The sequence below is a fragment of the Micrococcus sp. TA1 genome (assembly GCF_014199555.1).
Classification (GTDB): Bacteria; Actinomycetota; Actinomycetes; order Actinomycetales; family Micrococcaceae; genus Citricoccus.
This window is the reverse complement of the sequence record NZ_JACHNW010000001.1, coordinates 1,038,089-1,151,445: the sequence shown is the minus strand read 5'-3', so window position 1 is coordinate 1,151,445 and position 113,357 is coordinate 1,038,089. Positions and strand designations below refer to the sequence as shown.

Annotated in this window: 98 protein-coding genes, 5 tRNA genes and 2 pseudogenes (1 of these 105 cut by a window edge); 46 read left to right on the top strand and 59 right to left on the bottom strand. The window is 71.3% G+C overall.

Annotation, left to right across the window (positions count from 1 at the left end):
• Window positions 1-191 precede the first annotated feature (191 nt).
• Window positions 192-265, top strand: a tRNA-Met gene (locus tag GGQ69_RS04990).
• Between the two features lie 346 nt (window positions 266-611).
• On the opposite strand, the gene GGQ69_RS04985 is transcribed toward GGQ69_RS04990, so the two are convergent.
• The 4 genes from GGQ69_RS04985 to GGQ69_RS04970 all read right to left on the bottom strand — a co-directional run bounded on the left by GGQ69_RS04985 (window position 612) and on the right by GGQ69_RS04970 (window position 5,920).
• Complete coding sequence (locus tag GGQ69_RS04985) at window positions 612-923, bottom strand: SHOCT domain-containing protein (RefSeq protein ID WP_255459421.1); 312 nt, start codon at window positions 921-923, stop codon at window positions 612-614.
• Between the two features lie 34 nt (window positions 924-957).
• Window positions 958-1,401: a DUF6325 family protein gene (locus tag GGQ69_RS04980; protein ID WP_183525387.1), complete on the bottom strand. Its 444-nt coding sequence runs from the start codon at window positions 1,399-1,401 to the stop codon at window positions 958-960.
• Between the two features lie 149 nt (window positions 1,402-1,550).
• Complete coding sequence (fdhF, locus tag GGQ69_RS04975) at window positions 1,551-4,229, bottom strand: formate dehydrogenase subunit alpha (protein WP_370577105.1); 2,679 nt, start codon at window positions 4,227-4,229, stop codon at window positions 1,551-1,553.
• Complete coding sequence (locus GGQ69_RS04970; protein ID WP_183525383.1) at window positions 4,226-5,920, bottom strand: NAD(P)H-dependent oxidoreductase subunit E; 1,695 nt, start codon at window positions 5,918-5,920, stop codon at window positions 4,226-4,228. Before GGQ69_RS04970 ends, fdhF begins: the two co-directional genes overlap by 4 nt.
• 135 nt (window positions 5,921-6,055) lie before the next feature.
• Between GGQ69_RS04970 and GGQ69_RS04965 the strand changes: the two genes are divergently transcribed.
• The 7 genes from GGQ69_RS04965 to GGQ69_RS04935 all read left to right on the top strand — a co-directional run bounded on the left by GGQ69_RS04965 (window position 6,056) and on the right by GGQ69_RS04935 (window position 15,700).
• The gene (locus GGQ69_RS04965) at window positions 6,056-7,507 is read left to right on the top strand and encodes a phenylacetate--CoA ligase family protein (RefSeq protein ID WP_183525380.1); all 1,452 of its coding nucleotides are present in this window, start codon (window positions 6,056-6,058) and stop codon (window positions 7,505-7,507) included.
• 108 nt (window positions 7,508-7,615) lie between these two features.
• A complete protein-coding gene (acsA, locus tag GGQ69_RS04960; protein ID WP_183525377.1) occupies window positions 7,616-9,418 on the top strand; it encodes an acetate--CoA ligase in 1,803 nt (600 codons plus the stop codon).
• Window positions 9,415-10,407, top strand: a complete 993-nt coding sequence (pdhA, locus tag GGQ69_RS04955) for a pyruvate dehydrogenase (acetyl-transferring) E1 component subunit alpha (RefSeq protein WP_183525374.1) — start codon at window positions 9,415-9,417, stop codon at window positions 10,405-10,407. The genes acsA and pdhA overlap by 4 nt, the downstream gene beginning before the upstream one ends.
• Window positions 10,408-10,411: 4 nt before the next feature.
• On the top strand, window positions 10,412-11,392 hold the full coding sequence (locus GGQ69_RS04950; RefSeq protein ID WP_010144692.1) for an alpha-ketoacid dehydrogenase subunit beta: 981 nt from the start codon (window positions 10,412-10,414) through the stop codon (window positions 11,390-11,392).
• Window positions 11,393-11,399: 7 nt separating this feature from the next.
• On the top strand, window positions 11,400-12,764 hold the full coding sequence (locus tag GGQ69_RS04945) for a dihydrolipoamide acetyltransferase family protein (protein ID WP_221243348.1): 1,365 nt from the start codon (window positions 11,400-11,402) through the stop codon (window positions 12,762-12,764).
• Window positions 12,761-13,003 carry an acyl carrier protein gene (locus GGQ69_RS04940; protein WP_183525368.1) on the top strand — a complete coding sequence of 81 codons (243 nt, stop codon included), beginning with the start codon at window positions 12,761-12,763 and terminating at the stop codon, window positions 13,001-13,003. The genes GGQ69_RS04945 and GGQ69_RS04940 overlap by 4 nt, the downstream gene beginning before the upstream one ends.
• A 108-nt stretch (window positions 13,004-13,111) precedes the next feature.
• Window positions 13,112-15,700 carry a cation-transporting P-type ATPase gene (locus GGQ69_RS04935; protein WP_183525365.1) on the top strand — a complete coding sequence of 863 codons (2,589 nt, stop codon included), beginning with the start codon at window positions 13,112-13,114 and terminating at the stop codon, window positions 15,698-15,700.
• A 57-nt stretch (window positions 15,701-15,757) separates the two neighbouring features.
• Here GGQ69_RS04935 and GGQ69_RS04930 read toward each other — a convergent pair whose 3' ends face one another.
• Entirely contained in the window at window positions 15,758-16,189 is a 432-nt protein-coding gene (locus GGQ69_RS04930) for a universal stress protein (protein ID WP_183525362.1), read from the bottom strand.
• A gap of 231 nt (window positions 16,190-16,420) precedes the next feature.
• On the opposite strand from GGQ69_RS04930, the gene GGQ69_RS04925 reads away from it, so the two are divergent.
• Window positions 16,421-17,275: a class I SAM-dependent methyltransferase gene (locus GGQ69_RS04925; RefSeq protein WP_183525359.1), complete on the top strand. Its 855-nt coding sequence runs from the start codon at window positions 16,421-16,423 to the stop codon at window positions 17,273-17,275.
• 90 nt (window positions 17,276-17,365) lie between these two features.
• The gene (locus GGQ69_RS04920) at window positions 17,366-18,616 is read left to right on the top strand and encodes a serine hydrolase (protein ID WP_183525356.1); all 1,251 of its coding nucleotides are present in this window, start codon (window positions 17,366-17,368) and stop codon (window positions 18,614-18,616) included.
• Between the two features lie 135 nt (window positions 18,617-18,751).
• On the opposite strand, the gene fdhA is transcribed toward GGQ69_RS04920, so the two are convergent.
• From fdhA to GGQ69_RS04905, 3 genes are all read right to left on the bottom strand, one after another.
• A complete protein-coding gene (fdhA, locus tag GGQ69_RS04915; RefSeq protein WP_183525352.1) occupies window positions 18,752-19,966 on the bottom strand; it encodes a formaldehyde dehydrogenase, glutathione-independent in 1,215 nt (404 codons plus the stop codon).
• Between the two features lie 80 nt (window positions 19,967-20,046).
• The gene (locus GGQ69_RS04910) at window positions 20,047-20,829 is read right to left on the bottom strand and encodes an MIP/aquaporin family protein (protein WP_183525349.1); all 783 of its coding nucleotides are present in this window, start codon (window positions 20,827-20,829) and stop codon (window positions 20,047-20,049) included.
• Window positions 20,830-20,981: 152 nt separating this feature from the next.
• Complete coding sequence (locus tag GGQ69_RS04905) at window positions 20,982-21,638, bottom strand: dihydrofolate reductase family protein (protein WP_183525346.1); 657 nt, start codon at window positions 21,636-21,638, stop codon at window positions 20,982-20,984.
• A 145-nt stretch (window positions 21,639-21,783) separates the two neighbouring features.
• Between GGQ69_RS04905 and GGQ69_RS04900 the strand changes: the two genes are divergently transcribed.
• Window positions 21,784-22,179 (top strand): hypothetical protein, encoded by a 396-nt coding sequence (locus tag GGQ69_RS04900; RefSeq protein WP_183525343.1) that lies wholly within the window; start codon window positions 21,784-21,786, stop codon window positions 22,177-22,179.
• On the opposite strand, the gene GGQ69_RS04895 is transcribed toward GGQ69_RS04900, so the two are convergent.
• On the bottom strand, window positions 22,118-23,149 hold the full coding sequence (locus tag GGQ69_RS04895) for a bile acid:sodium symporter (protein ID WP_183525340.1): 1,032 nt from the start codon (window positions 23,147-23,149) through the stop codon (window positions 22,118-22,120). The genes GGQ69_RS04900 and GGQ69_RS04895 overlap by 62 nt on opposite strands.
• Window positions 23,150-23,245: 96 nt before the next feature.
• Entirely contained in the window at window positions 23,246-24,931 is a 1,686-nt protein-coding gene (locus tag GGQ69_RS04890) for a ribonuclease J (protein ID WP_183525337.1), read from the bottom strand.
• 311 nt (window positions 24,932-25,242) lie between these two features.
• On the opposite strand from GGQ69_RS04890, the gene GGQ69_RS04885 reads away from it, so the two are divergent.
• Genes GGQ69_RS04885 through GGQ69_RS04875 form a run of 3 tightly spaced genes read left to right on the top strand, consistent with a single transcriptional unit; the run spans window position 25,243 to window position 28,751 of the window.
• Window positions 25,243-26,292 (top strand): ABC transporter substrate-binding protein, encoded by a 1,050-nt coding sequence (locus GGQ69_RS04885; RefSeq protein ID WP_183525334.1) that lies wholly within the window; start codon window positions 25,243-25,245, stop codon window positions 26,290-26,292.
• Window positions 26,289-27,107, top strand: coding sequence for an ABC transporter ATP-binding protein (locus GGQ69_RS04880; protein ID WP_183525330.1), 819 nt, complete (start codon window positions 26,289-26,291; stop codon window positions 27,105-27,107). The genes GGQ69_RS04885 and GGQ69_RS04880 overlap by 4 nt, the downstream gene beginning before the upstream one ends.
• Before the next feature lie 3 nt (window positions 27,108-27,110).
• The gene (locus tag GGQ69_RS04875) at window positions 27,111-28,751 is read left to right on the top strand and encodes an ABC transporter permease (protein ID WP_183525326.1); all 1,641 of its coding nucleotides are present in this window, start codon (window positions 27,111-27,113) and stop codon (window positions 28,749-28,751) included.
• On the opposite strand, the gene GGQ69_RS04870 is transcribed toward GGQ69_RS04875, so the two are convergent.
• From GGQ69_RS04870 to GGQ69_RS04815, 12 genes are all read right to left on the bottom strand, one after another.
• Window positions 28,660-29,814, bottom strand: coding sequence for a glycosyltransferase family 4 protein (locus tag GGQ69_RS04870; protein WP_183525323.1), 1,155 nt, complete (start codon window positions 29,812-29,814; stop codon window positions 28,660-28,662). The two genes, GGQ69_RS04875 and GGQ69_RS04870, sit on opposite strands and share 92 nt — an antisense overlap.
• 257 nt (window positions 29,815-30,071) lie before the next feature.
• Window positions 30,072-30,147: transfer RNA gene (locus GGQ69_RS04865), tRNA-Ala, on the bottom strand.
• A gap of 177 nt (window positions 30,148-30,324) precedes the next feature.
• Window positions 30,325-30,783 carry a ribosome silencing factor gene (rsfS, locus tag GGQ69_RS04860; protein ID WP_183525319.1) on the bottom strand — a complete coding sequence of 153 codons (459 nt, stop codon included), beginning with the start codon at window positions 30,781-30,783 and terminating at the stop codon, window positions 30,325-30,327.
• 35 nt (window positions 30,784-30,818) lie between these two features.
• The gene (locus GGQ69_RS04855) at window positions 30,819-31,664 is read right to left on the bottom strand and encodes a hypothetical protein (RefSeq protein ID WP_183525317.1); all 846 of its coding nucleotides are present in this window, start codon (window positions 31,662-31,664) and stop codon (window positions 30,819-30,821) included.
• Window positions 31,661-32,287: a nicotinate-nucleotide adenylyltransferase gene (gene nadD / locus GGQ69_RS04850; protein ID WP_221243537.1), complete on the bottom strand. Its 627-nt coding sequence runs from the start codon at window positions 32,285-32,287 to the stop codon at window positions 31,661-31,663. Before nadD ends, GGQ69_RS04855 begins: the two co-directional genes overlap by 4 nt.
• Window positions 32,288-32,426: 139 nt before the next feature.
• The gene (locus GGQ69_RS04845) at window positions 32,427-32,663 is read right to left on the bottom strand and encodes a hypothetical protein (protein ID WP_183525314.1); all 237 of its coding nucleotides are present in this window, start codon (window positions 32,661-32,663) and stop codon (window positions 32,427-32,429) included.
• An 82-nt stretch (window positions 32,664-32,745) separates the two neighbouring features.
• Complete coding sequence (locus GGQ69_RS04840; RefSeq protein WP_370577103.1) at window positions 32,746-34,104, bottom strand: glutamate-5-semialdehyde dehydrogenase; 1,359 nt, start codon at window positions 34,102-34,104, stop codon at window positions 32,746-32,748.
• A 10-nt stretch (window positions 34,105-34,114) separates the two neighbouring features.
• The gene (gene proB, locus GGQ69_RS04835; protein ID WP_183525310.1) at window positions 34,115-35,275 is read right to left on the bottom strand and encodes a glutamate 5-kinase; all 1,161 of its coding nucleotides are present in this window, start codon (window positions 35,273-35,275) and stop codon (window positions 34,115-34,117) included.
• The gene (gene obgE / locus GGQ69_RS04830; RefSeq protein WP_183525307.1) at window positions 35,268-36,857 is read right to left on the bottom strand and encodes a GTPase ObgE; all 1,590 of its coding nucleotides are present in this window, start codon (window positions 36,855-36,857) and stop codon (window positions 35,268-35,270) included. The genes proB and obgE overlap by 8 nt, the downstream gene beginning before the upstream one ends.
• Before the next feature lie 196 nt (window positions 36,858-37,053).
• Window positions 37,054-37,314: a 50S ribosomal protein L27 gene (gene rpmA, locus GGQ69_RS04825; protein WP_183525304.1), complete on the bottom strand. Its 261-nt coding sequence runs from the start codon at window positions 37,312-37,314 to the stop codon at window positions 37,054-37,056.
• A 94-nt stretch (window positions 37,315-37,408) separates the two neighbouring features.
• Window positions 37,409-37,717 carry a 50S ribosomal protein L21 gene (rplU, locus tag GGQ69_RS04820; protein WP_029139212.1) on the bottom strand — a complete coding sequence of 103 codons (309 nt, stop codon included), beginning with the start codon at window positions 37,715-37,717 and terminating at the stop codon, window positions 37,409-37,411.
• Between the two features lie 285 nt (window positions 37,718-38,002).
• Window positions 38,003-41,437 (bottom strand): Rne/Rng family ribonuclease, encoded by a 3,435-nt coding sequence (locus GGQ69_RS04815; RefSeq protein WP_183525301.1) that lies wholly within the window; start codon window positions 41,435-41,437, stop codon window positions 38,003-38,005.
• A gap of 467 nt (window positions 41,438-41,904) precedes the next feature.
• On the opposite strand from GGQ69_RS04815, the gene GGQ69_RS04810 reads away from it, so the two are divergent.
• Complete coding sequence (locus tag GGQ69_RS04810; RefSeq protein ID WP_183525298.1) at window positions 41,905-42,639, top strand: vitamin K epoxide reductase family protein; 735 nt, start codon at window positions 41,905-41,907, stop codon at window positions 42,637-42,639.
• A 12-nt stretch (window positions 42,640-42,651) separates the two neighbouring features.
• Here the strand turns inward: GGQ69_RS04810 and GGQ69_RS04805 are convergent, their stop codons facing one another.
• The 6 genes from GGQ69_RS04805 to GGQ69_RS04780 all read right to left on the bottom strand — a co-directional run bounded on the left by GGQ69_RS04805 (window position 42,652) and on the right by GGQ69_RS04780 (window position 50,671).
• A complete protein-coding gene (locus GGQ69_RS04805; RefSeq protein ID WP_183525295.1) occupies window positions 42,652-43,188 on the bottom strand; it encodes a GyrI-like domain-containing protein in 537 nt (178 codons plus the stop codon).
• A 70-nt stretch (window positions 43,189-43,258) separates the two neighbouring features.
• A complete protein-coding gene (gene ndk / locus GGQ69_RS04800) occupies window positions 43,259-43,681 on the bottom strand; it encodes a nucleoside-diphosphate kinase (protein WP_183525292.1) in 423 nt (140 codons plus the stop codon).
• 173 nt (window positions 43,682-43,854) lie between these two features.
• On the bottom strand, window positions 43,855-44,370 hold the full coding sequence (locus tag GGQ69_RS16410) for a DUF4233 domain-containing protein (protein WP_183525289.1): 516 nt from the start codon (window positions 44,368-44,370) through the stop codon (window positions 43,855-43,857).
• Window positions 44,367-46,031, bottom strand: coding sequence for a folylpolyglutamate synthase/dihydrofolate synthase family protein (locus tag GGQ69_RS04790; protein ID WP_183525286.1), 1,665 nt, complete (start codon window positions 46,029-46,031; stop codon window positions 44,367-44,369). The genes GGQ69_RS16410 and GGQ69_RS04790 overlap by 4 nt, the downstream gene beginning before the upstream one ends.
• Window positions 46,028-49,507 (bottom strand): isoleucine--tRNA ligase, encoded by a 3,480-nt coding sequence (ileS, locus tag GGQ69_RS04785; RefSeq protein WP_183525283.1) that lies wholly within the window; start codon window positions 49,505-49,507, stop codon window positions 46,028-46,030. Before ileS ends, GGQ69_RS04790 begins: the two co-directional genes overlap by 4 nt.
• A 366-nt stretch (window positions 49,508-49,873) precedes the next feature.
• Entirely contained in the window at window positions 49,874-50,671 is a 798-nt protein-coding gene (locus GGQ69_RS04780; RefSeq protein ID WP_183525280.1) for an SDR family oxidoreductase, read from the bottom strand.
• A 90-nt stretch (window positions 50,672-50,761) separates the two neighbouring features.
• Between GGQ69_RS04780 and valS the strand changes: the two genes are divergently transcribed.
• Window positions 50,762-53,422 (top strand): valine--tRNA ligase, encoded by a 2,661-nt coding sequence (gene valS, locus GGQ69_RS04775; protein ID WP_183525277.1) that lies wholly within the window; start codon window positions 50,762-50,764, stop codon window positions 53,420-53,422.
• A 170-nt stretch (window positions 53,423-53,592) separates the two neighbouring features.
• On the opposite strand, the gene GGQ69_RS04770 is transcribed toward valS, so the two are convergent.
• From GGQ69_RS04770 to GGQ69_RS04745, 6 genes are all read right to left on the bottom strand, one after another.
• Window positions 53,593-54,249, bottom strand: a complete 657-nt coding sequence (locus GGQ69_RS04770; RefSeq protein ID WP_370577102.1) for a DsbA family protein — start codon at window positions 54,247-54,249, stop codon at window positions 53,593-53,595.
• A 66-nt stretch (window positions 54,250-54,315) separates the two neighbouring features.
• Complete coding sequence (gene clpX, locus GGQ69_RS04765) at window positions 54,316-55,617, bottom strand: ATP-dependent Clp protease ATP-binding subunit ClpX (protein WP_183525275.1); 1,302 nt, start codon at window positions 55,615-55,617, stop codon at window positions 54,316-54,318.
• A 187-nt stretch (window positions 55,618-55,804) separates the two neighbouring features.
• Window positions 55,805-56,476: an ATP-dependent Clp protease proteolytic subunit gene (locus GGQ69_RS04760; RefSeq protein WP_010144762.1), complete on the bottom strand. Its 672-nt coding sequence runs from the start codon at window positions 56,474-56,476 to the stop codon at window positions 55,805-55,807.
• A 61-nt stretch (window positions 56,477-56,537) separates the two neighbouring features.
• On the bottom strand, window positions 56,538-57,134 hold the full coding sequence (locus tag GGQ69_RS04755; protein ID WP_040386285.1) for an ATP-dependent Clp protease proteolytic subunit: 597 nt from the start codon (window positions 57,132-57,134) through the stop codon (window positions 56,538-56,540).
• A 342-nt stretch (window positions 57,135-57,476) separates the two neighbouring features.
• Window positions 57,477-59,222 (bottom strand): trigger factor, encoded by a 1,746-nt coding sequence (tig, locus tag GGQ69_RS04750; protein WP_183525272.1) that lies wholly within the window; start codon window positions 59,220-59,222, stop codon window positions 57,477-57,479.
• A 100-nt stretch (window positions 59,223-59,322) separates the two neighbouring features.
• Window positions 59,323-59,396: transfer RNA gene (locus tag GGQ69_RS04745), tRNA-Pro, on the bottom strand.
• 177 nt (window positions 59,397-59,573) lie between these two features.
• Here GGQ69_RS04745 and GGQ69_RS04740 point away from each other — a divergent pair.
• The 3 genes from GGQ69_RS04740 (at window position 59,574) to GGQ69_RS04730 (ending at window position 60,855) form a co-directional block, all read left to right on the top strand.
• Window positions 59,574-59,647 (top strand) — tRNA-Gly (locus GGQ69_RS04740).
• Between the two features lie 163 nt (window positions 59,648-59,810).
• On the top strand, window positions 59,811-60,197 hold the full coding sequence (locus GGQ69_RS04735; RefSeq protein ID WP_183525269.1) for a helix-turn-helix transcriptional regulator: 387 nt from the start codon (window positions 59,811-59,813) through the stop codon (window positions 60,195-60,197).
• Between the two features lies 1 nt (window position 60,198).
• A complete protein-coding gene (locus GGQ69_RS04730) occupies window positions 60,199-60,855 on the top strand; it encodes an SRPBCC domain-containing protein (RefSeq protein WP_183525266.1) in 657 nt (218 codons plus the stop codon).
• A gap of 21 nt (window positions 60,856-60,876) precedes the next feature.
• On the opposite strand, the gene GGQ69_RS04725 is transcribed toward GGQ69_RS04730, so the two are convergent.
• Together GGQ69_RS04725 and GGQ69_RS04720 are read right to left on the bottom strand one after the other, a co-directional pair.
• On the bottom strand, window positions 60,877-61,779 hold the full coding sequence (locus tag GGQ69_RS04725; RefSeq protein ID WP_183525263.1) for an Fpg/Nei family DNA glycosylase: 903 nt from the start codon (window positions 61,777-61,779) through the stop codon (window positions 60,877-60,879).
• 15 nt (window positions 61,780-61,794) lie between these two features.
• Window positions 61,795-62,268 carry a ribose-5-phosphate isomerase gene (locus GGQ69_RS04720; protein ID WP_010144769.1) on the bottom strand — a complete coding sequence of 158 codons (474 nt, stop codon included), beginning with the start codon at window positions 62,266-62,268 and terminating at the stop codon, window positions 61,795-61,797.
• Between the two features lie 135 nt (window positions 62,269-62,403).
• Here GGQ69_RS04720 and pepN point away from each other — a divergent pair, with 135 nt between their 5' ends.
• The gene (gene pepN, locus GGQ69_RS04715) at window positions 62,404-64,983 is read left to right on the top strand and encodes an aminopeptidase N (RefSeq protein ID WP_183525260.1); all 2,580 of its coding nucleotides are present in this window, start codon (window positions 62,404-62,406) and stop codon (window positions 64,981-64,983) included.
• A gap of 96 nt (window positions 64,984-65,079) precedes the next feature.
• On the opposite strand, the gene GGQ69_RS04710 is transcribed toward pepN, so the two are convergent.
• The 6 genes from GGQ69_RS04710 to GGQ69_RS04685 form a co-directional block, all read right to left on the bottom strand.
• Window positions 65,080-66,315 (bottom strand): VCBS repeat-containing protein, encoded by a 1,236-nt coding sequence (locus GGQ69_RS04710; protein WP_255459420.1) that lies wholly within the window; start codon window positions 66,313-66,315, stop codon window positions 65,080-65,082.
• A gap of 35 nt (window positions 66,316-66,350) precedes the next feature.
• Window positions 66,351-67,232: a formate dehydrogenase accessory sulfurtransferase FdhD gene (fdhD, locus tag GGQ69_RS04705; protein ID WP_183525257.1), complete on the bottom strand. Its 882-nt coding sequence runs from the start codon at window positions 67,230-67,232 to the stop codon at window positions 66,351-66,353.
• Window positions 67,233-67,309: 77 nt separating this feature from the next.
• Window positions 67,310-68,143 carry a spermidine synthase gene (locus GGQ69_RS04700; RefSeq protein ID WP_183525254.1) on the bottom strand — a complete coding sequence of 278 codons (834 nt, stop codon included), beginning with the start codon at window positions 68,141-68,143 and terminating at the stop codon, window positions 67,310-67,312.
• The gene (locus GGQ69_RS04695) at window positions 68,140-68,904 is read right to left on the bottom strand and encodes an ABC transporter ATP-binding protein (RefSeq protein ID WP_183525251.1); all 765 of its coding nucleotides are present in this window, start codon (window positions 68,902-68,904) and stop codon (window positions 68,140-68,142) included. The genes GGQ69_RS04700 and GGQ69_RS04695 overlap by 4 nt, the downstream gene beginning before the upstream one ends.
• A complete protein-coding gene (locus tag GGQ69_RS04690) occupies window positions 68,901-70,064 on the bottom strand; it encodes an FtsX-like permease family protein (RefSeq protein WP_183525248.1) in 1,164 nt (387 codons plus the stop codon). The genes GGQ69_RS04695 and GGQ69_RS04690 overlap by 4 nt, the downstream gene beginning before the upstream one ends.
• A 136-nt stretch (window positions 70,065-70,200) precedes the next feature.
• The gene (locus GGQ69_RS04685; protein WP_183525245.1) at window positions 70,201-70,797 is read right to left on the bottom strand and encodes a TetR/AcrR family transcriptional regulator; all 597 of its coding nucleotides are present in this window, start codon (window positions 70,795-70,797) and stop codon (window positions 70,201-70,203) included.
• A gap of 108 nt (window positions 70,798-70,905) precedes the next feature.
• Between GGQ69_RS04685 and GGQ69_RS04680 the strand changes: the two genes are divergently transcribed.
• The 7 genes from GGQ69_RS04680 to GGQ69_RS04650 all read left to right on the top strand — a co-directional run bounded on the left by GGQ69_RS04680 (window position 70,906) and on the right by GGQ69_RS04650 (window position 76,720).
• Window positions 70,906-71,259, top strand: coding sequence for a hypothetical protein (locus GGQ69_RS04680; RefSeq protein WP_183525242.1), 354 nt, complete (start codon window positions 70,906-70,908; stop codon window positions 71,257-71,259).
• Between the two features lie 99 nt (window positions 71,260-71,358).
• The gene (gene ccsB / locus GGQ69_RS04675; RefSeq protein ID WP_183525239.1) at window positions 71,359-72,441 is read left to right on the top strand and encodes a c-type cytochrome biogenesis protein CcsB; all 1,083 of its coding nucleotides are present in this window, start codon (window positions 71,359-71,361) and stop codon (window positions 72,439-72,441) included.
• Between the two features lie 55 nt (window positions 72,442-72,496).
• A complete protein-coding gene (locus GGQ69_RS04670) occupies window positions 72,497-73,612 on the top strand; it encodes a HesA/MoeB/ThiF family protein (RefSeq protein WP_183525236.1) in 1,116 nt (371 codons plus the stop codon).
• Entirely contained in the window at window positions 73,605-75,002 is a 1,398-nt protein-coding gene (glp, locus tag GGQ69_RS16805; RefSeq protein ID WP_183525233.1) for a gephyrin-like molybdotransferase Glp, read from the top strand. Before GGQ69_RS04670 ends, glp begins: the two co-directional genes overlap by 8 nt.
• Window positions 75,002-75,547, top strand: coding sequence for a cyclic pyranopterin monophosphate synthase MoaC (gene moaC, locus GGQ69_RS04660; protein WP_183525230.1), 546 nt, complete (start codon window positions 75,002-75,004; stop codon window positions 75,545-75,547). Before glp ends, moaC begins: the two co-directional genes overlap by 1 nt.
• Window position 75,548: 1 nt before the next feature.
• Window positions 75,549-76,481: an NTP transferase domain-containing protein gene (locus GGQ69_RS04655; protein ID WP_183525227.1), complete on the top strand. Its 933-nt coding sequence runs from the start codon at window positions 75,549-75,551 to the stop codon at window positions 76,479-76,481.
• Entirely contained in the window at window positions 76,481-76,720 is a 240-nt protein-coding gene (locus GGQ69_RS04650; RefSeq protein ID WP_183525224.1) for a MoaD/ThiS family protein, read from the top strand. Before GGQ69_RS04655 ends, GGQ69_RS04650 begins: the two co-directional genes overlap by 1 nt.
• Window position 76,721: 1 nt before the next feature.
• On the opposite strand, the gene GGQ69_RS04645 is transcribed toward GGQ69_RS04650, so the two are convergent.
• The 4 genes from GGQ69_RS04645 to GGQ69_RS04630 form a co-directional block, all read right to left on the bottom strand.
• Complete coding sequence (locus GGQ69_RS04645; RefSeq protein ID WP_183525221.1) at window positions 76,722-77,603, bottom strand: SDR family oxidoreductase; 882 nt, start codon at window positions 77,601-77,603, stop codon at window positions 76,722-76,724.
• 104 nt (window positions 77,604-77,707) lie between these two features.
• Window positions 77,708-78,886: a GTP 3',8-cyclase MoaA gene (moaA, locus tag GGQ69_RS04640; RefSeq protein WP_298045158.1), complete on the bottom strand. Its 1,179-nt coding sequence runs from the start codon at window positions 78,884-78,886 to the stop codon at window positions 77,708-77,710.
• Window positions 78,883-79,368, bottom strand: a complete 486-nt coding sequence (locus GGQ69_RS04635; RefSeq protein ID WP_183525218.1) for a molybdenum cofactor biosynthesis protein MoaE — start codon at window positions 79,366-79,368, stop codon at window positions 78,883-78,885. The genes moaA and GGQ69_RS04635 overlap by 4 nt, the downstream gene beginning before the upstream one ends.
• The gene (locus GGQ69_RS04630) at window positions 79,355-79,864 is read right to left on the bottom strand and encodes a molybdenum cofactor biosynthesis protein B (RefSeq protein ID WP_183525215.1); all 510 of its coding nucleotides are present in this window, start codon (window positions 79,862-79,864) and stop codon (window positions 79,355-79,357) included. Before GGQ69_RS04630 ends, GGQ69_RS04635 begins: the two co-directional genes overlap by 14 nt.
• Before the next feature lie 96 nt (window positions 79,865-79,960).
• On the opposite strand from GGQ69_RS04630, the pseudogene GGQ69_RS16255 reads away from it, so the two are divergent.
• Window positions 79,961-80,338: pseudogene (locus tag GGQ69_RS16255) on the top strand (OsmC family protein); the annotation flags it as partial.
• 195 nt (window positions 80,339-80,533) lie between these two features.
• Entirely contained in the window at window positions 80,534-81,007 is a 474-nt protein-coding gene (locus tag GGQ69_RS16250) for a globin (protein ID WP_221243530.1), read from the top strand.
• Window positions 81,008-81,019: 12 nt separating this feature from the next.
• On the opposite strand, the gene GGQ69_RS04620 is transcribed toward GGQ69_RS16250, so the two are convergent.
• Window positions 81,020-81,736 carry a hypothetical protein gene (locus GGQ69_RS04620; protein ID WP_221243345.1) on the bottom strand — a complete coding sequence of 239 codons (717 nt, stop codon included), beginning with the start codon at window positions 81,734-81,736 and terminating at the stop codon, window positions 81,020-81,022.
• Window positions 81,737-81,851: 115 nt separating this feature from the next.
• Here GGQ69_RS04620 and GGQ69_RS04615 point away from each other — a divergent pair, with 115 nt between their 5' ends.
• The 4 genes from GGQ69_RS04615 (at window position 81,852) to GGQ69_RS04600 (ending at window position 86,189) form a co-directional block, all read left to right on the top strand.
• On the top strand, window positions 81,852-82,829 hold the full coding sequence (locus GGQ69_RS04615) for an acyl-CoA thioesterase II (RefSeq protein WP_183525209.1): 978 nt from the start codon (window positions 81,852-81,854) through the stop codon (window positions 82,827-82,829).
• A 48-nt stretch (window positions 82,830-82,877) separates the two neighbouring features.
• Window positions 82,878-83,717, top strand: coding sequence for an N-formylglutamate amidohydrolase (locus GGQ69_RS04610; RefSeq protein WP_183525206.1), 840 nt, complete (start codon window positions 82,878-82,880; stop codon window positions 83,715-83,717).
• The gene (locus GGQ69_RS04605) at window positions 83,714-85,084 is read left to right on the top strand and encodes a flavohemoglobin expression-modulating QEGLA motif protein (protein WP_183525203.1); all 1,371 of its coding nucleotides are present in this window, start codon (window positions 83,714-83,716) and stop codon (window positions 85,082-85,084) included. The genes GGQ69_RS04610 and GGQ69_RS04605 overlap by 4 nt, the downstream gene beginning before the upstream one ends.
• Before the next feature lie 61 nt (window positions 85,085-85,145).
• Window positions 85,146-86,189, top strand: coding sequence for a glutathione synthetase (locus tag GGQ69_RS04600; RefSeq protein WP_183525200.1), 1,044 nt, complete (start codon window positions 85,146-85,148; stop codon window positions 86,187-86,189).
• Window positions 86,190-86,267: 78 nt separating this feature from the next.
• Here GGQ69_RS04600 and ettA read toward each other — a convergent pair whose 3' ends face one another.
• Both ettA and ssb read right to left on the bottom strand, forming a co-directional pair.
• Complete coding sequence (gene ettA, locus GGQ69_RS04595) at window positions 86,268-87,950, bottom strand: energy-dependent translational throttle protein EttA (RefSeq protein WP_010144796.1); 1,683 nt, start codon at window positions 87,948-87,950, stop codon at window positions 86,268-86,270.
• 77 nt (window positions 87,951-88,027) lie between these two features.
• Entirely contained in the window at window positions 88,028-88,573 is a 546-nt protein-coding gene (ssb, locus tag GGQ69_RS04590; RefSeq protein ID WP_183525198.1) for a single-stranded DNA-binding protein, read from the bottom strand.
• A gap of 210 nt (window positions 88,574-88,783) precedes the next feature.
• On the opposite strand from ssb, the gene GGQ69_RS04585 reads away from it, so the two are divergent.
• The 3 genes from GGQ69_RS04585 (at window position 88,784) to GGQ69_RS04575 (ending at window position 91,274) form a co-directional block, all read left to right on the top strand.
• Window positions 88,784-88,859: transfer RNA gene (locus GGQ69_RS04585), tRNA-Arg, on the top strand.
• Window positions 88,860-88,907: 48 nt separating this feature from the next.
• Window positions 88,908-90,545: a DUF2079 domain-containing protein gene (locus GGQ69_RS04580; RefSeq protein ID WP_255459419.1), complete on the top strand. Its 1,638-nt coding sequence runs from the start codon at window positions 88,908-88,910 to the stop codon at window positions 90,543-90,545.
• A gap of 123 nt (window positions 90,546-90,668) precedes the next feature.
• Window positions 90,669-91,274: a flavodoxin domain-containing protein gene (locus tag GGQ69_RS04575; protein WP_298045148.1), complete on the top strand. Its 606-nt coding sequence runs from the start codon at window positions 90,669-90,671 to the stop codon at window positions 91,272-91,274.
• Window positions 91,275-91,331: 57 nt separating this feature from the next.
• Here the strand turns inward: GGQ69_RS04575 and GGQ69_RS04570 are convergent, their stop codons facing one another.
• The 3 genes from GGQ69_RS04570 to GGQ69_RS04560 form a co-directional block, all read right to left on the bottom strand.
• Entirely contained in the window at window positions 91,332-92,081 is a 750-nt protein-coding gene (locus GGQ69_RS04570; protein ID WP_183525195.1) for a GAF and ANTAR domain-containing protein, read from the bottom strand.
• 186 nt (window positions 92,082-92,267) lie between these two features.
• On the bottom strand, window positions 92,268-93,176 hold the full coding sequence (locus GGQ69_RS04565; protein ID WP_183525192.1) for a bifunctional methylenetetrahydrofolate dehydrogenase/methenyltetrahydrofolate cyclohydrolase: 909 nt from the start codon (window positions 93,174-93,176) through the stop codon (window positions 92,268-92,270).
• 88 nt (window positions 93,177-93,264) lie between these two features.
• Entirely contained in the window at window positions 93,265-95,769 is a 2,505-nt protein-coding gene (locus GGQ69_RS04560) for an FAD-dependent oxidoreductase (protein ID WP_183525190.1), read from the bottom strand.
• Between the two features lie 443 nt (window positions 95,770-96,212).
• Here GGQ69_RS04560 and GGQ69_RS04555 point away from each other — a divergent pair, with 443 nt between their 5' ends.
• The 3 genes from GGQ69_RS04555 to GGQ69_RS04545 all read left to right on the top strand — a co-directional run bounded on the left by GGQ69_RS04555 (window position 96,213) and on the right by GGQ69_RS04545 (window position 100,077).
• Window positions 96,213-96,866, top strand: a complete 654-nt coding sequence (locus tag GGQ69_RS04555) for a GntR family transcriptional regulator (protein WP_183525187.1) — start codon at window positions 96,213-96,215, stop codon at window positions 96,864-96,866.
• A gap of 87 nt (window positions 96,867-96,953) precedes the next feature.
• Window positions 96,954-97,874 carry a formyltetrahydrofolate deformylase gene (gene purU / locus GGQ69_RS04550; RefSeq protein WP_183525184.1) on the top strand — a complete coding sequence of 307 codons (921 nt, stop codon included), beginning with the start codon at window positions 96,954-96,956 and terminating at the stop codon, window positions 97,872-97,874.
• A gap of 178 nt (window positions 97,875-98,052) precedes the next feature.
• A complete protein-coding gene (locus tag GGQ69_RS04545) occupies window positions 98,053-100,077 on the top strand; it encodes a BCCT family transporter (RefSeq protein WP_183525181.1) in 2,025 nt (674 codons plus the stop codon).
• Between the two features lie 164 nt (window positions 100,078-100,241).
• Here GGQ69_RS04545 and GGQ69_RS04540 read toward each other — a convergent pair whose 3' ends face one another.
• Window positions 100,242-101,174, bottom strand: a complete 933-nt coding sequence (locus GGQ69_RS04540) for a LysR family transcriptional regulator (RefSeq protein WP_183525178.1) — start codon at window positions 101,172-101,174, stop codon at window positions 100,242-100,244.
• Between the two features lie 155 nt (window positions 101,175-101,329).
• On the opposite strand from GGQ69_RS04540, the gene GGQ69_RS04535 reads away from it, so the two are divergent.
• From GGQ69_RS04535 to GGQ69_RS04510, 7 genes and pseudogenes are all read left to right on the top strand, one after another.
• Window positions 101,330-102,634 carry an SRPBCC family protein gene (locus GGQ69_RS04535; RefSeq protein ID WP_183525175.1) on the top strand — a complete coding sequence of 435 codons (1,305 nt, stop codon included), beginning with the start codon at window positions 101,330-101,332 and terminating at the stop codon, window positions 102,632-102,634.
• Window positions 102,631-104,037: a ferredoxin reductase gene (locus tag GGQ69_RS04530; RefSeq protein WP_183525172.1), complete on the top strand. Its 1,407-nt coding sequence runs from the start codon at window positions 102,631-102,633 to the stop codon at window positions 104,035-104,037. Before GGQ69_RS04535 ends, GGQ69_RS04530 begins: the two co-directional genes overlap by 4 nt.
• A 149-nt stretch (window positions 104,038-104,186) precedes the next feature.
• Window positions 104,187-104,554: pseudogene (locus GGQ69_RS16800) on the top strand (response regulator); the annotation flags it as partial.
• Window positions 104,555-104,956: a winged helix-turn-helix domain-containing protein gene (locus GGQ69_RS16795; protein ID WP_370577164.1), complete on the top strand. Its 402-nt coding sequence runs from the start codon at window positions 104,555-104,557 to the stop codon at window positions 104,954-104,956.
• Window positions 104,953-106,194: a cell wall metabolism sensor histidine kinase WalK gene (locus tag GGQ69_RS04520; RefSeq protein ID WP_298044312.1), complete on the top strand. Its 1,242-nt coding sequence runs from the start codon at window positions 104,953-104,955 to the stop codon at window positions 106,192-106,194. Before GGQ69_RS16795 ends, GGQ69_RS04520 begins: the two co-directional genes overlap by 4 nt.
• Window positions 106,195-106,472: 278 nt before the next feature.
• Window positions 106,473-108,497 carry a copper-translocating P-type ATPase gene (locus tag GGQ69_RS04515; protein WP_221243528.1) on the top strand — a complete coding sequence of 675 codons (2,025 nt, stop codon included), beginning with the start codon at window positions 106,473-106,475 and terminating at the stop codon, window positions 108,495-108,497.
• Window positions 108,498-108,529: 32 nt separating this feature from the next.
• Window positions 108,530-109,195 carry a DUF305 domain-containing protein gene (locus tag GGQ69_RS04510; RefSeq protein ID WP_183525166.1) on the top strand — a complete coding sequence of 222 codons (666 nt, stop codon included), beginning with the start codon at window positions 108,530-108,532 and terminating at the stop codon, window positions 109,193-109,195.
• Between the two features lie 62 nt (window positions 109,196-109,257).
• Here the strand turns inward: GGQ69_RS04510 and GGQ69_RS04505 are convergent, their stop codons facing one another.
• From GGQ69_RS04505 to GGQ69_RS04480, 6 genes are all read right to left on the bottom strand, one after another.
• On the bottom strand, window positions 109,258-110,769 hold the full coding sequence (locus GGQ69_RS04505) for a multicopper oxidase family protein (protein ID WP_183525162.1): 1,512 nt from the start codon (window positions 110,767-110,769) through the stop codon (window positions 109,258-109,260).
• On the bottom strand, window positions 110,766-111,041 hold the full coding sequence (locus tag GGQ69_RS04500) for an SHOCT domain-containing protein (protein WP_183525159.1): 276 nt from the start codon (window positions 111,039-111,041) through the stop codon (window positions 110,766-110,768). The genes GGQ69_RS04505 and GGQ69_RS04500 overlap by 4 nt, the downstream gene beginning before the upstream one ends.
• 31 nt (window positions 111,042-111,072) lie before the next feature.
• Window positions 111,073-111,507 carry a DUF302 domain-containing protein gene (locus tag GGQ69_RS04495; RefSeq protein ID WP_183525156.1) on the bottom strand — a complete coding sequence of 145 codons (435 nt, stop codon included), beginning with the start codon at window positions 111,505-111,507 and terminating at the stop codon, window positions 111,073-111,075.
• A gap of 136 nt (window positions 111,508-111,643) precedes the next feature.
• Window positions 111,644-112,054 carry a four-helix bundle copper-binding protein gene (locus GGQ69_RS04490; RefSeq protein ID WP_183525153.1) on the bottom strand — a complete coding sequence of 137 codons (411 nt, stop codon included), beginning with the start codon at window positions 112,052-112,054 and terminating at the stop codon, window positions 111,644-111,646.
• A gap of 325 nt (window positions 112,055-112,379) precedes the next feature.
• Complete coding sequence (locus GGQ69_RS04485; protein ID WP_183525150.1) at window positions 112,380-112,823, bottom strand: hypothetical protein; 444 nt, start codon at window positions 112,821-112,823, stop codon at window positions 112,380-112,382.
• 380 nt (window positions 112,824-113,203) lie between these two features.
• Window positions 113,204-113,357: the 3' portion of a sensor histidine kinase gene (locus GGQ69_RS04480; protein ID WP_370577101.1), read on the bottom strand. The gene runs 974 nt beyond the window's last position; only the last 154 of its 1,128 coding nucleotides appear in the window; its start codon lies beyond the right edge, outside the window; its stop codon occupies window positions 113,204-113,206.

Sequence of the window (113,357 nt, the reverse complement as noted above, 5' to 3'; positions counted from 1 at the left end):
GGGTACCGGCCCCGGGGCCTGCGAGCGCGGTCCGGGCCTAGATTCGATATCGGTCGAGGACATGCCGGGAATCCCCCCCTCCAATCCCGGCATGTCCTCGATTCCGCGGGGCCACGCCGGCACGTCCGGCGGCACGCGAGGCAGCTCGAGTTGGGAGACGGGCGATGGACCTGTAGTGTGGGGTGTTCCGACGCGGGGTGGAGCAGTTCGGTAGCTCGCCGGGCTCATAACCCGGAGGTCGCAAGTTCAAATCTTGCCCCCGCAACGAAGAAGACCCCGGCCCCTCAGGGCCGGGGTCTTCGTGTTTCCTCGCCGTATCCGGCCCCGTGGCCATCCTCCCCGTCCACGTCCGGGTGTCGTGGGGCTGGGAGCTGCACTCGTTCGCTCGGAGCTGCCGGGGGCCGGGCGCGGTGGGTGGTGCCGGTTGGGCGAGGAGCTCCGAGGCGATCTTCATGGGTACCGCCGTGGGCGGGGTGGGTGCGTCCAGGTCAACCGTGTGGTGAAGGTACTCCGTGCCGTTGGTGACGGTGACACCACGAGTCGGTCTGCGCGTCCTCGACGGCGGACAGGTCACGCAAGAAGGTGCCGAGATCCTTCACGGTTACCTCGGGTCAGGTGCCCAGGATGCGCGCCTTCTGCGCCTGGAACTCGGCGTCGGTGAGCACTCCCTGATCGCGCAACGCGCCGAGGTCCTTGAGCTGGGCAAGCCGCTCGTCCATGCCCGAGCCGGCGGGAGCCGCGTTGACCGGTGCGGCGTATTCCTGCTGAGGTGGTGCCGCGTAGGGCGGCGGGGCCGCGTACTCCTGCTGCGCCTGTTCCTGGGCCGCCCACCGTCCCGCCTGACGCCTGGAGACGCGATTCGACACGGCAGTGGCCGTGCCGGCGACGACGGCCGTGCGGGCCATGCCCCTGAGAAGTCCCATGATCCCTGCCTAGTGCTCGTCGGGTAGTGGCCGGTCAGGCCGCGGTATCGAGGGCGTCGAGCGCCTCGAGAATACTCATCAGGGGAATCCGGCCGCTGGCCACCATCTGGCCTCCGGACCGCCGCAGCGCGCTCGCCAGCGGGGCCGCCCAGACGTTCTCGTACACGAGGACCGCAGCCGAGCAGTTCGGTTCCAGGACGCTGCCGGTCTCCTCGATGTCCTCCGGGCCCAGCAGGCCGGAGGACGCGCCCTCGAAGACGCCGAGGTCCAGCTGCCCGTCGCCGTCGACGTCGCTGAGCGTGACGATGCTCGCCTGTCCCTGTTCGTCCTTGTGGACGAACACGAAGTCGATGATCCGGATCAGGCCTCGATCCACCAGGTCGAGCATCAGCGGGAATGCCTCACCGGTCATCCGGTTGCCGGGGAACTCGATCACCAGGTAGTCGACCGGCCCCATCTCACGAGTCTGTTCCGTCATCGTCGCTCCTTGTCCGCATCCTCCGGCAACCCCGCCGGGTCGCTGCGCACCGGGTGCCCTCGGTGCCATGACCACTGTCCACCATTCGCCGCGCGGTCCGCCTCATCCTCTCGGGGTGAACGTGCGAGAAGGGCGAGCATCCCCGGGCCTCACGGCCGGCCGTCCCCCGTGCGGATCCGGACGGCGGTCACCTTGTACTCGGGGCACCCGGTGACACTGTCCTGCACGGGTGAGGTGAGCCTGTTGACGCCGGCGTCCGGGAAGTGGAAGCCGGTGAAGACCTCACCGGACGGGACCTCGTCGGTGATCCTGACCGGCAGCGTCACCGTCCCGTGACGGCTGGAGACCTCCACCCGTGCGCCCTCGAGGACACCGAGAGCGGCGGCGTCATCGGGGCACAGGTCGATCGTCTCCTGCCCGAGCAGGTCGAGGTTGCCGGTGCGGCGGGTCATGCTGCCCGTGTTGTAGTGCTCCCCGCGGCGTCCGGTGATGAGCAGGAACGGGTAGTCGTCGTCGCACGATTCACCCGGGGGCAGGTACGGCCGGGTCCCGAACCGGGCCCGGCCGTCCGGTGTGGCGAACCCGTCCTGGTAGAGCCGTGGGGTCCCCGGTGCCTCGGCCGCGGTGCACGGCCAGTGCACGGGACCTCCACGATCGAGCCGGGCGTGGCCGACCCCCGTGAACAGCGGTGCCACTGATGCGCACTCCTCCAGGGCCGCCGCCGGCGTCGGACACCCCAGCCGGGCGCCCATGGCCGCGGCGACGGCGTGGAGCACGTCGAAGTCGGTGCGCACCCCGGCGGGGGCGTCGACCGCGGGCCGTACCCGCTGGAAGCGACGGTCGAAGTTGACGAAGGTGCCGTCCTTCTCGAGCCACGCCGCCACCGGCAGGACGACGTCGGAGGCCTCGGCGGTCGCGCTCAGGAACAGGTCGCTGCAGATCACCAGAGGACAGGCGTCGAGCGCGGCCCGGACGGCGCCGCTGTCCGGCGCGGTGGAAAGCACGTCCTCGCCGATCACCCACAGGGCCTGCAGCGCTCCCGAACGGGCGGCCTCGAACATCTGCGGCATCCGCAGCCCGGGCCGGTCCGGGACGCCCGCCTGCCAGGCCTCGTCGAAGCGCATCCGGGCACGGGGATCCGCGACTTTCTGGTATCCGGGCAGCATGTCCGGCAGTGCACCCATGTCACTGGCACCCTGGACGTTGTTCTGTCCCCGGAGGGGGTTGATGCCGCCTCCGCCTCCGGGACCGACCGCCCCGCAGAGCAGGGCCAGATTGGCCAGTGCGCGGACACCGTCGGTGCCATGGAGGTGTTCGGTGACACCGAGCCCGTAGAAGATCATCGGGGTCCGGGACTCACCGTACAGGTGGGCCGCCCCCTCCAGCTGCCCGACGGGAACCCCGGTGATCGCAGCGGTCCGTTCCGGCGGATACTGCGCCAGCAGGGCGCGGAACTCGTCGTACCCGGCGGTATGGGAGCGCAGGAATGCCTGGTCCACCAGACCGTCACGGATCAGCACGTGGGCGATGCCGTGGAACAGCGCGACGTTGGTCCCGGGAGTGGGCCGCAGGTGGATGTCCGCGTGCCGGGCGAGGGGCGTCCGGCGCGGATCGATGGCGATGAGGCGGGCGCCGTCGATCACCCGCTGGAGCAGCCGTGCCCCGACCACCGGGTGCGCGTGGGTGGGGTTGGCCCCGACCAGCATGATGGTGTCGCTGTGGTCCACGTCCTCGAACGGGTTGGTGCCGCCACCCAGGCCGAACGAGGCCACCAGGCCCGAGGCCGAGGGCGCGTGGCAGACCCGCGCGCAGTTGTCGACGTTGTTGGTGCCCATCACCGTCCGGGCGAACTTCTGGACCAGGTAATTCTCCTCGTTGGTGGCCCGGGCCGAGGCGATCACCGCGAAGGCGTCGGGGTCGAAGCCCCGCACCCGGGACAGTTGCCGTGCCACGTGGCCGATGGCCTCGTCCCAGGTGGCGGGGACCAGTGCGCCGTCCCGGCGGACCAGGGGGGTCTGCAACCGCTCGGGCGAGGTCAGGAAACCGTGGGCGAAGCGTCCCTTGACACAGGCGTGGCCGCGATTCAGTGCCCCGTCCGTGACCGGTTGTACCGTGGCGATCTCGTTCCCCCGGGTGAGGACGTCGAGGGTGCACCCCACCCCGCAGAAACCACAGGTGGTCCGGGTGCGGCGCTCCAGGGGCCGCGGGTCCAGCAGGCCGGGCTCGGAGAGCGCACCGGTCGGACAGGCATCCACGCAGGCCCCGCAGGAGACGCAGTCGGACGTGGCCCAGCTGTCCCCCCGGCCAGGGGCGACGACGGTGTCCGGTCCGCGCCCGGTCAGCGTGAGGGCGAACGTGCCCTGCACCTCGGCGCAGGCCCGGACGCACTTTCCGCAGGCGATGCACAGGTCCCGGTCGAGCTTGACGTAGGGGTGGGAGTGATCGGTGCCGCGGTGGGCCGGGGGCTCGGGCACGTCGAGCGGCGCCACGTCGAGCGCCTCGCACTGGCGGACCAGTTCGCTGCGGTCCGCCGGCACGTCCAGGGCGCGGGGCGGCAGGCCGGCGACGATGATCTGCAGTGCGTTCCGGCGGGCCGGGGCGGCCTGCTCGGTGGAGACCTCCATGCCGGCCTGGGCAGGAGAGCTGCAGGCCGGAACCAGCCCCCGACCGGTCACCGCGACCAGGCAGGTGCGGCACGAGGCCACCGGGGTGAGCCGGTCATCGTGGCAGAGCGTCGGAACGGTCCGGCCCAGGGCCCGGATCGCGTCGAGCAGGGTCGCGCCGGCAGGAACGTCCACGCCGGTCCCGTCCACGGACAACCAGATCACGTCCACCCCCGGAGGCCGTAGACCCGGACGAGACCGCGCACGGCGGCTGGGACACGGCGGCCGAAGGCGCAGAGGCTGGCCTCGGACATGGTCTCCAGCACCCGGACCCGTGGTGACGGGTCGTCGGTCGCGACGTGTTCTGCGGCGAGCAGGCGGCCCAGCCGGCTGCCCACCCGGCAGGGTGAGCACTGGCCGCAGCTCTCCGTCTCGGCAAACGCCCAGAGGTGGGCGAGCACCTCCTCACCGGTGAGCCGCTCGTCGAAGGCCACGACTCCGGCATGGCCGAGGGCTGCACCACGTTCGGCCAGAGAGGCGTCCGTCAGCGGGGTGTCGAGTTCCGCCGGGGACAGGAAGCCCCCCAACGGGCCACCGACCTGCAGCGCCCGCAGGACCGCCCCCTGGCGCAGTCCACCGCCGAGGTCCTCGACCACCCGCCGCAGGGAGATGCCCGGTTCGACCTCGTAGGCACCCGGACGCGCGAACCGTTCGGAGAGGCACACGACCAGCGTGCCGGGCTGTCCCGGCGCGCCCATGGCGGCGTAGGCGGCGCCGCCGTGCTGGATGATCCAGGGAACCGCCGCGAGCGTCTCGACGTTGTTGACCACCGTGGGCCGGCCGGAGAGTCCCCGGTCCACCGGGTACGGCGGCCGTGGGCGCACCACCCCCCGCAGTCCCTCGAGGCCGTTCAGCAGGGCGGTCTCCTCCCCGGACACATAGGACCCTGCACCGACGGCCACGCGGACGTGCAGGTCCACACCGCTGCCGTGGACGTCGGGGCCGAGGTGACCGTCGGCCTGGGCCTGTGCGAGCGCCGTGCGCAGGCGCTCGACGGCGCGCGGGTACTCGGATCGGACGAACACGATCCCGGTGGCCGCACCGGTCGCGAAGCAGGCCAGGGCGAGTCCCTCGAGCAGCCGGTGCGGGTCCCCCTCCATCAGCAGGCGGTCGACGTACGAACCGGGATCGCCCTCGTCCCCGTTGGCCACGACGACGCGCGGGCCCGGCCGGGCGCGGGCCGCCCGCCACTTGCGTGCCGTGCTGAAGCCGGCTCCACCGCGCCCGGTCAGCCCGGCGGCCGCGACCTCAGCCAGCACGGCGTCCGGAGACCCCGTGGAGACCACGGTGGGCCAGACCGCCCAGGGCTCGCCCGCGCCGAGCAGTCCCGCCGTCACCACCGGCGTCCGGCTGCGGCTGTGGACCTCCGCCACAGGATCGCGACGAGGAGACAGTCCCTGCAGCTGGGCCGATACGTCGGCCCCGGCGCAGGGCTCATCGCCGTCGAGGGCCGCCGGACCGCCGTAGCAGTAGCCGAGGCACCGAACCTCCTGGATCGACACCGAGCCGTCCGCGCTGCGCGAGCCCACCGCGACGCCCAGTCCCGCCTCCACTTCGGCCACGTGCGTCCCGCCGCTGGCGGCGCGACAGGCGGCAGCGCCGCAGAGGCGGACGTGCCGTGGAGCCCGGGGCGCGGAGTAGTCCGCGAAGAACGTTGCCGGTCCCCGCACTGCCGCTGCGGGCACGCGGAGCCCTGCGGCGGTGCGTACGGGATCGGCGCCGCCCCGGAGCAGGTCCGGGACGGTGTCCAGCGGCCGGTCGAACCTCTGTGCGTACCGGGCGAACGGACTGCGATCGAGGCGGGCCGGTTCCCGGTCCGCGGGCCGGTCCTCCGGGGCCGGTCGAGGCGTGCCCATGGCGCCATCATCCCAGCCTGCCGCGGGCCGGACCAGAGCCGGCGGACGAGGTGCCGGGCAGCCGGCGTCGAGGACCGGGCACCCGGGGTGCCCCGAACCTGTCCCGGCGAGCACGACGTTTCCTACAGTGGCCTCATGGGAACGCCGGGGACTCGGGTGCTGCGTGGCCGGCGCGGCGACACGCTGCGGGTCTGGTGGGACGCCCGCCGGGCACATCGGCAGGGGACCGAGGCGCTGCATGCCCGCCAGCGGGAGCGGCTGGCCGAACTGGTGGCCTATGCCCGGCAGCACTCCACCTACTATCGGCGGCTCTACCGGGGCCTACCGGACCCCCTTGAGGAGGTCACCCGGTTGCCGGTGTCGGACAAGACCGCGCTGATGCGCAACTTCGACGAGGTCGCCACGGACCCGGCGGTCACCCGAGAGGCGGTGGAGGCCTTCGTGGCGGACCCGGCCCGGATCGGGGAGCGATTCCTCGGCCAGTACCTCGTGGCCACCACGGCCGGCACCACCGGCACCCGGGGGATGTTCGTGCTGGACGACCGCTACTGGGCCGCGACCTCCGGACTGATGGCCCAACTGACCCAGGACTGGCTGTCGGCGCGCCAGGTGCTGGCACTGATGGTCCACGGAGGGCGGTTCGCGGGGGTCGTCGCCACCGGCGGGCACTTCCTGTCCGTGGCAGCCAGCACCCGCGAGCAGCGGGAGAGACCGCGACGCCACCGGGGACTGAGGATACTGTCCATCCACCGTCCCCTGCCCGAGGTGGTGGCCGAGCTCAACGGGTTCGGCCCGCTCCTGCTGGGGGGCTATGCGAGCATGCTACGCCTGCTGGCCACCGAGCAGGAGGCGGGGCGGTTGCGGGTGAGTCCGGTGCTCGTGCTCAGCACCGCCGAGGGCCTGACGTCCGAGGAACGGATCCGGATCGGGCGGGCCTTCGGCGCGCCGGTGCGGGAGGTCTACGGGTGCACGGAGTCCGGTTACGCCGCGTCCGGTTGCGCGGAGGGCTGGTTGCACCTGCTGGAGGACTGGGTGATCGTCGAGCCGGTGGACGCCGAGCACCGCCCGGTGCCGCCGGGAGTCGTCTCGCACACGGTGCTGATGACCAACCTCGCCAACCGGGTCCAACCGGTCATCCGCTACGACGTCGGCGACCGGTTGCTGGTGAGTCCGGACCGCTGCCGTTGCGGCAATCCGTCCCCGGCGATACGCGTCCAGGGGCGGGCCTCGGATGTCCTGACCTTCCGCACGGCGAGCGGCGAGGACGTGATCGCGGTGCCGCCGCTGGCCCTGGGCACCGTCATCGACCGCATCCCCGGGGTGGAACTGTTCCAGGTGCTCCGGACCACTCCCACCAGCCTGTCGCTGCGCCTGCTGCCGGCCCCCGGTGCCGATCCCGTCCAGGCCTGGGCGTCGGCGCTGGCCGGGCTCACCGGGCTGCTGACCGACCTGGGCCTGCCGGACGTGACGGTGGAGCAGGACACCGAGCCGCCCGAGCAGGGTCCCGGCGGGAAGTTCCGCACGGTCATCCCCCTGGCGCCGAGACCACCGGCACCGCCCGCGGACACCACCGGGGACCGATCCTGACGGGTCGACGCGGAACCTTGACGCGGCGCATCCCAGCCCCCACCCTATGGACCAGGACAGTCCCACCGTCTGCCAGTTCCCGTTCTGCTTCGGAAAGCCGTCCAGACCATGGTTGCACCACCCGGGCCGGTCACGCGATGGCAGGAGATCCCCAAGGACCCCCTGTCCTGGACCGTGCGGCCCAACCTCGAGGACTATGACGCGGCCTGCGCCGGCTTCAGCTGGCAGCAGGCCCGCCAGCAGTTGTCCGGCGTGCCGGGTGGAGGCCTGAACATCGCCTACGAGGCCGTCGAGCGTCATGCGGCGGGTGCGCGTGCCGGCCACGAGGCGTTGCGGTTCGTCGGTCCGGACGGCGACGTCCGGTCGCTGACCTACAGCGCCCTGGCCGAGGTCGTGGATCGCTTCGCCAGTGTGCTCCGGGGCCTGGGCGTCGGCGCCGGGGAACGGGTGTTCTCCCTGATGGGGCGCCGACCGGAACTGTACGCGTCCGTGCTGGGGACGCTGAAGCACGCCGGTGTCTTCTGCCCGCTGTTCTCCGCGTTCGGCCCGGAACCGGTGCGGATGCGCCTGGAGCTCGGCGACGCCCGCGTGCTGGTGACCACCCTCGCCCTGTACCGCAAGAAGGTCGCCCCGGTCCGCGCGGCGCTGCCCGGACTCCGGCACGTCCTGCTCGTGGACGCCGACGGCCACGCGGAACCGGGCACCCTGGACCTGCAGGACCTCATGCACCGGGCGCCACCCTATGGGAGCACCGCCAGGACGCGGGCGGAGGACATGGCCCTGCTGCACTTCACCAGCGGCACCACCGGCAGGCCCAAGGGGGCCGTCCATGTCCACGAGGCGGTGGTCGCACACCACGCCACGGGGCGTTTCGCCCTGGACCTGCACCCGGAGGACGTCTACTGGTGCACCGCGGACCCGGGGTGGGTCACGGGCATGTCCTACGGCATCATCGCCCCGCTGGTCCACGGCATCACCACCGTCGTGGACGAGGAGGAGATGGATCCGCTGCGCTGGTACCGGATCCTGGCGGAGCACCGGGTCACGGTCTGGTACACGTCCCCGACAGCGCTGCGGATGCTCATGAAGGCCGGCGACGAGGCCGCCCGCGGCCAGGACCTGTCCGCGCTGCGGTTCGTGGCCAGCGTCGGGGAACCGCTGAACCCGGAAGTGGTCGTCTGGGGCCGGCAGGTCCTCGGTCATCCCGTCCACGACAACTGGTGGCAGACCGAGACAGGGGGCATCATGATCGCCAACCTGCCGGCCCTGCCCATCCGTCCCGGCTCCATGGGACGGCCCCTGCCCGGTGTCGAGGCGGCCCTCATCGCGCGGGACGAGCACGGTGAGCCGGTGCTGCGCGGTGGCCGGGCCACCCTGGTCAACGACGCGGACACCGTGGGCGAACTGGCGTTGCGACCGGGGTGGCCGTCCATGTTCCGCGGGTACCTGGGCGAGGAGGAGCGGTACCGCAGGTGTTTCGTGGCCGGGTGGTACCTCACCGGCGACCTGGCCCGCCGTGACGCCGACGGTTACTACTGGTTCGTGGGCCGCGGTGATGACGTGATCAAGTCCTCCGGTCACCTGATCGGCCCCTTCGAGGTCGAGAGCCTGCTGATGGAACACGACGCCGTGGCCCAGGCCGGGGTCATCGGCCTGCCGGACGCGGTCGCCGGTGAGGTGGTGAAGGCCTTCGTCGAGCTGCGTCCGGGCCACGACCCCAGCGATGACCTGCGCAGGGACATCATCGGCTTCGCCCGCCGGCGGCTGGGCCCCGCCGTGGCACCGCGACTCCTGGACTTCACGCCCTCGCTCCCCCGGACCCGCAGCGGCAAGATCCTGCGCCGGCTGCTCAGGGCCCGCGAACTGGGCCTGCCAGAGGGCGACGTATCGACCGTGGAGGTACAGGGATGACCCACCGCACGCCACCCACCGGGTCCCCGGGCGTCCCCGAGGCCGCTGGACACCTGCTGCGCCAGATGCTGCGGGTCCGCCGTCTCGAGGAACAGTGCGTCGAGCTCTACAGCGCGGCGAGGATCCGGGGGTTCCTCCACGTCTATATCGGCGAGGAGGCCGTGGCGGCGGGCATCATGTCCGCGCTCGGCCCCGAGGACGCCGTGGTGGCCACCTACCGTGAACACGGACACGCGCTGCTGCGCGGCGTCCCGGCCGGAGCGATCCTGGCCGAGATGTACGGCCACGTGCAGGGCTGTTGCCGCGGACGGGGTGGTTCCATGCACCTGTTCGACGCGGCCACGCACTTCTACGGCGGCAATGCGATCGTCGCCGGGGGGTTGCCCCTGGCGGTCGGCATGGCCCTGGCGGAGAGGATGGCCGGACGGGCCCGGGTGACGGCATGCTTCTTCGGCGAGGGCGCGGCCGCCGAGGGCGAGTTCCACGAGAGCCTGAACCTGGCCGCGCTGTCGCGGCTGCCCGTGCTCTTCTGCTGCGAGAACAACCTCTACGCCATGGGCACGGCGCTGGCCCGGTCCCAGTCCCAGACGGACCTGGCCCTCAAGGCCGCGGCCTATGAGCTCCCGGCCTGGAGCGTCGACGGCATGGACGCGCTCGCGGTCGAGGAATCGGCCCGTCGGGCCGTGGACGCTGTGCGGGCCGGCGGCGGCCCGCACTTCCTGGAACTGCGCACCTACCGGTTCCGGGCCCACTCGATGTTCGACCCCGAACGCTACCGGGACAAGGCGGAGGTCGCCCGCTGGACCGAACGGGATCCCATCCTGTCACTCCGCCGCTCCCTGGAGGCGACGGACCGGTTCTCCGAGGACGACTGGAACGCGCTGGACCGCGAGGTGGCCGCGGAGATGGAGGCGGCCGTGCGGTTCGCCGAGGCGGGGGCCCCCGAGCCCCTGGACGACCTGCAACGCTTCGTCTACAGCGAGCGGTGAGGACATGGAGACGACCTACCGCGAGGCCATGCGCACCGCCATCCGCGAGGCGCTGCTGCAGGATGACCGGGTCTTCCTGATGGGTGAGGACGTCGGGGCCTACGGCGGCTGCTTCGCGGTCAGCCTCGGACTGTTCGAGGAGTTCGGTCCCGAACGGGTCCGTGACACCCCCCTGTCGGAGTCCGCCTTCGTGGGGGCCGGCATCGGGGCCGCGCTGAACGGGATGCGGCCGATCGTGGAGATCATGACGGTCAACTTCAGCCTGCTGGCCCTGGACCAGATCGTGAACAACGCCGCGACCCTGCTGCACATGTCCGGTGGGCAGTTCAACGTTCCCCTGGTGATCCGCATGACGACCGGGGCCGGACGCCAGCTGGGGGCCCAGCACTCCCACAGCCTGGAGGGCTGGTTCGCCCACGTGCCGGGCCTGCGCATCCTCACCCCGGCCACCGTGGAGGACGCCCGGGGGATGCTGTGGACGGCCCTGGAGGACCCGGACCCCGTCCTGATCTTCGAGCACGGTTCGCTGTACAACCTGTCCGGGGAGCTCGCCGAGGACGCCGGCCCCGTCGACATCCATGCGGCCGCGGTCCGGCGTGAGGGCGGTGACGTCTCGCTGATCACCTACGGCGGCACGTTGCCGCTGACCCTGGAGGCCGCCGATCGACTGGCCGCCGAGGGTATCGAGGCCGAGGTCCTGGATTTGAGGACGCTGCGCCCCCTGGACGACGCGGCGATCCTGGCCACCGTGGTCAAGACCCACCGGGCCGTCGTGGTGGACGAGGGCTGGCGCAGCGGCAGTCTCTCCGCGGAGATCAGCGCCAGGATCACCGAGTCGGCCTTCTACGAGCTCGACGCCCCGGTGGCGCGGGTCTGCAGCGCCGAGGTCCCCATTCCCTACGCCCGTGACCTCGAGCTGGCCGCCCTGCCCAGCGCGGAGCGGGTCGTGGCCGCGGCCCGCGAGGCGGTGGGCGGCGGTGGGTGAGTTCCGGATGCCCTCGCTGGGGGCGGACATGGAGCGGGGCAAGCTGGTGGAATGGCTGGTCACACCGGGTGACTACGTCCACCGGGGTGACGTGATGGCCACCGTGGACACCGAGAAGACCGTGATGGAGGTGGAGTCCTTCGAGGACGGCGTCATCGCCGAGTTGCTCGCCGCACCCGGTGAGACGCTCGCCGTCGGCGCGCCGATGGCGCGCATCACGCCCACGCCGGCCACCGTCACCGCCCCTCCGGTGACTGCTCCGGCCGGCACACCCGCCGCCCCGGCGGAGGCGGGTGTCGAACGGGAGCACACGAGCCCACCACCGGGGTCGGGAGCGCCGTCGGCCACACCACCGGTCCGCCGCCTGGCCCGCGGCCTGGGCCTGGACCTGACCCGGATCACCGGCACCGGCAGGGGCGGTCACATCACCCGGACGGACGTGGAGCGCGCCGCGGCCCGGCAGCGGCCCGACGCCGGCTCCGTCCGGCCGGTCCGCATCTCACCGCGAGCGCGCCGGCTGGCCGGTGAGCTCGGCGTCGACCAGACCACCGTGGCGGGCACCGGCCCGCGAGGAGCCGTCACGGGAGAGGACGTCCTCCGCGCGGTCAGGGGGAACGCCCCCGCGGACGTCGAGAGTCACCCCGGGGCACCACGCGGCCCGGGACCGGCGACTGCGCCGGCACCGGCACCCCCTGACACGGGGCAGCGCGCGACCGGGCTGCGCCGCAGGATCGGGGCGCTGATGTCCCGCTCGAAGAAGACCATCCCCCACTACTACCTGGGGACCACCGTCGACCTGCAGGCCGCCGTGGCATGGATGCGCGCGGTCAACGCGCAGCGGCCCGTCTCGGCCCGGCTGGTCCCGGCGGCACTGTTGCTCAAGGCCTGCGCCCTGGCCGCCCGTCAGGTGCCGGAGGTCAACGGTTTCTACACGGAGGCGCGGTTCCGCCCCAGTCAGGCCGTACACCTGGGGGTCGCCGTCGCGCTGCGGGAGGGCGGGTTGGTCGCCCCGGCGATCCACGACGCGGACACGTTGACCGTGGACCAGCTGATGGAACGACTGCGTGACGTCGTCACCCGGGCCCGCGCCGGACGCCTGCGCCGAGCGGAGATCGCGGACCCGACCCTCACCGTCACCGCACTGGGCGACCTCGGCGTCGACACCGTGTACGGGGTGATCTACCCCCCGCAGGTGGCGCTCGTCGGCTTCGGCCGCGTCCGGGAGAGGCCCTGGGCCCAGGACGGCATGCTCGCGGTGCGCCAGTCCGTCACCGCCACCCTCTCGGCCGACCACCGCGTCAGCGACGGCCTGCGCGGAGGGCGCTTCCTCGACCTCGTCGACGAGATGCTGCAGAGACCGGAGGACCTATGAACGAGCACGAGGCACGCGCGGCGGTGTACGCGGCGATCACGCAGGTGGCCCCCGACGTCGAGACCCAGGGCCTCGACGACCGTTCCCGGCTCCGTCAGGACCTGGAGCTGGACTCACTGGACTTCCTGGCCCTGGTGGAGCACCTGGCGCGTCACGCCGGCGTGGACGTCCCGGAGGGTGACTACGGACGGGTCGGCACCGTGGCCTCCCTGATCGCCTACGTCGCCGAGCACGCCTGAGGCCGCGGGGACCGACGGTGGACGACCCCGGGCTGACGTGATCACGATGCAGCGTTCAACGCACGGCCCGTGCACCGGGCGCAGGGCTCGCGGATAGGCCCCTCCCCCATGGACACCGCGGACCGTGAGGCCTCACCTCCGGGCTTGACCTCGGCAGAGGCTGCCCGGCGGCTGGGGCAGTCGGGACCCAACGAGCTCCCCCGCATCCATCAGGTGCCCGGGTGGCGGCGGTTCGCGGGCCAGTTCACCCACTTCTTCGCCGTCCTGCTCTGGGGCGCGGCCGGGCTGGCGTGGATAGCGGGCATGCCGCAACTGTCGATCGCGGTGATCGCCGTGGTGGTGATCAACGGCGTGTTCGCCTTCGCCCAGGAGGAACGGGCAGCCCAGGCCGCCGCGCGGCTCCGGGAGCTCCTGCCCGCCCAGGTCACGGTGCGTCGTGATGGCCGGCGCATGCCGATTCCCGCCTCCGAGGTGGTGCCCGGTGACATCATCATCCTCACGGCCGGTGACCGGTTGCCCGCCGACGTGCGCTTCGTCGAGGCGGACAGCTGCACGGTGGATGAGTCCATGCTCTCCGGGGAGAGCATGCCCGTGGTCAAGGGCACGGGAAGCGATGGCTTCGGGGGCACGTTCCTGGCCAACGGGTCCGCCGAGGCCGAGGCCACCGCGACAGGGTCGGCGACCCGGCTGGCGGCCATCACCACCCTGACGGGCCAGGCGGTTCCGCCACCCACGCCGCTACAACGCGAGTTGCGCCGCATCGTCCGCATGCTCTCCTCGGTGGCCCTGGGCCTGGGTGCCGCCTTCTGCGTCGTCTCGCTGCTGGCGGGAACACCGCTGAGGGACGCGTTCCTCTTCGCCATCGGTGTGGCGGTGGCGATGATCCCCGAGGGACTGCTGCCCACGGTGACCCTGTCCCTGGCCATGGGAGCCCAGCGGATGGCGGGCCGCAACGCGTTGGTGCGGAACCTGCAGGCGGTGGAGACGCTCGGATCGACGACGTTCATCTGCACGGACAAGACCGGGACGCTGACCCAGAACAGGATGAACGTCGTCGAGGTCTGGACCCCGGCCGGGACCGTCTCGATCGACGGCGAGGGATATCACCCCGTGGCGACGGTGGACGGACCACCACCGGCCCGTGCCGCCGCGACCGATGCGGCGTGGGCGGCCCGGGCGGCGTCCCGGGGACGTATCCGTCAGCACGAGGAGGACTGGCTGCCCGACGGCGACCCCATGGAGGCCGCACTCGATGCCCTGGCGCACCGCCTGGCCGGCCCGGAGGGCGTGCACGCCACCTCCGTCACCCGGCGGTTCGGCTTCGATCCGGACCGGCGCCGGGAGTCGGTCGTCGTCGGGGGCGACCTCCTGGTCAAGGGCGCCCCGGAGAACGTGTTGACCCTGTGCCTCGACCGTGACCAGGTGGGCCTGGCCTCGAGGGTCCTGTCCGGCATGGCCGCCCGCGGCCTGCGCGTCCTGGCCGTGGCCCGGCGTCCCCTGGGCCGGACGGAGGCCCCGGGGCCGGACACCACCGCATCAGAGCTGGAGCACGGCCTGACCCTCGTCGGCCTGATCGCCCTCCAGGACCCGCCGCGGCACAGTGTCCCCCCGGCACTGCGCCAGGCCCGCCAGGCCGGCATCAAGGTGGCCATGATCACCGGGGACCACCCGGTCACCGCCCTCGCGATCGCCCGGCAGACCGGCCTGTGCCTGGACACCCCCGTGGTCGTCGAGGGCAAGGACCTGCCCCAGGACGAGCGGGCGCTCGGTGTCCTCCTGGACCGGGACGGCATCGTGGTCAGCCGCGTCTCACCGGAACAGAAACTCGCCATCGCCCGCGCACTCCAGCACCGCGGACACGTGGTCGCGATGACCGGAGACGGGGTCAACGACGGCCCGGCGCTCAACGAGGCCGACATCGGCGTCGCCATGGGTGCATCCGGAACGGACGTCGCCCGGGAGGCCGCCGACCTGGTCCTGCTCGACGACGACTTCGCCACCATCATCACCGCCGTCGAACAGGGCCGGGCCACGTACACCAATATCCGCCGCTTCCTGACGTACCACCTCACGGACAACGTCGCAGAGCTCACCCCCTTCGTCGTCTGGGCCCTGTCCGGGGGAAACGTGCCGCTGGCACTGGGCGTCCTGCAGATCCTGTGCCTGGACATCGGCACCGACCTGCTTCCGGCGCTGGCCCTGGGCGCGGAGAAGCCCGGGCAGCGGGTCCTGCTCAAGCCGCCCGAACGACGCCACCTGATGGACGCGCCGCTGCTCGTCCGGGTCTTCGGGGTGCTCGGGCCGACCCAGGCCCTCATCCAGATGCTCGCGTTCCTGGTGGTGCTCGGGTCCGCCGGGTGGACCTGGGGGGCCGAGCCGGCACCCGCCCTCCTGGCCGCCGCCTCCGGGGCGGCCTTCACCACCGTGGTGCTGGCGCAGATGGCCAACGCGTTCGGGTGCCGCAGTGCGACCCGGCCCGCCTGGCGGCTGGACTGGACGGGAAACCACCTGTTGCTCTGGGCCGTGGCCGCCGAGTGCGTCCTGCTCCTGGGCTTTCTCTTCATCCCGCCGGTGGCCGGCGCACTGGGCCACGCGCCCCCGCCACCGGTGGGAACACTGATCGCCCTCACCGCCATCCCGGCTCTCCTGGTCGTGGACGGGCTCCACAAGACGTTCCGGCACCGCAGGCGAGGCTGATGCTCCCCGGTACCGGTCCGCTCCCGGGGTGCCGTTCCCCGCGCGCCGGTGCTCCCCTCAGTCCTTGCTGCGGTGCGTGATGAGCACCGGGCACGTGGCATGGGCCGCCACCGCAGAGCTCACCGAGCCCAGCAACAGGCCCGCGAATCCGCCGCGGCCCCGACTGCCCACCACCACCATCCGGGCCCCCTCGCCGAGGTCCCGCAGAACCCGGGCCGGCGGGCCCTGCCTCACCTCGGTCTCCAGGCCCCGGGGACGGTCGTCACCGAACGCCGTCCGCAGGGCCTCGTCCAGTTGCTCCCGGGCGTCATCCTGGAAGTTGTACTCGAGCCGGTAGGGGTACTCGGCGGCCGTGACCGGCATCTCCCATGCCGTGACCGCCTTCAGCGTGCACCCCAGCGACTCGGCCAGGGTCCTGGCCTCCCGCAGGGCCTGCAGCGAGGCCTCGGACCCGTCGACGCCGACCACAATCTGTTGCGAACCCTGCACCGTGTCCCCCTACGGGTTGTCTGCACCACTCGCGGCACCGGACATCCGCCTTCTGCCCCCGGACGAGGGGCGAAGCAGGCCGGTCGCGACTCGATCGTGGAGTCACCCTAGGCGCCACCGGCCGGACCGCACAATATCCACGACGCCGGCACCCGCGGCTCCGGCCCGCACGGCTCCGGCCCGCCAGCCGAGACCTTCTGCCCGCGGGGAGCGGCGGTGTACCGTGACGGCGTGATCGTGCCCCAGACCCCCCAGGACGCCGTGGCGGTCGCCGGCCACTATGACGAACTGGATCCGGTCTATCGCCGGGTGTGGGGTGAGCACGTCCATCACGGGCTGTGGGAGACGGGTCGCGAGACGCCCGCCCAGGCCGTCGAGGCCCTCGTCGAGACGGTCGGGGATCGCCTGCGCCTCCGGCCCGGCGAGGCGTGCGTGGACATCGGTTGCGGCTACGGGGCGACCGCCAGGCAACTGGCCGCCGGGCGCGGGGTTCGTGTCACCGGCTTCACGCTGTCCGCCGTACAGGCCCGCCACGCCGCCGCGCATCCCACGCCCGGCGTGGAGATCCACCACCGCGACTGGTTCGCCAACGCGCTGCCCGAGGGATCGGCTGACGCCGCCTGGGCCATCGAGTCGACCGAGCACATGGCCGACAAGCCCCGGTTCTTCGCCGAGGCCCATCGGGTGCTGTCACCCGGCGGCCGCCTCGTCGTCTGCGCCTGGCTCGCCGATCCCGCCGCGAGCGAGTGGACGGTTCGCCACCTGCTGGAGCCGGTCTGCCGCGAAGGGCGACTGCCCTCGATGGGCACGCGCGAGGAGTACGAGGCCATGGCACGGGCAGCAGGGTTCACGGTCACCGGTTACGAGGACGTCAGCCGGCGCGTCGCACGCACCTGGACGATCTGCGCCCGCCGACTGCTGAAGGCCCTGGCCATGGATCGCGACGCCCGCCGCCTCGCGCTGCGCGGACGCCATCGTGTCTTCGCCGTCACCGTGCCCCGCCTGATCCAGGCCTACCGCACCGGGGCGATGCGCTACGGCATCTTCACGCTGGCGGCGGCGGGTGAGGACGCGGCGCCGGAGTGAGAGACACTGCGCGGACCGATGGAGTCTTGGCCGGCGTCAGGGTGCGTCACTAGGCTTCGGACGAGGATGCCACTGCCGTGAGGAGTCGCCATGTCGCGTCCCGCCGTTCCCCTCCCGCCCGGACGCCGCCGGCGACAGCGCGCGGTCCTGACCGTCACGGCCCTGGCCTCTGTCCTGGGCCTGACCGCGGCCTGCTCCGCCCCCTCCCCCGGGCCGACGGCAGCCTCGGACACGGCGGGCGTGGACGCCGGCGAGCTCCAGTCCACCTTCCAGGACGCGGCCGCCGCGCTGGAGGTCCCGGGTGCGTTCATGCTCCTGCGCACCCCGGAGGGGGAGGTCCTCGGCTCGTACGGCACCGTCAGCGCGGACGAGACGCTGCCGCCCCGAGCCGACCATCATCTGCGGGTGGGATCGAACACCAAGACCTGGACCGGGACGGTCATCCTGCAGTTGGCGCAGGAGGGCGTGCTGGACCTCGACGATCCCATCGCCGCCTACCGGCCAGACGTGCCCAACGGCGAGAACATCACGATCGAGCAGTTGCTGTCGATGCGCAGCGGACTGTACAACTACACGCTCGACCGGGGCCTGAACCAGGCGATGGACGAGGACCCCGAACGGGCCTGGGACCCCGAGGACCTGCTGGCCATCTCGTGGGAGCACCCGCCCAGTTTCGCCCCCGGTGCGGGCTGGGAGTACTCGAACACCAACACGGTCCTGTTGGGACTCGTGGCCGAGCAGCTGGAGGGCGAGCCGCTGGAGAGGATCTTCGCCGACCGGCTCTTCACGCCGCTGGGCCTGGCGGACACCCTGTTCCCGGCGCGGTCGTCGAACCGGATCCCCGAGCCCTACGCGCACGGGTACATGTTCGGCTCCAACGTCCTGACGATGGGCACGCCCCCCGCACTACCGGAACGGATGCAGGAGCAGGCCCGGTCGGGGGCCCTCGACCCCGTCGACCGGACGTTCGACAACCCCTCCTGGGGCTGGGCCGCCGGCGGCGGGATCTCGACGGCCCACGACCTGGCGGACTGGGCCGAGGCCCTGACCGATGGCCGACTGCTCGACGAGGAGTTCCAGCGGCTGAGGATGGAGAGTCCCCGCTCCACGGGCGGGGACCAGCCGGGGTCGGCCCGCTACGGACTGGCGATCGCGAAGTTCGGCGAACTGTACGGTCACACGGGAGAGCTGCCGGGCTACAACTCCTTCATGGGCCACGACCCGGACCGCGACATCACCCTGGTGGTGTGGGCGAACCTCGCACCCACGCCGGATGGGCGGGACCCGGCGACGACGATCGCCCGGACGCTGGTCGATTCGATCTACCCGGTCGGGAACTGAGCGGTCCTGCGCACCCCCGTCCTCCGCACCCCCGTCGTCCGAATCCCGTCGTCCGCGCCCGGTCGTGCGGGTCGCCGGGTGCCGGGCGACTGCCCGGCACCCGGCGACCCACCACCGCATGGGCGGCGTGCGGTCCTAGGCGGGGATCATCCCGTGCGGATCGATCACGTACTTCCTGGCCGCCCCCTGGTCGAACTCCTTGTAGCTCCGGGGAGCGTCGTCCAGGCTGATGGTCGTGGCGTTGACGGCCTTGGAGATATTGGCCTTGTCGGCCAGGATCAGCTTCATCAGCTTCCGGTTGTACCGCTTCACCGGGCACTGACCCGTGGTGAACGAGAGGGACTTGGCCCACCCCGTGCCCAGCTGCACACCGATCTGGCCGACCTTGGCGTTCTCGTCGACAGCCCCCGGATCCCCGGTGACGTACAGGCCCGGGATACCCAGGGCACCGCCCACCTGGGTGACCGACATGATGTCGTTGAGGACCGTGGCGGGTGCCTCGGCGGCGTTGGCGCCGTGACCGCGGGCCTCGAATCCCACCGCGTCCACCGCGGCGTCGACCACGGGGACGCCCAGGATCTGCTCGATACGGTCCGGCAGGGCGCCCTCCTGGCTCAGGTCGATCGTCTCGCAGCCGAAGCTGGCCGCCTGCTTCAGCCGGTCGGCGTTCATGTCTCCCACGATGACCGCCGAGGCACCCAGCACCTGCGCCGAGAAGGCCGCGGCGAGGCCCACCGGACCGGCACCCGCGACGTAGACGGTGGAACCGGTCGTGACGCCGGCGGTGAATGCGCCGTGATACCCGGTGGGGAAGATGTCGGAGAGCATGGTGAGGTCGAGGATCTTCTCGAGGGCCTGGTCCCGGTCCGGGAACTTGAGCAGGTTGAAGTCCGCGTAGGGGACCATCACGTACTCCGCCTGGCCGCCGATCCAGCCGCCCATGTCCACGTAACCGTAGGCCGCACCGGGACGGGCGGGATTCACGTTGAGGCAGACACCGGTCTTGCCCTCATTGCACATCTGACAGCGGCCGCACGCGATGTTGAAGGGCACCGAGCAGATGTCACCCTCCTTGACGAAGAGCACGTCGTCTCCGGTCTCCACGACCTCGCCCGTGATCTCATGACCGAGCGACTGGCCGACCGGCGCGGTGGTGCGGCCACGGACCATGTGCTGGTCGCTTCCGCAGATGTTCGTGGCCACCAGTTTCAGGATGGCGGCATGGGGTGCCTTCTGCTGGATGCCCATCTTGCCGGCGACCTCGGAGGGCAGTTCCAGCTTGGGGTAGTCGATCGTCTCGACGGCGACCTCGCCTGGGCCCTTGTACACGACTACACGGTTTCCCGTCATGGTTCTTCCTCTCGATGGCTGTCCCCCGACCGCGTGATGCGGACCGAGGACAATCGCTGTGATCGCGATCCGGTGATTGTTTATTCGGTGGGTTCGGGTCTCTGGCCGCGCTCTTCCGCCATCGACTGGTCGTCGGCGCGCGGCTCGGGCTCGGGGACGTCTCGGGGGCGGGCGATGAAGTCGTAGGCCAGCGCGGCGGCCGCGCTGCCGATGAAGGGACCGATGACGTACAACGGGTACTGGGACCACTCGACGTCACCGCCGAAGAGGGTCTGCACCAGGTTCGGTCCGAAGGTCCGCGCCGGGTTCAGTGAACCACCGGTCAGGGGGGCGATGACCAGGATGGCGCCCGCGACAGCCAGGCCGATGATCAGGCCCGCCCAGCCCTTGGGCGCCCTCCGGTCGACGGCCACCGCCATGATCGCGAGCATCAGGAAGAAGGTCCCCAGCACCTCGGCCACGATGCCCTGGCCGTACGAGACACCGGTGCCCAGGGCCGTCGCACCGCTGCCCATGTCCACGGCCCGGGTCCCGAACGAGGCCACCAGGAGCAGGCTCCCGACCGCGGCCCCGATCAGCTGCGCGAGGACGTAGGGCACCAGCTCGGCCCAGGGGAAGCGCCGGGTCACAGCCAGCGCGAAGGTCACGGCGGGATTGATGTGGGCACCGGACACGGCCAGGAACGCGTAGATGGCCACTGCGACGGCAATGGCGAATCCCAGGGAGATGAACCCCACCCCCGGATACGTGAGTTCACCGTTGCCGGCCGTCAGGGCCGCCAGCACGGTGCCGACGCCGAAGATCACCAGTACCGCCGTGCCCAGCATCTCGGCCACGAGCCGGCGCATCAAAGTCGGAGTCATTTTCCACATTTCATGTCGGGACAGGGAAATAGTTAACGAAATGCAACTGACCTGGAATGCTGCGAGCGTAAGCAGGGTCCTCGGAGGGAGTCAATGGGTCATCCTCGCGCGGCGGCGGAGGCCGGAGACCCGGGGGCAGACCGCCTCGTCCCTCAGTCCTGGGGACCGCTCCGCCGGCCCGGCTCGTCCTGGGAGGGTTCATCGTCGGCGAAGCTGCCCGTGGCGACCGGCCCGGCCAGTGCGTAGGTGGCCATCACGACCCCGGACTGCGAGACCTCGTGCTCGGTCAGGCGGAGACCAGCCGGGATGGTCCCCTCCGCGAAGAGCCGCTTGCCGGGACCGAGCAGCAGGGGGAAGACCAGGACCCGGAACTCGTCGATCAGCCCGGCGGTCAGCAGGGACTGGATGAGGTTGCCACTGCCCTGCAGCAGCAGGTCGGGTCCGTCCTGGTCCTTCAGCGCGGCGACCTGTTCCGGGACGTTCCCGGACAGGACCGTGGTGTGTTCCCAGGCGGGGTGGTGCAGTCGGTGGCTGGCCACGTACTTGTGTGCCCGGCTGAACGCCTCCCCCACGAGCGAGTCCGTGTGATGGGGCCAGTAGGCGGCGAAGATCTCATAGGTCCTGCGTCCCAGGAGCAGGTCGAACTGGGTGGCGAAGGTCCGGTCCATCCACGAGCCCATGGACTCGTCGAACAGCGGGGCGGTCCACCCGCCGAGGGTGAAGCCCCCCGTGCGGTCCTCGTCGGGCCCTCCGGGAGCCTGCATGACGCCGTCGAGGGAGACGAACGTGCTGGAGATGAGCTTTCTCATGGCGGCAGTGAAGCCCACCGCGCGGGACGACGGCCACTCCGATCATGCGCCGTTCGGCCCGTCCGGCCGGGGGGAGCTCGCGAAACATGCACGTCATGGACGGCGGAGGACTGACAGGGCGCCCGGTTCTGCCTACTCTGCTGGCATGAGCACTACCGAGGCGGTGTGGAACCGCGCCCTTGACTTCGACGCCCTGCCTGAGGCCACCTCCCCCGGTGACATCGCCCTGCGCGATGTCCTGACCTTCCACGGGGCGGTGCAGAACGGCGGACTCGTCAACGCCATCGAGATGCACCTGGACGACGACGAGTTCCCGCTCCAACGGGTGATCACCGGGTACGAGTACCTCGGCCTGGACGACGTGGCCGAGACGATCACGGAGGCCCGGGTCCGGTTCGTGTCCGTGGACGACGACGAGGAGGCCCTGGAGGCCCTCGAGCTCGAGGTCGACCCCATGTACGAGGTGGAGGACGAGGACCTCAGCCAGGCGTTGGAAGGCCGGCTGCAGAAGGATCCCGAGGACTTCGACCCCGCGCGCTGACCAGCCGGGGCACCAGCCGCCCCAGCACCACCATCATGACCAGTTCCACGAGCGTCTGGGTGACCACCACCAGCGGCGCCATCCGGTAGTCCGGGCCCAGCGACGCCGGCAGGGCCAGCACCAGCGGCAGCACCACGAGGGAGTTCCGGGTCACCCCGCTGAACACGAGCGCCCGGCGTCCGGGCGTGTCCAGCCCGGCGACGCGACCGGCCGCCAGTCCGAGGGTGACCATCACGGCCGCGAAGAGCACGTACACCGGCACCACGGCGAGCAGCCCGCCCAGGTGCCGGCCGACGTCGTGCGCCTGGGAGGCGACCACGACGGCCAGCGTGGAGATCATCAGCGGGACCATCCCCGCCGAGACAACCCGGTCCACGGCGCGGCCCCAGGCCCAGCGGGCGGCCGCCGCCTGGGTCAGCCACGCCGCGCCGAGGGGCGCCACGATGAGCAGCGCGAAGGCCTCCAGGAACGGACGGACGTCGAGTCCGGGGGCGAACCGCGGCCCGGCCATCACCCACAGGTACCCCGGCAGCAGGAGCATCTGCGCCAGCATCAGCCACGGCGTGGCGGCCAGCAGCCGGTCCTGGGCGCCGCCGGCCAGGCCGGTGAAGACGATGACGTAGTCCACGCACGGGGTCAGCAGGACGAACAGCACCCCGAGCAGCAGGACGTCGTCGTGGGCGACCAGCCGGGAGAGGGCGAACACCACCACCGGCACCACCACGAAGTTCAGCACCAGCACGGCCAGGAAGAATCCCCCGTCCCGCGCAGCACGCCCCAGGCGGCGGAACGGGACGGCCAGGAAGGTGGCGTAGAGCAGCAGCCCCAGCACCGGGGTGATGGCCTGCCCGGCGGGTCCGGCCACGGCCGGGACCAGGAGCCCGGCGACGGCGCCCGCGCCCAGCGCGGACAGGTACAGCACCACCTGGTGCCGCTCCATCCAGTCGCCGGCCGATCCCGTGGAACCCATGGACTCCAGCATTCCACCACCGGGCCCGCCGGCCCGCATCATCTCCTCGTCCCGGCGCCGCCCCGGGAGCGCCCCGGGAGCGCCCCGGGAGGGAGATCAGGCGTCGATGACGACGGCGGTGATCAGCGGGGCCCGCCGGTAGGCGCGGTCCAGGTGGCGGCCCACCGTGTCCACGATCAGCTTCTCGATCTGGTCCAGGTCGTCGATGCCGGCGACGTGGGGCTTGGCCAGGGCGTCCTTGACCTTCTTCGCCGCGGTGTCGAAGATCTGGGGGTCCTGGATGAAGCCCTTGGTCATGAACTCCAGCGGCTCGGCCAGGGTGTTGGTGTCCGGGTCGACGATCGCGACCACGGTCACCGAGCCGCCCTCCTGCAGCAACCGCCGCTCGACCAGGGTCTCCTCGGTGACCTTGCCGACGGTGTGGCCGTCCACGTAGACCAGTCCGGCCTCCACCTGGCCCGAGACCCGGGCCTGGCCCTTGACCAGGTCCACGGTGGTGCCGTCCTTGACGACGAGCACGCGCTCGGGGGCGATGCCGGTCCGCACGGCCAGGTCGGCATTGGCGTGCAGGTGCGAGGACTCGCCGTGGACGGGCATGACGTGGGTGGGCCGGACGATGTTGTAGCAGTAGACCAGTTCCCCAGCGGAGGCGTGACCGGAGACGTGCACCTTGGCGTTGCCCTTGTGCACGACCTTGACGCCGAGGTCGGTGAACTTGTTGATGATGCCGTAGATCGCGTTCTCGTTGCCGGGCACCATCGAGCTGGCCATCAGGACGGTGTCCCCGGAGCCGAGCTTGATCTGGTGGGTGCCGGTGGCCATCCGGGACAGGGCCGCCATCGGCTCGCCCTGGGACCCGGTGCAGACCAGCGCGATCTTGTCATCGGGCATGGACTGCAGCTTCTTGAAGTCCACGAGCAGCCCGCGCGGGATCTTGAGGTAGTCCAGGTCGCTGGCGATGCCCATGTTGCGCACCATGGACCGGCCCACGAACGCGACCTTGCGCCCGCTGGCGTGCGCGGCATCCAGGACCTGCTGGATGCGGTGCACGTGGCTGGCGAAGCTGGAGACGATGATCCGCTTCTTCGCGGTGGCGAAGACCTGCTCGATCGCGGGGGTCAGTTCCCGCTCCGAGATGGTGAACCCCGGAACCTCGGCGTTCGTGGAGTCGGTGAGGAACAGGTCCACGCCCTCCTCGCCCAGGCGGGCGAAGTGGCGCAGGTCCGTGATCCGGTCGTCCAGCGGGAACTGGTCCATCTTGAAGTCACCGGTGTGCAGGACCAGGCCGGCCTTGGTGCGGATCGCCACGGCGAGGCTGTCGGGGATGGAGTGGTTGACCGCGACGAACTCGAGTTCGAAGGGGCCCGCCTGGTGCTTGTCCTCGGCCTCCACGTGGACCGTCTTCGGCGTGATCCGGTGCTCGGTGAGCTTGGCCGAGATGAACGCCAGCGTCAGCTCGGAACCGATCAACGGGATGTCCGGGCGCTCCTTCAGCAGGTAGGGCACCCCGCCGATGTGGTCCTCGTGGCCGTGCGTGAGCACGATGCCGACGATGTCCTTCAGCCGGTCCCGGATGGAGGTGAAGTCCGGGAGGATGACGTCGATTCCGGGCTGGTGCTCCTCGGGGAACAGGACGCCACAGTCCACCACGAGCAGCTTGCCCTCGTGCTCGAAGACCGTCATGTTGCGGCCGATCTCACCCAGGCCTCCCAGCGGGGTGATCCGCAACCCTCCGGACGGCAGGGAGGACGAGGACTTGGACTTACGGGAGGAACGGGGCAACTGATCACGCTTTCGTCGTCAGGGAAGTGCACCAGGGCGGTACACCGATGTGGAGGGGGTTCCCTCGGGTCCGGGGCCCGCAGCGAGGCGGGCGGCGCCGGGAAGACTACCCCCTAATGTACCGCCCACGGGCCCCCGGGACGGTATCACCGGGATGCTCCGGTGGGACGGGACGTCCGGCGCGGCGTGCGCGGGCGGCGTCCAGGCGTCCCCCATCCCGCGCGCGGCCCCACTAGGATGTGAAGTCCATCACAGAATACCCGCAGGCCCGGCCCGGATGGCGGGTCCGGCCCCGATCCGGGAGGTCTCCCATGGTTCGTTCGGATGTCTCCCGGCGCACGGTCCTCGGCGGGTTCGGCGCCCTGACCGTGGGCGGGCTGGTGGGGTGCGGCAACGAGGCCTCCTCCTCCGGTGGTTCCGCCTCCGGTACCGACGGGCCGGCCACGGCGGTGACCTACCAGTTGTCCTGGACGCACTCGGTGCAGTTCGGCGGCACCTACCTGGCGCAGGACCGGGGCCTGTTCCGGGACCTCGGGCTGGACGTCAGCCTCGCGGCCGGCGGACCCAACGTGGCCGGGGACGCGAACACGGTCAGCGGGGCGGCGCTGATGAATGTCTCGGTGGCGGACGGTGTTGCCCGGTCCAATGCCGAGGGCGCCGAGCTGGTCATCATCGGTGCCCAGTACCAGAAGAGCCCCGTGACGATCCTGTCCCTGGCGGATGCGCCGTTGACCTCCCCCCAGGACCTGGTGGGCAGGAAGATCGGCGTGGCCGGCACGGACACCCCCGGGCTGGAGGCCTTCCTGGCCATCAACGACCTGACCCAGGACCAGGTCGAGTTCGTCCCGAGCCAGTACGACCCGGCGGTCCTCACGGCCGGCCAGGTCGACGGCCTCTACTGCTTCTACAACGACCTTCCCGTGGCGCTGGCCGTCCAGGGCATCGAGGGGCACTCGATGCTGCTCGCCGACTTCGGCTACGACCCGATGAGCCAGACCTACACCGTGCTGCGTTCCAGTCTCCAGGACGAGGCGCGGCGCGACCAGGTCATCCGGCTGCTCCGCGGGGACGCCCGCGGCTGGCAGCTCTACCAGGACGATCCCCGGGCCGCCGCCGACCTCGCCGTCCGGGCGTACCCCGATGCCGGCCTGGACCTGGAGACGCAGCAGGAACAGGCGACGGTACAGCTCGACATCATGTTCTCCGAGGCGACCGAGCAGTTCGGCTTCGGGTGGTTCACCGACGACCAGGTCCAGGAGAACCTGCGGCTGTTCGACCTGCTCGGCATCGAGGGGGCCACCGAGCAGATGTGGGACCGGAGCATCCTCGACGAGGTGTACCGGGACGGGCCCACCGCGTGACCGGCGTGCAGAGCGCCCGCACGGCGGGACGGCCGGCCCCCGAGGTGCTGTGCACCGCCGTCGCCAAGACCTTCCCCGGCCCGGCGGAGCCGCTGCCCGTCCTGGCGTCCCTGGACCTGACCCTGGAGGCCGGTTCGGTCACGGCGCTGGTGGGGCCCTCCGGGTGCGGGAAGTCCACCCTGCTGCGGATCATCGCGGGCCTGGAACACCCCGACGCCGGCGGCTCGGTGCGCATCGACGGTGACGACCCGCTCGCGGTGCGCCGGCGCGGCGAGCTGGCCATCGCCTTCCAGGACGCCTCGCTGCTGCCCTGGCGGACCGCCGCCGGCAACGTGGCCCTGGCCCGCCGGCTGGCCGGTCAGCCGGTCGACCACCGCAAGGTCACGCGGTTGCTGGACATGGTCGGCCTGGCCGGGTTCGAGAAGGCCCGCCCGGCGCAACTGTCCGGCGGGATGCGGCAGCGCGCGGCGATCGCCCGGTGCCTGGTCACCGAGCCGAGGCTGCTGTTGCTCGACGAGCCCTTCGGCGCGGTCGACGAGCTCACCCGGCGCAGGCTCAACATCGAACTGCCACCCCTGTGGTCCGGCGCCACCACCACCACGTTGCTGGTGACCCACTCGATCCCCGAGGCGGTCCTGCTGGCGGACCGTGTCCTGGTGATGTCGGCCCGGCCCGGGTCCATCGTCGCCGACCTGCCGGTCCGCCTCGAACGGCCGCGGCGGATGGAGCAGCTGCACTCCCGGGGCTTCACCGAGCTCGTGGACCGGATCGGCGCCCTGCTGGGCGTGGACGAGTACGCCCTCGACCAGGGGTGAGGGATGGTCCTGCAGGGCGAACAGGCCGTCCGGGCCACGGGCCGCGACGGCGACGGCCCCCGCCCCGCCCGTGCCCGGCCGGCTGCCGCACTGCGCGTGCTCCTGGGCTGGGTCCTGGTGATCGGCCTCTGGGAACTCGTCGGCCGGACGGTCCTGGCCGACCGGCACCTGATCGGGGTCCCCTCCGGCATCATCGGCACACTCGTGGAGAACGCCGACGTCTACGGCCGGGGGCTGTGGTTCACCACGCGCGAGGCGATGCTCGGTTACCTGGCCGGCAACCTGGCGGCCGTGGCCCTGGCCCTGCTGGTCGTGCTGTTGCCGGGCCTGGAGCGGACGGTGCTGCGGCTCGCCCTGGTCGTCTACTGCCTGCCCCTCGTGGCGCTGGGCCCACTGCTGCGACTGGCCTACGGGTTCGGGGACGGGCCGCAGGTCACGCTGGCGGCCCTGGCCGTCTACTACCTCACGCTCGTACCCCTGCTGGTGGGCATGCGCGCCGTGCCCCGGTCCTGGCTCGACCTGACGGCCACCTACGGCAGGGGCCGCTGGACCACGCTGGTCACCGTCCGGGCACGAGCGGCCCTGCCGTACCTGATGGCCGGGCTGCAGGCCTCGGTGCCCGCCGCCTTCCTCGGTGCGCTGGTCGGGGAGTTCACGGGGGCCGAACGCGGCATCGGGGTGCTCTCGATCCAGGCGTTGCGCAGCCTGGACACCGACGGCCTCTGGGCGTTGATGATCCTCAGCGCCGTGGTGTCGATGACCGGGTACGCCCTGGTCTCGCTCACCGCCCGGAGACTGGCACCGGAACAGCCGACGGTGCTGCTGGCCGCGCCCGGGTCCGACCCCCGGCGGCCTGCGTGGCGACGCTGGCTCGTCAGCGCCGGCGGCGTGGCCCTCACGGCGGCGATCGTGCTGCTGGCCTGGGCCGGGCTGTTCTGGCTGCTTGACCTCAACCCCTATTTCGCCAAGCGCCCCGGGGACGTCTGGGAGTGGCTGGTGTCCGCGCCGGCGGCCGCCGAGCACCGTGCCGAGCTGTTCACGGCGGCCGGCCAGACCGCCCTTGTGGCCGTCCCCGGTTACTTCGCCGGGCTGGCGCTGGGCGTGCTGCTGGCCGCCGCGTTCTCCCTCTCGGTCCGCGCGCGGCGGGCCCTGACGCCCGTCGCCGTCGCCCTGCGGTGCGTGCCGATCATCGCGATCGCGCCCCTGCTGGTCGCCGCGCTGGGCCGCGGGTCGTTCGGCACCGCCGTCGTGGTGGCCCTCATGACGTTCTTCCCCACGCTGGTCTCGTGCCTCTACGGCCTGGGCCAGCTGCCCGGACAGGTGGCCGACGTCTTCGCCGCCTATGCCACGCCGCGCACGAGGGTGCTGGTGCTGGGCCGGCTGCCGGCGATGGCGCCGGCGTTCTTCGCCGCCGCGCGGATCGCCGCGCCCACGGCGCTGCTCGCCGCCACGGTCGCCGAGTGGCTGGCGACCGGGACCGGGCTGGGCAACATGATGGCAGTGGACGCGGCGACGAGCCGGTACACCTCCCTGTGGTCCACGGTCGTGGTCGTCACGCTGATGGCGCTGGCGGGATATGCCCTCGTCGAGGCCGTCGAGCGCCGGGTGCTGGCCGTGGTGGCACCGGAGCAGTCCCGCTGGTGAGGGCGGCGGCCACCCGGGCCGCGGTGTCCGGCCACCGCGTCAGGCTGGCGCATTGGCCGGCAGCGTCTCGTCGCCAGCGGTCCCGGAGCCGCTCGTCTGCCAGCCAGGCGCGCAGGACCTCGGCCAGGGAGCCCACGTCACCGGCCGGGAACGTCTCCCCCGCCCCCTGCGCCTCGACGGCACCGGTGCCGGACGCGACCACGGAGGGGATCCCCCGGGCCAGGGCCTCGGCGACGACCATCCCGTAGGTCTCGGCACGCGAGGTGTGGACCAGCAGGTCGGTGGCGTCCCAGACGGCGTCCAGGTCCCTGCCGTGGAGAGGCCCGGTCACCTCGACACGGCCGGTGAGCCCGGTCTGGGCGATGCGCTCACGGACGCGGCGGCTGAGGACCTCGTCGACGGTGTCGGGACCCACCAGCCGGGCGGTCCAGTCCAGGTCCTGCAACCGGGCCAGGGCCTCGACGACCGTGAGGGGGTCCTTGCCGGGGGTCAGCCGGGCCAGCCACAACAGCATCGGCGCACGCCCGCGGCGCACCGAGCCGGGCGCGGGCACGGCCGGGTCGACACCGGGTACGGCCACCACCGCGTCATGGCGCCCGTACCGGGCGGCCACCGCGGCACCGGCCCAGGCGCTGGTCACCACCACCCGGCTCGCCGCCCGGACGGACTCCGCCTCCGCTGCGGCGAGTCGTAACCGGTCAGGGGCCGGCAGCGCCGGGTCGTCGGCCGGGAAGTAGTGCACCAGGATCGTCACCCGGCGCCCGGCCGAGACCGCGTCGGCGACCTGTTCCGGCACCGCCGAGGCGACGATATTACCGATGAGCCAGTCCTGCTCCCGGGCGAACACCCCGGACAGCCGCCGGCGGTCGCCGTCCGAGGGCAGCGGCCAGCTCCCCGTGACGGGATACTCGCGAACCTCCAGCCCCCGCGACCGCAGGGCCGCCGTGAGCTCCTCGTCGTAGCGGGTGCCGCCACTGGCCAGGTCGCTGCGCCAGCGGGCGAAGCCCACCCGGCGGCCCCTGCCGGGCCGGCCGCTCGTGCCTTCAGCCGCGCTGGGTGTCATCCGCAACTCCCAGCGTCCAGCACGTCCTCCCGGTCTCCGGCGGGCCTGCTCCTGGACTCGGGCAGCAGTCCCATGGTCCGGCACTCCTTCATCACCGGGGCTCGGCTCTCGTGCCGTTCCCGTGGCCTCCACGGTAACCCCGGGCTCCAGGACGCGCGTCCCGGGCCCCGGGCGTCCGGGCGTGGCGGTACCCCGGCAGCAGTGACACGCTGGGACAGCAAAAAGGCCCTTCCTCAAGTGAGGAAGGGCCTTTCTTCTGGTGGAGGTAAGGGGATTCGAACCCCTGACCTTCTCCATGCCATGGAGACGCGCTACCAACTGCGCCATACCCCCAGAAGGGTGTTTCCCCGGCCGTTTCGTTTCCGTCCCGTCCGAAGCAACTCGATAAATATACACAGCTCCTCGACCGGTTCGCAAATCGAGGTCCGGCACGGGCAGTCGGCCGGCGATTGCCCGTGCCGCCACCGGGGCGGGTTCCCGCCCCGGTGGCGTCTCGGCCCCTGACGCGGCCTACTGCGCCTGGGCCTCACCCGGTGCGCCAGGGGTCCAGTCCCGCGGGGCGTCGTCCGGGGTGATGGTCGAACCGGGCTCACCGGCTCCCACCCCGTCCGTGAGACCGAGGTCGATCAGCGGGGCATCCTTCCACAGGCGGTCGAGGGCGTAGAACACCCGCTCCTCCTCGTGCTGGACGTGCACCACGAAGTGCCCGTAGTCCAGCAGGACCCAGCGGCCGCCGGCCTTGCCCTCACGGCGGATCACGTCGAGCTTCAGCTGCCGGCTGAGCACCTCCTCGACCTCGTCCACCACGGCGACGACCTGCCGCTCCGACGAGGCCGAGGCGATGAGGAACGCATCGGTCAGCCCCATCCGCTCGGCCACGTCGACGGCCACGATGTCGGTGGCCTGCTTGTCTGCTGCGGCCTGGCCGGCCAGCTTCAGCGCGGTCAGGGTGGTGGGGGGGACGGTCACGGGCAACTCCTGGAGGGTGGGTGGTACGACGGTGGTCACAGGGCCAGGGCGATGATCAGCGCGATGACCAGGATGGCGAAGACGACCGCGGCCACGATCACCAGGGTGCGCTCCCGGGAACCCCATTCCGAGGCCGGCAGGGAGTCCAGCCCGTGGGCGGACTGCGCCTGGATCGGTTCATGGCGCACGGACTCGGCGGCGGGCTCGGCGCCGGCCGACTCGACGGGTGCCGCGGGGGGAACGATGGCCAGCGTGCCGGTCTGGTTGAGGAGACGGGCCTTCTCCGCCAGCGCCTCCTGCTGCCGCAGCAACTGCGGGTCCACGTTCGCGGGGTCATCACCGGCGGCGGCGAGGCGTTCGGCGAGGGCCGCGGCCTCGAGGGCCAGCGACTCCCTGGTGACGGGATCCTCGCCCTCTCCCGCGAGTCCGGCCGGGGCACCTGCCGGTGCCTCCGCGCGTCGGGCCGTGGAGGGCGAGGACTCCGGGCCGGCGCCGGACTCCTGGCGCCGGCGCATCTCGCGCAACTGGCGACGGGTGAGCGGTCGGCCATCGGGGCCCACCGGCACCCCGTCGCTGGCGACGGTGTACCCGGTGGGGGCATCGGACTCGAAGACGCGGGCCAGGGCGGCGGGGGCCTGGCCGGGGCGGGACACGACCCGCCCGTCCTTGAGCAGGGGCAGTTCGGCCACGCCGGGGAGCACCCCGGGGAACGTACCGGTCAGCGGGCCGACGTCGGCCGGGTCGACCCCGGAGGCGGGCAGGTCGAGGATCGCCTCGGCGGTCTCCCCCGCCGGCGCACCGGCCTCGGTGTCCACCCGGCGGTGCTGGCGTTCGGGACGGCGGGCGGACCCGGGCGTCTGGGTGGGGTCAGCGGCACTCACGCACGGACCTCCGGTGCGTCCTGGCTGCGGCGCCCGCCCAGCCCGCCGCCCGGGCCGTGGGCCTCGGGCAGGTACAGGAGGTGCTTGGCGATGTACTGGACCACGCCGTCCGGCACGAGGTACCAGACCGGCTTGTGGGCCTGGACCCGGGCGCGGCAGTCGGTCGAGGAGATGGCCATCGCCGGGATCTCCATCAGCATCACACCCGTCTCCGGGCCGACCTCCACGAGGTCGTGCCCCGGACGGGTGACACCGACGAACTGGGCCATGTCCCAGAGGGTGTCCACGTCCTTCCAGGTCATGATCTGCTCCAGGGCGTCCGCCCCGGTGATGAAGAACAGCTCCGCCTCGGGCCGCAGGATGCGCAGGTCACGCAGGGTGTCCGCGGTGAAGGTCGGTCCGGGACGGTCGATGTCCACCCGGGACACCGTGAAGCGCGGGTTGGAGGCGGTGGCGATGACCGTCATCAGGTACCGGTGCTCGGCCGGGGACACCTTGTTGCCGTCCTTCTGCCAGGGCTTGCCGGTGGGCACGAAGACGACCTCGTCCAGGTCCAGCTCGGCGGCCACCTCGGAGGCGGCCACGAGGTGTCCGTGGTGGATCGGGTCGAAGGTGCCGCCCATGACGCCGAGGCGGAACCGGCGCCGACCGCCATCCTGCTGACGGGTCGCCGAGGCCTCTTCGGGCTCGGCCACGTCACAGACGGTCTGGGTGGGCTCGGGGAGTGAGTCGGTCACTACGCGGCGGGAGTTCGGCGGAGGATCAGTGGGTTCCCCAGTGGCTGTGCTCGCGCTCGTCGTAGCCACGACCCTGGTGGTAGTCGTCGACGCCCGGCACCTCGTGGCGCCGGCCGACGGAGCGCAGGCCCATGACGGCGGCCAGCATCAGCAGGAAGAGCAGGAAGGAACCCACGCCGATGACCGGGGCCGGCAGGAACAGCGGGTTGACCACGAGGTGCTCCTCGGCGGCCAGGACGGTCAGGGCGGTGATGGTGTTCATCTGGTGGATCTCCCTCGAAGGGGCCGGTCATCCGGCCACAGGTCACGGTGATGTCTGGGCCCCATCCTAGTACGTCCCCCGTTCAGATCCGGACCTGGCCCTCCCCGCGAAGGACCCACTTGGTGGTGGTGAGCTCCTCGAGGCCCATGGGTCCGCGGGCGTGCATCTTCTGCGTGGAGATGCCCACCTCGGCGCCCAGGCCCAGCTGACCGCCATCGGTGAAACGGGTGGAGGCGTTGACGATCACCGCGGCGGAGTCGATCTCGGTGACGAAGCGGTCCGCGTTGGCCAGGTCGTTGGTGACGATGGCCTCGGTGTGGCCGGTGGACCAGCGCTGGATGTGCTCGATCGCCTCGTCCAGGGATCCCACCGTCTTCACGGCCATCTCCAGGGCCAGGTACTCCCGTCCCCAGTCCTCGTCCCGAGCGGTCTCGGCCTGGGCGCCGTCCGGCAGCCAGGCGCGGGCGCCCTCGTCCACGTGCAGGAACACGCCGGTGCGGGACAGGGCCCGCAACACCTCGCGGCCGGCCTCCTCCGCCTGGGCGTGGATGAGCAGGGTCTCGGCGGCGTTGCACACCGAGACCCGCTGCGTCTTGGCGTTCAGGGCGATGTCCACGGCCATCTTGACGGGCGCGGAGGCGTCGATGAACAGGTGGACGTTGCCCTCGCCGGTCTCGATGACGGGGACCCTGGCCGTGCGCACCACGGACTGGATCAGGTCGTGGCCGCCGCGCGGGATGAGCACGTCCACCGAGCCCCGCTCGGACATCAGGGCGGTGGCGCCGGCGCGTCCGTACTGGTCGATGCCCTGAATGATGTCCGCCTCGAAGCCCTGGTCCCCGGCGACCTCGCGCAGGATCGAGATCAGCGCGGCATTGGTGTTCCGGGCGGCCGAACCGCCGCGGAGGATGACGGCGTTGCCGGACTTCAGGGCCAGCCCGGCGATGTCCACGGTCACGTTGGGGCGGGCCTCGTAGATGGCGCCCACGGTGCCGAGCGGGACCCGGACCTGGGTCATCCGCAGTCCGTTCGGCAGGTTGCGGCCGCGCACCACGTCACCGACCGGGTCCGGCAGGGCCGCCAGCTCCTCCAGCGCCACGGCCAGGGCCTCGATCCGCGCCTCGTCCAGGGACAACCGGTCCAGCATCGCCTCGGACGTCCCGGACTCGCGGCCGGCCGCCACGTCCTTCTTGTTCTCCGCGATCAGGTGCCGGGTGTTCAGCCGCAGCTTCGCGGCCATCGCCCGCAGCGTCTCATCCTTGCGGGCCCGGCCCGCGGTGGCCAGTTCGTGGCGGGCCCGCCGGGCACGCTCGCCGACGGACCGGATGGCCTCGCGGACCTCCTCCGGCACGTCGGCCCCACCGCTCCCGGACATCGGGGCGTCCGGGGCGGTCTCGACGGTCTCGGCGGTCACGGCGTTCTCAGCGGCACTGTTGGGCATGCCCCGGAGTCTACCGGCGGCGCTGGGCCCGGGCCGAGAGCCGGACACAATCGTCCGTGTGCACCACGGGGCGCTGGTACTCCGGGCCGAGCTCCTCGCGCAGGTCGGCGGTGGTGCGCCCCAGCATGGGGGGCAACTCCGAGGAGGAGTAGTTCACCAGTCCGCGGGCCACCACGGTGCCCCGGGCGTCGGCCAGCTCGATCGGGTCACCGGCGTCGAAGCGGCCCTCCACTCCGGTGATCCCGGCCGGGAGCAGGGACCTCTTGTTCCGCACCACGGCGGTGACGGCGCCGTCGTCGAGCACCACCCGGCCGTGCACCTCGGCGAGCAGCCCGAGCCAGGTGCTCCGCGCGGTCCGGCGCCTGCCGGAGGCCTGGAACCAGGTGCCCACGTCCTCCCCCGCCAGCGCGCGGTTGGCGTTGGCCGCGGAGGTGACGAGGGCGTGGATGCCCGAGCCGGTGGCGATCCCGGCGGCGTCCACCTTGGTGACCATGCCCCCGGTCCCGACGCCGGCCGGGCCGGTCCGGCCGATCGCGACGTCCTCCAGGTCGGCCCGTGAGGCGACGGCGGGGATGCGCTGGGAACCGGGCCGTGAGGGCGGGCCGGTGTACAGGGCGTCGACGTCGGTGAGCAGCAGCAGCGCGTCGGCGCGCAGCAGGTTGGCCACCAGGGCGGAGAGCCGGTCGTTGTCCCCGAACCGGATCTCCGCGGTGGTCACCGTGTCGTTCTCGTTGATGATCGGCACCACCGCGAGGGCCAGCAGCCGGTTCAGCGCCCGGAACGCGTTCGTGTACTGGGTGCGGCGGATCAGGTCCTCGGCGGTCAGCAGCACCTGGGCCACCTCGGTCTGGTGCCGGGCGAAGGACGCGGCGTAGTGCGCCAGCAGTTTGCCCTGCCCCACGGCGGCCGCGGCCTGCTGGGTGGCCAGGTCCCGCGGTCGCTTGCCCAGGCCCAGCGGGTGGATGCCCGCCGCGATGGTGCCCGAGGACACCAGGGCGACCTCGGTGCCGCGTGAGCGCACGGCCGCGATGGTGTCCACGAGGGAGTTGATGGCCGCGTGGTCGACCCCGGTGGGCGTGGTCAGCGAGGACGAGCCGATCTTGATGACCAGGCGGCGGGCTCGGTGCAGGGTGTCCCGTCCGGTGACGGGGTTCATGACCCGCTCAGCCATCGACGGGCCCTTCGGCACTCCCCGTCCCGGCGTTCTCGCCGTCCGTGTCCCGCACATAGCGTTCCGTCCAGATGCCCGACCGGCGCTCGGCCTCCAGTTCGGCCTGGGTGCGGGCCCGGGCCGCCTTGCGGTCCTCGAGCTCCTGGCGCTTCTGCTCTCGGGTGGGGCGGGACCGCTCCTCCATGCGCAGGTCGGCCCCGCGCGGGCCGGCCAGCAGCTCGGCTCCGGCGGCCATGGTGGGCTCCCAGTCGAAGACCACGCCGTTGTCGTCACTGCCGATCACCACGGCGTCACCCGGCTTGGCGCCCTGCTTGAAGAGCTCGTCCTCCACGCCCAGGCGATTGAGCCGGTCGGCCAGGTAGCCCACGGCCTCGTCGTTGGTGAAGTCGGTCTGGGCGATCCAGCGCTCCGGCTTGGTGCCGCGCACGCGGAACAGGGGCTCGAGGTTGCGCTCCTCGCGCGTGATCTCGAACTCCTTGGCGCGCACGGACCGCGGCCGGACGACCACGGGCTCGGCGGTCTCCACGGGCTCCGGCATCCGGTTCCGGGCCTCCTGGACGAGCCCGGCCATGGCGAACTTCAGCGGGTCCAGGCCCTTGTGCGAGACCGCGGAGACCTCGAAGACGCGCAGTCCGCGGGCCTCGAGGGACTCCCGCACCATCTCGGCCATCGCCTGGCCGTCCGGCAGGTCCGTCTTGTTCAGGGCCACGATGCGTGGCCGCTCGTTCAGGGGGACGACACCCTCCCCGGCCTGGGCGAAGGTCGGTTCCACGGCGTAGGCCGCCAGCTCGGCCTCGATCGCCTCGAAGTCGGCCAGCGGGTCCCGGTCGGACTCCAGCGAGGCGCAGTCCAGCACGTGCACCAGCGCGGCGCAGCGCTCCACGTGGCGCAGGAACTCCAGGCCCAGGCCCTTGCCCTCGGAGGCGCCCGGGATCAGGCCCGGGACGTCGGCCACGGTGAACCGGACGTCGCCGGCCTGCACCACGCCCAGGTTCGGCACGAGGGTGGTGAACGGGTAGTCGGCGATCTTGGGCCGGGCCGCGGACAGGGCGGCGATCAGCGAGGACTTGCCGGCCGAGGGGAAGCCCACCAGGGCGATGTCCGCCACTGACTTGAGCTCCAGGACGATGTCCAGTTCCTCACCGGGGGTCCCGAGCAGGGCGAAGCCGGGGGCCTTGCGCTTCTGCGAGGCCAGCGCCGCGTTGCCCAGGCCGCCCTGGCCACCGTGGGCCACCACGTAGGAGGCACCGTGGCCGACGAGGTCGGCGAGGATGTTGCCCTCGATGTCCTTGACGACGGTGCCGTCCGGGACGGAGAGCGTGAGGGACTCCCCGTGGGCCCCGTGCCGGAAGTCTCCCTTGCCGGGACCGCCGTTGCCGGCGTGCCGGTGGGGGGCGTGGTGGTAGGACAGCAGCGTGGTGGTCTGGGAGTCCACCACCAGGGTGACGTCCCCGCCGTCGCCGCCGTTGCCGCCGTCGGGACCACCCAGGGGCTTGAACTTCTCCCGCTTCACGGAGGCCACGCCGTGGCCTCCGTGTCCGCCGGAAACGTGCAGGACCACCCGGTCCACGAATGCCGCCATGGCCGCCTCTCTGCCGCACCCGCTCTGCCGGGGCGTTGTTGGTGTTGCTGGTCTCCAGTCTGACGTACTCCCGCAGGGAGTGTGCCGTGACCGGTGCCTGTTAACGACTCCGGCGGAGGCGGACCAGGCTGGCCCGCCCCCGCCGGGGCGATGTTCGGTCCGGGGGCTCATGCTCCCGGTGCCGTCACGCGAGTGATCACTCAGCGGCGGCAGGAACGATGTTGACGACCTTGCGGCCGCGGCGGTTGCCGAACTCCACGGCACCGGCTGACAGGGCGAACAGGGTGTCGTCCTTGCCGATGCCGACGTTGGCGCCCGGGTGGAACTTGGTGCCGCGCTGGCGGACCAGGATCTCACCGGCGTTGACGGCCTGGCCGCCGAAGCGCTTGACGCCGAGGAACTGCGGGTTGGAGTCGCGGCCGTTCTTCGAGGAACTACCGGCCTTCTTGTGTGCCATTGTTCAATCCTTCGGGGTGGTGCGGCCGGTGGCTTCTCGCCAGGAACCGCGGGGTCTGGTTGTGCGTGACCGGGCTAGCCCGGGAGGCGCAGGATCAGGCGATCGAGGTGACCTTGACGGTGGTCAGCTCGGACCGGTGGCCCTGGCGCTTCTTGTAGCCGGTCTTGTTCTTGTACTTCTGGATGACAATCTTCTTGCCACGGGAATGGTCGACGACCTCGGCGGTGACCTTGACCTTGGCCAGGTCATCAGCACCGGTGGTCACCTTGTCCCCGTCCACCAGCATGACGGCGGGCAGCTCCAGGGAGCTTCCGGCCTCAGCGGCGACGCGGTCAAGGGTAACGAGGTCTCCGACGGAAACCTTTTCCTGGCGGCCGCCAGCGCGGACAATCGCGTACACCACTTGGGACTCACTTCTCTCGACGATGACGATTCTGTTCTGCTGCACTCAGGGCCTGCCCAAACCAGCGGTGTCCGGCCGGCGAATGCGGACGGTCCCGGACAGCGGGGGCGATACCTTGAGGCGGACCGGCGGGCCTTCCGACGCCCAACACCAGGGGCAGAGAAGAAACGACGGCGGCGCAGCACCGAGTGACTATCCTACCCGCCGGGCCCCCGCTGGGCCAAATGCCGGTGGGACGGCGCGCCGCGGCCGGTCGACGGCCGCGGCGCTCGGGACGGACCCGGACTACTCCGTGCGGGTGATGTCCTCGGCCTTGACCCCGACGCCGATGATCGACGGCGCCGCGGCCTGGGCCGCACCCCCAGCGCCCTCCGTGGCGGACTCACCGGCCGCGGCGGCTCCCGTCCCGGCGGTGCCGACCGAGGCGCTGAACCGGTGGCCGCTGCTGGAGGCCGCGGTCACCTCCACGGTCTGGATCTCACCGGAGGTCCCGTCCGAGGACGCGGCCCGACGACGGCGACGGGCCGGGGCGGCCGGGGCCTGCACCGGTGCCGCCTGTGCGGGCGCCGGTTCAGGGGACCGCTGGGCCGGGGCGGCCGGCGGCTGCGGCTCGGGCTGCTCGCGCGATTCCCTCGGCTCCTGCGTGGGGCCCCGCTGGTCCAGCGCGTCCTCCAGGCTCGACAGGTCCTTCCGGCTGCTCGCCCGGCGCGACCCGCGACGCCCCCGGGGGACCTCCACGGTCTCCCCCGCGATCGTCAGGGTGGGCCCGGACGCGCCCCCCTCGGCCTGCTCGGTGACCTGCGCGGCGGCGGCCGGCTGCCCCGCGGCGACGGCGCGGTCGGTCTCGGGCTGCTGGGCCTGGTCACCCTGCCGGCCCGGCTGACCCTGGTCGCTGCCGGCACGCCGGGACCGGCGGCGACCGGAGCCGCCGGCCGGTGCCGCAGGCTGGGCGGTCTCCGCCGACGTCGTGGGCTGCGCGGACTCCGCCGCGCCCGTGGTCTCGGCGGCCCCGGTGGCCTCTCCCGCCTGGTCCGATCCGGCCGGCTCGTGGGCGTGCTGGGTGGCCGCGGCGATGTTGCGCAGGGCGGCCCGGGCGGCCTCGGCGCGGGCCTTGCGATCGGCCTCCTCCTCCGGGCTGAGCTGCTGCTCGACCGGTGCCTCCTGCAGCTCCTCGCGCTCACGCTCGGCCTGACGTTCGCGGCTGCGGCGCCGCCGCTCGCTGCGCGAGGACTTGCGGCCGGCGTCGCCGGTGTCCGCTGCGGCACCGCCCCCGCCTCCGCCGCTCCCGCTGGAGCGGGGCTCGCCCTGCGAATTGTGGGCGCGGCGGTGCTCCACGGGGACGTCGTGGATGATGATGCCGCGGCCGTTGCACTGCTCGCAGGTCTCGGAGAAGATCTCCACCAGGCCGGTGCCCATGCGCTTGCGCGTCATCTGGACCAGGCCCAGCGAGGTGACCTCGGCGACCTGGTGCTTGGTGCGGTCGCGGCCGAGGCACTCCACCATCCGGCGCAGCACGAGGTCGCGGTTGGACTCGAGGACCATGTCGATGAAGTCGATGACGATGATGCCGCCGATGTCCCGCAGGCGCAGCTGGCGGACGATCTCCTCCGCCGCCTCGAGGTTGTTCTTGGTGACCGTCTCCTCCAGGTTGCCGCCGGAGCCGGTGAACTTGCCGGTGTTGACGTCCACCACGGTCATCGCCTCGGTGCGGTCGATCACCAGCGAACCGCCGGAGGGCAGGAAGACCTTGCGCTCGAGCGCCTTGTGCAGCTGCTCGTCGATCCGGTGGGACGCGAACAGGTCCTCGCCGCCGTGGTCCTCGGGCTTCCACTGCGAGAGCCGGTCCAGCAGGTGCGGCGCCACGTAGGTGACATAGGCCTCGATGTTGTCCCAGACCTCGGGGCCCTGGACGACCATCCCGGAGAAGTCCTCGTTGAACACGTCCCGGACCACCTTGATGGTCAGGTCCGGCTCCGAGTACAGCAGCTCGGGGGCCAGGGTCTTGGTGGACCTCGACTTCGCCTCGATGCCCTCCCACTGGGCGCGCAGGCGGTTGATGTCGTTCATCAGCTCCTGCTCCGAGGTCCCCTCGGCAGCGGTGCGCACGATGACGCCGGCGTTCTCCGGCAGGTGGTCCTTGAGGATCTTCTTCAGGCGAGACCGCTCCACGTCGGGGAGCTTGCGGGAGATGCCCGTCATCGAGCCTCCCGGCACGTACACCAGGTACCGCCCCGGAAGGGAGATCTGGCTGGTCAGGCGCGCACCCTTGTGGCCCACCGGGTCCTTGGTGACCTGGACGAGCACGGAGTCCCCGGACTTCAGGGCGTTCTCGATCTTGCGGGCCTTGCCCTCGAGGTTGGCGGCATCCCAGTTGACCTCACCGGCGTACAGCACGGCGTTGCGGCCCCGGCCGATGTCCACGAACGCGGCCTCCATGGACGGCAGCACGTTCTGCACCTTGCCCAGGTAGACGTTGCCGATCATCGAGTCCTGCGTGGTGTTGGAGACGAAGTGCTCCGCGAGCACGCCGTCCTCCATCACCGCGATCTGGATCCGCTGCTCGCGCTGGCGGACCAGCATCTTGCGGTCCACGGACTCGCGGCGGGCCAGGAACTCGGCCTCGGTGATGACGTGGCGGCGCTGGCGCCCCCCGGAACGGGACTCGCGCCGGCGCTGGCGCTTGGCCTCCAGCCGGGTGGAGCCCTTCAGGCTCGTCACGCCCTGCGGGCCGGTCGCCGCGGCGGCGGACTGACGGGGGGCACGGACCCGGGTGACGGTGTTCTCCGGGTCGTCGTCCGAGCCGCCCTCCAGCTCCATGTCCACGTCTCCGCGACGGCGGCGACGACGACGGCGCGTGCCCGAGCCGTCCCCGTTTCCGTCACCGCCGCGCTCGTCCTCGGACGTCTCGCCGTCCGCTGCGGTGGAGGTGTCATCGTCCCGGCCGCCGGCCTCTGCGTCCCGGGAGTCCTGTGCGGCCCCGCCGCCGGTGCGGCCCCGGGAGCGCCGGCGCCGGGACCGGCGCGAACCGGACGAGCGCCCCTCGGCCTCTCCGTCACCCTGGTCGTCGCCGTCGTCACCGGAGTCACGGGCCTCCCGGTCATCCGCATCCGCGAGGCCCTCGTCGGCATCCCGGTCATCGCGGTCACGGCGCCGGGTGGGAACCGGTGTGATGGCCGAGAGGTCCGGCGCCTGGAAGATCAGGGCCAGGGGATCGGCGGGCACGGCGAAGGGATCCGCCTGGTCCGGACCGTCGGACGCCTGCTCGGCGTCCTCGTCCTCGGCGTCCCCGACGCCGGAGGCCTCGCCCTCGGGCCGGCTGGCGGCCGTCGGGGCCTCGGAGGCCGGGGCTTCCGGGGCTTCCGGGGCTTCCGGGGCTTCCGGGGCAGCCTGCTCAATCGCCGCCCGGGGGTCCGGCGCGTCGGTCCCGGCCGTCGTCTCCGCCTCAACTGCAGGAGCGGAATCGGCCGGGGCCTCCAGGTCGACGGGTGCGACCGTGACGGGCGTCTCCTGCTCGGCGGCATCCGCCGCGGGGGTCTCCAGGGTGCCGGCGGCGCCTGCGGCGTCCTGCGCCGGCTGGGCGTCCGTCGACGTCCCTGCGGCGCCGGCCTGCGGGGTGACGTCGGGGGTCACGGTGTTCTCGGGGTTCTCGATGTTCTCGGTGGTCCCACCGGGTTCGAGGGCTTCGGTGGATTCTGCGTGGTCTCGATCGTTGGCTGCCATGGACAGCACCTCCTGCCCTGCCGGCACGCCACACTCGCGCCCACAGGGCGGCCAGGTCCGTTCCCGGTGGCGTTGCCCCCGATCCGCCGGTGCGGTGCTCGGGGTGCCGCCGTCGACGGACTCCAGAAAGTCTGAGGTGAACCGGGTCCCTGGTCTCCGCTGGATGCGGACGCGCAAGGCCGGAACCATCGGACGCCTGCCCGGTCTCACGCGCAGTGACACGTGCCGGAAGCGGCTCTCGTATGGCCGGGGACGCGCGGTCCGCGTCCCTCCAGCCGGACAGTCTTTCCACACTGCCCCAGTCCTGTGCCGCCGGCCCGGTGGCCGTCCGATGGACCCTGCCGATGGTGTGGCCACCGGTGGGTCACCGATCATTCTCTCACACGGCGGGCCAGATCAGCGGGATCACGGTGCGGAATCCGGGCACCGGATCCCGGTGCCGTACCGAGGGGTCATACCATGGTCGGGTGAACTCCCACGCGCCACAGACCTCCCCTCCCGGTTCCGACCACGATCCCGATCACGGCCACCGCCACGACGTGAGCCTGGAACCCGGCCCCGGGATCGGGGACGACGGTGCGCCCACCGGGGGCGCCGACACAGGGACCGTCGACGAGCGCCGGCCGAGTTGGTACGCACGCCCGCTGGGGACCGCCTGGATGCTGCTGGTCACCGGGCTGATCGGGATGTACGGCACGGTCGCGCTGGTGGCCGAGCGGGTGATGCTGTGGAACGATCCCAGTCACATCACCAGCTGCGACATCAACCCGTGGGTCTCCTGCGGCGAGGTCATGAAGACCTGGCAGTCCCAGTTGTTCGGCTTCCCCAACCAGTTCATCGGCCTCGTGGCGTTCTCGATCATCATCACCATCGCCATGGCCCTGTTCGCCGGGGCCCGGTTCCGTCGCTGGTACTGGATCGGGATGAACGTCGGCGTGCTGCTCGGCTTCGCGTTCTGCGTGTGGCTGTGGAGCCAGGCCGTCTACGAGATCAACATCCTGTGCCTGTACTGCATGGTGGTCTGGGCCATGATGATCCCGATGTTCGTGCTGCTCACCTCGCGCAACCTGCAACACGGCGTGATCCCGGCACCGGCCGGGGTGCGGACGTTCGCCGCCGAGTGGTCCTGGCCGATCATCGCCCTGCTCTACGTGGGCGTGCTGGCCTCGATCATGCTCCGGTTCTCCAACGCCTTCTTCTAGGGGGAGAGGCGCTCACGCGCCCTCCCGGACAGCCAGCAGGGTGACCAGGTCCGTGCGCATCGTCGAGGGGTCGGCGTCCGGGCTGGGCTCGGTCACGTAGACCTCCCAGAAGGGCAGGGCGGGCTGGTGGCCGGAGTCCGCCACGGCCTGCATGAAGCGCGACCACGCCTCCCCGAGCCCGTCGTAGGGGCCGAGGTGGGAGATGACGGCGATCCGGCCCCCCGGCAGCCGCGAGGGTGACAGGGTCGGGCCGGGCCCCGCGGTCCTCGCCCCCGGCAGCGGGCGGTCCACGGGGACACCGACCTCGAAGTCCACCGTGTCCGTGGGCATCCGGGTGTGCAGGGCGAAGGCCGGACCCACCGGTTGGATCCCCTGCTCGCCGAGCGCGGGGAACAGTGCGCTGAACGTGGAGTCGAAGATCTCCGCCATCCGGTCCATCGGATAGTCCCTGGCCACGGTGACCACGGTGGGGACCTCCGGGGCGTCGAGGACCGTGAGTTCACGGTACGGGCCGCCCAGGAAGTACGGGGCATCGGGCTGGGTGCTCATGGAGCGATCCTAGGGACCAGGGTGGCCGTGCGGCCACTCCCCTCCTGCGCCGTGCCCCGCCGGCGCGCGGTCAGGCGAACCAGATCCCCAGCTCGCGCTCGGCGGAGAGCGTGGAGTCCGAGCCGTGGACCAGGTTCTTCTGGACGGACTCGCCCCAGTCGCGGCCGAGGTCACCGCGGATGGTCCCCGGCGCGGCAGCGGTCGGCTCGGTGGCCCCGGCCAGGGAGCGGAAGCCCTCGATGACCCGGTGGCCCTGGACGCGCACGGCCACGACCGGGCCGGACCCCATGAACTCGACCAGCGGCTCGAAGAACGGCTTGCCCTCGTGCTCCTCGTAGTGCCTGACCAGCATCTCGCGGGTCGGGACCTGCATCTTCAGGTCGGCGATGACGTAGCCCTTGGCCTCGATGCGGGCCAGGATCTGTCCGGTGAGGTTGCGGGCGACGCCGTCCGGCTTGATGAGGACGAGGGTCTGTTCGGGGTGAGTGGTCACAATCGCTCCTGGGTGGATTCGGTCATGGACATGGGCGGGGGCCAGTCGGAGGATGCCCGCTGGCCGTCAGGTCAACCCTAACGGTCCCTCGAGAGGGCCTGGCGCATCCATCCGCCACGGACCGGCGGCCGTGGCGGACACCGCGTTCCGGTGCCCGCCACGGACCGCGGGGTTCACTCGGCGTCCGGGTGCTCGGCGCGCCAGCGTGCCTCCGCCTCGGCCCGGCGGCGGTTCTCGCGGTCGATCTGGCCGCCCTTGGTGACGGCGTACCACCACGCGAGGCCGAAGCCGACCCCGATGATCACCATCGTGTACTCCAGGAAGACCCCGAGCAGCAGGACCACCTGCAGGCCCCAGCCGATCCAGATGCCCACCGGCTTGCGGACCAGGGCACAGGTGAAGATCGCGACGACGGCGAGGACCAGGGAGACCCCCAGGATCCAGCCGGCCTGGGGCTCCCCCCGGTGGACGCCGAACAGGGCCAGTCCGAAGAGCACCAGGACCAGCGCCTCCAGGACGAGCACGCTCGAGGTGAACGTGGCACGGATGGAGCGGGCCTTCTTCACCTGGCCGGGCTTCCACTCACGTTGGGCCCTCGTCTCGCGGGCGGGCCGCCAGGACTCGCGGCCGGGTTGCTCCGAGGCGCCGTCAGCGGGCGGGCCGGCCTGTCCGGACTGCTGGTCGCTCACGTCGTCCTCCCCCGATCCCTCGAGCCGTCATCGTGCCCGGCGTCCTCGACGCCGAAGGTGTCGTCATCCTGCCCCGCGGCCCGCTCCGGGCCCCCGGCGCGGGCGGATCCGTCACCCGCCTCCGCCTCGGCGAGGCCATAGGTGTCGTCGGCGAAGATGTCCTCGTCGTCCTCGTCCTCGTCCAGGCCGTCACCGAGTTCCAGCCCCATGTCCGCGAACACCTCGACCCCGGGTGCCACCGGGACCACGCCGGGGGCCCCGGGCATCGCCGCCTCGGCCGCCGGGGCGCCGAGCAGCTCGCGCACCTCGGCCACCAGGGTGATGGACCCGGTCACGAGCACGCCGCCACCGGTTCCGGCGCCGGCGCCCTCGGTGGCCTCCGCCCGGCCCACGGCCCACTCCAGGGCGTCCGGGATGGACTCAGTGGCGTGGATGTCGTCCTCGGGCCAGCCCGCGTCCAGCGCGGTCTGGGCCAGTTCGCCCGCCGGGATCGCCCGCGGCGAGTCCGACTGGGTCAGGCAGAGGTCCTCGACCAGGTCCCCGAACTGCCGGTAGAGCACGGTCAGCATCTCCAGCGCGTCCTTCTCCCGCAGGATGCCCACCACCAGCACCAGCTTCTCGAAGCCGAAGGCCTCCTGCAGGGCCTTGGCGGTGGCGGCGATCCCGGCGGGGTTGTGAGCGGCATCGACCACGAGGGTCGGCGCGGTGCGCACCACCTCCATCCGGCCCGGTGTGGACACGGCGCCCACGCCTTCCTGCAGCAGCCCGGATTCCAGTTCCCTCTCGCCGCCGAAGAACGCCTCCAGCGCCGCCACGGCCACCGCCAGGTTCTCGGCCTGGTGCTCTCCGTGCAGCGGCAGGGTCAGATCCGGGTAGCGCCCGGCGATGCCCTGCACGGTGACCTGCTGGCCGCCGACCGCCACCGAGCGGGACTCCACGCCGAAGTCCACCCCCTCGAAGCGGAACGGGGCGTCCACGGCACGCGCCGCGTCCAGCAACACCTGTGCCGCCTCCGGGTCCTGGGCGGCCGAGACGAGGAATCCGCCGGGCTTGATGATCCCGGCCTTCTCCCGGGCGATCTCGGCGTCGGTGTCCCCCAGCAGGTCGGTGTGGTCCGCGGAGATCGGCGTCACCACGGAGACCACTCCGTCGGCCACGTTGGTGGCATCGGTGATGCCGCCCAGGCCCACCTCGAGCACCACCACGTCCACCGGCTCGTCCGCGAACACGGCGAAGCCCAGGATGGTCACGCACTCGAAGTAGGTCAGCCGGTTCTCCCCGGCCGCCTCCAGCTCGGCGTCCACGACCCGGACCACCGGCAGGATCTCGTTCCAGATCCGCACGAACGTCTCGTTCGGCACCGGGGCGCCGTCGATGCTGATCCGCTCGGTCACGGAGGTCAGGTGCGGTGAGGTGTACCGTCCGGTCCGCAGCCCGTACGCCCGCAGCACGGACTCGATGATCCGCGCCGTGGAGGTCTTGCCGTTGGTCCCGGTCAGGTGGATGACCGGGGCGGCCTTCTGGGGCTCGCCGAGCAGTTCCATGGCCCGCCAGAGCGGCGCCATGCGCGGTTCCATCTTGTTCTCCGGGGCCCGGGCGAGCAGGTCCCGGTAGACGGCCTCCACCGTCCGGGGTCCCCCGCCGGCAGCCGCGGCGCTCACGCGTCACCCCCCGCGGTCACGGCCCCGGCGACGGCGGCGACCGGGGCGACCGCCACCTGGACGGTCCTGGTGGCGTCCTCGGCCGGGTCCCGGCGCGGGTCCGCGGCACCGGAGTCCTCCAGCACCAGCTCCACGGTCAGGGTCTCGCCCGAGACCAGGTCCCGGTGCGCGTCCACGGCCTGCACGACGGCGGCCGGTCCGGTGATCACGGTCCGCACCCGGTCCGAGACCTCCAGTCCGGCGTCCTTGCGGGCCGACTGCACGGCACGGACCACGTCCCGCGCCGTGCCCTCGGCCGCCAGCTCCGCGGACACGGAGGTGTCCAGGACCAGGAAGCCGCCGGGCACGACGGCGACGGCGCGATCATCGGCCGCGCCCCCGCCGTCGGGGGCACCGTCCGCACCGGCCGGTGCCCCCACGGTGGTCTGCAGGGAGTACTCCCCCTCGGCCAGCTCGATACCGCCGGCCACCACCGTGCCGTCCTCCTCGAGCCGCCAGTCACCGGACTTCGCGGCCTTGATGACGGCCTGGACCTGCTTGCCCAGCCGCGGTCCGGCGGCCCGGGCGTTGACCGCCAGGGACTGGCTGATGCCGTAGTCCGCGGCGGAGACCTCGCCCGCGTCCTGCAGGTCCACGGACTTCAGGTTCAGCTCGTCCCGGATGATGTCGGCGTAGGGGCCCGCCAGTCCGGCGGCGCCGGGCACCACTACGGTCAGCGACTGCAGCGGCAGTCGCACCCGCCGCTTGGCCCCCTTGCGCAGGGAGGAACCGGCCGAGGCGATGCGGCGCACCGTCTCCATCCGCTCCACCAGCCGCCCGGCCTCCTCCGCCGACGCGAAGCCGGACAGGAACGGTGCCGGGTCCGGGTAGTCGGTCAGGTGCACCGAACGGCCACCGGTCAGCCCGCGCCAGATCTCCTCCGAGACCAGCGGCATCAGCGGGGCCGCGGCCCGGCAGAAGGCCTCGAGGCAGGTGTACAGGACGTCCAGGGCCTGGGTGTCCTCGTCGAAGAACCGCTGGCGGGACCGGCGCACGTACCAGTTGGTCATGGTGTCCATGTAGACGCGCAGCGCCTCCGTGGCGTCCGAGACCTCGTAGGCGTCCAGTCCGGACTTGACCTCGGTGAGCATGCGCGCCGTGGCGGCCAGGATGTACTGGTCCAGCGGGTCGGTGGACTCGTACCGGGCCTGGGCGCGGTAGCCCTCCGGCCGTTTGCCGCCCTCTGCGGACAGGCCGCGGGCGGAGTTGGCGTAGAGGCTGAAGAAGTGCCACACGTTCCAGGCCGGCAGCAGCACCTGGCGGGTGCCCTCGCGGATGCCCTCCTCCGTGACGACCAGGTTGCCGCCGCGCAGGATCGGGGAGGCCATGAGGAACCAGCGCATCGCGTCGGAGCCGTCGCGGTCCAGGACCTCGGAGACGTCCGGGTAGTTCTTCAGGGACTTGGACATCTTCTGCCCGTCCGAGCCGAGCACGATCCCGTGGCTGATGACGTTGGAGAACGCGGGCCGGTCGAACAGGGCGGTGGCCAGCACGTGCATGGTGTAGAACCAGCCGCGGGTCTGGCCGATGTACTCCACGATGAAGTCGGCCGGGTTGTGGCCGCCGTCGAACCACTCGCGGTTCTCGAACGGGTAGTGCACCTGGGCGTACGGCATCGAGCCGGAGTCGAACCAGACGTCCAGGACGTCCTCGACGCGGCGCATCGTCGCCCCGGCGGCGGCGGCCTCCGGGTCGGGGTGCGGGCGGGTCAGGTCGTCGATCCAGGGCCGGTGCAGGTCCACCTCGCCGGCGGCGTTGCGCGGCAGCCGGCCGAAGGCCTCCTCGAGCTCGGCCAGCGAGCCGTAGACCTCCTGGCGCGGGTGGTCCGGGTGGTCGGACTCCCACACCGGGATCGGCGAGCCCCAGTACCGGTTGCGGGAGATGGACCAGTCCCGGGCGTTCTCCAGCCACTTGCCGAACTGGCCGTGCTTGACGTTCTCCGGGATCCAGGTGATCTGCTCGTTGAGCTCGACCATCCGGTCCTTGAACGAGGTGACGGAGACGTACCAAGAGGTGATGGCGCGGTAGATCAGCGGGGTGCGGCAACGCCAGCAGTGCGGGTAGGAGTGCTCGTAGGAGGCCTCCCTGACCAGCTTCCCGGCCGCGCGCAGCGCCCGGATGATGGTCCGGTTCGCCTCGAACACCTGGACGCCGGCGATGTCCTTGAGCACGCCGTCGCCGCGGGCCTCGTCCCCGAACAGCGGCAGGAACCGGGCGCCCTCGTCCACCGAGAGGATGACCGGGATGCCGTTGGCCTCACAGACCCGCTGGTCGTCCTCACCGTAGGCGGGGGCCTGGTGGACCACGCCGGTGCCGTCGTCCGTGGAGACGTAGTCGTCCACGAGCAGCCGCCACGCCCGCCCGGTGCCGTAGGCCTCGGCGTCCGCGAAGTAGGTGAACAGCGGCTCGTACAGCAGTCCGCCCAGCCGGGTGCCGGGGTAGGTGGCCGTCACCGCCTCGGTGATCGCGCCGGCGTCGGCGTAGCCCAGCTCCCGGGCGTGCGCACCGAGCAGGTCCTGGGCCAGCAGGTACCGGTGACCGGCCACGTCCTCCGCGGCGTCCGGACCGGCCGGGACCACCGCGTAGGTGATCTCGGGCCCGACCACGAGCGCCTCGTTGGTCGGCAGCGTCCACGGCGTGGTGGTCCAGGCCAGCACGCGCACGCCGGTGAGCTCTGCGGCCAGGCCGGCGTCGGCCCCGCCGGCGGGCACCAGCTCCGCGTCCGCGGGCAGGCCGGTGATCGGGAAGGCCACCGTGACGGAGGGATCCTGGCGGGACTTGTAGACGTCCTCGTCCATGCGCAGCTCGTGGTTGGACAGCGGGGTCTCGTCCTTCCAGCAGTAGGGCAGCACGCGGAAGCCGCGGTACGTCAGGCCCTTGTCGTGCAGGGTCTTGAAGGCCCAGAGCACGGACTCCATGAACTCGGGGTTCAGGGTCTTGTAGTCGTTCTCGAAGTCCACCCAGCGGGCCTGCCGGTTGACGTAGTCCTTCCACTCCTCGGTGTACTTCAGCACCGAGGCTCGGCAGGCGTCGTTGAACGCATCGATGCCCATGCCCTCGATCTGGGCCTTGTCCGTCATCCCCAGCTGCTTCATCGCCTCCAGCTCGGCGGGCAGCCCGTGGGTGTCCCAGCCGAAGCGGCGCTCCACGCGGCGGCCCTGCTGGGTCTGGTAGCGGGCCACGAGGTCCTTGACGTAACCGGTCAGCAGGTGCCCGTAGTGCGGCAGGCCGTTGGCGAAGGGCGGGCCGTCATAGAAGACGAACTCGTTCGGCGTGCCGTCCTCGCGGTGGGCGGGACGGTGCTCGATGGAGGCCTGGAAGGTCCCGTCCTCCTCCCAGTACTGCAGGATGCGCCGCTCGATCTCGGGGAAGCGCGGTGAGGCCGGGGTGGTGTTCTGGGACTCCGCGTGCGGGTCGGAACTGGCGAGGGGGTACACGGTGTGGCCGTCCTTGTCTCGACGTGGGCTGCGTTCTGCTGCGTGTCTGCAAGGACGCCTGGCCGCCTCCCGGGGTGTTCCCCGGGGACGACGGCGGCGCGGTACCACCCTGCTTGCCGCCCCGTTCCGGTGGGCCCGGGTCCGGCGGGCGCCGGCCGTGGGCCTCCGAGGGCCCGGGCGACCGCTCGTGACTGCTGTGACGGGCTTACCCGTCCGGTTCTACTGGGGCCGTCCTGGCGCCTGGCGGACCCGGGTCCGCCGGCGGCAGCACGCGCCTGTTCTTCCGGAAGCTCACCGGTGATGGCCGGGTCAGTGCTTTGCCGCCGATTCTACGCCACGGTCGTGCGCGCGTGGGTCACCGGGTCCTCACGTCCGGATCACCTTGAACTGGGCGGCCTGGGCGACCGGCCGCATCACGACCTGGTCCAGGTTGACGTGGTGCGGCACGGACACGGCATACGCGCAGACGTCCGCCACGTCCTCGGCGGTCAGGGGCTTCTCCACACCCGCGTAGACGCTGTCCGCGGCCGCCTGGTCGCCGCGCAGCCGGTTCCGGGTGAACTCCTCGGTGTGCACCATCCCGGGCAGCACCTCCACCACGCGCACGTTGTGCTCGGCCTCCTCCAGGCGCAGCGCCCCGACGAGACCGTGTTCGGCCATCTTGGCCGCGTTGTACCCGCCGCCACCCTCGTAGCTGGCCAGCGCCGCCGTCGAGGTCAGCACCAGCACGGTGCCCCGCCCGGTCTCCCGGAGCATCGGCAGGAGGGCCTGCACGGTGTTCAGCGTGCCCTGGACGTTGACCCGGAACATCCAGTCCCAGTCGTCCAGTCCGCCCTCGGACACGCGGTCCGTGCCCAGCGCACCGCCGGCGATGCACAGCACCGTGTCCACCCCGCCGTTCTCCGCGACCTGGTCGCGCACCCAGTACATCTCCCGTGCGGACGTCACGTCCGCCGGCAGCGCCACGATCCGTCCCGGCGAGCCGGCGGCCTCCTCGGCGAGTGCCTGCAGGCGGGCGGCGCGGCGGGCGACGGCGAACACCGTCCACCCCTCGGCGGCCAGCCGCAGGGCGGTGGCGCGGCCGATCCCGGAGGAGGCCCCGGTCACGACGGCGGCGTGGCGCCCCGCGTGCTCTGACTCTGGTGTGCTCTGGGTCTCGGTCATGGCACCACTGTAGGTCTCCTCTCCGCGCACGACGTGCCGCCGCCGGGGCGGGTGCGGGACGGGACCGGACGACATGGGACAATCGAGGACATGGCTGAACAGACCCCGGGCACAGACACGCCCGTTTCCCCGACCCCCGCCGTGACCGTTCCGGACAAGCCCGCCCTGGAGGGCCTGGAGGACAAGCTCTCGGCCCGCTGGCGCGCCGAGGGCACCTACGCCTTCGACGAGGACACCGTCCGGGGTGAGGTCTACTCGATCGACACGCCCCCGCCGACCGCCTCCGGTTCGCTGCACGTGGGCCACATGTTCTCCTACACCCAGACGGACGTGCTGGCCCGCTACCAGCGCATGACCGGCAAGAACGTGTTCTACCCGATGGGCTGGGACGACAACGGACTGCCCACCGAGCGCCGCGTGCAGAACTACTACGGCGTGCGCTGCGACCCGACGAAGCCCTATATCGAGGGCTACCGCCCCCCGGAGAAGCCGGCGAAGAACCAGCGGGACTGGGACGTCGTCTCCCGCAGGAACTTCATCGAGCTGTGCGAGGAGCTCGCGGTCGAGGACGAGAAGGTCTTCGAGGGGTTGTTCACCCGCCTCGGGCTGTCCGTGGACTGGTCTCTGACCTACCGCACGATCGACGACACCTCCCGGTCCGTCTCCCAGCGCGCCTTCCTGCAGAACCTGGCCACGGGCGACGCCTACCTGGCCGAGGCCCCCACCCTGTGGGACGTGACCTTCCGCACCGCCGTGGCCCAGGCCGAGCTCGAGGACCGCGAGGTCCCCGGCGCCTACCATCGGTACCCGTTCACCACCGCGTCCGGGGAGCAGGTCTACATCGAGACCACCCGGCCCGAGCTGCTGCCGGCCTGCACCGCCCTCGTGGCCCATCCCGACGACGAGCGGTACCAGCCGCTGTTCGGCACCTTCGTGACCTCTCCCCTGTTCGAGGTGCCCGTGGAGGTCAAGGCCCACCCGCTGGCACAGCCGGACAAGGGCTCCGGCATCGCCATGGTGTGCACCTTCGGCGATCTCACCGACGTCACCTGGTGGCGCGAGCTGCAACTGCCCACCCGCACCGTGGTCGGCCGTGACGGCCGGTTCCACGCCGAGACCCCGGAGTGGATCACCACCGAGGCCGGCCGCGAGCACTACGCCGCCCTGGCCGGCAAGACCGTGTTCTCCGCCAAGGAGACCGTCGTCGCCGCCCTGACCGAGGCCGGACTGATGGACGGCGAGCCGAAGAAGATCATGCACGCCGTGAACTTCTACGAGAAGGGCGACAAGCCCCTCGAGGTCATCTCCTCCCGCCAGTGGTACATCCGCAACGGCGGACGCGACGCCGAGCGTCGCGAGAAGCTGGTGGCACGCGGCCGGTCCCTGAACTGGCATCCGGAGCACATGCGGCACCGGTACGAGAACTGGGTGGAGGGCCTCAACGGTGACTGGCTGGTCTCCCGCCAGCGCTTCTTCGGGGTCCCCATCCCGGTCTGGTACCCCCTGGACGAGCACGGCGAGCCGGACTACGAGCACCCGATCCTGCCGTCCGAGGACCAGCTGCCGGTGGACCCGGTGGCCGAGCCGGCGCCCGGTTACGAGGAGTCCCAGCGCGGGGTGGCCGGAGGGTTCACCGGCGATCCGGACGTGCTCGACACCTGGGCGACCTCCTCGCTGACCCCGCAGATCGTGGGCAAGTGGGGACGGGACGAGGCGTTCTTCGGCAAGGTCTTCCCGTTCGACCTGCGCCCCCAGGGCCACGACATCATCCGGACCTGGCTGTTCTCGACCGTGGTCCGCGCCGATGCCCTCAACGACTCCGTGCCGTGGCACCACACCGCCCTGTCCGGCTGGATCCTGGACCCGGACCGGAAGAAGATGTCGAAGTCCAAGGGCAACGTGGTGGTCCCCACCGACGTGCTGGACGAGTTCGGCTCGGACGCCGTCCGCTACTGGGCCGCCTCCGCCAAGCTCGGCGCGGACACCGCCTATGAGGTCGCCCAGATGAAGATCGGGCGCCGGCTGGCCATCAAGCTGCTGAACGCCTCCAAGTTCGCGCTGAACCTGGGTGCCACCGAGCGGGACGTGGTCTCCCGCGCCGAGTCCGCAGAGGTCATCACCAACGCGCTGGACCGCTCCCTGATGGTCCGCCTCTACGACACGGTGGCCCAGTCCACCCGTGCCTTCGAGGCCTACGACTACGCGCGGGCGCTGAACCTGACCGAGTCCTTCTTCTGGCAGTTCACGGACGACTACGTGGAGCTGATCAAGGACCGTGCCTACGGGGGCCACGGCGAGGCCGAGCAGGCCTCCGTGCGCGCCACCCTGGCCACCACCCTGGACGCGCTGCTGCGCCTGCTCGCCCCGTTCCAGCCCTTCGCCACGGACGAGGTCTGGGGCTGGTGGCGCACCGGCTCCGTGCACCGCGCCCCCTGGCCGGGACTGCCCGCCGAGATCGCGGGCATCGAGGCGGCCGCCACCGGTGCCACCGCTGACGTGCTCACCACAGTCGCCCTGGCGCTCGGCGGCATCCGGAAGGCCAAGTCCGAGGCCAAGGTGAAGCAGCGCACCGAGGTGCTCTCCGCCGTCGTGACCGCCCCGGAGAGTCGCCTCACCTCGCTGCGCGGCGGGCTGGCGGACCTCAAGGCCGCCGGCAACGTCCAGGAACTGACCCTCACGGCCGGCACCCCGGCGGAGGACGCGGACGTCTCGGTGTCCGAGGTCCGGCTGGCCGCGGCCGTGGAGGCCTGACAGCCAGCCTAGACACCACAGACAGTAGGAGCCCGGACCTGATGGTCCGGGCTCCTACTGTCTGTGCTGGTGGCGCCGAGGCGTGCTGTGGTTGCTCCATCGGCGCAGGTCGGCGGTTCAGCCCGGGCGACGACCGCGACGCTGCCACTCACCGGTCATCGCGCACGTGCTCAATCGAATTGCGGCTTGGTGGTGCGGGAACGCTTGATCTCGTAGAAGTACGGGAACTCGGCCAGGGCCACCGCGCCGTCGAACATCCGGCCGGCTTCCTCACCGCGGGGAATACGGGTCATCACGGGGCCGAAGAAGGCGGTGCCGTTGAAGGCGACCACCGGGGTGCCGACCTCATCACCCACCTGGTCGATGCCCTCCTGGTGGGACTCGCGCATCTTCTCGTCCAGGACATCAGTCCTCGCGGCGTCGAGGATCCCGGCGTCCAGACCCAATTCCGCCAGCGCTGCGGCGATGACGGCCTCGTAGTCCTTGTTCCCCTCGTTGTGCACGCGGGTGCCGACGGCGGTGTAGAACTTCCCGAGGACCTCGTCCCCGTGGCGGTCCCAGACCTGGGTGGCGGCGCGGGCCGGCAGCCAGGCCCTGTCCATCGCCTCCAGGTACCCCGGGTCCAGGTCGCGACCCTCATTGAGCACGGACAGGGACATGATGCGCCACCGGACGCTGATCGGACGGACCGCCTCGACCTCGTGCATCCAGCGAGAGGTGATCCACGCGTACGGGCAGGTGCAGTCGAACCAGAAGTCGACGGTCTGGACGTCGGCGGTGCCCTCGTCGAGCTCCTCGGTGCGCGGATCGGTCTTCAGGTCAGTCACTGTGCTCCTCTTCGCCGTCAGACCACGGCGATCGGTGGGGGTGGGTCTTCCAGGCGCAACCGTATCTCAGGCGGACTTATTCCGGCGCTTGCGCTGGACTTCCTGCGAGATGAGGGTCGGTTCGGCGCCCTCGCGGACCACGTCCCCGGTGATGACCACCGTGGCGATGTCCTCGCGGGAGGGCAGGTCGAACATGACGGGCTTGAGGACCTCCTCCATGATGGAGCGCAGCCCGCGGGCGCCGGTCCCCCGGTCCTCCGCCTGGTCCACCACGGCGTCCAGGGCGTCCTGGTCGAACTGCAGTTCCACGCCGTCCATCAGGAACATCTTCTGGTACTGCTTCAGCAGCGCGTTCCTCGGCTCGGTGAGGATGCTGATGAGCTGCGCGTGGTCGAGGTTGTCCACCGTGGTGATGACGGGCAGGCGACCGATGAACTCCGGGATCAGCCCGAACTTCAGCAGGTCCTCGGGGCGGACGTCCGCGTAGGACACGTCCCGCTTGCCGATGGTGTTCAGCGGGGCGCCGAAGCCGATGCCCTTGCTGCCGGCACGGGAGGCGATGATGTCGTCCAGACCGGCGAACGCACCGGCCACGATGAACAGCACGTTCGACGTGTCGATCTGCAGGAACTCCTGGTGCGGGTGCTTGCGGCCACCCTGCGGGGGGACGGCGGCCGTGGTGCCCTCGAGGATCTTCAGCAGGGCCTGCTGCACGCCCTCACCGGAGACGTCCCGGGTGATGGAGGGGTTCTCGGACTTCCGCGAGATCTTGTCGATCTCGTCGATGTAGATGATGCCCTGCTCGGCCTTCTTGACGTCGTAGTCCGCGGCCTGGATGAGCTTGAGCAGGATGTTCTCCACGTCCTCGCCCACGTATCCGGCCTCGGTCAGTGAGGTCGCGTCCGCGACGGCGAAGGGGACGTTGAGCTTGCGCGCCAGGGTCTGTGCGAGATAGGTCTTGCCGGAGCCGGTGGGTCCGACGAGCAGGATGTTGGACTTGCCGACCTCGACGTCGGCCAGCTCCGAGTCCTCACCGTGACGGTCCAGCAGGGAGCTCTCCTTGGTCTGCTGTCCGGTGCGGATGCGCTTGTAGTGGTTGTAGACGGCGACGGCGAGGGACCTCTTGGCCTCGGTCTGGCCGATCACGTACTCCTCGAGGAAGTCGTAGATCTCCCGCGGCTTGGGCAGCTCGACCTCGGCGGTCTCGGCGACCTCGGAGAGCTCCTCCTCGATGATCTCGTTGCACAGCTCGATGCACTCATCGCAGATGTAGACACCGGGGCCTGCGATCAGTTTCCTGACCTGCTTCTGGCTCTTTCCACAGAATGAGCACTTGAGCAGGTCAGCGCTCTCGCCGATGCGGGCCATACGGGGTTCTCCTCGTTAGGGGGTGGGATCCTGCCCGGATCCCGAGGTACTGCCATTACAGCTTAGGGGGTGGACGGGCTAAGCCGGTGGATTGCAACGGCGGCCCCCACCCTGGCCGCGTGGGCGCTGCAGGGTGGGGGCCGCCGTCGGGAACCTCAGCGGAACCGGACCGGAGCGCTGCCGCCGGTCAGCTGCTCAGCTGCGGCTTGGTGATCTTGCGGGACTCCAGCACCTCGTCCACGAGGCCGTACTCCTTGGCCCCGGCGGCCGAGAGGAACTTGTCCCGGTCGATGTCCTGGCGCACCTGCTCGGCGGTCTTGTCGGTATGCGCGGCCAGCGTCTCCTCCATCCAGGTGCGGATGCGCAGCAGCTCCTCGGCGTGGATCTGCAGGTCCGTGGCGGTGCCGCGGTCCCCGCCCATGGACGGCTGGTGAATCAGCACGCGGGCGTTGGGCAGCGCCAGCCGCTTGCCGGGGGCGCCGGCGGCCAGCAGCACCGCGGCGGCCGAGGCGGCCTGGCCCAGGCACACGGTCTGGACCTCGGGACGGATGAACTGCATCGTGTCGTAGATCGCCGTCATCGCGGTGAAGGAGCCACCCGGCGAGTTGATGTACAGGGTGATGTCCCGCTCGGAGTCCATGGACTCCAGCACGAGCAGCTGGGCCATGATGTCGTCCGCGGCGGCGTCGTCCACCTGGACGCCGAGGAACACGATGCGGTCCTCGAACAGCTTGGCGTAGGGGTCCTGCCGCTTGAAGCCGTAGGGGGTGCGCTCCTCGAACTGGGGCAGGATGTAGCGGTTGCTCGGGACCGGCTGGCCGGCACCGGAGGGCATTCCGACGGGGAACTGGTGGTTCATCTCTGGTCTCTCCTGGGCGAAGGGTCTGTGGGAGTCGGGCGGACGGTCTCGATCCGGGGGATCAGGAGTTGTCCACGCCTCCGCCGCCGGACACGGTGCCGGCACGTTCGGCGATGTGGTCGAAGAACCCGTACTCCAGGCCCTCCTGGGCGGTGAACCACTTGTCCCGCTCGTTGTCCTTGAGGATCGTGTCCACGGTCTGGCCGGTCTGTTCCGCGGTGAGCTCGGCCATGACCTGCTTCATGTGCAGGATCAGCTGGGCCTGGATGCGGATGTCAGACTCCGTGCCGCCGATGCCGCCGGAGGGCTGGTGCATCAGGATGCGGGCGTGCGGCGTGGCGTAACGCTTGCCCTTGGTCCCGGAGGACAGCAGGAACTGGCCCATCGAGGCGGCCATGCCGGTGGCCACGGTCACCACGTCGTTCGGGATGTACTTCATGGTGTCGTAGATCGCCATGCCCGCGGTGATGGACCCACCCGGGGAGTTGATGTACAGGTAGATGTCCTTCTCCGGGTCCTCGGCGGACAGCAGGAGCATCTGGGAGCAGATGGCGTTCGCGTTCTCATCCATCACCTCGGAACCGAGCCAGATGATGCGTTCCTTGAGCAGGCGGTTGTAGATGTAGTCCTCGCGGGCCGCCGGGTCAACCGACGCCATACGGGGAGCAGTGGACGATGCGGACATGGCGCCCTGCCTTCCTTCTGATGGACTTCAGGTGTCCACCGGATACACCGGTGGCACGGGTCTTGATCAGAGACTACTGGCCCCGCACCCCACCCGGGTCCTTCTGACCCGGCTGTTCGCTGTTGGCGTGCAGTCCCGACGCCGCCCCGCACGGCCGGCAGAGCAGCGGAGCCGTGCGGGGCGGTGCGCAGGATGCCCGGGCCCCCGGACCGATGGTCCGTGGGCCCGGGCATCCGGGTGATGGCGGGCAGTCCGGCCCGGCCAGGGGTCACCTGCCGGGGGTCACCCTGCCGCGCAGGCGACGCCCCGGAAGGCTCAGGCCTCCGTGGGCTCGGCCTTCTCCTCAGCCTTGGCGGCGGTGGACTTGGCCGGGGCCTTCTTCGCCGGGGCCCTCTTGGCGGGAGCCTTCTTCGCCGGGGCCTCCGACTCCTCGGCGGAGTCCTCGGCCTGGGCGGCAGCGGACTTCGCCGGGGCCTTCTTGGCCGGGGCCTTCTTCGCCGGAGCCTTCTTGGCGGGGGCCTTCTTGGCCGGGGCCTCGGACTCCTCCGCCTCTGCGTCATCTGCCGTGGCGGCGGCGGACTTGGCCGGGGTCTTCTTGGCGGGGGCCTTCTTGGCGGGGGCCTTCTTGGCCGGAGCCTCCTCGGCGGCCTCGGCCGGCGACGGGGCGGAGTCAGCGCTGTCGGCGGAATCCGCCGAGTCAGCTGAGTCGGCAGAGTCAGCGGATTCCGCCGACTCAGCGGCGTCGGCCTCGACGGCCTCGGCACCACCCGGGGTCACGAAGGCGGTCAGGTCCACGGCATTGCCCTCGGTGTCGGTGACCTCGGCGTACTCCAGGACCTTGGCCAGCGCCTTGCGGCGGCGGACCTCGCCCATGATCATCGGGACCTGGCCGGCCTGGTCCAGCATCTGCGCGAACTGGTTCGGGTCCATGCCGTACTGCTGGGAGGTGGAGATGATGTACTCGATCAGCTCACCCTGGTCCACGCCGATCTCCTCGGCGTCCGCGACCTTGTCGAGGATGATCTCGTTGCGGAAGGCCTCGCGGGCGTTCTGCTCCACCTCGGCGCGGTGCTCCTCGGTGTCGTGGTCGTCACCCTCGGCGTGGCCGCCCTGGGCGAAGTGCTGCTCGACCTGCTCGGTGACCACGGAGTCGGGCACCGGGACCTCGACGAGCTTGACCAGCTCCTCCAGGACCTTGTCCCGGGCCTCGATGCCCTGACCGGTGACGGCGCCCTCGGCGGCCTTGGCCTTCAGGTCGGCCTTCAGCTCCTCGATGGTGTCGAACTCGGACGCCAGCTGGGCGAAGTCGTCATCGGCCTCGGGCAGCTCGCGCTCCTTGACGGAGCCCAGGACGACCTTGACGGTGGCCTTCTCGCCGGAGTGCTCGCCACCGGCCAGCGTGGTCTCGAAGACGGCGTCCTCGCCGGCGGAGAGGCCCTCGAGAGCCTCGTCCATGCCGTCCAGCATGGTGCCGGCGCCGACCTGGTAGGACAGGTCCTCGGCGTGGTCGACCTGCTCGTCGCCGATGCTGGCGGTCAGCGTGATGGTGACGAAGTCGTCCTGGGCGGCGGGGCGGTCCACGGCCTTCAGGGTGCCGAAGCGGGAGCGCAGCTCGTCCAGGGCCTTCTGCTCGTCCTCCTCGGAGGCCGCGGCGGGCTCCACGGTGACCTTCAGACCCTTGTAGTCCGGCAACTCGATCTCCGGGCGGATGTCCACCTCGACGGTGAACTTCAGCGGGCCCTCGGCATCGCCGTCGACACCGGGCATCGAGGTGACCTCGACCTCGGGACGGGCCATCGGGGTGGTCTCCGTCTCGATCAGCGCCTGCTGGTAGAAGTCGTTCAGACCCTCGTTGACGGCGGTCTCCACCACGTAGCCACGCCCGATGCGCTGGTCGATGATGCGCGCCGGAACCTTGCCCTTACGGAAGCCGGGGACCTGGATCTGGTTGGCCACGGTCTTGTAGGCATCGTCCAGGCGTGGCTTGAGGTCCTCGAAGGGGACCTCGACGTCCAGCTTGACCCGGGTCGGGCTGAGGTTTTCTGCGGTGCTCTTGACCACTTAGGACTCCTGTGTGGATTGCTTGTCTCGTCTGATGGGCACTTCTCGTTGCCCGGCCGCCGGGCATCCGGTGAATCAGGCCCCACCGGGGGCCATGACGTCGGGGTGACAGGATTTGAACCTGCGGCCTCACGCTCCCAAAGCGCGCGCTCTACCAAGCTGAGCTACACCCCGCAGACGGCCCTGGCCGTTTCTGGCCAGAGACCAGTGTACGCATTCCCACGCCATGGTCCGCATTCCGGCGACCTCCGGGGCCCGGCGGCGGTACGCCTGCCGCTTTGCGGCGTCGCCTCGATCCTTGGTAAGCTCTACCACGCTGTTCCCGGCCGATGTGGCGGGATGCGGCGCCGTGGGGATGTAGCTCAATGGTAGAGCCCCAGTCTTCCAAACTGGCTACGCGGGTTCGATTCCCGTCATCCCCTCCACTGCCGGCAAGGGCCCCGACCGCACAGGTCGGGGCCCTTGCCGCGTTCCGGGCCCGTGCCCGCAGCGCGCCCCGCCGGACAGTCCCAGGCCCCTGCCCCCAGGGAACTCCCGTCCCGCTGAATCAGTATTGACTTATATAAGTTCGGGTGAAACCTTGGGTCCATGCACGCACTCGACGTCCTCGGCGACCCGGTCCGGCGGCGCATCCTCGAGATGCTCGTCGACGGGGAACTGAGCGCGGGCGAGATCGGCGCCGTGATCCAGGAGGAGTTCGGCATCAGCCAACCCGCGGTCTCCCAGCACCTGAGGGTGTTGCGGGAGCACGGCTTCGCCTCCGTCCGGCCCGAGGGGACCCGCCGGCTCTACGCCGTGCGTGCCGAGGGCCCCCGGGAGGCGAGCCAGTGGCTCAGCGCCTTCGAGCGGTTCTGGCAACCCCGGCTCGACGCCCTGGGCACCGAGCTGGCGCGCGGGAGGCGGGACCGGCGGCTCGCGGCCGAGCGTGACCCCGGGGAACACCCCGGGGAGGACCCACCCAGCAAGGAGAGATGACATGGTCGACGTCCAGTCCCAATTGGCAGCCGTGACGCGGGGCATCCACACCGAGGACCGCGAGGGGGAACCCTCCCACGTCCAGACACTGGAACAGGCCTACCCGGCGCCGATCGACGACGTCTGGGAGGCCGTGACGACCGCGGATCGCATCAGGCGCTGGTTCCTGCCCGTCACCGGAGAGCTGGAGCCCGGCGGACGCTATCAGCTGGAGGGCAACGCCGGCGGAGAGGTGCTCGAGTGCACCCCGCCGACCGGAGGCACTGCGTCCTACCGGATCACGTGGGAGTTCGGCGGGGGCGTCTCCTGGGTGACCGTCCGGCTGACGGCAGAGGGCGAGCGGACCCGGTGCGCGATCGAGCACGTGGCCCGCGTGGCCGACATGCCCGCGGGGATGTGGGATACCTACGGCCCCGGGGCCACGGGCGTCGGCTGGGACGGTGGGCTGCTCGGGCTGTCACTGCACCTGGGGGCCACCGAGGGTTCCCTCTCCCCCGGCGAGGCGGAGGCGTGGGCCCTCACGGACGAGGGCAGGTCGTTCTACCGCGGCTGCGCCGACGGATGGGCCGCGGCCCACGTGGCGGACGGCGCCGATCCGGAGCACGCCGCGAGGAACGCCGATGCCACCTACGGGTTCTACACCGGGGCGGGCGGATGACCGGCCGAGGCGGTGTGCCGGTCAGGACGCCTGGCAGCGCGGGCACCAGAACAGGTTCCGCGCCTGCATCTGCGTCACCCTGACCTCGGCGCCGCACACCCGGCAGTCCAGTCCCTCGCGCTGGTACACGTAGTACGCGTTGTCGGGCCACAGGGGCGCCGGTCCGCCGTCAGGGCCCACCGCGTCCCGGTGTGCCGGGTCCGTGGTGATGATCCGGCCGACCCGGACCCCGTCGGCCATCAGGTCCACCAGGTCGTCCCACAGCCGCACGCCGTCCTCCTCGCCCACCCTCCGTCCGGGCAGCCAGGGGTCGAGCCGGGCGCGGAAGAGGGACTCGGCCCGGTAGATGTTCCCGACGCCGGCCAGGACCGACTGGTCCATCAGCAACTGGCCCAGGGCCACGGAGCGGCGGGACAGCCGCTCCAGGAACGCCCCGGGGCCGGTACCGGTCACGAGGGGGTCCGGTCCCAGTCGCGCGACGACGCCCTCGGCCTCGCCGGGGGTGATCACCTCGCAGGCACTGGGTCCTCGCAGGTCCGCCCAGCCATGGGCGGACACCAGCCGCGCCCGGACCTGGCCCACCGGCTCCGGCGGACCGGAGTACGCGCGGGCCCCGCCGTCGTCGGGGGTCTCCGTCTCCCCCATCCTCCGCGGCGCGCCGATCGAGGAGGCGCCCCGGAAGGTCTCGTCCCCGCCGAAGCTCCAGGCCCCGTAGAGCCCCAGGTGCACGCGCAGCACCAGGTCCACGTCGAAGTCGAGGAACAGGTGCTTGCCGTGGGCCCGGGCGTCCACGAGGACGGCGCCGTCGAGTCGCCGTGCGCCGTCGGTGAAGCGTCCCTGCGGCGAGCTCACCCGCAGCCGTTCACCGCCGAAGACGTCCCCGAACTGGCGGGCGAGGCGGTGGATCGAATGGCCCTCAGGCACGGGCAGGCCTCCCGGTCAGTCCTGCACCTCGCCGGTCGACTCGTAGTGCGCGATCTTGCCGATGCGGCGCACGTGGCGCTCATCGCCGGAGAACGGCTCGGCGAGGAAGGCCTCGATGAGCCCGGTGGCCTCCTCCAGGGAGTGCTGGCGGCCACCGACGGCGATCACGTTCGCGTCATTGTGCTCCCGGGCCAGCCGGGCGGTCTCCAGGTTCCACGCGAGCGCGGCGCGGACACCACGGACCTTGTTCGCCGCGATCTGCTCACCGTTGCCCGAGCCGCCGAGCACGATCCCGAGCGCCTCGACGCCGGACCGCTGGTCCACCACCACGGCCTGGGCCGCGCGGATGCAGAACGCCGGGTAGTCGTCCTGCGGGTCATAGGACTGCGGCCCGTGGTCCACCATCTCGTACCCCTGCTCCCCGAGGTGACGGATGAGGTGGGCGCTGAGCTCGAGGCCGGCGTGGTCGGTGGCGATGTGGACGCGCATGGACTGCTCCTGGGGGACGGACGGGTGGTTCGGGCCAGCGATCAGCCTAGCCCTATCCTCACGATGGTGGCCGATGGCACAATGACCACGATAGCCAGCAGTCCTTTCACAAACCCGTTCCCGACCGGAGGTCCCGTGTCCAGCCAGAACATCACCCGTGCCGAGGCCCAGCAGCGTGCTCAGGCCCTGTCCGTGGAGTCCTACGACGTCGTCCTGGACGTCACCCTCGACGGCGACCACTTCCGCTCGACGACCACGGTCACCTTCACGGCGGCGCCCGAGGCGGTGGGGGGCAGCACGTTCATCGACTTCGTCTCCAGCCAGGCGCCCACCGTCACCCTGAACGGCACCGGGCTGGCCGCGGACGCCTTCGACGGCACGCGCATCACGGTGGGTCCGTTGGCCGAGCACAACACGCTGGTGGTGGACGGGCTGGCGGACTACATGAACACCGGCGAGGGCCTGCACCGCTTCGTGGACCCGGTGGACGACGAGACCTACCTGTACACGCAGTTCGAGGTCCCGGACTCCCGGCGCATGTTCGCGGTGTTCGAGCAGCCCGACCTCAAGGCGGCCTTCGCCTTCACGGTGACCGCCCCGGACCACTGGAGCGTCGTCTCGAACTCCCCCACGCCCGAGCCCGTCCGGGCCGCGGAGGGCACCGCCATGTGGTCCTTCTCCCCCACCCCGCGGATCTCCTCCTACATCACCGCCCTGATCGCCGGACCGTACCGGTCCGCCCACTCCGAGCTGACCAGCGCGGACGGCCGCACCATCCCGCTGGGCGCCTACTGCCGCGCCTCCCTGTTCGAGCACCTGGACGCCGAGAACATCTTCGAGCTCACCCGCCAGGGCTTCGAGTTCTTCGAGGCCCAGTTCGGCACCCCCTACCCCTTCGAGAAGTACGACCAGCTGTTCGTGCCCGAGTTCAACGCCGGGGCCATGGAGAACGCCGGGGCGGTGACCTTCCTGGAGAACTACGTCTTCCGCTCCACGGTCACCGAGGCGATGATCGAGCGCCGGGCGATCACCGTCCTGCACGAGCTGGCCCACATGTGGTTCGGGAACCTGGTGACCATGCGCTGGTGGAACGACCTGTGGCTCAACGAGTCCTTCGCCGAGTTCATGTCCACGCTGGCCGCCGCCGAGAACACGCGCTACACCGGGGCCTGGACCACGTTCTCCTCGATGGAGAAGAACTGGGCCTACCGACAGGACCAGCTCTCCTCCACCCACCCCATCAAAGCCGAGATCCGGGACCTGGAGGACGTGCTGGTGAACTTCGACGGCATCACCTACGCCAAGGGCGCCTCCGTGCTGCGCCAGCTGGTGGCGTGGGTCGGCCAGGAGAACTTCATGGCCGGGGTGCGTGAGTACTTCGGCAAGCACGCCTGGTCCAACACCGAGCTGCCGGACCTGATGCGCGAGCTGGAGGCGTCCTCCGGCCGGGACCTGTCCGAGTGGACCCACCAGTGGCTGGAGACCTCCGGGGTCAACACCCTCACCGTGGAGGTGGACGGCGAGGAGTCCGACGACGGTGCCATCACCTCCCTGCGCCTGCGCCAGTCGGCGCCGGGAGACGGCCGGCCCGGTGACTCGATCCTGCGCCCGCACCGGATGGCCGTGGGGTTCTACTCCGCCGACGACTCGGGGCGCCTGGTGCGCACCGACCGCTTCGAGCTGGACGTGGACGGCGAGGTGACCGAGGTGACCGAGGCGGCCGGCAGGCCGCGCCCGGACCTGATCCTGCCCAACGACGACGACCTGGCCTACGCCAAGATCCGGTTGGACTCCGCCTCCTGGCAGACCGCCTCCACGCGGCTGAAGGACGTGGCCGAGTCCCTGCCGCGCACCCTGCTGTGGGGTGCTGCCTGGGACGCCACCCGGGACGCCGAGGCCACGGCCGGCTGGTTCACCGACCTGGTGCTGGCCAACATCGGGCATGAGCGGGACTCCTCGGTGGTGCAGACCCTGTTGCGCCAGTTGGCCACCGCCCTGTCCCAGTACGCGGCCGCATCCCACGCCCCGGCGATGCGCGAGTCCGCCGCCACCCGTCTGCTGGAACTGGCCCGGGCCGCGGAGCCGGGGTCGGACCACCAGTTGCAGTTCGTCAAGGCGTTCGCCCTGCACGCCCGGTCCGACGCCCAGCTGGACACCCTCGCGGCCCTGCACTCGGGTGCGGAGGAACTGGCCGGGCTCGACCTGAACACCGACCTGAAGTGGGAGATGCTCACCGGGCTCGCGGCCGGCGGCCGCGCCGGGGAGGCCGAGATCGCCGCGGCCGAGGCCGCCGACCCCACGGCGACCGGTGCGCTGGCCGCGGCCCAGGCCCGCGCCGCCGTCGGGACCACCGAGGCCAAGCAGGCCGCGTGGGAGCAGGTGGTCTCCGGGTCCCTGTCCAACACGACCCAGCGCAACGTGATCCTCGGGTTCAACCGCGTGCACGACCCTGCCCTGCTGGCCCCGTTCGCCCCCCGGTTCTTCTCGACCGTGGAAGGACTGTGGTCCTCGCGGTCCCACGAGATGGCCGAGTCCGCGGCGGTCGGGTTGTTCCCGGGGGCGCAGGTCTGCCAGGACACCATCGACGCCGCGGACGAGCTGGTGGCGCGGTCGCAGGCGGAGCAGCCGGCGCTGGCCCGGACCGTGGCCGAGTCCCGGGACGAGACGGTGCGCGCCCTCGCGGCGCGGACGGTCGACGCCGCCGCGCGGGGCTGACCAGCGTACGGCCCCGGGGCGCCCCGTGCGGGTGACCCGGGCCGTCCTGACCCACCGGTGCCTGATCGGTGCCGGTGCTTGACCGGCGCCGGCGGGTCAGGAGAGGCGGACGGTGGTGGCGGAGTGGCCGAAGCCGACGATGTCGTCCCGGCCGTCGCCGTTGACGTCGCCGAGGAGCCGCGGGTACCGGTCGGGGGACCACCCGGCGTCGTACCCGAACTCGGTGGTCAGCCGCTGCGGACCGAACAGGAAGTCGTCGTCCCCGTAGGCCACGTAGGTGCCCGCGCTGCCGAAGCCCACCACGTCCCCGATCCCGTCGCCGTTGACGTCGGCCGTCGTCCGGGGGTGGCGGTCCACCCGCCACCCCTGGGCGTAGCCGAAGCTGCGCAGCTCCAGGGACGGTGGCTGGAACTTCGGCTCCCCGGGGTCGTAGGGCCGCGAGTAGGCCGCGTAGACCCCCTGTGCCCCGAACCCGATCAGGTCGGGCAGCGCGTGGCCGCTGATGTCGTCGACCATCCGCGGGTGGCGTTCCACCCGCCAGCCCTGGGCGTACCCGAAGTCCCGGACCTCCAGGGCGGGTCGGGTGAAGGTATCGCCAGCCGCGGAGAAGTAGGAGACGTACACGCCGGCGTCACCGAAGCCGACGATGTCCGACGTCCCGTTGCCGTCCATGTCCGCGAGCAGTCGCTCGTGCTTCTCCACCCGCCAGCCGCGGTCGTAGCCGTAGCTGTCGATCCGCTTGCCGGTCCCGGCGAAGGTGCGGTTGGCCAGCCCGTGGGAGATGGTCACCCCCGAATGGCCGAAGCCCACGATGTCCGCAGTGCCGTTGCCGTTGAGATCGGCCAGCAGACGCGGATGCGCTCCCACCCTCCAGCCCTGCTCGTACCCGAAGTCACGCACCTTCAGTGCCGCGCGGGTGAAGGACCCGTCGGGCTGCGCGTAGGAGACATGGACCCCGGCATTCCCGAAGCCCACGAGGTCACCGCGCCCGTCGCCGTCGACGTCGGCGACCGTGCGCACGTGCCGCGCGTTGGACCACCCCTGGTCGGTGCCGAAGCTGCGGATCTTCAGGCTCGGGGTGCTGAACGTCCCGTTGGCCCGGCCGTGGGCCACGTAGACGCCCGCCCCGCCGAAGCCGACCACGTCCGCGCGGCCGTCCCCGTTGACGTCGGCCAGCTCGCGCACGTGCTGGTCCACCCGCCACCCCCGGTCGTAGGAGAACATCGGCTGGGAGGCCGCGTGGGCGGGCTCGGCGAGGACCGCTGCCGCCACCGCCAGGACCGCCGCACAGGTGCCGCCCGCCACGCGGCTGAAGATCGAGCGCCTCATCATGAACCCCCGGACGATGCTGGAACGGTGCGGGGATTCTAGGCCCGGGAGCGTGCTCCGGAGAAGGACTCCGCTGCGCCCGGATCCCCGGCGGCGAGGACGCGCTGCTCCCCGGCGTAGATGACGAACCGCTCACCGCGCACGAAGCCCGCCAGCGTCATGCCGGCCTCCCGGGCCAGGTCCACCGCGAGCGAGGACGGCGCGGAGACCGAGGCGAGCATCGGCACCCCGGCCATCAGGGCCTTCTGGGTGAGCTCGAAGCTGGCGCGGCCGGAGACCATCAGCACGTGCCCGGACAGCGGGAGCATGTCCTGCATCAGGGCCCAGCCGAGCACCTTGTCCACCGCGTTGTGCCGGCCGACGTCCTCCCGGACCGCCACCAGCTCGCCGGTGGCGGCATCGAACAGGCCGGCGGCGTGCAGTCCGCCGGTGCGGTCGAAGACCTTCTGGCGCTCCCGCAGCACCTCGGGCAGGGACAGCACCGTCTGCTCCGTCACCGTCATCGGATCCTCGGCCACGGGATAGCGCGTGGTGGTGCGCACGGAGTCGATGCTGGTGCGGCCGCACAGCCCACAGGCGCTGGTCATCAGCACGTGGCGTTCCAGCGCCGGGGCGGGTGCCGCCACGTGCGGGGCCAGCACCACGTCCACCGTGTTGTCCGTCTCCTCGGCCCCGGGCCCGAAGTCCCGTCCGCAGTAGCGGATCGAGGACACCTCGGAGGCCTGGCCGATCAGCCCCTCGCTGAGCAGGAAGCCCACGGCCAGGGAGAAGTCCTCAGTGGGGGTGCGCATGGTCACCGCCAGCCGTCGTCCGTTCACCCGGATCTCCAACGGTTCCTCCGCGGCCAGCACGTCCGCCCGCGCCTCGCGCCGACCGTCCTTCACGCGCACCACCCGGACCCGCGACTCACTCCTGCTCATGCACCCATGATCCATCCCTGCGGTGGTGCGCCGCCACCGGGAGCCACCCCGGCCCGGCGCGGACCGGTACCCGGGACCTAGGCGGAACCGGTGACGCGGTCCGCGAACGCCGCGGTCCGGGCCGGGTCCAGCACCGCCGCCGGATGCGGCCCGGCGGCCAGCAGCGCCGAACGCAGGTCCTCGAGGTCCGTGCGTGCGAGCGCACCGCCCGCTGCCAGCACGGCGTTACCGGTCTCCAGCCGGTCCAGCAGCGTCGCGTCGGCCAGCAACCAGGCCCCGGAGAGTCCCGCGTCAGCGGCCGCGGCCTCCAGCGCCCGGGCCTGCCGGGCCAGGAACCGCAGGCCGGAATCGTCGCCGATGTTCACCAGCAGCACCCCCTGGCCGCCGAGGCGGTCCAGCAGTTCGCCGTAGAACTCCTCGCCCGTGAGGTGCGCGGCGGCGTCCACCCCGGTGTAGATGTCCAGCACGATCGCGTCGAACGGCTCCGCGTCCAGCCCGGCGAGCTCGGTGCGGGCGTCCCCCGTCACGACCGTCAGTTCCGTCCCCTCGGGCAGGGGCAGTTCGGAGACGACGAACGAGGGCAGTTCGCGGTCGAGGTCCACGACGGTCTGGACGGAGCCGGGGCGGACCGCCTGCACGTAGCGCGGCAGGGTGAGCGCTCCGGCGCCCAGGTGCAGGATGCGGATCGCTCGGGCGGCCGGCCACGCGGCGTCGTGGACGTTGGCCATCCGGCGCAGGTACTCGTACCGGATCCGGGTGGGGTCGGCCAGGTCCACGTGGGACTGGACCTGCCCGCCGATCTCCAGGACCCTGCCGTCGTCGTGCTCGTCCGGGATGATCCGGGCCCGCTCACCGGACACGCTCAGCTGGATACTGCGGCCCGCGGGACCGGGGGTGTCAGGGGGCGTCATGGCCTCAGTGTGACAGACCGACGATCGACCAGGCGGCCGTCGACCATCTCGACCACGCGGTCGCAGTGGTCCAGGACGTCGTGGTCGTGGGTGACCATCACGCCGGCGATCCCGCGCTGGTGGCACTGGCGGGCCAGCAGGGCCACGATGTCCTGGCTGCGCCGGCGGTCCAGCGCAGCGGTCGGCTCGTCCACCAGCAACAGGCTGGGTTGGTTCACCAGGGCCCGGGCGATGCCCACGCGCTGGCGTTCCCCGCCGGAGAGCTGTCCCGGGCGATGGCCCGCCCGGTGCCCCATGTCCACCGCCTCGAGCAACGGTGCCGGGTCGAAGGACCGGGACCGGCCGCCGCGGTGGGCGATCCGGCGGGCCAGCCGCAGCTGGTCGGCTGCGGTGAGGGCCGGGACGAGGTTGCCGGACTGGAAGACGAAACCGAGGTGGCGCCGCCGGAACGCGGCCAGCTGCCCCTGTCCGCGCAGGCCGGCCAGGTCCTGCCCGAGCACCTCGACGACGCCGGAGGTCGGTGCGGCCAGTGCTCCCGCGACGGCCAGCAGGGAGGACTTGCCGGCCCCGGACGGGCCGATGACGGCCACGAACTCCCCGGGGGCGACGCTGAGGTCGACGTGGTCGAGGGCGCGGACCTTCTCCCCGCCGTCACCGACCTCGAGGGTGACGTCACGCAGGTGCAGGCCGAGGCTCCCGGCCGGGCCCGGGGCGGACCGGTCCTGTGCGGGCTCGCGGTGGTGGTCGACGGTGGTGCTCATCGGTTGCCTCCCAGGGCAGAAATCGGTTCGATGCGGGTCACGCGTAGCACGGCCACGGCCGCGCCGACGAGTCCCAGCAGGATCGTCAGCGCCGAGGCGACGGCGATGGGCTGGGCCTCGAGGGCGAACGGCATCCCCTCGGGCATCAGCGAGCCGAGCCCGACGCCGGCCGCGACGCCCAGGGCGGTGAAGGACACCAGCAGGATGGAGGCCTGGGCCAGGCCGTCACGCAGCAGGTATCCGGCCGAGGCGCCCATGGCCCTCAGCACGGCGAGCTCGTGTCCGCGCTGGATGGTCCAGACGGTGAAGAAGGCGCCGACCACGAGGGCCCCGATGGCGTACAGGAAGACCTGGATCATGCTCAGGGTCATGGTCTCGGCCTGGTACCCGGGAGAGGCGTTGAACGACTCCTCCAGGGACAGGGTGGTCGTGGTGGCCGCCGCGTCCCCGGCGGCGAACGCCTCGGCCGAACCGGCCGCCAGCTCCGAGCCCTCCGCCCCCTGCAGGGCGATGACCGAGGCCTGGTCGAAGTCCAGGGCGGCCAGGTGCGCGTCGGTGGGAGCCGCCCCGTCCGGGGCCTGGCCGGCGGCGATCAGCTGCCAGGTGGCCAGGGGAAGGTAGGCGATGTCCACGTGGCCGAAGGTCGCCTGGCCCTCGGTGAAGCCGACGACCTCGAGTTCGGTGTTGATCCGGTCCAGGGTGATGACGGTGCCGAGGTCGATGCCCTCGCCCCGCAGGCTCTCCGAGACCACGATGCCGGCCGGCCCGTCCAGGGCGTCGCCGTCAGCCGGCTCGGGGGCCAGGAACCCGTCCGGTTCCACCCCGAACATGGTGAGGTCGACCTGCTGCCCGTCGTCGGTGACGGCGTTCATGATCGAGGTGCCCATGAGTTCTGCCTCCGCCACGTCCGGCTGGCCGCGCCAGGCGGCGAGCTGGTCGGTGTCCACGACGGACCGGGAGAAGGCGTTGTCGGTCTTGGTGCCCTCATCGAAGGCGAAGGCGGAGACGGGCAGGGACTTCAGCCCCGAGACGCCGTCGTTCACGAGTCCGGAGGAGAGGCCGGAGAGCAACACCATGAGGATGGCGATGAGGCCGATGACCAGGCCCATCAGGCTGAAACGGCCACGGGCGAAGGCTAATTCGCGCAGTGCGAGGAACATGAGGAAGGAGTCCTTCAGTCAAGTATGCGACAGAGTGTCGAGAAGATATCGACAGTGTGTCATGAAGACTGGCTGCACCGGAAATCCGGATCCCGCCTCGGCGGAAGCCCCGCCCGGGCATCCCTCCTCGCGCCCGTCAGTCGATCGTTCCCCGCCCGCCGTGCTCGCGCACCATGGGCCCCAGGACCACCTGCAGGTGCCTCAGGGCCGCCTCGAGGTCCTGACCGGACTCCAGCAGCAGCGTGGCACCGTGGACCACCGCGTTGACCAGCTCGGCGACCTGCTCCGGGGACTCGACCTCCAGCCGCTCCAGCGTCTGCACCAGGGGCTGCTGGACCTCCCGGTGCATCCGCGCGGCCTGTTCGTCCAGCTCCTCCCCGGGAGCCAGCGCCGCCAGGGCGCTGCCCACCGCGTGCGCCCCCTCCGCGACGAGCGAGACGTTCGCCGCGGCATAGGCCATGAGCCGGTCGGCCTCGGTGGGGGCCTGGTCCATGGCACCGGAGATCCTTTCGGTCCAGCGCGGGTAGACGTCACGGACCATGGCCTGCAGCAGCTCCTGCTTGGACGTGAAGTACTGGTAGATGCTGGTGCGGGCGAGCCCCGCGCGCTGGGCGACCTGGGACAGGGAGGGCGCCTCCCCCGTCTCCGTCAGCAGGTCATGGGCGGCGTCCAACAGGGCTCGCTCCCGGGCGGCGCGATGCTCCGCAACGGTGGGTTCGCTGATGCGTGGCATGAGTCCACACCCTACTCCGGCCGCCCTCGTCGCCCCGCCCCCAGCGCGTCACGGAGCCACTCCCCGTCTTTTCGACAGCGCGTCGGCATCTCTGTAGGCTGGCTGACCATGGACTTCCTGCATTCCGCCTCCCTGTTCCTGCACATCCTCGGCGCCGCCGCCCTCCTCGGCGGCTGGTTGGCCATGTTCCGTCGGCCCACCGTGTCCTCGTGGCAGCACCTCGGTGCGTGGGTGCAGTTGGTCACCGGCGTCCTGCTGGTCGGACTGCTCGAGATGAACGACGACGCCGGCCCGGTCAACCACGCGAAGATCGCCGTCAAGCTCGTGGTGCTCCTCGCCGTCCTGGTGGCGGCCGTGATGGGTCGCCGCCGCGTCCGCCGGGGACAGGACGTCTCCACCGGCATGGCCCACGCCGTCGGCGGGCTCACCCTGGTCAACATCGCCATCGCCGTGTTCTGGTGACCGGGACCGGATGGAGGCCCGGTGCGAGCTGAGCCGCCCACGGTTCGGCCGGACCCGGCTCAGCGCACCAGACCGTCCCAGAACCGACCGGAGTAACCCATGCAGCCCATCAACCTGCAGCTGGCCAGCTACAGCGATCTGTTCATGCTGATCGCCGCGCTCGTCTATGCCGCCGCCTTCGTGCTGTTCGCCCTGGACATGGCGAACTCCTCCAAGACCATCCGCGCGCTGGAGGCCGAGCTGGCCGCGGACACCGCCCTCGAGCCCCAGGCCCAGCTGGTGGGCGCCGGCGCCGGGACCCCGGCCAGCCCCGGCGCGTCCACCACGGGCACCGCGGGCACCATCACCGGGGGCGCCTCGGGGTCGGGGGCCGGGCCGGAGCTGGTGGACGAGGACATGGACTACCTGGGCACCACCCGGCGCCCGGTGGCCAACGTCGCGGTGGCGCTGATGGTCATCGGCGTCGCGCTGCACGCCTTCGCGGTCATCGCCCGGGGGCTGGCCGCGCACCGGGTGCCGTGGGGCAACATGTACGAGTTCTGCACCACCGGGGCGCTGCTGGTGGCCGCGGTGTACCTGCTGTTCCTGATCCGCAAGGACATCCGCTTCCTGGGCACCTTCGTCACGGGCCTGGTGGTGATCATGATGTGCGCGGCCACGATCGGGTTCCCCACCCCGCTGGCGCACCTGCAGCCGGCCCTGCAGTCCCCGTGGATCGTCATCCACGTCTCGATCGCCGTGCTGGCCTCGGCGCTGTTCACCCTGACCTTCTCGATGAGCGTGCTGCAGCTGCTCCAGCACCGCCGCGAGGCCCGGATCCGCACCGGGGGCCCGGCGCGGCCGGCGTTCCTGCGGTTGGTGCCCTCGGCGCTGAGCCTGGAGAACTGGTCCTACCGGATCAACGCCGTGGGCTTCGTGATGTGGACCTTCACCCTGATCGCCGGGGCCATCTGGGCCGAGCAGGCCTGGGGCCGGTACTGGGGCTGGGACACCAAGGAGGTCTGGACCTTCGTGATCTGGGTGATCTACGCCGGCTACCTGCACGCCCGGGCCACCCGCGGCTGGACCGGGGAACGCGCCGCGTGGCTCTCGATCATCGGCTTCGCCGCCCTGGTGTTCAACTTCACCATCGTCAACACCTACTTCCCCGGCCTGCACTCCTACGCCGGCATCCCCGAATGACCACCACCCCACCCTGGGCAGGCCGGTGCAGCCCCGTCCGGACTAGGGTGGGACCATGTCCAGCGCACAGCCGTATGAACGCACCCTGCGCCAGCGGACCCTGCCGCAGGTCGGTGACTCCGGACAGCAGTTGCTGGCCGGTGCCTCCGTGGCGGTGGTCGGTGCAGGCGGCCTGGGCTCGCCGGTCATCCAGTACCTCGCCGCAGCCGGCATCGGCACCCTACACGTCATCGACGACGATCACGTGGAGCTCAGCAACCTGAACCGGCAGACCCTGCACGGGGTGGACACCCTCGGGGCGCCGAAGACCGACGGGGCGGTGGCGGCCGCCGCACGCCTGTCCCCCGAGACCACCGTGGTCCCCCACGCCGTGCGCCTCACCGATGCCAATGCCCGCGAACTGCTGGGGCCGGCCGACGTCATCATCGACGGCAGCGACTCCTTCCAGACCCGGTTCGTCGTCCACCGCGCCGCCCTCGCCCTGGGCCTGCCCGTGGTCTTCGGCGCCCTGTTCCAGTGGAACGCGCAGGTCACCGTGTTCTGGTCCGTCCCGCCGGCCGGTTCGGGACTGGCCCCGGTGGTGCTGACCGACGTGTTCCCGGACAACGCGGCGACCCACGCCTCGCCCGGTTGCGCCGAGGCCGGGGTGCTGGGCGCCGTCGTCGGGATCACCGGTTCCTTCCTGGCCCTGGAGACGATCAAGCTCATCCTCGGCACCGGTCGGCCGCTGGTGGGACGGATGCTGCTGGTGGACGGCCTCGCCGGCACCACCGCCGAGATCCCGCTGGCCGGCCCCCCTGTCCCCTCGACCCGCGCCCCGTCGACCCCCGCCGTGCCGGCCGCCGCGACGGCACCGGGACCGATCCCCCCGGGGGACATACCCCCGCAGGCCCTGTGGATCGACGTCCGCCGTCCCGAGGAGTCCGCCGAACGCCCCGGGCCCGGCGGCGCCGTGCTCCTCCCCCTGGACCGGGTGCTGCGCCTGGACCGTGGTCCGGACGCGCCCCTGCCACCGGACCACCCGCTGGCCGGACTCGCCCCGGACCGGCCCCTGCTGCCGTTCTGCGCCGCCGGCCCGCGCAGCGCCACCGCCGCCCGGCACCTGGCCGGTCTCGGCTGGCCGGTGGCCGGGTACCTCGACGGCGGGTTGCCGGGAGCGTTCCGTGGCTGAATTCCACTACATCCCGGTCGCCGACCACCAGGCGCGCGTCCTGCGCGTGGTCCCCCTCCTGGCGGAGGACACGGTCGGTCTCGAGGACGCCGCCGGCCACACCCTGGCCCGGGACGCCGTCGCCGCCCTGGACCTGCCGCCCTGGGACAACTCGGCCATGGACGGGTACGCCGTCCGCTCCGCGGACACCACCTCCGCCACCACGGACGCCCCCGTGCGGCTGGACGTCGTCGCCGAACTGCCCGCCGGCACCGACCTGGACCCGCCGCTCGCGCCGGGCCAGGCCGCCCGGATCATGACCGGGGCCCCCCTGCCCACGGACGCGGACGCCGTCGTGCCCCTGGAGGACACCGTGGGATGGGACCCGGCCGCCCCGACCGCGGGGACCACCCGGCCGGACCACGTGGAGCTGAGCGCACCGGTCGCGGCCGGCCGTCACGTCCGTCCTCGGGGTGACGACGTCCGGACAGGCCACCGGGTGGCCTCCGCCGGGCAGGAACTGGCCCCGCACCGGCTCTCCGCGGTGGCCGCCGCGGGCATCGCCGCGGTGACGGTCCGGCGCCGGCCGCGCGTGGTGGTCGTGAGCACGGGCAGTGAACTGGTCGCCCCGGGCGAACCGGTGCGCCGGGGGCAGATCCCCGACTCGAACTCCCACCTGCTCACCGCCCTGGTCCGCGCCAGCGGTGGCGAGGTGGTCCACCGGGGGCAGGTCTCCGACGACCCGGCTCGGTTGCGCGACCTGCTGGTGTCCACGGCGGCGGACAGCGACGCGGTCATCGTCACCGGCGGGGCCAGCGTGGGTGCCCATGACGTCGCCCGTCTCGTCCTCGCCCCGGACGCGGTCGGCGGGGTACCGCTCGAGCGCCGTCCTGCCGTCCCCGGCTCCCCGGGGGATGTTTCGCCCACCCCGCGCGGGACCGGCGGCGGTCCGGAGACCCCCACGGGCCCCCTGAACCACGTCGATGACCGTGCGGTCCGCTTCGACCGGGTCGCCGTGCAGCCCGGCAAGCCCCAGGGGTTCGGGCTCCTGCCGGACGGCCGGCCGGTCTGGTCCCTGCCCGGGAACCCGGTCAGCGCCTGGGTGAGCTACCTGGTGTTCGTCGAGCCCGGGTTGCTCGCCATGCAGGACCGGGCGGCACCGCTGGCGGACTGGCACCCCGTCACCACGGACGAGGGGTGGCGCTCCCCGCCGCGCCGCGAGCAGTTCGTGCCGGTCCGCGTGGTCTCCGCGCCCGGTGAACCGGTGCGGGTGGCCCAGGCGACCGAACGGGGCTCCGGCTCCCACCTGGCCGGGCGCATGGCCCGGGCCACCGGCCTGGTGCGCGTCCCGGCCGCCACGACCGAGGTGTCCGCCGGGGACACCGTCCTCTACCGAGCCCTGGAGGCCTGATGACACCCGCTGACCGTTCCGCCACCGAGACCGCCGCGGCCACCGGTTCGCCCGGGGCCTCCGGCGCCGATGGCTTCACCCACCTGGACGGCGACGGTTCCGCCCGGATGGTGGACGTGACCGCGAAGTCCCCCACCGTGCGCGCCGCCACCGCGGAGGCCACGGTGCTGGTCTCCCCCGAGGTCCTCGCCGCGCTCACCGGGGGCACCGTGCCCAAGGGCGACGTCTGGGCGGTGGCCCGGATCGCCGGCATCCAGGCCGCCAAGCGGTGCGCCGAGCTGTTGCCCCTGGCGCACGTGATCGGCGTGCACGGGGCCACCGTGGACTTCGAGGTCGGCCAGGACCGCATCCGCATCCTCGCCACCACCCGCACGGCCGACCGGACAGGGGTGGAGATGGAGGCGCTCACCGCCGCCTCCGTGGCCGGGTTGGCCATGGTGGACATGGTCAAGGGCCTGGACCGCTCGGTCGAGCTGACCGGGATCCGGTTGCTGGAGAAGACCGGCGGCCGCTCAGGGACCTGGCGGCGCGGAGACCGCGCGTGAGATGAGCGACCTGACGGCGGTCATCCTCTCCGGGGGCGCCTCCCGGCGCATGGGCCGGGACAAGGCCTCCCTGGTGTTCGACGGGCTCACACTCCTCGAGCGCACCGCTGCGGCCGTGCGGGCAGCCGGGGCCACACGGGTCGTCGTGGTCGGCGATCCACCGGTCGCCGGTCCGGCCGGCGCGTCGACAGCCACCGCGTCCGGGACCTCGGCCCTGGCCGGCGCCACGTTCCTCCGCGAGGACCCGCCCCGCTCCGGCCCGGTGGCCGCGCTGGAGGCCGCCCTGGGCGCGGTGGACACCTCGTGGATGCTGCTGGTGCCGTGCGACCTGGCGCGGCCCGCCGGGGCCTGCCGCGCCCTGCTGGACGTCGCCCTCGGGCCGGGCCGGGACGGCGCGGTGGCCGTGGACGCGACCGGCCACGTCCAGCACCTGACCGCGCTGCTGGACGTGGCCGCCCTGCGTGCCACCGCCCGGCCGGGCATCACCCGGGTGCGGGAGCGGCTGGCGCCGCTCGACCTGCTCGAGGTCCCGGAGCCCGCGGGCTCCCCCGGGCTCTGGGACGATATGGATACCCCCGAGGACATGGCCCGTGCGCGGGCCGGGAGAGGAGCTGCCGTGACGGATGAGCGGGACAACGAGGTGCCGGGGCTGCGGGACTGGATGGCCGCCGTCGTGGCCGAGCTGGGCCTTCCCGAGGACGTGATCGTCCCCTCGCCCCTGCTGGACACGGCCCGGGACGTGGCCAATGCCGTCGTGCGGCCCGGGGCCCCGATGAGCACCTACCTGATCGGCGTGGCCCTGGGACTCCAGCTGGCCGGAGCCGGCGCCGCGGGGGACACCGACCAGGACACCGCGCAGCGGGTTCGAGAGCTCGCCGCGCGGGTCCAGGACCTGGCCGCCCGGTACGACGCCGGCCCGGCGGGGGCGCGCTGATGGCCCGCGTGCGCCTGTTCGCCGGGGCCGCGGACATCCTCGGCGCCTCCGAACTCCGGCTGGACGCGGTCACGGCGGGCGAGCTGCGTGCCGCCCTGACCGCGGACCACGGCATCAGCGCCGAGCGGGTCATCGCCCGGTGCTCCCTGCTGGTGGACGGGGTCCGCGCCGTGGATGACGGCCACCCGGTCCGCGAGGACTCCCTGGTGGACGTGCTGCCGCCCTTCGCCGGGGGCTGACTCAGGAGGGCGCCGGGGACCCGTCGGGTCCGGACCCCGGCACGGCCGCGCGGGCCCCGTCCTGCCGGCCGGTGAAGTGATCCATGGTCCGGTTCACGCCGAGGGCGTCCATGACCCGGTCGAAGAAGCGCGTCGGCAGCGCGCGCAGGGCGGGCAGGGAGCGCACGAGCGGGGGCAGGACGAGCTGCTGCCGACCGGATTCGATGGCGTCGACCACCGCCTCGGTCACCTCGTCCGGGTCCAGGATCGGCAGCAGCCTCGGGAACCGGGTCTGCACGCCGGCGAACATGCCGGTGTCGATGTAGAACGGGCAGACGGTGAGGGTGTTGATGCGGTGCCCGTCGGCGCGCAGCTCGTTGCGCAGGGACTCCATGAAGCCGACCGCCGCCCACTTGGACGCGGAGTAGTCCGCCTGCCGGGCCACGCCCACCAGGCCCGCGGCGCTCGCGATGGTGACGACGCTGCCGTGCCCGCGCTCGATCATCCCTGCGAGGAACGCCCGGGTGACCCAGTACAGGGCCAGGACGTTGACCTGCATGGTCCGCTCGATGGCCTCGTCCGGGAGGTCCAGCAGCCGGGCGCCCGAGACCACGCCGGCGTTGTTGACCACCACGTCCACCGCCCCGGCCTGTCCCGCGGCCCGGCGGACGGCCTCGCGGTCGGTCACGTCGACCACGCAGGACCGGGCTGTGCCACCGGCCGCACGGACCTGTTCCACGGTGGCCGCACCGGCCTGCGCCGAGAGGTCCCACACGATCACCTCCGCGCCGCGGCGGGCGGCCTCCACGGCCATGAGGCGGCCCAGGCCGGACCCGCCGCCGGTGATGAGCACGCGAGCGCCGCGCAGGCGGTACCCCCTGGCCTCGTGCAGGTTCCCGGCCATCGACTGCTCCCTCTTCGGTCGGCTCTGATTCGTCCCGCCCACGAAGTTACCCTGCGGTAGTCACCGCCGCCACCGGTCGTGGGGCCGCCCCTCGGCCTGTCCGCTCAACCACCGATCGCGTTCATCCCGCGGCCGGGCTGGACGAACCCGGGGTCGTCGATCCCGTGCCCGGCCTTCTTGGCCGCCACGGACACGTGCATGGCCGCGGCGAGCTCGGCGTCGGTGGCGCCCTCGCGCAGCAGTGTGCGCAGGTCGGTCTCCTCGCGGGCGAACAGGCAGTTGCGCAGCTGCCCGTCGGCCGTGAACCGCAGCCGGTCGCAGTCCCCGCAGAACGGTGCCGAGACCGAGGCGATCACGCCCACGGTGTGGGGCCCGCCGTCCACGGTGTACAGCGCCGCGGGCGAGGAACCGCGGCCGGGCACCTCCGCCAGTTCGAACCGCTCCGCCAGCCGCTCGAGGATCTCCTCGCCGGAGACCAGGTGGTCCCGGCGCCAGGTGTGCCCGGCATCCAGCGGCATCTGCTCGATGAAGCGCATCTGAGCGTCCTGGGACACCGCGAAGGCCACCAGGTCGGCCAGTTCGTCATCATTGACCCCGCGCATGGCCACCGCGTTGAGCTTGAGCGGGCGCAAGCCCGAGTCCCGCGCCGCGGCGATGCCTGCGAGGACGTCGGCGTGCCGGTCGCGGCGGGTCAGGTCCCGGAACCGGTCCGGGCGCAGCGTGTCCAGCGAGATGTTCACGCGGGTCAGCCCGGCGGACCGCAGGGCGGGCATCCGCCGGTCCAGGGAGATCCCGTTGGTGGTCATGGCGATCGGCAGGGTGCCGCCGTCCGGCAGCGCGATCGCGGCCAGCCGGGCCACGATGTCCTCCAGGTCCGCCCGCAGCAGCGGCTCCCCGCCGGTCAGCCGCACCCCGGTGATGCCGTGGGTCACGGCGACACGGACCAGCCGCTCGATCTGTCCGGCGTCCAGCAGCTCGTCCTTCGGCGTGAACGGCCCGGCGTCCTCCGGCATGCAGTAGGTGCAGCGCAGTGAGCACTTGTCCGTCAGCGAGACCCGCAGGTCCCGGTGGGCCCTTCCGAACCCGTCCGTGAGGGCGCCCGCCAGGTGCCCGCCGCCGGTCTGCGTCCGGCGCACGACGTCGGCCAGCTCCCCGCGCGTGGGCAGCAGCCGGACCGCCTCGGGGCCGCCCGCGGGGTCCTGGCCCGCAGCGGACGTCCCGGCCGGTGCGGCGCCCGGCGCGGTGACGGTGCGGGTGGTCAGGACGACGGGCACCCCGGTCACGGCAGCCCCACCCAGTGAGCGTCCCCGGACGCGGTGTGCTGGCGCTTCCAGATGGGCACCTCGGCCTTGATGTCCTCGACCACGGCGCGGCAGGTCTCGAAGGCCTCCGCGCGGTGGGCGGAGGCGACCGCGACCACCAGGGCGAGGTCCCCGACGTCGAGGTGGCCGGTCCGGTGCGCCGCGGCGATCCGGACCTCGCCGGCCGGGTCCTGCGGCCCCCGGGCGTGGCGGGCGAGGATCTCGCGCAGGATCCGCTCGGCGTCCGGGTGGGAGCTGTAGTCCAGGGAGGTGACGGTGCCCTCGGCCTCCGGGTCGTGGTCGCGGACGATCCCGGTGAAGGTCAGTGCCGCACCGCACCGGGCGTTCACCACCGAGGCCTCCAGCGCCGCCGCGTCCAGGGGGCGGTCCGTGACGACGGCCGGTGGCGCGGTGTCCGGCGGCGCGGTGTCCGGTGGCGCGAGGGGTCGGTCAGGAGCGGACATGGTCACCTCCGTCGAGCTGGTCCACCAGGTGGGGCAGCAGCGGGGCGAGCAGTGGAACGGCCTGCTCGGCCGCCCGGCGCGACCCCGGCAGGGTCACGACGACGACCGGCCGGTGCCCGTCCGGCAGCGGCGGGTCGACGACCCCGGCCACGCCGCGCGAGAGCACCGCGGCCGGTGTCTGCTGGCGACCCGCACTGCGCAGCAGCTCCGGGATGCCGGGCAGGTGCCGGGTGATCAGCGGGGTCACGGCCTCGGGCGTGCGGTCCCGCGGGCCGACCCCGGTCCCGCCGAGGGTGAGCACCACGCGTGCCCCGCCGAGGCAGGCCGCGGCGACGGCCTCGCCCACCGGCACGTCGCCGTCGGGAACCACGCGGTGGTCCAGCGGCCAGTCCGGCAGCGCCTCGGACAGCAGGGCGCGGACCGCCGCGCCGGCCGTGTCCTCAGCGGTCCCGGCCGACACCCGATCGGAGACCGTGAGGAGGTGAATCGTGTGCATGCTGCCTCCCAGGTCGCCAGTCTACGGAGGTCGTCAATGCGACGGGACCGTGGCCCGGAATCCGGCGGCCCGGGCCGGGGGCGGTAGCGTGGAAGGGTGGAACACACCTTCTCATTGCGCGCCGAATGGACCGGGAACCGGGGCACCGGGACCTCCGGATACAAGGACTACGCCCGCGACCTGGTCATCCAGGCCGAGGGCCCCGGAGAACTGTCCGGATCGGCCGCCCGCGCCTTCCACGGTGACGAGGAGCGGTGGAACCCGGAGCAGTTGCTGCTGGCGGCGCTCGCGGAGTGCCACCTGCTGTCCTACCTGCAGGCGGCCACCGCCGCGGGGATCGTGGTCACCGGAGCCTCCTGCCGCGCCGAGTGCGTGCTCACCTTCGGGCCCGACGGCGGTTCGGTCACCTCCGCGACCCTGTCCCCCGAGATCTGGCTCGCCGACGAGTCCCAGCGAGACGCGGCCGAGGCCCTGCACGCGAGGGCCCACGAGCAGTGCTTCATCGCCCGCTCGGTGAACTTCCCGGTGGAGATCGTCCCGCAGCAGGTCCGGCAGATGCGCCACCTGCCGGACTTCGGCAGTCGGCTCGGAGCGCCGATCGCCGTGCTCACGCCGCGTCAGGGCAAGGCACCCAGCCGGGTGACCGGCCTGGAAAACCGGCCCGGGATGATGCCGGCGCCCACGCCTCCCGCGGCGACTCCCCCCGCGGCGGCCACCGGGCCGGCGTCGGGAGCGGGTGCCGCGTCGGCCCCCGGAGGGGCGCAACCGGAGAACGCCTCGTTCTACGACCAGGTGGGCGGGCACCAGACCTTCGCGAAGCTGGCCCGCGTGTTCTACGAGGGCGTGGCCGAGGACCCGGGGTTCCGTGCGATGTACCCCGAGGAGGACCTCGGCCCGGCCGAGGACCGGTTGCGGATGTTCCTGGAGCAGTACTGGGGCGGTCCGCGCACCTACGGCGAGCAGCGCGGCCACCCCAGGCTGCGGATGCGCCACGCGCCCTTCACGATCGACTTCGCGGCCCGGGACGCCTGGCTGCGGCACATGCGGGTGGCCGTGGACTCCCTGGAGCTGGCCCCGCTGCACGAGCAGACCCTGTGGGACTACCTCGAGCGGGCCGCCCATTCCATGGTGAACTCCGCCTGAGGGGCCCGTCCCCTACAGGGCCATCGGCTGGCGGCACAGCACGAACCCGGCCGGGCTGGACAGCCGGACCCACGGGCCCGAGGTGTGGACCGTGGTGGTGCCCCCGGGGGTGAGGAAACCCAGCCCGTGGGCGGCGAACGCGGCCCCGGCCGGCAGGAACCCGTCCCCGGCCTCCACGGAGGTGCCCCCGAGCAGCCGCCCCCACACGGCCGCGCGGGCCTGGGCGACCATCGAGGCCCCCGGGTCCTGCGGCAGGGCGGCCCCGAGCTCGCGGATCCCGTCCTGGGCGACCTGCTGGAGCTCGTCGTCCGCGACGGCGGCCACCGACGACCAGCCCGAGCGCGGCGGTGTCACGGCCGTCCACGGGGCGGCCTCGGTGACCGGGGGCAGGGTCAGGGCGGTGCGCGAGGTGGAGGTCATCCGGGCCAGGCGCTCCAGGACCGAGGACAGCGGGTAGACCTCGTCCCAGCCGTCGGCGCCGGCCCGGTCCAGGCGGAAGGTCCGCAGGCCCAGCGCCACCGGCACGCGGTCCCCCAGCCCCCGGGGCTGCAGGACCGAGACCCATGCGGCCAGGACCGGGCCGACCACCTGCAGGCGCATCCCGGTGTCCGCCATGGTGCGGGCCCGGGTGGCATACCGCTCCAGGTCGGCGACGGCGTCAAGGTCCTCCAGGACGAGTTCCTGACCGGGCGCGGGCGTATCGGGTGCGGGCATATCGGGGGCGGGCATGGCCCCCATTCTCCCATCGCCGGCGCGGGGTGAGGCCGGGGTGAGTGACAGGGATAGACTGGCGGGCAGGTTACCAACAGGTAGCCCTTCCTCGTCACGGTCGGAGGGACGGTCCATGGTGGCTGACAGGGTGCGGAGGCAACGGGGCAGGTTCCCCGAGGACCCCACGGACGTGTTGCGCCAGGTCCTGACACTCACCGAGGACGGGCCCGATGAGGCGCGCGGGATCCGCTTCACCGGCCTCACCCCGCCCCAGGCCCGGGGACGGGTCTTCGGGGGCCAGGTGATGGCCCAGGCCCTGATGGCCGCGATCCGCACCGTCGACCCGGACCGGGCGATCCACTCGATGCACGGGTACTTCATCCGCCCCGGCGACGCCCTCAAGCCGATCTCCTTCGCGGTGGAGGACCTGCGCGACGGACGCTCGTTCTCGGTGCGCCGGGTGCAGGCGGAACAGGACGGCGTGACGATCCTGTCCCTGATCTGCTCGTTCCAGGAGCCGGCCCCGGGAATCGAGCACCAGTCCCCCATGCCCTCCGGGGTCCCGGACCCGGAATCGCTGCCGAGCACCTCCCAGCGCCTGGGCCACCTCCAGCATCCGGTGGCCCAGGAGTGGTCCTGGGCCCGCCCCTTCGACATCCGTCACGTGGACGCCCCGATCGAGGCCACCCCCGCCCGGGAGAGGGTGGCCACCAACATGGTGTGGATGAAGACGTTCTCCACCCTGGAGGGTGACGCGAACCTGCACCGCGCGGCGCTGGCCTACGTCTCGGACTACACCCTGCTCGAGCCGGTCCTGCGCCGTCACGGCCTGGCATGGGTCCGCCCCGGCATGAGCGTGGCGTCCCTGGACCATGCGATGTGGTGGCACCGGCCGGCCCGGGTGGACGAGTGGCTGCTCTACGTCCAGACCAGCCACTCCGCCCAGGGTGCCCGCGGCCTCAGCCACGGCCGGATCTACTCCCGCGAGGGTGAGCTGGTGGCCTCCGTGGCCCAGGAGGGCATGCTCCGGGTGCCCGCGGGCACCAAGTACCGGGTGCAGGGCGCCGTCCAGAACCTGTTCCTGAAGACCGCGTGGCGCCCCTCCCGATAAGCCATTACCCCCTGCCCCCGGGTACCCCTTGTGGTCTACCTTGAGGGCATGCACACGCACGCCGACATGGACACGGGCTCCGGACCGGACCGGATCCTCACCGTCGTGGGCCCCTGGGACACCCAGGTCGCCTACACGGCCGTGCACGCGGGCCATGACCTGCGGGAGGAGGTCCGGGACCTGATGGTGCTCGACGAGGCCGTCCGGTTCCGGGAGGAGGATCCCTATTCCGACCGGCTCGGCTCCGGGATCGGCTCGGGCATGGTCATGCACCGGTCCAGGTTCGAGGCCGACCTCAACCGTCCCCGGAGCACCTGTGTCTGCGTCGTCCCGGAGCAGTGCTGGGGGCTCCGGGTCTGGCGGGACGGGCAACTGCCCCCGGACGTCGCCTGCCGGAGCCGGCAGGTCCACGACGCCTGGTTCGCCGAGCTCGAGCGCCGGGTCGCCCGGCTGGCGGCCCGGGGCCCGTTCGTGGTCTTCGACCTGCACACCTACAACCATCGCCGCGACGGTCCCGACGCCGCGCCCGCACCCCAGGAGGGCAACCCGGACGTCAACGTGGGCACCGGCACCCTGGACCGGCAGCCCTGGATCCCCGTGGTCGACGCGTTCATGGAGGCGCTGTCCGCACCGGTCATCCCGGCCACCGGGCGACGACTGGACGTGCGGGAGAACGTGCGGTTCTGGGGCCAGAACGAGGGACGCTGGGTCCACCGGCGGTTCCCCGACACCGCCTGCGTGCTCGCCCTGGAGTTCAAGAAGACCTTCATGGACGAATGGACCGGTGAGGTGGACGACGCCCACCTGGGCCAGCTGGCCGACGCCCTGGCCGCGACGGTGGCCCCGGTGGAGGCGGCATTGCGGGAGGTCTCGGTGCCGACGCCATGAGCAAGAAGACGGACAACAAGACCGGGAACAAGTCCGGCAACAAGGCTGCATCCAAGACCGGGAGCAAGACCGGGAGCACGTCCGGTCCCGCCTCGGATGCCAGGACGAGCGGGACGTCGGCCGGGACGCCGGGAGCTGCGAAGACGGCGCGGAAGATCACCGCCATCACTCTCGGCGACAGGACGGACGGCGTGCGGCCTCCCGGTGACCGGGACGGCATCACGGCATCTCTGCGCGACCGGGCGATCGATCACGAGCTGGCACTGGTCTCGCGGTCCTTCCGGTTCCTCCTGGACGTGACGCCCATGAACGTGGAGCAGGCCCGGGCGGAGTTCCTGGCCACCGGCGAACTGCCGGAGTTCCAGTACCGGACGCTGGAGGACGACCCGGACGTCCTGCGTCAGGTGCTCAAGGACATGCCCATCCGGGACGTGGACGACCCCGTCCTCGGCACGTTGCTGCGGGAGAAGCACCGCGAGCTGGGCCTGCAGATCGAGATGCTCGAGGCGCGGGACACCGCGGACTTCATGCCCCTGAGCATCGAACTGTACGGCGCGATCACCCCGGCGTTGCGGCAGATCGCCGATCGCCTCATGAGCACCGTGACCGTGCCGGAGGGCGCCGGGAAGAGCCTGGATGCGCACGAGGTGCTGACGCTGGCCCAGGAGGAGATCGACTACTACCGGGAGCAGGATGCCGACATCGAGATGCACGCCGAGATCCGCAAGGACGTCTCCGGCGTGATGGTCTCCGGGGAGTCCCTGATCCTGGGTCCGCAGTCCAAGGTCCAGGAGGTCCGCGCGCACGCCCTGATGCAGCACGAGGTCGGCACCCACCTGGTCACCCAGGTCAACGGGGCCACCCAGCCCATCAAGGTGATGGGCACGGGGTTGTCCGGGTACGACGAGACCCAGGAGGGCCTGGCCGTGCTGGCCGAGGTGGCCAGCGGTGGACTGACCGCGTTCCGCCTGCGTCAACTGGCCACCCGGATCATCACGGTGCACCGCATGGTCACCGGTGCCAGTTTCCGGGACGCGCACGACGCGCTCGTGGAGGAGGGCGTCCCCGCCTCCTCGGCCTTCACCACGACCATGCGTGCCTTCCGGTCCGGTGGCCTGACCAAGGACGCCATCTACCTGCGCGGCGTGCTCGACCTGATCGAGCACCTGCGCGCCGGTGGGACCCTGGACCTGCTGCTGCTGGGCAAGTTCTCGTTGCAGGACCTGCCGCTGGTGACCGACCTGAGGGACCGTGGCGTCCTGCAGCCACCCCGGCTCCAGCCGCGCTGGCTGACCGAGAGGGACTGCATCGAGCGGTTGGACCGGCTGGCGGACCTGGATGATCCGGCCGACCTGGTGAACCGCTGAGCACCGTCGGCCGGCCCGGCCGACGGTGATCCCACTCGCTGTACCTGTTGATCGGAGGTCCATGAACATCGGATTCGTCGTCAACGACGTCGCCACCGAGAAGTCCACGTACACCACGACGCGTCTGGCGATGGCCGCCACGCAGCTGGGGCACGAGGCGCTGCTGACGGGTACCGGGGACTTCTCGTACGCACCGGACGGCACCCTCTCCGTGCGGGCCCACGGCACCGCGGCGAGGAACTACCGTTCGCTGGACCGGTACCTGGCGGACGTGCAGAAGCCCCGGTCCGTTCGCCAGGTCCCCATCCAGGACTTCGACGTGGTGATGCTGCGCAATGACCCCGCCGATGACGCGAAGGAGCGTCCGTGGGCCTCCACTGCGGCCGTGGCCTTCGGCCGGCTGTTCGCCGCCAACGGCGTCCTGGTGGTCAATGACCCGCTCACCCTGGCCGGTGCCCTGTCCAAGGCCTACTTCCAGCACTTTCCCGACGTCGTGCGCCCGAGGACGCTGATCTCCCGGGACCAGCAGATGATCTCGGAGTTCATCGACGAGATGGACGGCAAGGCGGTGCTCAAGCCGCTCCAGGGTTCGGGAGGCAAGGGCGTGTTCGTGGTGGACCGCAAGGAGGCCCCGAACCGGAACCAGATCGTGGAGGCCATCGCCCGGGACGGGTACGTCGTGGCGCAGGAGTACCTGCCCGAGGCGAAGGAGGGGGACGTGCGGATGATGCTCCTGAACGGCACGCCCCTCCAGGTCGGCGGGAAGTACGCGGCGTTCCGCCGTCGCACCGCCAGTGGAGAGGTGCGGTCGAACATGTCGGCCGGGGGAACCGCGGAGGCCGTGCGGGTCACCGAGGAGATGCTGTACCTGGCCGAGGTGGTCCGTCCGAAGCTCATCGCGGACGGCTTGTTCCTGGTCGGCCTGGACATGGTCGGTGACAAGCTCATGGAGATCAACGTGTTCTCCCCGGGCGGCCTCGGCTCGTGCCTGCGGCTCTACGGCAAGGACTTCGCCGCCGCCGTCATCCAGGACCTCGAGCGCAAGCTGAGGGTCCGGAGTCACTACACCGAGGACCTGTGCAACGCCCGGTTGGCCACGATCTGAGACCACGCACGACGGCGGCCCCCACCTCGGTGGTGGGGGCCGCCGTCGTCGGGGGTCCGGCGTGGTGCCGGGACCGGTTCAGTCGCGGGTGAGCTTGCGGTGCGTGACCCGGTGCGGGCGCGCCGCCTCGGGGCCGAGCCGCTCGACCTTGTTCGCCTCGTAGGACTCGAAGTTGCCCTCGAACCAGTACCAGTTCGCGGGGTCCTCCTCGGTGCCCTCGTAGGCCAGCATGTGGGTGGCCACCCGGTCCAGGAACCAGCGGTCGTGCGAGATGACCACCGCGCAGCCCGGGAACTCCAGCAGGGCGTTCTCGAGCGAGGTCAGGGTCTCGACGTCGAGGTCGTTGGTGGGCTCGTCGAGCAGCAGCAGGTTGCCGCCCTCCTTGAGGGTGAGTGCCAGGTTCAGGCGGTTGCGCTCACCGCCGGAGAGCACCCCGGCCTTCTTCTGCTGGTCCGGGCCCTTGAAGCCGAACGCCGAGACGTAGGCCCGCGAGGGCATCTCGACCTGTCCGACCTTGATGTAGTCCAGGCCGTCGGAGACGACCTCCCAGAGGGACTTCTCCGGGTCGATGCCTCCGCGGGACTGGTCCACGTAGGAGATCTTGACGGACTCGCCGACCTTCAGGTCGCCGTCGTCGAGGGGCTCGACGCCCACGATGGTCTTGAACAGGGTGGTCTTGCCGACGCCGTTGGGCCCGATGATCCCGACGATGCCGTTGGGCGGCAGGGAGAAGGACAGGCCGTCGATCAGCACGCGGTCGCCGAAGCCCTTCTTCAGGTTCTTCGCCTCGATGACCTGGGTGCCCAGGCGCGGGCCCGGCGGGATCTGGATCTCCTCGAAGTCCAGCTTCCGGGTCTTCTCGGCCTCGGCGGCCATCTCCTCGTACCGGGCCAGACGGGCCTTGGACTTGGCCTGGCGGCCCTTGGCGTTGGAGCGGACCCAGTCCAGTTCCTCGCTGAGCCGCTTGGCCAGCTTGGCGTCCTTCTTGCCCTGGACCTCCAGGCGGGCGCGCTTCTTCTCCAGGTAGGTCGAGTAGTTGCCCTCGTACGGGTACAGCCGGCCGCGGTCGACCTCGGCGATCCACTCGGCCACGTGGTCGAGGAAGTACCGGTCGTGGGTGATGGCGATGACGGCGCCCGGGTAGGCGGACAGGTGCCCCTCGAGCCACTGGACGGACTCGGCGTCGAGGTGGTTGGTGGGCTCGTCGAGCAGCAGCAGGTCCGGCTTCTGCAACAGCAGCTTGCACAGGGCCACGCGACGGCGCTCACCACCGGAGAGCTTGGTGACGTCCGCGTCGGGGTCGGGCAGCTGCAGGGCGTCCATGGCCTGGTCGAGCTGGGAGTCGATGTCCCAGGCGTCGGCCGCGTCGATCTCCTCCTGGAGCTTGCCCATCTCCTCCATCAGGGAGTCGAAGTCGGCATCGGGATCGGCCATCTGCTCGGAGATCTCGTTGTAGCGCTGGATCTTGCCGAGGATCTCCCCGACGCCCTCCTGCACGTTCCCGAGCACGTCCTTCTCCTCGTTGAGCGGGGGCTCCTGCAGCAGGATGCCCACCGTGTAGCCGGGTGAGAGCCTGGCCTCGCCGTTGGAGGGCTGGTCCAGCCCCGCCATGATCTTCAGGATCGTGGACTTGCCCGCACCGTTGGGGCCGACCATGCCGATCTTCGCCCCCGGATAGAAGGACATCGTCACGTCGTCCAGGATCAGCTTGTCGCCCACTTTCTTGCGGGCCTTGACCATGGTGTAGATGAATTCCGCCATTCCTCAAGGCTAGTCGGTGGCCGCCGCATTTCCCGCATCGGCCGAAGGCGGCGGCCACCGCGTACAGTCCGGCCCGCTCAGGCGAGCGTCAGGTCCCGCTCCTGCCCGGGTACCTCCGCCTCGTCGGGAGCGTCCGGCCCGTCCTCCAGGACCTCGCCGGTCGACCGGTCGACGCGGGGCTCGTCGTCCTCGCCGAACGGTCCCTCGGCCGGGGCGTCACCGGCGTCGACAACCGGTCCGCCGGCGGCGGTTGCGTCGCCCGTCCGCCCACTGGACCGGGAGAACCGGGCGGTGCCGAGGGTGAGGTCGTGGCCGATGGAGTCGGCCTCGATCTCGACGGCAGTCCCGGTCCGGTCCCCGGCCTCCCAGGGGCGGACCTTGAGCCGGCCGGTGATGATCACCGGCATGCCCTTGGCCAGGGAGGCCCCCGCGTTCAGGGCCAGCGCCCGGAACATGTTGATCGTGAACCAGTTGGTCTGCCCGTCGACCCAGGCGTTGGCCTCCCGGTCGAAGCGCCGGTCGGTGGCGGCCAGTCGGAAGTTGCCGACGGAGAAGCCTGCCTGGGCCATGCGGACCTGCGGATCGGTGGCCACGAAGCCACGGACGGTGATGTGTTCGCTCATGAGGGGGCCTTTCGGTGGACCGGCCGTGGCCGGCGAGTGAGCCGGCGTCGGCAAGTGGTCTCCGCCGCCGGGCCGGGCGTCATGCCCGGTCCTTCCCAGCACATCGCCCCGGCCGCGTCCCGCACAGGGGTCCCACCGGGGCCCGGGCACAACGCGCCGGTGACCCGTGACCTGTGGAGTTCCGTGCGGCCGGTAGAATGGCCGGGCCCAGCCCCAGTAGCTCAGTGGATAGAGCAGGAGCCTTCTAATCTCTTGGTCGGGGGTTCGACTCCCTCCTGGGGCGCCATGTGACCGGCGTGGACCGCGCGAAAGGTGGACTGTGCAGGATCCGACGATGAACGCCCGCCGCCTTCCCCGCTGGGTCATCGGCACCCAGCCGGACCGCCGGGACGGTGCGGACACCGTGGGACCCACCACCACCGCAGGCCAGTGGCTGCAGCTCGGGGCCGTGATGGCCGTGGCGGCCGTGCTCTACCTCGTCCACTCCTTCCTGCGCTTCCGCAATTTCGAGGCCAAGGGCTACGACCTCGGCATCTTCGACCAGGCGGTGCGCCAGTACGCCCTGTTCCGGGAGCCGATCGTCCCGGTCAAGGGTGTGGACTTCAACATCCTCGGCGACCACTTCCACCCGGTCCTGGCGTTGCTGGCCCCGCTGTACTGGATCTGGGACGACCCACGGGTGCTGAACATCGCCATGACGGCGCTCCTGGTCTCCACGGCCATTCCCGTCTATCTGTTCGCCCGCCGCCGGTTCTCCCACGCCACCGCGCTCACCGGCGCCGGGGCGATGCTCCTGTGGTGGCCGTTCCAGGCCATGGTCAACTGGGACTTCCACGAGATCGCCGTCGGGGTGCCGGTCATCGCCTGGGTCGTCTGGGCCATCGACGGCCGCCGGTACTGGCTGGCCACCGTGCTGGCCCTGACCCTGCTGTCCGTGCGCGAGGACATGGGCATCACCCTGCTGGCCATCGCGATGGTGCTGGCCGTCAAGCGCGCCTGGGTACCCGCCGTCGTCACCGCCGTTCTGGGCGTGGCCGGTTACGTCTTCGCCACCTCCGTGGTGATCCCCCGTTTCTCCCCGGAGGGCGAATTCGGCTACTGGCAGTTCACCGCGCTGGGGCCGGACATGGGGTCCTCGATCGCCTTCATGCTCACCCAGCCCCTCGACGCGTTCGCGGTGCTCTTCGACCACCCGCTGAAGGTCGCCCTGTGGCTGCTGCACTTCGTGGCGTTGTGGCTGCTGCCGCTCTTGTCCCCCTACACGCTGATCGGCATGCCGATCCTGGCCTCCCGGTTGTTCAACGACCGGCTCAACGTGTGGAGCCCGGTCTACCAGTACGACGCGATCCTGGCGCCGGTCTTCCTCATGGCCGCGCTGGAGGCGCTGGCGCGCATCGGGGCCTGGCGGCACGCCCGGCAGGTGCGCGCGTCCGGTCCCCCGGAACCCCCGTCCGGTCACGACGACGGCGCCCTCGCCTCGGGCGCCGGCAGTCACCGGCTGCCCCGGGCCGCGGGGGCGGGTGTACGCGGTTGGCGGGTGCCGGCCGTCTTCGTGTCCGTCCTGCTGGGCTGCGGGGTGATCGGCACCGTGCTCTTCCCGCAGGTCTTCCCGTTCCAGCGCACCGTCACCGGGGACACCTGGCAACGGACCGAGTGGGCGCGGGCCCTGGATCGCGCCGTGGGGATGATCCCGGACGACGTGTGCATCGAGGCGGCGGACAACGCGGTGCCGCACCTGGTGGACCGCACCTACGTCGGCCTGCACGGGGACATCGGCGATGACCTGGCGACCTGGATGATCATCGACACCACGGTCGAGGAGCTCGGTGGCTGGGACCCGCTGACCCCGGACCAGGCCCTGGAGCGTGCCGAGCGGCTCGGCTACGGGGTGGTCAGCGAGGACGACCACGGCATCTGGGTGCTGCACCGCGACCGGCCGGTGGATCCGGTGTGCGCGGACTACGTGCCGTAGCACCGGCGCGGGACGGGCGCGCCGTACCGTGCGGTTGATCAGGGCTTTCCGTGCCCGACGACCCCGGCCTACCCTCGGGGCGAGGAGTTCGAGCCCGCACCCCCTAGCGCGAGGACGTCCACCGTGGAATCTGCACACCCCGCACGCCGTCGGGCCGTCCCCGGCGGGCAGGGAGCACCGGAGGAGGCAGCGCCGCGGGTGCTGGTCGGATATGCCAGCGCCCACGGCTCCACGGCCGAGATCGGCCAGCGCATCGCCGAGGTGCTCGGACGCGCCGGGCTGAGGGTGGAGGTGCTGCCGCTGCAGCAGGCCCCGAGCCCGGAGGGGTATGCGGCCGTGGTGCTGGGCAGCGCCATCCACCAGCAGGAGTGGTTGCCGACGGCCGCCGGGTACATCACCCGCCATGCCCACGCCCTGCGAGCGCGTCCGGTGTGGTTGTTCAGCGTGGGCATGACCTCGGCCCTGCCCCGCTGGATCCGCCGGAGCGCCCGCGCCGGCCAGGACCGACGTCTGGCCCAGGCGCTGCGGGACCAGGCAGCTCCCCGCGGACACCTGCTGGTGTCGGGAGTGGTCACCCCCGGGCAATTCCCCCGATGGGTCAGAACCCTGTTCCGGGTGTTCGGCGCGCAGTTCGGCGACTACCGTGACTGGGCCCGCATCGAGGCCTGGGCGCAGGGCATCGCCGGGAGCCTGACGGCCGTTCCCCCGACGCACGCCTCCGGCCCCTGAGGTCGTCGAGGCCACGGGTCATCCGGTGCGGTGAGGATCCCTGTCCCATCGCGAGGGTCACCCGGGCGGAGGGAGACCGGGGTCGGCCGCGGCGGCGGCGATGATCTCCTCGGCGCGTTCCCGCACGGGGACGCCCCGCTGCCGGCTGGATTCGCGGAGCACCTGGAACGCCTGCTCTGGGCCGCACGCATGTCTGCTCATCAGCACGCCCGTGGCCTGATCGATCACGGTGTGCCTGGTCGGGGCCGGTGGCCCGTGTTCCAGCAGGTCGGGGCGACGCAACAGCCTGACGGCCAGTTCCAGCGCCCGTGACGCCTCGGCGGCGAAGCGCTTGCCCTCCATCAGTTCACGCTGGCCGAAGGCGTACGGCTGGTTGGAGTACAGGTTGAGCGCGCCCACGGCGGAGTCCCCGCCGTGCAGTGGCAGTGACAACGTCGAGAGTGCCCCCAGGGACACGGCACCCTCCCGGTAGGTGTCGAACCGGTGCTCGGTGGTGAGGTTGTCGACGAGGACGACCTGGTTGGTGCGCAGTGCGGTCAGGCACGGGCCCTCGTCGTACCGGTACTGGATCTCATCGAACCGGTAGGTGTCATCCTCGCTGCTGGCCACTGTCGCCGGATGCCCCTCGCGCACGACCGTGACGCCGACGAAGACGTCGGGGCCGAGAACGTCGGCAGCGGCATTCACCAGGGCCTGCAGGAAGCCCTCGAAGTGCTCGGTCGCCAGAACCTGTCCCCGCGCCCTGAGCGCGTGACCGGAGTCATCCTCCCCGGCGGGGTGGGTCGCGGCGCTCTGCTCAGTCATCATGACACCGGGAATCCCGGGGGTGTGAGCCCCGCGTTCGACAGCAGCGGAGGCGGCGCTCCCATGACACGCCTGGAGGGACTCCGACCGAACGATATTGGCACGGCAGGGCTCCCGCGACCAATACTCCTTCGACCGTCCCCCGGTGGTGGCTGGCGGGACGACACCGTGCAGGTGGATTCAGCCCGGTCAGGGCCTTGCCGCGGCCGCGGGAACCCTGGTAGCGGCCTGGCGCTCGGCGGCCTCGACGACGTTGGCGACCAGCATCACCCGGGTCATCGGACCGACCCCGCCGGGGTTGGGCGAGACCCACGAGGCCACCTCGGCCACGGCGGGCTCCACGTCGCCCACGGTGCGCTGACGCCCGTCCGCGTCAACCGTCAGCGAGACACCGACGTCCAGCACGATCGCTCCCGGCGCGACGTCCTCCTTCCGCACCATGTGCGCCGAACCGGCCGCGGCGATGACGACGTCGGCGCGGGAGAGTTCCCCGCGGAGGTCCTGCGTCCCGGTGTGCGCCAGCGTCACGGTGGCGTTGACGTCCTTGCGGGTCAGCACCAGCCCGGCCGGCCGGCCGATGGTCACGCCCCGGCCGATGACCAGGACCCGTCGGCCGGACAGGTCGATCCCGTGATGTCGCAGCAGCTCCACGCAACCGGCCGGCGTGCACGGCAGGGGGGACTCCAGCTGCCCGGAGACCGAGGCCACGAGACGGCCCAGGTTCACCGGGTGCAGTCCGTCCGCGTCCTTGTCCGGGGCGATCCGTTCCAGCACCCGCTGCGTGTCGATGTGCGGGGGCAGCGGCAGCTGGACGATGTATCCGGTGCAGTCCGGGTCGTGGTTGAGCTCGTCCAGCACCGCGAGCAGTTCTTCCTCCGTGACCGACTCCGGCAGGTCCCGGCGGATGGAGGCCACACCGACCTCGGCGCAGTCCCGGTGCTTGCCGGCCACGTAGGACCGCGATCCCGGATCCTCACCCACCAGCACCGTGCCCAGTCCGGGGACGAGGCCGTGCTCGGCCAGCCTGGCCACCCGCGCGGCCAGGTCCTTCTTCATCGCGGCGGCCGTCGCGCGGCCGTCCAGTACTCGGGCAGTCATGTCATGGGCCTCTCGAGGTCGTCCGTAGGGGTGGGCGGGCCCGGTGGTACCGGGCCCGCCCACGTGCCAGCCCGTCGGCCGGCGTGGGTCAGGAACGCAGCTTCTCCATCGCCGGGTCCACGAGGGGTTCCTCGCTGATGGTGGCCGTGACCTCCCGGTCGAAGGTGCGGACGGTGACCTGGTCACCGACCGCCAGGTCCTCCGGGACCCACGCCAGGGCGATGGGCCGGTGCACGGTGTAGCCGAAGTCGGCGCTGGTGACGAAGCCGGCCGGCGTGCCGTCCACCAGGACCGGTTCGTGCCTGCCGGTGAGCACCGTGGTCCCGTCGTCCACGGTGAGGCAGCGCAGGGCCCGGCCCTGACCGGAGCCAGCCAGTCCGGCCCTCTCGGCCAGGGCCCGGGCGCCCACGTAACCCACCTTGTCCTTCTTGACGGCGAAGCCGAGGCCTGCCTGGTCGGGGTAGTGCCCGGTGTGCACGTCCGTGCCCCAGGACCGGTACCCCTTCTCCAGCCGCAGGCTGTTGAAGGCCCCCCGCCCGGCGGCGATGATCCCGTGGGCGGCACCGGCCTCCCAGAGGGCATCCCACAGCCGCGCCCCGTCCTCGGCGGCGGCGTAGATCTCCCATCCCAGCTCCCCCACGTAGGAGAGCCGGAGCAGGCGGACCGGGATCCCGGCGATCTGGGTCTCCACGCCCTGGAAGTACCGCAGGCCTTCATTGGTGAGGTCCTGGTCGGTCAGCGGCTGGAGCACCGTGCGGGCGTTGGGGCCCCACAGGCCGATGCAGCAGGTGGCGTCGGTGATGTCCTCGACCGTCACCGGGCACTCCGGGTGGGCTTCGGTGAACCTCCGGGCCTGGACGGCCAGGTAGTTCGCGTCGATCCCGCCGTTGATGCCGGCCATGAACCGCTCCGGGCCGAACCGGGCCACGGTGATGTCACTGCGGATGCCCCCGGCGTCGTCCAGCATCAGCGTGTAGGCCACGGCGCCGACCTTCCGCCGCATGTTCCCGGTGGTCAGGGTGTCCAGGAAGGACTCCGCACCCTCACCGGTGATGTCCACCCGGCGCAGGGCGGTCATGTCGTACATCGCCACGTTGGTCCGGGTGGCGTGGGCCTCCGCCGCGCTGATGGGCGAGTAGTACTGACCGGACCAGGCGTCACGCTGGGGCGGCAGCCACTCGTCCGGCAGGTTCTCCAGCAGGGACGCGTTCGCCTCGTACCACTGCGGGCGCTCCCAGCCGGACGCCTCCAGGAAGAACGCCCCCAGCTCCTGCTGCCGCTCGAAGAACGGGGAGAGCCGGAGGTTCCGCGGGGAGTCCTTGGGCTGCAGGGGGTGCTTGATGTGATAGACCTCGACGAAGCTCTGGGCGGAGGTCTCCTGGATGTAGTCCTGCTCGAGCTGGACCTTCTCGAAGCGGTGCAGGTCCATCTCCCGCAGGTCGGCGTCGCTGTGACCGTCCACGATCACCTGGGCCAGGGCACGGGCCACGCCGGCCGAATGGGTGACCCAGACCGCCTCGGCCACGTACAGGCCGGACACGTTCGAGGCCTCGCCCACGAGGGAGTTGCCGTCCGGCGTGAAGGAGAAGATGCCGTTGAAGGCATCCTCCACGCTCGTCTGTCCCAGCTCGGGCAGCAGCCGCCGGCTGTCGTCCCAGGCGGGGGCGAAGTCCTCGGGGGTGAACTGGAGCCGGGAGGGCATCCGGTCGTTCTCGACGTCGACCTCCTGCGGCATCTCGTCGTAACGCACCGGGATGGGGCGGTGCCCATAGGAGCCGATACCGATCCGGGACCCGTGCTGACGGAAGTAGAGGTTGTCCTCCTGGAGCCGCAGGATGGGCAACCGGGCATTGTTGCCCGTGCCCACTGCCTCCTCCGTCTCGCCCCGCAGGGACGGCAGTGAGGTGGTCCGGACATACTGGTGGGCCATCGGCACCAGGGGAATGGTCATCCCGGCCATCTCCCCCAGCTCCGGTCCCCAGAAACCACCGGCGCAGATCACGATGTCCGCGGGGACGAACTCATCCCCGCACCTGACCCCGGTGACCTGCCCGGAGGACTCCTCGATCCCCGTGACCAGCGTGTTCTCCCGGAACACCGCACCGCGGGACTCGGCCCGCTGGCGCAGCAGCTCGACCGCCAGCAGGGAGGACGCCAGCCCGTCCGTGGGCACGTACAACCCGCCCAGCAGCAGGCTCTCATCCACCAGGGGGTGCAGCTGCTTGGCCTCCGCGGCGTCCACGACCCGAGACTCCACGCCCCAGCAGGCGTTGAAGTTGTTCCGGCGGTGCAGTTCGGCCAGCCGCTCGGGCGTGGTGGCAACCTCGAGCCCGCCCACGGGGTTGAACGCGGCCGCGCCGTCCTTGACCAGGCCGAGGAGTTTGCTCCCCGTATAGGCCGCGAGCTCGGAGAGCAGTTCCGAGGGGGTGGACTGGAAGACCAGCCCTGGAGCATGTGAGGTCGAGCCACCCGTGGAGGGGATGGGCCCGCGGTCCAGGACGGTGAGATCCGTCCAGCCCCGCTGGGTGAGTTCATCGGCCAGGTTGGCTCCGACGATGCCGGCTCCGATGACCACGACGCGCGGAGATTCCATGGTGGTGTCCAATCCTTCGGTCCCCGAGGGGATGCCATACACAAGTCATATATGAGCAACGTAGTGACACGCCTCACGTTCCGTCAAGGGGCAAAATCAGGCTGGGTGAACCTCTTGCGCGGCGGTGTGATGTGGGTTACGTTCTTCGGCATCCGTCATATATGTGTTGCATGTGGCTCTCATACGACCGTGCTCCTCGTGGCGAGCTTCCTATTGTTCGGCCTCACGGCGTCCGTCGCCTAAGGCCCCGAGACCAAGGAGAAGTCCCTCGCATGAGCGTCCCGCTGTCCATCACCCACGCGGCGTCACCCCTCGGGACGCCCCCGGCGCCCCTCGGCGGACCCGCCGGTGAACCCTCACCGGCGCCACGGCCATCATCCCGGCGGCCGGCCTCGATCCTCCTAGGCTCTATCCCACACGTGGAGATGGCCCAAGGAGCGTCGATGCACACCGTCGAGAAATCACCCAAGCGAACCACCCTGGCAGAGCGCGCGTACCAGGAGATCCGCACCCGGATCATCGACAACCGGCTCGCACCCGGGTCCCCCCTCGACGAGGAAGCGCTGATGGCCGAGTTGTCCATCGGCCGGACGCCGTTGCGCGAGGCCGTCAAGAGACTGGAATCGGAACGCCTCCTGACCATCTACTCACATCGGGGAACCTTCGTTCCCGAGGTCACCATCCGCGACCTGCGGGAGATCTCCGACGCCCGCAGGCTGCTGGAGGGCTATGCCGCCCGGCGGGCCGCACTGTCCGCCACGGAGGCGGACCGGCGGGACCTCGAGGCCTGCCTGATGGACGTGCAGTCACTGGAGCCGGGATCCTCCTCCGACCTCATGCAGGTCGATGCGCGGATCCACGAGTCGATCTACCGCGCCATGGGCAACCGCTACATCGAGGAGAGCCTCATCCAGTACTTCTCCCTGTCCATGCGGATGTGGAATCACGTCCTGCCCCGCCTGGGCACCATGGAACCCCACGTGCAGGAGCACGTGGACCTGATCCGGTCCGTCCTCGACGGGGACGCCCAGGAAGCAGAGCGCCTCGCCGCGGATCACGTGACCCATTTCGAGGACATGGTGATCGCCGCCCTCTGAGGACCGCCCAGCGGCCCTCACCCCTCACCGCCCCACCAGCTACCGGAGGCCACCCGGCCTTCCCTCACGAATAAGGTGACACGCCCCATGACCAGCACCACCACGACCGCCACGGTCCCCGCTCCCCTGCGTTCCGGGACGCGCCCCGCCTCCCCCGGCCTGGTGCTCACCCTGTCCTGCACCAACCAGAAGGGCATCGTGCACGCCGTCTCCGGCGCCCTGCTGGACGTCGACGCGTACATCACCTCTTCTCAGCAGTTCGACTCCCCCGACACCGGCACCTTCTTCATGCGCGTCGAGTTCACGACCGACACCGCCCTGACCGCCGTCCAGGACGCCCTGGCCCCGATCCGGGACCGGTTCAGCATGGACCTGCACCTGCACGAGGCGACCACCAAGACCCGCACCCTGGTCATGTGCTCCACGGACGGGCGCACCCTCAACGACCTGCTGTTCCAGCACCGGACCGGCACGCTGCCGATCGACATCCCGGTGATCGTCTCCAACCACCTCGAACTGCAGCCGATGGCCTTCTTCTACGGCATCCCCTTCGTGCACATCCCCGTGACCAAGGACGCCGACGGCACCACGAACAAGGCCGAGGCCGAGGCCCGCCTGATGGACCTCGTCAAGAAACACGACATCGAGCTGGTGGTGCTGGCCCGCTACATGCAGGTGCTCTCCGACGACCTGTGCCGCCGGCTCGGCGGCAAGGCCATCAACATCCACCACTCCTTCCTGCCCTCCTTCAAGGGCGCCCGGCCCTACCACCAGGCCCACGAACGCGGCGTCAAGCTCATCGGCGCCACCGCCCACTACGTCACCCCGGACCTGGACGAGGGCCCCATCATCGACCAGACGGTCCAGCGCGTCACCCACGCCCAGTCCGCCCGCGACTTCGTCAACCTCGGCCGCGAGGTCGAGGGCTCCACGCTGTGCCGGGCCGTGCGCTGGCACACCGAGCACCGCGTCCTGCTCGACGGCAACCGCACCGTCGTCTTCGACTGACCAGAGACAATGACCCGGCGAGCCGCATGATCATCGCGCCTCGTGCCCCCGAACCGGTCATCGACGGTAACAGCATGAACAGCACAGCGAACGAGGCCCCCGGCCCTCCGTCCGGGGGGACGCCCGCGGGCCATGTGCAGCCGCCAGGACCATGCCTCACTGAGCAAAGGACCCACACATGGCTTTCAGGAACGTCCAGCAATCCCCTACACCCGATGAGTTGCGTGCCGACGATGCGTTGGCGGAGGTCCCTCGTGCCGAGGAACCAGCACTCCGGGAGAAGAGCGAGGCAACCATGAGTGCCTCCAGTGAGGCAGACACAGACCTCCCTGTCCTCGATCCGGACGAGGAGGAGGGTGGGCTCCCCCCGTCGGACGTCGAGTGCGAGCAGATCCTCGAAGAGCTGCGTCATGCCAGGACCGAGCAGGCAGTGGCCGAGCGCCGGAACCACAGGCTCACCCTCGACAAGGTCACGTTCGGTATCACGGGCGTCATCGCCCTCGCCTTCGTCGTCTGGGGCTTCGTGGGACGCGACAGCCTGTCCGAGACGTCCACGGGTGCTCTCAACTGGGTCATGGAGTACACGGGATGGCTGTTCATGTTCCTGGCCTCGCTCTTCGTGGTCTTCGTCCTCTGGCTGGCCCTGGGCAAGTTCGGCAACATCCCGCTGGGCAAGGACGGCGAGAAACCCGAGTTCCGGACGGTGTCCTGGGTCGCCATGATGTTCGCCGCGGGCATGGGCATCGGGCTGATGTTCTACGGGGTGGCCGAACCGCTCTACCACTACGTCTCCCCACCGCCCGGCACCGTGGACGGCCGGACCCCCGAAGCCATCCAGACCGCCATGGCGACCTCGATCTTCCACTGGACCCTGCATCCCTGGGCCATGTATGCGGTGGTCGGCATCGCCATGGCCTATGGCGCCTACCGCCTGGGCCGCCGGCAACTGATCTCCGTCGCCTTCACCTCACTCTTCGGCGTCCGGAGGGTCGAGGGTCCCCTCGGGAAGTTCATCAACATCCTGGCCATCTTCGCCACCTTGTTCGGGACCGCCGCGTCGCTGGGCCTGGGCGCCCTGCAGATCGGCAGCGGCCTGACCTCCAACGGTTGGTTCGGGGACGTCGGCACGCCCGTGCTCGTGGTGATCGTGGCCGTCCTGACACTGTGCTTCGTCGCTTCCGCCGTCTCCGGCATCAGCCGCGGCATCCAGTGGCTCTCCAACATCAACATGGTCCTGGCCGTCGTCCTCGCGCTGATCGTCTTCGTCGCCGGCCCCACACTGTTCATCCTCAACCTGATCCCCTCCGCGATCGGCGACTACGCCCGCGACCTGGCCGAGATGTCGTCCCGGACGGAAGCGGTCGGCGATGAGTCGCTGCGCAGCTGGATGACCAGCTGGACCATCTTCTACTGGGCGTGGTGGATCTCCTGGACCCCGTTCGTCGGACTCTTCATCGCCCGCATCAGCCGCGGCCGCACCATCCGCCAGTTCGTCACCGGAGTGCTGCTTGTGCCCAGTGTCGTCAGCGTGGTCTGGTTTGCCGTCTTCGGCGGCGCCGCCTTCCACGTCCAGCAGGAGGCCGACCAGGAGGGTGCGCCCGGCCTGGTGACCATGGTCGACGGGGCACCGTCCGTCAACTTCGACGGAGCACTCTTCGACCTCGTCAAGAACCTGAGCATGCCTGACTGGGCCACCACTGCCGTCATCGCCCTGGCCATGGTCCTGGTCGCCATCTTCTTCATCACCGGTGCCGACGCGGCGTCCATCGTGATGGGTTCGCTCAGCTCCAACGGAGCCGAACACCCCCGCCGCGGAGTGGTCATCTTCTGGGGCTGCCTCACCGGCGCCGTGGCCGCGGTCATGCTGCTGGCCGGCGGTGATGAGCCCTCGGAAGCCCTGGCCGGGCTGCAACGCATCACCATCGTGGCAGCGCTACCGTTCGTCATCGTCATGATGCTGCTCTGCTTCGCCCTCACCAAGGACCTGCGCCGGGACCCCCTCTCCTTGAGGCGCCGCCTGGCCACGTCGGTCGTGGAGCGGGCCATACGCACGGGCGTGGAACAGCACGGTGGTGCGCAGTTCGACCTCGTCACCAAGCACGACTGCGCCGAGCGGTGCTCGGAGTCGGCATGTCTCGGAGCGACTCCCTCGGGGAGCATGCCCATCGTCGAGGCCCGGCGCGCGGAACCCGGGAGCAGCTAGCAGGCGGCTCTTTCTGAGCTGGAGCCCTTCCCCAGGGCAGGTGGCTGGGCCCGGTGCGGGCCCAGCCACTCGCTGTGTAACCGGGTGCCGACGCCTTCGTCCTCGCTCGCGCCCTTCCATCCCTGGTCACGCCGCCCGGCGGGTGTTCGAACTGCCTCCCGGTGTCAGAGATCGTCTGCCGGCCGACCGGCGAGGATTCGATCGGCGCTGACCCGGAGGATGCCGAGCGATTCCTGGATCAGCGGTGAGGTGATGCTGCCCCGGCGCGCCGCGGCGACGATGCGGCGCGCAGGCTTACCCCGGCCGGTCAGGCGCAGCCGGACGACGTTCTCGGCACTTCGCAGCGGCGCCAGTCGCGGCAGCAGTCCCACGCCCAGCCCCGCACCGACGAAGGCGATCTGGGTCTCCCACTCGACGGCCTCATGGGCGATGCGCGGCGTCACGCCGACGGCGCGGAACGCCGCGGTGAACAGCGAATGGTAGGTGGAGCCGGCGGCCTCGGTGATCCACGGTTCCGACGCCAGCTCCTCGAGCGTCACCGTGGCCCGCGATGCCAACGGGTGGTCGGCGGGGATGATCACGTCCAGGGGATCGTCCAGCAGGACCGTCTGCTCGAAGCGCGGATCGTCCTCGGCATGGGTGTCGGACTGCATGGCGACGATGACCGCCAGGTCGATGCGCTCTGCGACCAACAGGTCGAAGCAGCGGGCCGGGTCGGCCTCGAGCACCTGCACCTCCATCAGGGGGCGTGAGGCGCGCAGGGTGGCGGCCAGGGGTGCCAGCAGCTGGGCGGCCGCCGAGGAGAATCCGCCGAGGCCGAAATGAGACGGCATCTGGTCACCGGCCTGCATGGCCGCGGTGCGCAGGCTCTCCCACTCCGCGATCAGGGTGTCCGAACCGGTCACGAGGAACCGGCCCGTGGCGGTCAGTCTCACCCCTCGCCCGTCCTTCGTGAGCAGCTGCATTCCCAGTTCGCGCTGGAGGCCCCTCAGTTGCGCGGAGACGGCGGAGGGGGAGTACCCCGTGAGCTCCGCGGTCGCGCCGATGGTGCCACAGCGGGCGAACACCCGGAGGGTGACGAGACGTGCATCGATCATGCACATATTGTGCACGGTTATCTCCACGATCTTGCGCTTTTTCCGCAGAGCGGATGTGCCTAATCTCACATATAGGACGTCTCGACCACACCGGTTGCGCCCCAGCGGGGTGCCGACGGATCCCCCACTCACCGAACCCTCCCGGGAGGAACCACATGTCTGCTCCAGTGAACGTGTCCCCCACAGCACGTGGAAAGCTCGCGTCTTCCGTGCCCGCCGAGCAGTTGGCGGAGATCGCGGAATTGTTCGAGTTCCGGCGCGCCGGATACTCCCTCGACGCACCCTTCTACACGGATCCGACGATCTTCAGCATCGACATGCAGGCCATCTTCGGACGGCACTGGATCTTCGCGGCCAGCATCGCCGAACTCCCGGAACCGGGTGACTACGTCACCGTGGACTACGGTCCCTACTCCCTGATCGTGCTGCACAACGACGACGGCGGCGTGAACGTCCTGCACAACGTGTGCCGCCACCGCGGCGCCCGCGTCCTGACCGACCCCGCGGGGACCACGGGAAACCTGGTCTGCGGTTATCACTCCTGGACCTACTCCCCCAACGGCGACCTCATCCATGCCTCGGCCCCGGGGGAAACGACGTTCGACAAGGGCTGCTTCGGCCTCAAGCGCGCCCACAGCCGCGTGGTCGCCGGACTCATCTTCGTCTGCATCGCGGATGAGCCGCCGACGGATTTCGACGACACCTCGAAGATCTTCGAGCCCTACCTCGCACCGCACGACCTGTCGAAGACGAAGATCGCCTACCAGCAGAACATCGTCGAAGAGGGCAACTGGAAGCTCGTCATGGAGAACAACCGTGAGTGCTACCACTGCGACGGTCACCCGGAGCTCGCCTGTTCCCTCTTTCCCACCTGGGGCCTCACGGAGGGCCTGATCCCGCCCCATCTCGAGGAGGTGTGGGACCGCAACAAGGAAGCACAGTCATCACTCGAGGAGCGTTGCCGCCGCTACGGTCTTCCGTACGAGGTCGTCGAGGAGCTGGACACGCGCATCGCGGGCATCCGCATCTCCCGTGAATCGCTCGACGGTGACGGCGAATCCTTCTCCCCCGACGGCCGCCGGCTGTCCAAGAAGCTGCTCGGGGACTTGCGGGACTTCCGTCTGGGCCGCTGCTCGATGCACCTGCAGCCCAACAGCTGGTTCCACTTCCTCGGGGACCACGTCATCACGTTCGGTGTCTTCCCCATCAACGAGCACCAGACGCTGGTCCGCACCACCTGGCTGGTGGCTGACGACGCCGAGGAGGGCGTCGACTACGACCTGGACAAACTCACCTACACCTGGAAGCAGACCAACCTGCAGGACAAGGCGTTCGTGGAGCTGTGCCAGCAGGGCGCCGGCAGCCCCGCCTACCAGCCCGGACCGTACATGAAGAGCGAGTACCAGGTCGAGGCGTTCATCAACTGGTACGTGCAGCGCGTGCAGGAGCACCTGGCATGACCGACCTCGTCACGGGAACGGCCACCGTGGAACCACAGCGCATCCGCGGCCTGGAGATGCCGTGGAACCGGGTGATGGCCACCACCGAGGGGCCCGCAGGCGCCGCCCGCGCCCTGGGCCCCTGGCATCCCCAGGAGTTCATGGCCGAATGCGTCGAGGTCATTCCCGAGGCCGGTGACATGATGACCTTCGTCTTCCGCCGCTGCGACGGGGCGCCGCTGGCGTTCCGTCCTGGCCAGTACGTCAACGTCGCCTTTCCGGTGAACGGCGCGGACCAGGACCCTGCGGACCGCAGCTACTCGCTGTCCAGCTCACCCACGCGACCGTGGACCTTCGACATCTCCGTCAAGCGCGACCCCACGGGACTCGTGTCACCGTGGGTCCACGAGAACGTCAGACCCGGCACCGTCCTGGAGATGCTCGGCCCCGTGGGGGCATTCCACCTGCCTGACGCCGACCGGCGGGCACGATATCTCCTGCTGGCCGCCGGCGCGGGTATCACCCCCATCATGTCGATGGTGCGGACCATCCACTCCCTGCCCGGGCAGGCCGACGTCGTGGTGTTGTACCACGGAGCGGTGGCCGGCGGTTATGCCTTCCACCAGGAGCTGGCCTACATCGCCTCCGTGGACCCGCGCATCAAGGTCTTCTGGTCCCTGGGCGACCGCAACACGCCCGAGGGCTGGGAATGGCTCACCGGACGGCTGTCGTCGGCCATGCTCGAGGAGGTCGCTCCCGACGCCAACGGCCGCCAGGTCTATGCCTGCGGACCAGAGGGTTATCTCAACACCGCCGCTGAGCTCCTCAAGAAGGTCGGTGTCGACGACACCTCCATCCACATGGAGTTCTTCTCGGGAGACCGCCAGACGCTCCTTGAATACCAGGCGGAGGTCGCGCTGGCAGCGGACATTGCCGAGGAGATCGCCGAGGAGATCGCCGATTCCGCCGAGGACTACTACGACAGCCAGCCCGCCGCGTTCGAGCTCTACGAGCCGGGTTATGACGCCGAGGGGACCCTGGAGGCAGCAGGGCTGCCGCTGGAGGCCGCCGACCCGGAGACCTCACGTCCCGACGGCGGTCCCGATGTGGAGACGGAGGCCGAGACCGTCGACGCCTCGGGCTTCGACACGGTCGGCACGGGAAGCCTCACCCTGTCCTTCATGCGCACCGGGGTCAATGTGCGCATCGACCCCGCCGACCACATCCTCGAGGTGGCCCAGCGTGCGGGTGTGAGGATCGGGGCGAACTGCAAGGAGGGAATGTGCGGCTCCTGCAAGGTGGTCAAGCTCTCCGGCGAGGTCGAGATGAACCACCAGGGCGGGATCCGTCAACGAGAGATCGATGCAGGGAAGTTCCTGCCCTGCTGCTCCACCGCCCGGACCGACCTGGTGATCGACGCCTGATCCCTCCGGCACCTCCAGGCCGGACCACCGCGTCCATCGTCCACGGAAGGAGGACGAGCGGGGCACTGCCGCCCAGGATCATTCGCTTACCGCACACCGAGGCGGGGGTCCATCGTCTCCCGCGAGAACCTGCTGGCTGATTTGAAGGTGTGGACAAGATCGGGGCTCCACACCGCTCCAGCGGCGGTCACGGAAGGACGACGAGGCACACTGAGGGTGTGAACCCTGTCGCTGAGTCTGCCGTGGGGCGAGTTCTGGTGGTGGATGATGAGAAGGCCCTGGCGCAGATCGTCGCCTCGTATCTACAGCGGGCCGGCCATGACGTCTCGACCGTCCACTCCGGCCCGGAGGCCCTGGAGGCGGTGCGGGCCCAGGACCCCGACGTGGTCGTGCTGGACTGGGCCTGCCCGGGATGGACGGGATCGAGGTGTGCCGACGGTTGCGGGCCTTCTCCCAGTGCTATGTGGTGATGCTGACCGCTCGCGGTCAGGAGCATGACAAACTGGAGGGCCTGGGGGTGGGCGCCGACGACTACCTGACCAAGCCCTTCAGCGTGCGGGAGCTGGTCGCCCGGGTGGCGGTGGTGTTGCGCAGGCCCCGTACCACCCTGGGCCACCCGGAGGCGGTGCGGTCCTTCGGGGACCTCCTCGTGGATCTCGCGGCCCACGAGGTGCGCGTGGGCGGGAGGCCGGTGGGGTTGACCCGCACCGAGTTCGATCTGCTGGCGGTCCTGTCCGCCCGCCCCGGGGAGGCCCTCTCCCGTCGGGCGCTGATCGACCTGGTCTCGGATCCGGCGTGGGTGGGGGACGAGCGGATCGTGGACGTGCACCTGGGGAACATGCGCCGCAAGCTCGGAGCCGACCCGAACCGTTACGTCGAGACCGTGCGCGGGGTGGGTTACCGGATGGTGCACCGGTGAGCAGACCCGATCGCGCCCGGGGCTTGGCGGCCCGGTTCTTCCTCGCGCAACTGCTCGTGGTGGCCGCCAGTATCCTGGCGGCCGTCCTGGTCGCCCTGATCATCGGCCCCGCGGTGTTCCATGACCACCTGCTCCGCGCCGACGTGGCTCCTGATCCCAGCCAGGTGCTGCACGTGGAGAACGCCTATCGCGACGCCACCCTGTGGGCCTTGGGCGCCGGCCTGGCCACCGCCCTGGCCCTGGCCACGGCGGTGGCCTGGTTGTTCGCCCGCCGGATCCGCAGGCCCCTTGACGCCCTCACCTCCGCTGCGGCCTCGATGGCCGCCGGTCACTACAGCACGCGGGTCCCGTCCACGGATGCCGGAGTGGAGGTCGATGCGGTCTCTGCGGCCTTCAACACCATGGCCGAACGGCTGGACGGCACCGAGCGGACCCGTCGTCGCCTGATCTCGGACCTGGCCCACGAGATGCGCACCCCCGTGTCCGTGCTCGCCGTCTACCTCGACGCCCTCCACGACGGGGTCGCGGAGTGGAACACGGCGACGGGGACGGTGATGGCCGACCAACTGACCCGGTTGGCCCGACTGGTCGAGGACATGCACGAGGTCTCCCGGGCCGAGGAGGGACACCTCGACCTGGACCGTGCCCGCCGGGGGATCGTGCCACTGGCCCACGCCGCCGCCGAGGCCCATCACGAGGCCTTCGTGGCCAAGGGGGTCGATCTCCTCGTCGAGGTCCGACATGAGGCGTTCGTCATCGCGGACCGGGATCGGATAGGCCAGGTACTGGACAACCTGCTCGCCAATGCCCTGCGCCACACCCCGGCCGGCGGCCGTGTCGTGCTGAGCACGGACCTGGACTCCACGGGCCGGGCGAGCATCACCGTCTCCGACACCGGGGACGGCATCACCGCCGAGCAATTGCCCCACGTCTTCGAGCGCTTCTACCGGGGGGACTCCGCCCGAGACCGTGACCGCGGCGGTTCCGGGGTCGGCCTGGCCATCTCCCGGGCCCTGGTCGAGGCCCATGGCGGCGCCCTGACCGCCCGTTCGGACGGGACCGGGCGCGGGGCCGCCTTCACCCTCACGCTGCCTCTCTCCGCCGATTCCACCCGCGGCGAACCAGGAACCGTCACACCTTGCAACATACCCCAGGGGGGTATATACCGGACGTGTCAGGCCTCGCAGGGTGACCAGCGGGGCAACCCCGGGAAGGAGTCCGAGACCCACCGTCGCTGAGTCCGCCAGCCGCGCGGTCTCCGGCGACACCGTCCGCACTGTCCGACCCACCGCCCATCATCTCGGCTGGTCCGCCGCCGAGTGGAAGGAACGCCATGAGTCCCGCCCATCACCACGGCCCGGACGAGCACGCCGGTCATACCGGGCATGGAGAGCATGCCGGTCACGGGGGCCACGACACCCATGGCCAGGCGATGCCGCAGGGGCTCCCGCATTCGGCAGTGGACGAGGAACACCAGGTCCACTCCCACGGCCAGCACGCCGGGCACAGCGTGGCCATGTTCAAGCACCGCTTCTGGTGGTCCCTGATCCTGTCGATCCCGGTGGTGATCTTCAGCCCGATGGTCGCCCACCTGCTGGGCTACCACCTCCCCCAGTTCCCGGGTTCGGCCTGGATCGCTCCGGTGCTGGGCACGGTGATCTTCATCTACGGCGGCGCCCCGTTCCTCAAGGGCGGGCTGACCGAGCTGCGCTCCCACCAACCGGGGATGATGCTGCTGATCGCCCTGGCCATCACGGTCGCCTTCGTGGCGTCCTGGGTGACCACCCTGGGGATCGGCGGGTTCGACCTGGACTTCTGGTGGGAGCTGGCCCTGCTGGTGACCATCATGCTGCTGGGACACTGGATGGAGATGCGCGCCCTGGGCGCGGCCTCCTCGGCATTGGACGCCCTGGCCGCGCTGCTGCCGGACGAGGCCGAGAAGATCGTGGACGGGGACACCGTGACGGTGCCCATCGCCGACCTGTCGGTCGGGGACACCGTCCTGGTCCGCTCCGGGTCCCGAGTCCCCGCCGATGGACAGATCGTGGAGGGGGCCGCGGAGTTCGACGAGTCGATGATCACCGGGGAGTCCCAGGCGGTCTCCCGCGGTGAGGGTGAGACCGTGGTCGCCGGCACCGTGGCCACCGACAACTCCGTCCGGGTCCGCGTCGAGGCCATCGGAGCCGACACCGCCCTGGCCGGTATCCAGCGGATGGTGGCCGACGCCCAGGAGTCCTCCTCCCGCGCCCAGGCCCTCGCCGACCGGGCGGCGGCCCTGCTGTTCTGGTTCGCCCTGGTCGCGGGCATCCTCACCGCCATCGTCTGGACCGTGCTGGGCAGTCCCGACGACGCCGTGACCCGGACGGTGACCGTGCTGGTCATCGCCTGCCCGCACGCCCTGGGCCTGGCCATCCCGCTGGTCATCGCCATCTCCACCGAGAAGGCGGCGGCCTCGGGGGTGCTGATCAAGGACCGGCTGGCCCTGGAACGGATGCGCACCATCGACGTGGTGCTCTTCGACAAGACCGGCACCCTGACCGAGGGTGCCCACGCGGTCACCGGCACCGCCCCGATGCCAGGTGTCTCCGAGGCGCGGTTGCTGGCGGTCGCCGCGGCGGCCGAGGCCGACAGCGAGCACCCGGTCGCCCGTGCCATCGTCACCGCCGCCACCGCGCACCCGGAGGCCTCCGCCCAGCGGTTGCGCGGTACCGGCTTCACCGCGGCCAGTGGCCGCGGGGTGCGCGCCATCGTGGACGGGGCGGAGGTGCTCGTCGGTGGGCCGAACATGCTGCGCGAGTACGGGGTGGACACCCCCGTGGAGATCGCCGAGACCGCGCGGTCCTGGACTGACCGCGGCGCCGGGGTGCTGCACGTGGTGGCCGACGGTGAGGTCATCGGGGCCCTGGCCGTGGAGGACCAGGTCCGTCCGGAGTCCCGGGCCGCCGTGAAGGCGCTGCAGGACCGGGGGGTCACGGTGGCCATGATCACGGGCGACGCCACCCAGGTCGCCCGGGCCGTGGGGGCGGACCTGGGCATCGACGAGGTCTTCGCCGAGGTCCTCCCCCAGGACAAGGACACCAAGGTCACCGACCTGCAGGTCCGCGGACTGAGCGTGGCCATGGTCGGTGACGGCGTCAACGACGCCCCGGCCCTGGCCCGCGCCGACGTCGGCATCGCCATCGGCGCCGGGACCGACGTGGCCATGGAATCGGCCGGCGTCGTCCTGGCCGGCAACGACCCCCGTGCCGTGCTGTCGATGATCGAGCTCTCCCACGCCAGCTATCGCAAGATGATCCAGAACCTCGTCTGGGCCGCCGGCTACAACGTCATCTCCGTCCCGCTGGCCGCCGGCCTGCTCGCCCCGTTCGGGTTCGTGCTCTCCCCCGCGGTCGGCGCGATCCTGATGTCGGCCTCCACCATCGTGGTGGCCCTCAACGCCCAGCTGCTGCGCCGGATCACCCTCGACCCCGCCCATCTGGCCCCACTCGGCGCCCAGGACCGGCACGCCGACCGGCGGGCCGTCCGGGCTGCCACCCACTGACCCACCCCCCACCACGAAGGAGAACCACTCCCATGAAGCGCACCACCACCCTGACCGGCCTGGCCCTGACCGCGGCCCTGGCCCTGACGGCCTGCGGCGGCACCGACACCAGCGGTGGTACGGGCACCACCTCGACACCGACCACCTCGGCGGCGGAGGCCTCACCGACCCCCACCGGCACCGCCTCGGGTTCGACCGGGGAGGTCTCGGCAGAGCACAACGACGCCGACGTCATGTTCGCCCAGATGATGATCCCCCACCACCAGCAGGCCGTGGAGATGAGCGAGATGCTGCTGGGCAAGACCGACATCCCGGCCGAGGTGACGGAGTTCGCGCAACAGGTCATCGACGCCCAGGGCCCGGAGATCGACCGGATGCACACCATGCTCGACACCTGGGGTGCCAGCGCAGCCTCAGAGGCCGAGGTGGAGGGCATGGACCATGGCGCGGGGACAGGCTCCGGGATGACCGGCATGATGAGCGACGAGGACATGCGCCGGCTGGATCAGGCCCAGGGCACCGAGGCCGCCCGCCTGTACCTGGAACAGATGACCACCCATCACGAGGGTGCCGTGGAGATGGCACGGGAGCAGGTCGAGACCGGCCAGAACCCGCAGGCACAGGCGCTGGCCCAGGAGGTCATCGACGCCCAGCAGGCGGAGATCGCGCAGATGCGCACGATGCTCGACTCCCTCTGATCCGGTCCGCGCCCCGGCCGACGGCGGCGGGGCGCGGATCCCGGAGAGGCGGCTCGACGGGTTCAGGCCACCTCGATCGTGCCCATCATGCCGAGGTCCTCGTGGTCGAGGATGTGGCAATGGAACACGGTGCGGCCGGTGAAGTCCCCGAAGGCCACGCGGACCCTCACCTGCCCGAAGGCCGGGACGTTCACGACGTCGGCCCAGCGGGGCTCGTCCTGCGCGCCGTCGCCGTCGTCGATCACCTGGACGGGCCAGACGTGCAGGTGGACCGGGTGATCCATGGGCGAGGAGTTGACCAGGGTCCATTCCTCGACATCTCCGGCGCGCACGCTGACGTCGGTGCGCTCGGCGTCGAACTCCTGGCCGTTGATGGTGAAGGACATCATGGCACCGTTGCCCATCATCCCCCCTCCCATACCGCCCATCGCGAAGTCGAGGGTGCGCCGTCGGGCCACGTCTTCCCCCCGCAGGTCCCGCGGTTCCGGCACCGCCTCCACCGCACCGCGCCGGTCGACCGGTTTCCCGCCGACCTCCAGGCGCAACAGCTCCAGGGGTCCGCCACCCCCGGGACGCCTCCCGCCCATCATCCCGGGCATCGCCCCGCGGTCCACGGGGGCGGCCACGAGCGTGGAGGTGCCCTCGGTGGCCTCGACCAAAATCTCCGCCCGGTTGCCCGGCGCCAGGTCGACCGTCGAGGTCTCCACGGGTTCGCGCAGCCGGCCCTGGTCCCGGGCCAGCAGCAGCATCGTCTGGCCCTCCAGCCTGAGGCGCAGGAAACGGGAGGGGCAGGCATTGACGATCCGCCAGCGCTCACGCTCCCCCGGTGCGGCCTCGAGTCGCGGCCGCACCTGGCCGTTGACCAGCACCAGCCGGCCTTCCCGCCCCATCATCCGCTCCCTCGGCGACGGCTCCGCGAGGTCCCCGTCGGCCGTGAGCAGGGGGTCGGAGACCACGAGGACGCGTTCGCGCGTGACCGGCACCGGTTGCGTGTCCCGGACGATGATCACCCCGTACAGGCCGGCCGCGAGTTGCTCGGCCACGTGGCCGTGGTGGTGCGGGTGGTACCAATAGGTTCCGGGCGGATGGTCGTCCGGCAGGACGAACTCGTAGTCGTGGGCCTCCCCCGGGGCGATCGTCACGAAGGGGTCGTCGCCGGCTCCCCGGGGGGAGACGTGCAGGCCGTGGACGTGGAGGTTGGTGGGTCCGGCCAGGCGGTTGCTCATGCGGATCCGCAGGGTGTCCCCGGCGGAGACCTCCACGGTGGGGCCCGGGAGCGAACCGTTGAAGGTCCACACGCTGGCGGACCGGCCATCGATCGTGACGGTGGTCGGTGCAGCCTCCAGGCCGAGCTCCAGCACTCCGTCGGCACTGGCGAGCACCTGTGGTTCGGCCCATGCCCCCGGACCGGTCCCGTCCCCTGCGGCGGATCCGTCCGTCGTCGGACGGATCCGCGGAGAACGAGGCGCGCCCTGGGGACGGCGCCCCTGCCACAGCCCGATGGCACCGACCGCGGTCATCGTGGCGCCGGCCAGTCCCCACCCGATCACCTGCCGCCGGGTGGGCTGGCTCACGGCGTCTCTCCCTCCAGGGTGCGCCGGCGTTCGTGGAACTCCTCGGCACTGATCTCCCCGCGGGCGTAGCGCTCCTCGAGGATCTCCCGGGCCCTGGACGTCGCCGCACCGGCCGGCGGGGTGCGCGGCCCGTCCGGGCGGCCCGCGCCCGGGCCCCCGCGGACCAGCACCAGGACGAGGAGGATCACCAGCACGACTACCCCGACGATCAGCAGGATCCAGAACAGCCAGGCCCAGCCCATCGCCCAGCCCATGCCGTCGCCCCACATCATGACGTTCTCCTCGCTCGTGTGGTTCCGTTCCCTAGGGTGTGCCCTGCAGGCCCCCGTCGCGGGCGCGCAGGGACTCCAGCACCGACCGCAACCGGGTGCCGGCGTCGTCGGCCACCTCCTGGACGGGACCGCTCCCGCTCAGGGTGACCATGGTCTGTGGGTCGATGGCCTCCACCGTGGTCGCCCTCGCACCGGCGGCTCGGCGGACCACCACGTTGCACGGCAGGAGCGCACCCATCTCCGGTTCGGCCGCCAGTGCCTTGCTGGCCAGACCGGGGTTGCAGGCACCCAGGATCACGTAGTCGCCGACCGCCTCGGCGGCCTCGGCCCCCAGCTTCTTCTCGAACGTGGCCCGGACGTCGATCTCTGTCAGGATGCCGAAGCCCTGTTCGGACAGTGCCTCGCGAGTGCGCTCGACGGCGTCCTGATAGGACAGGTCGACGGTGATGGCATGGGTGTAGGTCATCGGTCAATTCCTCTCGTGATAACGATCGGCGGGGTGTGGCCCGGCCGTCAATCAGCGGGACACGGCCGGTTCGCGCATGCCTTGTCCGGTCCCGTCGTCGTGGTGGCCGCCCGGCCTGCGCGGGCGCCCGGTCCCGTCAGCCGAGGGTTGCCAGCAGGTCCGCGCAGGCCTGTTCGCACCGACGGCAGGCCTCGGCACAGACCCTGCAGTGCTCGTGCATGCTCCCGTGGGAGGCGCACTCGTCCCCGCATCCCTTGCACGCCGCGCGGCAGGCCTCGAGCAGGGCCCGGACGGTCTCCGCGTTGGTCCCGGTCTGCCGCGACAGCACCCGGCCCGTGACGATGCAGAGATCGGCACAGTCCAGGTTGAGCCGGATGCACTGCCTCAGGTCCGCGACCATGTCCTCGGCCAGGCAGGCATCGGCACACGCCGTGCACGTCTGGGCGCACTCGAAACAGGCCTCGATGCACTCGGCCAGCTTCTGCCGGTCGATGGTGCCCAGGTCCTTCGGGTAGGTCTGAAGCATCGAGCTCACGTGATGGGTCATGACATGTTCCTTCCGTGATGTCCATGAACGACGAACCGGTCAACGCCAGCCCGCCACACGTCCGACCGTAGGTCCCGGGCATCGATCACCTCAAGGACTCGTCCATGAAGGTTCCATGAAGCTGGGCGCACGAGCCGGGCAGCACCTGACGATTCTCACCGCACGCCGATCCATCGCCCGACAGCGTCCGACAGCGCCCGACAGTGTCCGACGACATGGTGCGCGGCGGACACCGGTGCCCAGGCCCTCACCCGCGTTGACGTGATCGACCCCGCGCAGTGCCCCTGCCGTCGCCGTACTCAGCCCTCCGGGGGGCTGGGTGTTGTCACGGACGGCCCAACCGCTGCATCCGAGCCTCCTCATCCATGACTCGAAGGAAACGAGCGAGGATGTCCATCGTCTTGACGCTTCTGGCCAGGAAGATGGTCGAGCGCCTTCCGTTGGCGGCGCGGCATGCCGCGTCATGACCGAGGGCGCGCAGTGTGATCGAGGTTCCTTCGCGGCCTGCAGTGAGGTACACCTCTACGGCCCACCTGCCGAACCCCAGTCGCCCCGAGCCAGACCCTGCGAGGCCTACGTCCGGTCGACCCACGAGAGGGTCATGCGGACTGCCGCCCCCGGCGATGACGTCGACGTCCGCGCGGAGGTACACGAGGAAACCATCGAGATGTCGGAGCGCGACCTTCAGGTCGCAGATGGTTTCCAGCTCCACGAGTTGGTCCACCATCGGTGCGGTCTCCATTTGCTGCGGACAGGTGGCGGGCGTCATGGCTCTTCTCCAGGGTCGGTACAGTCCGGGCTCGCGGTGTGCTTCCACTCTCCGGGGCGGACGTTGAGCCACGCTTACGCCGGTCTCACGGTTCGATGACATTCCGTCCTGGCCGACCGGGCCCTCGTCTGTGCCTCCACCGGCCGCGTCACCCGACGGTGTGATGGCTGCGGCCCCCCGGGCGGCCCGGCTGGCCCGGCTGGCCCAGCAGCACGGTGCCCTGGGGTTGCCGAGGAGAGGACCCGGGTGGATGTGGCGTCTACACGCCCCGTGGCGATGCGGACACCCGTCCGGGATGCACCTCCCGGCCGGACGTGCCCCGCTGGTGGGAGCGCTGGGCCGGTCTCCCGGGGCCGAACCGTCGGGGGATGAGCGGACCGTCAGGTCCGGGGTAGCTGCAGGGTGAAGCTCGAGCCCTGCCCGGGGCCGGGACTGTGGGCCTGCAGGGTGCCGCCGTGGGCCTGCACCAGGGCACGACTGATGGCCAGCCCCAGCCCGGACCCGGGACCGGCCTCCCGGCCCGTGCGGGCCCGG

What these genes read in the sequence shown, in the direction of transcription:
- GGQ69_RS04985 (WP_255459421.1), bottom strand. Translation starts at nt 923, where the DNA reads ATGGGACTTCTCAGGGGCATGGCCCGCACGGCCGTCGTCGCCGGCACG.
- GGQ69_RS04980 (WP_183525387.1), bottom strand. Translation starts at nt 1,401, where the DNA reads ATGACGGAACAGACTCGTGAGATGGGGCCGGTCGACTACCTGGTGATC.
- GGQ69_RS04970 (WP_183525383.1), bottom strand. Translation starts at nt 5,920, where the DNA reads ATGGGCACGCCTCGACCGGCCCCGGAGGACCGGCCCGCGGACCGGGAA.
- GGQ69_RS04965 (WP_183525380.1), top strand. Translation starts at nt 6,056, where the DNA reads ATGGGAACGCCGGGGACTCGGGTGCTGCGTGGCCGGCGCGGCGACACG.
- acsA (WP_183525377.1), top strand. Translation starts at nt 7,616, where the DNA reads ATGGTTGCACCACCCGGGCCGGTCACGCGATGGCAGGAGATCCCCAAG.
- pdhA (WP_183525374.1), top strand. Translation starts at nt 9,415, where the DNA reads ATGACCCACCGCACGCCACCCACCGGGTCCCCGGGCGTCCCCGAGGCC.
- GGQ69_RS04950 (WP_010144692.1), top strand. Translation starts at nt 10,412, where the DNA reads ATGGAGACGACCTACCGCGAGGCCATGCGCACCGCCATCCGCGAGGCG.
- GGQ69_RS04945 (WP_221243348.1), top strand. Translation starts at nt 11,400, where the DNA reads ATGCCCTCGCTGGGGGCGGACATGGAGCGGGGCAAGCTGGTGGAATGG.
- GGQ69_RS04940 (WP_183525368.1), top strand. Translation starts at nt 12,761, where the DNA reads ATGAACGAGCACGAGGCACGCGCGGCGGTGTACGCGGCGATCACGCAG.
- GGQ69_RS04935 (WP_183525365.1), top strand. Translation starts at nt 13,112, where the DNA reads ATGGACACCGCGGACCGTGAGGCCTCACCTCCGGGCTTGACCTCGGCA.
- GGQ69_RS04920 (WP_183525356.1), top strand. Translation starts at nt 17,366, where the DNA reads ATGTCGCGTCCCGCCGTTCCCCTCCCGCCCGGACGCCGCCGGCGACAG.
- fdhA (WP_183525352.1), bottom strand. Translation starts at nt 19,966, where the DNA reads ATGACGGGAAACCGTGTAGTCGTGTACAAGGGCCCAGGCGAGGTCGCC.
- GGQ69_RS04910 (WP_183525349.1), bottom strand. Translation starts at nt 20,829, where the DNA reads ATGACTCCGACTTTGATGCGCCGGCTCGTGGCCGAGATGCTGGGCACG.
- GGQ69_RS04905 (WP_183525346.1), bottom strand. Translation starts at nt 21,638, where the DNA reads ATGAGAAAGCTCATCTCCAGCACGTTCGTCTCCCTCGACGGCGTCATG.
- GGQ69_RS04900 (WP_183525343.1), top strand. Translation starts at nt 21,784, where the DNA reads ATGAGCACTACCGAGGCGGTGTGGAACCGCGCCCTTGACTTCGACGCC.
- GGQ69_RS04895 (WP_183525340.1), bottom strand. Translation starts at nt 23,149, where the DNA reads ATGGGTTCCACGGGATCGGCCGGCGACTGGATGGAGCGGCACCAGGTG.
- GGQ69_RS04885 (WP_183525334.1), top strand. Translation starts at nt 25,243, where the DNA reads ATGGTTCGTTCGGATGTCTCCCGGCGCACGGTCCTCGGCGGGTTCGGC.
- GGQ69_RS04875 (WP_183525326.1), top strand. Translation starts at nt 27,111, where the DNA reads ATGGTCCTGCAGGGCGAACAGGCCGTCCGGGCCACGGGCCGCGACGGC.
- GGQ69_RS04870 (WP_183525323.1), bottom strand. Translation starts at nt 29,814, where the DNA reads ATGACACCCAGCGCGGCTGAAGGCACGAGCGGCCGGCCCGGCAGGGGC.
- nadD (WP_221243537.1), bottom strand. Translation starts at nt 32,287, where the DNA reads ATGGGCGGCACCTTCGACCCGATCCACCACGGACACCTCGTGGCCGCC.
- GGQ69_RS04845 (WP_183525314.1), bottom strand. Translation starts at nt 32,663, where the DNA reads ATGAACACCATCACCGCCCTGACCGTCCTGGCCGCCGAGGAGCACCTC.
- GGQ69_RS04840 (WP_370577103.1), bottom strand. Translation starts at nt 34,104, where the DNA reads ATGCCCAACAGTGCCGCTGAGAACGCCGTGACCGCCGAGACCGTCGAG.
- proB (WP_183525310.1), bottom strand. Translation starts at nt 35,275, where the DNA reads ATGGCTGAGCGGGTCATGAACCCCGTCACCGGACGGGACACCCTGCAC.
- obgE (WP_183525307.1), bottom strand. Translation starts at nt 36,857, where the DNA reads ATGGCGGCATTCGTGGACCGGGTGGTCCTGCACGTTTCCGGCGGACAC.
- rpmA (WP_183525304.1), bottom strand. Translation starts at nt 37,314, where the DNA reads ATGGCACACAAGAAGGCCGGTAGTTCCTCGAAGAACGGCCGCGACTCC.
- GGQ69_RS04815 (WP_183525301.1), bottom strand. Translation starts at nt 41,437, where the DNA reads ATGGCAGCCAACGATCGAGACCACGCAGAATCCACCGAAGCCCTCGAA.
- GGQ69_RS04805 (WP_183525295.1), bottom strand. Translation starts at nt 43,188, where the DNA reads ATGAGCACCCAGCCCGATGCCCCGTACTTCCTGGGCGGCCCGTACCGT.
- GGQ69_RS04780 (WP_183525280.1), bottom strand. Translation starts at nt 50,671, where the DNA reads ATGACCGAGACCCAGAGCACACCAGAGTCAGAGCACGCGGGGCGCCAC.
- valS (WP_183525277.1), top strand. Translation starts at nt 50,762, where the DNA reads ATGGCTGAACAGACCCCGGGCACAGACACGCCCGTTTCCCCGACCCCC.
- clpX (WP_183525275.1), bottom strand. Translation starts at nt 55,617, where the DNA reads ATGGCCCGCATCGGCGAGAGCGCTGACCTGCTCAAGTGCTCATTCTGT.
- GGQ69_RS04760 (WP_010144762.1), bottom strand. Translation starts at nt 56,476, where the DNA reads ATGAACCACCAGTTCCCCGTCGGAATGCCCTCCGGTGCCGGCCAGCCG.
- GGQ69_RS04755 (WP_040386285.1), bottom strand. Translation starts at nt 57,134, where the DNA reads ATGGCGTCGGTTGACCCGGCGGCCCGCGAGGACTACATCTACAACCGC.
- GGQ69_RS04735 (WP_183525269.1), top strand. Translation starts at nt 59,811, where the DNA reads ATGCACGCACTCGACGTCCTCGGCGACCCGGTCCGGCGGCGCATCCTC.
- GGQ69_RS04730 (WP_183525266.1), top strand. Translation starts at nt 60,199, where the DNA reads ATGGTCGACGTCCAGTCCCAATTGGCAGCCGTGACGCGGGGCATCCAC.
- GGQ69_RS04720 (WP_010144769.1), bottom strand. Translation starts at nt 62,268, where the DNA reads ATGCGCGTCCACATCGCCACCGACCACGCCGGCCTCGAGCTCAGCGCC.
- GGQ69_RS04710 (WP_255459420.1), bottom strand. Translation starts at nt 66,315, where the DNA reads ATGATGAGGCGCTCGATCTTCAGCCGCGTGGCGGGCGGCACCTGTGCG.
- fdhD (WP_183525257.1), bottom strand. Translation starts at nt 67,232, where the DNA reads ATGAGCAGGAGTGAGTCGCGGGTCCGGGTGGTGCGCGTGAAGGACGGT.
- GGQ69_RS04700 (WP_183525254.1), bottom strand. Translation starts at nt 68,143, where the DNA reads ATGACGCCCCCTGACACCCCCGGTCCCGCGGGCCGCAGTATCCAGCTG.
- GGQ69_RS04695 (WP_183525251.1), bottom strand. Translation starts at nt 68,904, where the DNA reads ATGAGCACCACCGTCGACCACCACCGCGAGCCCGCACAGGACCGGTCC.
- GGQ69_RS04690 (WP_183525248.1), bottom strand. Translation starts at nt 70,064, where the DNA reads ATGTTCCTCGCACTGCGCGAATTAGCCTTCGCCCGTGGCCGTTTCAGC.
- GGQ69_RS04685 (WP_183525245.1), bottom strand. Translation starts at nt 70,797, where the DNA reads ATGCCACGCATCAGCGAACCCACCGTTGCGGAGCATCGCGCCGCCCGG.
- GGQ69_RS04680 (WP_183525242.1), top strand. Translation starts at nt 70,906, where the DNA reads ATGGACTTCCTGCATTCCGCCTCCCTGTTCCTGCACATCCTCGGCGCC.
- ccsB (WP_183525239.1), top strand. Translation starts at nt 71,359, where the DNA reads ATGCAGCCCATCAACCTGCAGCTGGCCAGCTACAGCGATCTGTTCATG.
- GGQ69_RS04670 (WP_183525236.1), top strand. Translation starts at nt 72,497, where the DNA reads ATGTCCAGCGCACAGCCGTATGAACGCACCCTGCGCCAGCGGACCCTG.
- moaC (WP_183525230.1), top strand. Translation starts at nt 75,002, where the DNA reads ATGACACCCGCTGACCGTTCCGCCACCGAGACCGCCGCGGCCACCGGT.
- GGQ69_RS04655 (WP_183525227.1), top strand. Translation starts at nt 75,549, where the DNA reads ATGAGCGACCTGACGGCGGTCATCCTCTCCGGGGGCGCCTCCCGGCGC.
- GGQ69_RS04650 (WP_183525224.1), top strand. Translation starts at nt 76,481, where the DNA reads ATGGCCCGCGTGCGCCTGTTCGCCGGGGCCGCGGACATCCTCGGCGCC.
- GGQ69_RS04645 (WP_183525221.1), bottom strand. Translation starts at nt 77,603, where the DNA reads ATGGCCGGGAACCTGCACGAGGCCAGGGGGTACCGCCTGCGCGGCGCT.
- GGQ69_RS04635 (WP_183525218.1), bottom strand. Translation starts at nt 79,368, where the DNA reads ATGTCCGCTCCTGACCGACCCCTCGCGCCACCGGACACCGCGCCGCCG.
- GGQ69_RS04630 (WP_183525215.1), bottom strand. Translation starts at nt 79,864, where the DNA reads ATGCACACGATTCACCTCCTCACGGTCTCCGATCGGGTGTCGGCCGGG.
- GGQ69_RS16250 (WP_221243530.1), top strand. Translation starts at nt 80,534, where the DNA reads ATGCCGGCGCCCACGCCTCCCGCGGCGACTCCCCCCGCGGCGGCCACC.
- GGQ69_RS04620 (WP_221243345.1), bottom strand. Translation starts at nt 81,736, where the DNA reads ATGCCCGCCCCCGATATGCCCGCACCCGATACGCCCGCGCCCGGTCAG.
- GGQ69_RS04615 (WP_183525209.1), top strand. Translation starts at nt 81,852, where the DNA reads ATGGTGGCTGACAGGGTGCGGAGGCAACGGGGCAGGTTCCCCGAGGAC.
- GGQ69_RS04610 (WP_183525206.1), top strand. Translation starts at nt 82,878, where the DNA reads ATGCACACGCACGCCGACATGGACACGGGCTCCGGACCGGACCGGATC.
- GGQ69_RS04605 (WP_183525203.1), top strand. Translation starts at nt 83,714, where the DNA reads ATGAGCAAGAAGACGGACAACAAGACCGGGAACAAGTCCGGCAACAAG.
- GGQ69_RS04600 (WP_183525200.1), top strand. Translation starts at nt 85,146, where the DNA reads ATGAACATCGGATTCGTCGTCAACGACGTCGCCACCGAGAAGTCCACG.
- ettA (WP_010144796.1), bottom strand. Translation starts at nt 87,950, where the DNA reads ATGGCGGAATTCATCTACACCATGGTCAAGGCCCGCAAGAAAGTGGGC.
- ssb (WP_183525198.1), bottom strand. Translation starts at nt 88,573, where the DNA reads ATGAGCGAACACATCACCGTCCGTGGCTTCGTGGCCACCGATCCGCAG.
- GGQ69_RS04580 (WP_255459419.1), top strand. Translation starts at nt 88,908, where the DNA reads ATGAACGCCCGCCGCCTTCCCCGCTGGGTCATCGGCACCCAGCCGGAC.
- GGQ69_RS04570 (WP_183525195.1), bottom strand. Translation starts at nt 92,081, where the DNA reads ATGATGACTGAGCAGAGCGCCGCGACCCACCCCGCCGGGGAGGATGAC.
- GGQ69_RS04565 (WP_183525192.1), bottom strand. Translation starts at nt 93,176, where the DNA reads ATGACTGCCCGAGTACTGGACGGCCGCGCGACGGCCGCCGCGATGAAG.
- GGQ69_RS04560 (WP_183525190.1), bottom strand. Translation starts at nt 95,769, where the DNA reads ATGGAATCTCCGCGCGTCGTGGTCATCGGAGCCGGCATCGTCGGAGCC.
- GGQ69_RS04555 (WP_183525187.1), top strand. Translation starts at nt 96,213, where the DNA reads ATGCACACCGTCGAGAAATCACCCAAGCGAACCACCCTGGCAGAGCGC.
- purU (WP_183525184.1), top strand. Translation starts at nt 96,954, where the DNA reads ATGACCAGCACCACCACGACCGCCACGGTCCCCGCTCCCCTGCGTTCC.
- GGQ69_RS04545 (WP_183525181.1), top strand. Translation starts at nt 98,053, where the DNA reads ATGGCTTTCAGGAACGTCCAGCAATCCCCTACACCCGATGAGTTGCGT.
- GGQ69_RS04540 (WP_183525178.1), bottom strand. Translation starts at nt 101,174, where the DNA reads ATGATCGATGCACGTCTCGTCACCCTCCGGGTGTTCGCCCGCTGTGGC.
- GGQ69_RS04535 (WP_183525175.1), top strand. Translation starts at nt 101,330, where the DNA reads ATGTCTGCTCCAGTGAACGTGTCCCCCACAGCACGTGGAAAGCTCGCG.
- GGQ69_RS04530 (WP_183525172.1), top strand. Translation starts at nt 102,631, where the DNA reads ATGACCGACCTCGTCACGGGAACGGCCACCGTGGAACCACAGCGCATC.
- GGQ69_RS04515 (WP_221243528.1), top strand. Translation starts at nt 106,473, where the DNA reads ATGTTCAAGCACCGCTTCTGGTGGTCCCTGATCCTGTCGATCCCGGTG.
- GGQ69_RS04510 (WP_183525166.1), top strand. Translation starts at nt 108,530, where the DNA reads ATGAAGCGCACCACCACCCTGACCGGCCTGGCCCTGACCGCGGCCCTG.
- GGQ69_RS04500 (WP_183525159.1), bottom strand. Translation starts at nt 111,041, where the DNA reads ATGATGTGGGGCGACGGCATGGGCTGGGCGATGGGCTGGGCCTGGCTG.
- GGQ69_RS04495 (WP_183525156.1), bottom strand. Translation starts at nt 111,507, where the DNA reads ATGACCTACACCCATGCCATCACCGTCGACCTGTCCTATCAGGACGCC.
- GGQ69_RS04490 (WP_183525153.1), bottom strand. Translation starts at nt 112,054, where the DNA reads ATGACCCATCACGTGAGCTCGATGCTTCAGACCTACCCGAAGGACCTG.
- GGQ69_RS04485 (WP_183525150.1), bottom strand. Translation starts at nt 112,823, where the DNA reads ATGACGCCCGCCACCTGTCCGCAGCAAATGGAGACCGCACCGATGGTG.